The sequence below is a fragment of the Cognatishimia sp. MH4019 genome (assembly GCF_020177595.1).
Classification (GTDB): domain Bacteria; phylum Pseudomonadota; class Alphaproteobacteria; order Rhodobacterales; family Rhodobacteraceae; genus JAHTBL01.
This window is the reverse complement of the sequence record NZ_JAHTBL010000003.1, coordinates 1-111542: the sequence shown is the minus strand read 5'-3', so window position 1 is coordinate 111542 and position 111542 is coordinate 1. Positions and strand designations below refer to the sequence as shown.

The 111542-nt window shown below is 60.6% G+C and carries 107 protein-coding genes, 1 tRNA gene and 1 pseudogene (1 of these 109 running past the window's edge); 52 read left to right on the top strand and 57 right to left on the bottom strand.

Features of this window, described 5'->3' with window-relative positions; translation table 11 throughout:
- Window positions 1-618 carry the 5' portion of a thioredoxin family protein gene (locus tag KUW67_RS06575; protein ID WP_224824502.1) on the bottom strand. It extends 75 nt beyond the left edge of the window, so only the first 618 of its 693 coding nucleotides appear in the window; the start codon lies at window positions 616-618; its stop codon lies off the left edge, out of view.
- A 226-nt stretch (window positions 619-844) separates the two neighbouring features.
- On the opposite strand from KUW67_RS06575, the gene acnA reads away from it, so the two are divergent.
- The gene (acnA, locus tag KUW67_RS06570) at window positions 845-3616 is read left to right on the top strand and encodes an aconitate hydratase AcnA (protein WP_224824501.1); all 2772 of its coding nucleotides are present in this window, start codon (window positions 845-847) and stop codon (window positions 3614-3616) included.
- Window positions 3617-3763: 147 nt separating this feature from the next.
- Here the strand turns inward: acnA and KUW67_RS06565 are convergent, their stop codons facing one another.
- From KUW67_RS06565 to yajC, 9 genes are all read right to left on the bottom strand, one after another.
- Window positions 3764-4303, bottom strand: coding sequence for a DsbE family thiol:disulfide interchange protein (locus KUW67_RS06565; RefSeq protein WP_224824500.1), 540 nt, complete (start codon window positions 4301-4303; stop codon window positions 3764-3766).
- Complete coding sequence (gene ccmD / locus KUW67_RS06560; protein WP_224824499.1) at window positions 4296-4448, bottom strand: heme exporter protein CcmD; 153 nt, start codon at window positions 4446-4448, stop codon at window positions 4296-4298. The genes KUW67_RS06565 and ccmD overlap by 8 nt, the downstream gene beginning before the upstream one ends.
- Window positions 4448-5176 carry a heme ABC transporter permease gene (locus KUW67_RS06555; protein WP_224824498.1) on the bottom strand — a complete coding sequence of 243 codons (729 nt, stop codon included), beginning with the start codon at window positions 5174-5176 and terminating at the stop codon, window positions 4448-4450. Before KUW67_RS06555 ends, ccmD begins: the two co-directional genes overlap by 1 nt.
- Window positions 5177-5230: 54 nt before the next feature.
- Entirely contained in the window at window positions 5231-5887 is a 657-nt protein-coding gene (ccmB, locus tag KUW67_RS06550) for a heme exporter protein CcmB (RefSeq protein WP_224824497.1), read from the bottom strand.
- On the bottom strand, window positions 5884-6498 hold the full coding sequence (gene ccmA / locus KUW67_RS06545) for a heme ABC exporter ATP-binding protein CcmA (protein ID WP_224824496.1): 615 nt from the start codon (window positions 6496-6498) through the stop codon (window positions 5884-5886). The genes ccmB and ccmA overlap by 4 nt, the downstream gene beginning before the upstream one ends.
- Before the next feature lie 153 nt (window positions 6499-6651).
- Window positions 6652-7005, bottom strand: a complete 354-nt coding sequence (locus KUW67_RS06540) for an Mth938-like domain-containing protein (RefSeq protein WP_224824495.1) — start codon at window positions 7003-7005, stop codon at window positions 6652-6654.
- A 23-nt stretch (window positions 7006-7028) separates the two neighbouring features.
- Window positions 7029-7997 carry a protein translocase subunit SecF gene (secF, locus tag KUW67_RS06535; RefSeq protein ID WP_224824494.1) on the bottom strand — a complete coding sequence of 323 codons (969 nt, stop codon included), beginning with the start codon at window positions 7995-7997 and terminating at the stop codon, window positions 7029-7031.
- Between the two features lie 3 nt (window positions 7998-8000).
- Complete coding sequence (gene secD, locus KUW67_RS06530; RefSeq protein WP_224824493.1) at window positions 8001-9662, bottom strand: protein translocase subunit SecD; 1662 nt, start codon at window positions 9660-9662, stop codon at window positions 8001-8003.
- 32 nt (window positions 9663-9694) lie between these two features.
- The gene (gene yajC, locus KUW67_RS06525; protein WP_224824492.1) at window positions 9695-9982 is read right to left on the bottom strand and encodes a preprotein translocase subunit YajC; all 288 of its coding nucleotides are present in this window, start codon (window positions 9980-9982) and stop codon (window positions 9695-9697) included.
- Window positions 9983-10150: 168 nt separating this feature from the next.
- Between yajC and serS the strand changes: the two genes are divergently transcribed.
- The 3 genes from serS to KUW67_RS06510 are packed head-to-tail and all read left to right on the top strand — an operon-like array spanning window position 10151 to window position 13016.
- Window positions 10151-11443, top strand: coding sequence for a serine--tRNA ligase (gene serS / locus KUW67_RS06520; protein ID WP_224824491.1), 1293 nt, complete (start codon window positions 10151-10153; stop codon window positions 11441-11443).
- A complete protein-coding gene (locus KUW67_RS06515; protein ID WP_224824490.1) occupies window positions 11440-12330 on the top strand; it encodes a glycosyltransferase family 2 protein in 891 nt (296 codons plus the stop codon). Before serS ends, KUW67_RS06515 begins: the two co-directional genes overlap by 4 nt.
- Window positions 12327-13016, top strand: a complete 690-nt coding sequence (locus tag KUW67_RS06510; protein WP_224824489.1) for a hypothetical protein — start codon at window positions 12327-12329, stop codon at window positions 13014-13016. The genes KUW67_RS06515 and KUW67_RS06510 overlap by 4 nt, the downstream gene beginning before the upstream one ends.
- Before the next feature lie 23 nt (window positions 13017-13039).
- Here the strand turns inward: KUW67_RS06510 and der are convergent, their stop codons facing one another.
- From der to KUW67_RS06495, 3 genes are all read right to left on the bottom strand, one after another.
- Window positions 13040-14497: a ribosome biogenesis GTPase Der gene (der, locus tag KUW67_RS06505; protein WP_224824488.1), complete on the bottom strand. Its 1458-nt coding sequence runs from the start codon at window positions 14495-14497 to the stop codon at window positions 13040-13042.
- Between the two features lie 67 nt (window positions 14498-14564).
- Complete coding sequence (locus tag KUW67_RS06500; protein ID WP_224824487.1) at window positions 14565-15884, bottom strand: PQQ-like beta-propeller repeat protein; 1320 nt, start codon at window positions 15882-15884, stop codon at window positions 14565-14567.
- A 57-nt stretch (window positions 15885-15941) separates the two neighbouring features.
- A complete protein-coding gene (locus KUW67_RS06495; protein ID WP_224824486.1) occupies window positions 15942-16616 on the bottom strand; it encodes a hypothetical protein in 675 nt (224 codons plus the stop codon).
- A gap of 226 nt (window positions 16617-16842) precedes the next feature.
- On the opposite strand from KUW67_RS06495, the gene KUW67_RS06490 reads away from it, so the two are divergent.
- From KUW67_RS06490 to KUW67_RS06480, 3 genes are all read left to right on the top strand, one after another.
- Window positions 16843-17928: an efflux RND transporter periplasmic adaptor subunit gene (locus tag KUW67_RS06490; protein ID WP_224824485.1), complete on the top strand. Its 1086-nt coding sequence runs from the start codon at window positions 16843-16845 to the stop codon at window positions 17926-17928.
- Window positions 17925-21458, top strand: a complete 3534-nt coding sequence (locus KUW67_RS06485) for an efflux RND transporter permease subunit (RefSeq protein ID WP_224824484.1) — start codon at window positions 17925-17927, stop codon at window positions 21456-21458. The genes KUW67_RS06490 and KUW67_RS06485 overlap by 4 nt, the downstream gene beginning before the upstream one ends.
- 90 nt (window positions 21459-21548) lie before the next feature.
- The gene (locus KUW67_RS06480; RefSeq protein ID WP_224824483.1) at window positions 21549-22004 is read left to right on the top strand and encodes a DUF302 domain-containing protein; all 456 of its coding nucleotides are present in this window, start codon (window positions 21549-21551) and stop codon (window positions 22002-22004) included.
- 93 nt (window positions 22005-22097) lie between these two features.
- On the opposite strand, the gene KUW67_RS06475 is transcribed toward KUW67_RS06480, so the two are convergent.
- Window positions 22098-23957, bottom strand: a complete 1860-nt coding sequence (locus tag KUW67_RS06475) for an ABC transporter ATP-binding protein/permease (protein ID WP_224824482.1) — start codon at window positions 23955-23957, stop codon at window positions 22098-22100.
- A gap of 24 nt (window positions 23958-23981) precedes the next feature.
- Complete coding sequence (locus tag KUW67_RS06470; protein WP_224824481.1) at window positions 23982-25010, bottom strand: LysM peptidoglycan-binding domain-containing protein; 1029 nt, start codon at window positions 25008-25010, stop codon at window positions 23982-23984.
- Window positions 25011-25092: 82 nt separating this feature from the next.
- Between KUW67_RS06470 and KUW67_RS06465 the strand changes: the two genes are divergently transcribed.
- Window positions 25093-25650, top strand: a complete 558-nt coding sequence (locus KUW67_RS06465; protein ID WP_224824480.1) for a TIGR00730 family Rossman fold protein — start codon at window positions 25093-25095, stop codon at window positions 25648-25650.
- Here KUW67_RS06465 and rarD read toward each other — a convergent pair.
- From rarD to KUW67_RS06415, 10 genes are all read right to left on the bottom strand, one after another.
- Window positions 25602-26516, bottom strand: coding sequence for an EamA family transporter RarD (gene rarD / locus KUW67_RS06460; protein WP_224824479.1), 915 nt, complete (start codon window positions 26514-26516; stop codon window positions 25602-25604). The two genes, KUW67_RS06465 and rarD, sit on opposite strands and share 49 nt — an antisense overlap.
- 65 nt (window positions 26517-26581) lie before the next feature.
- Entirely contained in the window at window positions 26582-27070 is a 489-nt protein-coding gene (locus KUW67_RS06455) for a GNAT family N-acetyltransferase (protein WP_224824478.1), read from the bottom strand.
- A 125-nt stretch (window positions 27071-27195) separates the two neighbouring features.
- A complete protein-coding gene (locus KUW67_RS06450; protein WP_224824477.1) occupies window positions 27196-27804 on the bottom strand; it encodes a superoxide dismutase in 609 nt (202 codons plus the stop codon).
- A gap of 115 nt (window positions 27805-27919) precedes the next feature.
- Window positions 27920-28474 carry a sarcosine oxidase subunit gamma gene (locus tag KUW67_RS06445; RefSeq protein WP_224824476.1) on the bottom strand — a complete coding sequence of 185 codons (555 nt, stop codon included), beginning with the start codon at window positions 28472-28474 and terminating at the stop codon, window positions 27920-27922.
- On the bottom strand, window positions 28467-31475 hold the full coding sequence (locus tag KUW67_RS06440) for a sarcosine oxidase subunit alpha family protein (protein ID WP_224824475.1): 3009 nt from the start codon (window positions 31473-31475) through the stop codon (window positions 28467-28469). The genes KUW67_RS06445 and KUW67_RS06440 overlap by 8 nt, the downstream gene beginning before the upstream one ends.
- Complete coding sequence (locus tag KUW67_RS06435) at window positions 31472-31801, bottom strand: sarcosine oxidase subunit delta (protein WP_224824474.1); 330 nt, start codon at window positions 31799-31801, stop codon at window positions 31472-31474. Before KUW67_RS06435 ends, KUW67_RS06440 begins: the two co-directional genes overlap by 4 nt.
- 87 nt (window positions 31802-31888) lie before the next feature.
- Window positions 31889-32095 (bottom strand): hypothetical protein, encoded by a 207-nt coding sequence (locus KUW67_RS06430; protein WP_224824473.1) that lies wholly within the window; start codon window positions 32093-32095, stop codon window positions 31889-31891.
- A 150-nt stretch (window positions 32096-32245) separates the two neighbouring features.
- Entirely contained in the window at window positions 32246-32392 is a 147-nt protein-coding gene (locus tag KUW67_RS06425) for a hypothetical protein (protein WP_224824472.1), read from the bottom strand.
- A 118-nt stretch (window positions 32393-32510) separates the two neighbouring features.
- Window positions 32511-33041 carry a hypothetical protein gene (locus tag KUW67_RS06420; RefSeq protein WP_224824471.1) on the bottom strand — a complete coding sequence of 177 codons (531 nt, stop codon included), beginning with the start codon at window positions 33039-33041 and terminating at the stop codon, window positions 32511-32513.
- Complete coding sequence (locus tag KUW67_RS06415; protein ID WP_224824470.1) at window positions 33038-34285, bottom strand: sarcosine oxidase subunit beta family protein; 1248 nt, start codon at window positions 34283-34285, stop codon at window positions 33038-33040. Before KUW67_RS06415 ends, KUW67_RS06420 begins: the two co-directional genes overlap by 4 nt.
- Window positions 34286-34482: 197 nt before the next feature.
- Here KUW67_RS06415 and ccmI point away from each other — a divergent pair, with 197 nt between their 5' ends.
- From ccmI to KUW67_RS06400, 3 genes are read left to right on the top strand one after another with little or no spacing between them, the layout of a single operon-like run.
- On the top strand, window positions 34483-35709 hold the full coding sequence (gene ccmI / locus KUW67_RS06410; protein ID WP_224824469.1) for a c-type cytochrome biogenesis protein CcmI: 1227 nt from the start codon (window positions 34483-34485) through the stop codon (window positions 35707-35709).
- 4 nt (window positions 35710-35713) lie between these two features.
- The gene (gene ruvX, locus KUW67_RS06405; RefSeq protein WP_224824468.1) at window positions 35714-36190 is read left to right on the top strand and encodes a Holliday junction resolvase RuvX; all 477 of its coding nucleotides are present in this window, start codon (window positions 35714-35716) and stop codon (window positions 36188-36190) included.
- Window positions 36187-36426 (top strand): DUF1289 domain-containing protein, encoded by a 240-nt coding sequence (locus tag KUW67_RS06400; protein ID WP_224824467.1) that lies wholly within the window; start codon window positions 36187-36189, stop codon window positions 36424-36426. Before ruvX ends, KUW67_RS06400 begins: the two co-directional genes overlap by 4 nt.
- Before the next feature lie 94 nt (window positions 36427-36520).
- Here the strand turns inward: KUW67_RS06400 and KUW67_RS06395 are convergent, their stop codons facing one another.
- Both KUW67_RS06395 and dusA read right to left on the bottom strand, forming a co-directional pair.
- Window positions 36521-37255 carry a hypothetical protein gene (locus tag KUW67_RS06395; protein ID WP_224824466.1) on the bottom strand — a complete coding sequence of 245 codons (735 nt, stop codon included), beginning with the start codon at window positions 37253-37255 and terminating at the stop codon, window positions 36521-36523.
- The gene (dusA, locus tag KUW67_RS06390) at window positions 37248-38240 is read right to left on the bottom strand and encodes a tRNA dihydrouridine(20/20a) synthase DusA (protein WP_224824778.1); all 993 of its coding nucleotides are present in this window, start codon (window positions 38238-38240) and stop codon (window positions 37248-37250) included. Before dusA ends, KUW67_RS06395 begins: the two co-directional genes overlap by 8 nt.
- A 103-nt stretch (window positions 38241-38343) precedes the next feature.
- On the opposite strand from dusA, the pseudogene KUW67_RS06385 reads away from it, so the two are divergent.
- The 8 genes and pseudogenes from KUW67_RS06385 to KUW67_RS06350 form a co-directional block, all read left to right on the top strand.
- A pseudogene (locus KUW67_RS06385) lies at window positions 38344-38760 on the top strand (agmatine deiminase family protein); the annotation flags it as partial.
- A gap of 433 nt (window positions 38761-39193) precedes the next feature.
- Window positions 39194-41176, top strand: a complete 1983-nt coding sequence (gene acs / locus KUW67_RS06380) for an acetate--CoA ligase (protein WP_224824465.1) — start codon at window positions 39194-39196, stop codon at window positions 41174-41176.
- The gene (locus tag KUW67_RS06375) at window positions 41176-41865 is read left to right on the top strand and encodes an adenylate kinase (RefSeq protein ID WP_224824464.1); all 690 of its coding nucleotides are present in this window, start codon (window positions 41176-41178) and stop codon (window positions 41863-41865) included. Before acs ends, KUW67_RS06375 begins: the two co-directional genes overlap by 1 nt.
- A gap of 61 nt (window positions 41866-41926) precedes the next feature.
- Window positions 41927-42208, top strand: coding sequence for a DUF4212 domain-containing protein (locus KUW67_RS06370; protein ID WP_224824463.1), 282 nt, complete (start codon window positions 41927-41929; stop codon window positions 42206-42208).
- 6 nt (window positions 42209-42214) lie between these two features.
- The gene (locus KUW67_RS06365; RefSeq protein ID WP_224824462.1) at window positions 42215-44002 is read left to right on the top strand and encodes a sodium:solute symporter family protein; all 1788 of its coding nucleotides are present in this window, start codon (window positions 42215-42217) and stop codon (window positions 44000-44002) included.
- A gap of 102 nt (window positions 44003-44104) precedes the next feature.
- Window positions 44105-45931, top strand: coding sequence for a DUF294 nucleotidyltransferase-like domain-containing protein (locus KUW67_RS06360; protein WP_224824461.1), 1827 nt, complete (start codon window positions 44105-44107; stop codon window positions 45929-45931).
- A 10-nt stretch (window positions 45932-45941) separates the two neighbouring features.
- Window positions 45942-46463 (top strand): hypothetical protein, encoded by a 522-nt coding sequence (locus KUW67_RS06355; protein ID WP_224824460.1) that lies wholly within the window; start codon window positions 45942-45944, stop codon window positions 46461-46463.
- 1 nt (window position 46464) lies between these two features.
- Entirely contained in the window at window positions 46465-47871 is a 1407-nt protein-coding gene (locus KUW67_RS06350; protein WP_224824459.1) for an exonuclease domain-containing protein, read from the top strand.
- A gap of 231 nt (window positions 47872-48102) precedes the next feature.
- On the opposite strand, the gene KUW67_RS06345 is transcribed toward KUW67_RS06350, so the two are convergent.
- Both KUW67_RS06345 and KUW67_RS06340 read right to left on the bottom strand, forming a co-directional pair.
- Complete coding sequence (locus KUW67_RS06345; protein WP_224824458.1) at window positions 48103-49194, bottom strand: Gfo/Idh/MocA family protein; 1092 nt, start codon at window positions 49192-49194, stop codon at window positions 48103-48105.
- A gap of 8 nt (window positions 49195-49202) precedes the next feature.
- Window positions 49203-49901: a GntR family transcriptional regulator gene (locus KUW67_RS06340; RefSeq protein ID WP_224824777.1), complete on the bottom strand. Its 699-nt coding sequence runs from the start codon at window positions 49899-49901 to the stop codon at window positions 49203-49205.
- Window positions 49902-49998: 97 nt separating this feature from the next.
- On the opposite strand from KUW67_RS06340, the gene KUW67_RS06335 reads away from it, so the two are divergent.
- The 6 genes from KUW67_RS06335 to dctP are packed head-to-tail and all read left to right on the top strand — an operon-like array spanning window position 49999 to window position 55773.
- Window positions 49999-51156, top strand: a complete 1158-nt coding sequence (locus KUW67_RS06335) for an LLM class flavin-dependent oxidoreductase (protein WP_224824457.1) — start codon at window positions 49999-50001, stop codon at window positions 51154-51156.
- The gene (locus tag KUW67_RS06330) at window positions 51156-52049 is read left to right on the top strand and encodes an aldo/keto reductase family oxidoreductase (protein ID WP_224824456.1); all 894 of its coding nucleotides are present in this window, start codon (window positions 51156-51158) and stop codon (window positions 52047-52049) included. The genes KUW67_RS06335 and KUW67_RS06330 overlap by 1 nt, the downstream gene beginning before the upstream one ends.
- A gap of 23 nt (window positions 52050-52072) precedes the next feature.
- Window positions 52073-52558, top strand: coding sequence for a flavin reductase family protein (locus KUW67_RS06325; protein ID WP_224824455.1), 486 nt, complete (start codon window positions 52073-52075; stop codon window positions 52556-52558).
- A 47-nt stretch (window positions 52559-52605) separates the two neighbouring features.
- Window positions 52606-53196 carry a TRAP transporter small permease gene (locus KUW67_RS06320; protein ID WP_224824454.1) on the top strand — a complete coding sequence of 197 codons (591 nt, stop codon included), beginning with the start codon at window positions 52606-52608 and terminating at the stop codon, window positions 53194-53196.
- Window positions 53196-54683, top strand: a complete 1488-nt coding sequence (locus tag KUW67_RS06315; RefSeq protein ID WP_224824453.1) for a TRAP transporter large permease — start codon at window positions 53196-53198, stop codon at window positions 54681-54683. Before KUW67_RS06320 ends, KUW67_RS06315 begins: the two co-directional genes overlap by 1 nt.
- Before the next feature lie 31 nt (window positions 54684-54714).
- Complete coding sequence (dctP, locus tag KUW67_RS06310; RefSeq protein WP_224824452.1) at window positions 54715-55773, top strand: TRAP transporter substrate-binding protein DctP; 1059 nt, start codon at window positions 54715-54717, stop codon at window positions 55771-55773.
- A gap of 107 nt (window positions 55774-55880) precedes the next feature.
- On the opposite strand, the gene KUW67_RS06305 is transcribed toward dctP, so the two are convergent.
- Window positions 55881-56351, bottom strand: coding sequence for a tetratricopeptide repeat protein (locus tag KUW67_RS06305; protein ID WP_224824451.1), 471 nt, complete (start codon window positions 56349-56351; stop codon window positions 55881-55883).
- A 45-nt stretch (window positions 56352-56396) separates the two neighbouring features.
- Here KUW67_RS06305 and KUW67_RS06300 point away from each other — a divergent pair, with 45 nt between their 5' ends.
- Entirely contained in the window at window positions 56397-57635 is a 1239-nt protein-coding gene (locus KUW67_RS06300) for a cytochrome-c peroxidase (RefSeq protein ID WP_224824450.1), read from the top strand.
- Between the two features lie 41 nt (window positions 57636-57676).
- Here the strand turns inward: KUW67_RS06300 and KUW67_RS06295 are convergent, their stop codons facing one another.
- Window positions 57677-58885 carry a glycerate kinase gene (locus KUW67_RS06295; RefSeq protein ID WP_224824449.1) on the bottom strand — a complete coding sequence of 403 codons (1209 nt, stop codon included), beginning with the start codon at window positions 58883-58885 and terminating at the stop codon, window positions 57677-57679.
- 21 nt (window positions 58886-58906) lie between these two features.
- Complete coding sequence (locus KUW67_RS06290) at window positions 58907-60157, bottom strand: urate hydroxylase PuuD (protein ID WP_224824448.1); 1251 nt, start codon at window positions 60155-60157, stop codon at window positions 58907-58909.
- Between the two features lie 106 nt (window positions 60158-60263).
- On the opposite strand from KUW67_RS06290, the gene KUW67_RS06285 reads away from it, so the two are divergent.
- Window positions 60264-61178: a LysR family transcriptional regulator gene (locus KUW67_RS06285; RefSeq protein WP_224824447.1), complete on the top strand. Its 915-nt coding sequence runs from the start codon at window positions 60264-60266 to the stop codon at window positions 61176-61178.
- Window positions 61179-61184: 6 nt separating this feature from the next.
- Here KUW67_RS06285 and uraH read toward each other — a convergent pair whose 3' ends face one another.
- Window positions 61185-61538, bottom strand: a complete 354-nt coding sequence (uraH, locus tag KUW67_RS06280; RefSeq protein ID WP_224824446.1) for a hydroxyisourate hydrolase — start codon at window positions 61536-61538, stop codon at window positions 61185-61187.
- 155 nt (window positions 61539-61693) lie between these two features.
- Between uraH and puuE the strand changes: the two genes are divergently transcribed.
- The 3 genes from puuE to KUW67_RS06265 are packed head-to-tail and all read left to right on the top strand — an operon-like array spanning window position 61694 to window position 65067.
- A complete protein-coding gene (puuE, locus tag KUW67_RS06275) occupies window positions 61694-63109 on the top strand; it encodes an allantoinase PuuE (protein WP_224824445.1) in 1416 nt (471 codons plus the stop codon).
- Window positions 63106-63585: an ureidoglycolate lyase gene (locus KUW67_RS06270; RefSeq protein ID WP_224824444.1), complete on the top strand. Its 480-nt coding sequence runs from the start codon at window positions 63106-63108 to the stop codon at window positions 63583-63585. The genes puuE and KUW67_RS06270 overlap by 4 nt, the downstream gene beginning before the upstream one ends.
- 54 nt (window positions 63586-63639) lie before the next feature.
- Window positions 63640-65067, top strand: coding sequence for a uracil-xanthine permease family protein (locus KUW67_RS06265; RefSeq protein WP_224824443.1), 1428 nt, complete (start codon window positions 63640-63642; stop codon window positions 65065-65067).
- 91 nt (window positions 65068-65158) lie between these two features.
- Here KUW67_RS06265 and KUW67_RS06260 read toward each other — a convergent pair whose 3' ends face one another.
- From KUW67_RS06260 to bhcA, 5 genes are read right to left on the bottom strand one after another with little or no spacing between them, the layout of a single operon-like run.
- The gene (locus KUW67_RS06260) at window positions 65159-66139 is read right to left on the bottom strand and encodes a type I glyceraldehyde-3-phosphate dehydrogenase (protein ID WP_224824442.1); all 981 of its coding nucleotides are present in this window, start codon (window positions 66137-66139) and stop codon (window positions 65159-65161) included.
- A gap of 21 nt (window positions 66140-66160) precedes the next feature.
- A complete protein-coding gene (gene bhcD, locus KUW67_RS06255) occupies window positions 66161-67126 on the bottom strand; it encodes an iminosuccinate reductase BhcD (RefSeq protein ID WP_224824776.1) in 966 nt (321 codons plus the stop codon).
- Between the two features lie 23 nt (window positions 67127-67149).
- A complete protein-coding gene (gene bhcC / locus KUW67_RS06250; RefSeq protein WP_224824441.1) occupies window positions 67150-68316 on the bottom strand; it encodes a 3-hydroxy-D-aspartate aldolase BhcC in 1167 nt (388 codons plus the stop codon).
- Window positions 68317-68330: 14 nt separating this feature from the next.
- Complete coding sequence (bhcB, locus tag KUW67_RS06245; RefSeq protein ID WP_224824440.1) at window positions 68331-69302, bottom strand: beta-hydroxyaspartate dehydratase BhcB; 972 nt, start codon at window positions 69300-69302, stop codon at window positions 68331-68333.
- Complete coding sequence (bhcA, locus tag KUW67_RS06240; protein WP_224824439.1) at window positions 69302-70492, bottom strand: L-aspartate--glyoxylate aminotransferase BhcA; 1191 nt, start codon at window positions 70490-70492, stop codon at window positions 69302-69304. The genes bhcB and bhcA overlap by 1 nt, the downstream gene beginning before the upstream one ends.
- A 188-nt stretch (window positions 70493-70680) precedes the next feature.
- Here bhcA and bhcR point away from each other — a divergent pair, with 188 nt between their 5' ends.
- Complete coding sequence (gene bhcR / locus KUW67_RS06235) at window positions 70681-71484, top strand: HTH-type transcriptional regulator BhcR (RefSeq protein ID WP_224824438.1); 804 nt, start codon at window positions 70681-70683, stop codon at window positions 71482-71484.
- Window positions 71485-71579: 95 nt separating this feature from the next.
- Here the strand turns inward: bhcR and KUW67_RS06230 are convergent, their stop codons facing one another.
- Window positions 71580-72407 (bottom strand): bifunctional allantoicase/(S)-ureidoglycine aminohydrolase, encoded by an 828-nt coding sequence (locus KUW67_RS06230; protein WP_224824437.1) that lies wholly within the window; start codon window positions 72405-72407, stop codon window positions 71580-71582.
- Window positions 72408-72592: 185 nt separating this feature from the next.
- Here KUW67_RS06230 and KUW67_RS06225 point away from each other — a divergent pair, with 185 nt between their 5' ends.
- Window positions 72593-73684 carry a hypothetical protein gene (locus KUW67_RS06225; RefSeq protein ID WP_224824436.1) on the top strand — a complete coding sequence of 364 codons (1092 nt, stop codon included), beginning with the start codon at window positions 72593-72595 and terminating at the stop codon, window positions 73682-73684.
- Window positions 73685-73744: 60 nt separating this feature from the next.
- Window positions 73745-74737: a hypothetical protein gene (locus KUW67_RS06220; protein WP_224824435.1), complete on the top strand. Its 993-nt coding sequence runs from the start codon at window positions 73745-73747 to the stop codon at window positions 74735-74737.
- A gap of 215 nt (window positions 74738-74952) precedes the next feature.
- Here KUW67_RS06220 and KUW67_RS06215 read toward each other — a convergent pair whose 3' ends face one another.
- Window positions 74953-75366, bottom strand: a complete 414-nt coding sequence (locus KUW67_RS06215) for a VOC family protein (protein ID WP_224824434.1) — start codon at window positions 75364-75366, stop codon at window positions 74953-74955.
- Window positions 75367-75472: 106 nt separating this feature from the next.
- Between KUW67_RS06215 and KUW67_RS06210 the strand changes: the two genes are divergently transcribed.
- Together KUW67_RS06210 and KUW67_RS06205 are read left to right on the top strand one after the other, a co-directional pair.
- The gene (locus KUW67_RS06210) at window positions 75473-76765 is read left to right on the top strand and encodes an O-acetylhomoserine aminocarboxypropyltransferase/cysteine synthase family protein (RefSeq protein WP_224824433.1); all 1293 of its coding nucleotides are present in this window, start codon (window positions 75473-75475) and stop codon (window positions 76763-76765) included.
- Between the two features lie 4 nt (window positions 76766-76769).
- Window positions 76770-77816, top strand: a complete 1047-nt coding sequence (locus tag KUW67_RS06205; protein WP_224824432.1) for a zinc-dependent alcohol dehydrogenase family protein — start codon at window positions 76770-76772, stop codon at window positions 77814-77816.
- Here the strand turns inward: KUW67_RS06205 and KUW67_RS06200 are convergent.
- Together KUW67_RS06200 and KUW67_RS06195 are read right to left on the bottom strand one after the other, a co-directional pair.
- Window positions 77813-78241 (bottom strand): peptidylprolyl isomerase, encoded by a 429-nt coding sequence (locus KUW67_RS06200; RefSeq protein ID WP_224824431.1) that lies wholly within the window; start codon window positions 78239-78241, stop codon window positions 77813-77815. The two genes, KUW67_RS06205 and KUW67_RS06200, sit on opposite strands and share 4 nt — an antisense overlap.
- Window positions 78242-78375: 134 nt before the next feature.
- Window positions 78376-79059, bottom strand: coding sequence for an SIMPL domain-containing protein (locus tag KUW67_RS06195; protein WP_224824430.1), 684 nt, complete (start codon window positions 79057-79059; stop codon window positions 78376-78378).
- A gap of 143 nt (window positions 79060-79202) precedes the next feature.
- Between KUW67_RS06195 and KUW67_RS06190 the strand changes: the two genes are divergently transcribed.
- Window positions 79203-81260 (top strand): hypothetical protein, encoded by a 2058-nt coding sequence (locus KUW67_RS06190; RefSeq protein ID WP_224824429.1) that lies wholly within the window; start codon window positions 79203-79205, stop codon window positions 81258-81260.
- Between the two features lie 66 nt (window positions 81261-81326).
- On the top strand, window positions 81327-83201 hold the full coding sequence (locus tag KUW67_RS06185) for a cation:proton antiporter (RefSeq protein ID WP_224824428.1): 1875 nt from the start codon (window positions 81327-81329) through the stop codon (window positions 83199-83201).
- 58 nt (window positions 83202-83259) lie between these two features.
- On the opposite strand, the gene cobT is transcribed toward KUW67_RS06185, so the two are convergent.
- Complete coding sequence (gene cobT, locus KUW67_RS06180; protein ID WP_224824427.1) at window positions 83260-84267, bottom strand: nicotinate-nucleotide--dimethylbenzimidazole phosphoribosyltransferase; 1008 nt, start codon at window positions 84265-84267, stop codon at window positions 83260-83262.
- A 79-nt stretch (window positions 84268-84346) separates the two neighbouring features.
- On the opposite strand from cobT, the gene cobS reads away from it, so the two are divergent.
- A complete protein-coding gene (cobS, locus tag KUW67_RS06175; protein WP_224824426.1) occupies window positions 84347-85120 on the top strand; it encodes an adenosylcobinamide-GDP ribazoletransferase in 774 nt (257 codons plus the stop codon).
- On the opposite strand, the gene KUW67_RS06170 is transcribed toward cobS, so the two are convergent.
- Window positions 85117-85809 (bottom strand): hypothetical protein, encoded by a 693-nt coding sequence (locus KUW67_RS06170; RefSeq protein ID WP_224824425.1) that lies wholly within the window; start codon window positions 85807-85809, stop codon window positions 85117-85119. The two genes, cobS and KUW67_RS06170, sit on opposite strands and share 4 nt — an antisense overlap.
- 572 nt (window positions 85810-86381) lie before the next feature.
- Between KUW67_RS06170 and KUW67_RS06165 the strand changes: the two genes are divergently transcribed.
- Both KUW67_RS06165 and KUW67_RS06160 read left to right on the top strand, forming a co-directional pair.
- Window positions 86382-86546 (top strand): hypothetical protein, encoded by a 165-nt coding sequence (locus KUW67_RS06165; RefSeq protein ID WP_224824424.1) that lies wholly within the window; start codon window positions 86382-86384, stop codon window positions 86544-86546.
- Window positions 86539-86871, top strand: coding sequence for a hypothetical protein (locus KUW67_RS06160; protein WP_224824423.1), 333 nt, complete (start codon window positions 86539-86541; stop codon window positions 86869-86871). Before KUW67_RS06165 ends, KUW67_RS06160 begins: the two co-directional genes overlap by 8 nt.
- Before the next feature lie 72 nt (window positions 86872-86943).
- Here KUW67_RS06160 and KUW67_RS06155 read toward each other — a convergent pair whose 3' ends face one another.
- The 5 genes from KUW67_RS06155 to KUW67_RS06135 all read right to left on the bottom strand — a co-directional run bounded on the left by KUW67_RS06155 (window position 86944) and on the right by KUW67_RS06135 (window position 91939).
- A complete protein-coding gene (locus KUW67_RS06155) occupies window positions 86944-87456 on the bottom strand; it encodes a CarD family transcriptional regulator (RefSeq protein ID WP_224824422.1) in 513 nt (170 codons plus the stop codon).
- A gap of 302 nt (window positions 87457-87758) precedes the next feature.
- Entirely contained in the window at window positions 87759-88097 is a 339-nt protein-coding gene (gene fdxA, locus KUW67_RS06150) for a ferredoxin FdxA (protein WP_224824421.1), read from the bottom strand.
- A 54-nt stretch (window positions 88098-88151) separates the two neighbouring features.
- On the bottom strand, window positions 88152-88529 hold the full coding sequence (locus KUW67_RS06145; protein WP_224824420.1) for an RNA-binding S4 domain-containing protein: 378 nt from the start codon (window positions 88527-88529) through the stop codon (window positions 88152-88154).
- Complete coding sequence (locus KUW67_RS06140; RefSeq protein ID WP_224824419.1) at window positions 88530-91355, bottom strand: helicase-related protein; 2826 nt, start codon at window positions 91353-91355, stop codon at window positions 88530-88532.
- Between the two features lie 20 nt (window positions 91356-91375).
- A complete protein-coding gene (locus KUW67_RS06135; RefSeq protein ID WP_224824418.1) occupies window positions 91376-91939 on the bottom strand; it encodes a tetratricopeptide repeat protein in 564 nt (187 codons plus the stop codon).
- Window positions 91940-92013: 74 nt separating this feature from the next.
- Between KUW67_RS06135 and KUW67_RS06130 the strand changes: the two genes are divergently transcribed.
- The gene (locus KUW67_RS06130; protein ID WP_224824417.1) at window positions 92014-92301 is read left to right on the top strand and encodes an SCP2 sterol-binding domain-containing protein; all 288 of its coding nucleotides are present in this window, start codon (window positions 92014-92016) and stop codon (window positions 92299-92301) included.
- Window positions 92301-93233 (top strand): alpha/beta hydrolase, encoded by a 933-nt coding sequence (locus KUW67_RS06125; protein WP_224824416.1) that lies wholly within the window; start codon window positions 92301-92303, stop codon window positions 93231-93233. The genes KUW67_RS06130 and KUW67_RS06125 overlap by 1 nt, the downstream gene beginning before the upstream one ends.
- A gap of 3 nt (window positions 93234-93236) precedes the next feature.
- Here the strand turns inward: KUW67_RS06125 and KUW67_RS06120 are convergent, their stop codons facing one another.
- The 3 genes from KUW67_RS06120 to KUW67_RS06110 all read right to left on the bottom strand — a co-directional run bounded on the left by KUW67_RS06120 (window position 93237) and on the right by KUW67_RS06110 (window position 95247).
- A complete protein-coding gene (locus tag KUW67_RS06120; RefSeq protein WP_224824415.1) occupies window positions 93237-93557 on the bottom strand; it encodes a hypothetical protein in 321 nt (106 codons plus the stop codon).
- A 92-nt stretch (window positions 93558-93649) separates the two neighbouring features.
- Window positions 93650-94480, bottom strand: a complete 831-nt coding sequence (locus KUW67_RS06115) for a fumarylacetoacetate hydrolase family protein (protein ID WP_224824414.1) — start codon at window positions 94478-94480, stop codon at window positions 93650-93652.
- On the bottom strand, window positions 94480-95247 hold the full coding sequence (locus KUW67_RS06110) for an HpcH/HpaI aldolase/citrate lyase family protein (RefSeq protein ID WP_224824413.1): 768 nt from the start codon (window positions 95245-95247) through the stop codon (window positions 94480-94482). Before KUW67_RS06110 ends, KUW67_RS06115 begins: the two co-directional genes overlap by 1 nt.
- 342 nt (window positions 95248-95589) lie before the next feature.
- Between KUW67_RS06110 and KUW67_RS06105 the strand changes: the two genes are divergently transcribed.
- Genes KUW67_RS06105 through KUW67_RS06090 form a run of 4 tightly spaced genes read left to right on the top strand, consistent with a single transcriptional unit; the run spans window position 95590 to window position 100975 of the window.
- Entirely contained in the window at window positions 95590-96612 is a 1023-nt protein-coding gene (locus KUW67_RS06105) for a ligase-associated DNA damage response exonuclease (RefSeq protein ID WP_224824412.1), read from the top strand.
- Window positions 96609-98198 carry an ATP-dependent DNA ligase gene (locus KUW67_RS06100; protein WP_224824411.1) on the top strand — a complete coding sequence of 530 codons (1590 nt, stop codon included), beginning with the start codon at window positions 96609-96611 and terminating at the stop codon, window positions 98196-98198. Before KUW67_RS06105 ends, KUW67_RS06100 begins: the two co-directional genes overlap by 4 nt.
- Before the next feature lie 29 nt (window positions 98199-98227).
- Complete coding sequence (locus KUW67_RS06095) at window positions 98228-99103, top strand: amidohydrolase (RefSeq protein WP_224824410.1); 876 nt, start codon at window positions 98228-98230, stop codon at window positions 99101-99103.
- Between the two features lie 51 nt (window positions 99104-99154).
- Window positions 99155-100975 carry a M3 family oligoendopeptidase gene (locus KUW67_RS06090; RefSeq protein WP_224824409.1) on the top strand — a complete coding sequence of 607 codons (1821 nt, stop codon included), beginning with the start codon at window positions 99155-99157 and terminating at the stop codon, window positions 100973-100975.
- On the opposite strand, the gene KUW67_RS06085 is transcribed toward KUW67_RS06090, so the two are convergent.
- From KUW67_RS06085 to KUW67_RS06075, 3 genes are all read right to left on the bottom strand, one after another.
- Window positions 100972-102000, bottom strand: a complete 1029-nt coding sequence (locus tag KUW67_RS06085) for a hypothetical protein (protein ID WP_224824408.1) — start codon at window positions 101998-102000, stop codon at window positions 100972-100974. The two genes, KUW67_RS06090 and KUW67_RS06085, sit on opposite strands and share 4 nt — an antisense overlap.
- 89 nt (window positions 102001-102089) lie before the next feature.
- Window positions 102090-102986, bottom strand: coding sequence for an RNA polymerase sigma factor RpoH (gene rpoH, locus KUW67_RS06080; RefSeq protein WP_224824407.1), 897 nt, complete (start codon window positions 102984-102986; stop codon window positions 102090-102092).
- 165 nt (window positions 102987-103151) lie between these two features.
- The gene (locus KUW67_RS06075) at window positions 103152-104177 is read right to left on the bottom strand and encodes an RluA family pseudouridine synthase (RefSeq protein ID WP_224824406.1); all 1026 of its coding nucleotides are present in this window, start codon (window positions 104175-104177) and stop codon (window positions 103152-103154) included.
- Between KUW67_RS06075 and KUW67_RS06070 the strand changes: the two genes are divergently transcribed.
- Window positions 104176-104472: a DUF6476 family protein gene (locus tag KUW67_RS06070; protein WP_224824405.1), complete on the top strand. Its 297-nt coding sequence runs from the start codon at window positions 104176-104178 to the stop codon at window positions 104470-104472. The genes KUW67_RS06075 and KUW67_RS06070 overlap by 2 nt on opposite strands.
- 11 nt (window positions 104473-104483) lie before the next feature.
- On the opposite strand, the gene KUW67_RS06065 is transcribed toward KUW67_RS06070, so the two are convergent.
- Window positions 104484-104560, bottom strand: a tRNA-His gene (locus tag KUW67_RS06065).
- 171 nt (window positions 104561-104731) lie between these two features.
- Here KUW67_RS06065 and KUW67_RS06060 point away from each other — a divergent pair.
- The gene (locus KUW67_RS06060) at window positions 104732-105514 is read left to right on the top strand and encodes an IclR family transcriptional regulator (protein WP_224824404.1); all 783 of its coding nucleotides are present in this window, start codon (window positions 104732-104734) and stop codon (window positions 105512-105514) included.
- Between the two features lies 1 nt (window position 105515).
- Here KUW67_RS06060 and KUW67_RS06055 read toward each other — a convergent pair whose 3' ends face one another.
- The gene (locus KUW67_RS06055; protein WP_224824403.1) at window positions 105516-106829 is read right to left on the bottom strand and encodes an FAD-binding oxidoreductase; all 1314 of its coding nucleotides are present in this window, start codon (window positions 106827-106829) and stop codon (window positions 105516-105518) included.
- A gap of 342 nt (window positions 106830-107171) precedes the next feature.
- Here KUW67_RS06055 and KUW67_RS06050 point away from each other — a divergent pair, with 342 nt between their 5' ends.
- From KUW67_RS06050 to KUW67_RS06035, 4 genes are all read left to right on the top strand, one after another.
- Window positions 107172-108173 (top strand): ABC transporter substrate-binding protein, encoded by a 1002-nt coding sequence (locus KUW67_RS06050; protein ID WP_224824402.1) that lies wholly within the window; start codon window positions 107172-107174, stop codon window positions 108171-108173.
- Between the two features lie 125 nt (window positions 108174-108298).
- Window positions 108299-109105 (top strand): taurine ABC transporter ATP-binding protein, encoded by an 807-nt coding sequence (locus KUW67_RS06045; protein ID WP_224824401.1) that lies wholly within the window; start codon window positions 108299-108301, stop codon window positions 109103-109105.
- Window positions 109102-110367, top strand: a complete 1266-nt coding sequence (locus KUW67_RS06040) for an ABC transporter permease (protein WP_224824400.1) — start codon at window positions 109102-109104, stop codon at window positions 110365-110367. Before KUW67_RS06045 ends, KUW67_RS06040 begins: the two co-directional genes overlap by 4 nt.
- A gap of 217 nt (window positions 110368-110584) precedes the next feature.
- Entirely contained in the window at window positions 110585-111460 is an 876-nt protein-coding gene (locus KUW67_RS06035) for a bifunctional 2-polyprenyl-6-hydroxyphenol methylase/3-demethylubiquinol 3-O-methyltransferase UbiG (protein ID WP_224824399.1), read from the top strand.
- The last annotated feature ends 82 nt before the right edge of the window (window positions 111461-111542 follow it).

Sequence of the window (111542 nt, the reverse complement as noted above, 5' to 3'; positions counted from 1 at the left end):
CGTCGCTTGCGCAAAGACGCGCAACGGCTCTGCGCCATCCCATTCCTCGACCTGCTGCCAGTCGGTGACGACATTTGCGTAGGTCAGCGTATGCCCGCGGTTCTCGCCACGCCGCACATCCACGGTCTCGCGCGGGCTGTAGCGGATCAGATAGACAACCATATCCTGCGTTTGGGCGCTGGCCGCATTGATGACGACCTGACTGCCATTGCGCTGAAGCACGACGTCTACTTGCTTGGGCTTTTGCCCGTGCTTCTGGATCAGCTTGGAAACCTTCATCGGGCGCGAGCCGACCACATGATCGGTGCCGCCGATAATCATCTGCGGGGTATAAACCGAGGTCTCGCCCAGAGCGCGCGCATAATTGTGCTGGCGTTTGGTGAAGGCCGGGCTGGCGAATTTGTCCTTCCAGCCCAGGTAATCCCAGTAATCCACATGCAGCGAGAGTGCGATCACGTCATCCATTTCGGCCAGCTCATGCAGCAACTTATCCGCAGGCGGACAGCTGGAGCAGCCTTGCGAGGTATAAAGCTCGACTACAACGGGTTGATCGTTGGCGACAGCGGACGTTGCGAAGAAAACGCAAAACGCCGCGAAAAAGCTGGCAAGTCGTGTCATGGAACCTCAGTGAATTGGCTTGGGAATAGACGTAAATCAGTCCTGTTGAAATAACCAATCACCCTTTTGCGAGAGCGCAGTGTGCGGCGATTTTCGTGTCGCGGCAGCTGAAACCGTATACAATCGCATACAGAATTGCGCCTTGGGCCATGGCTTCCCCTTGAAGGCACCGGCCACCTAAGCCAGATATGAATGAACGAAACCTTAGTCTTTCGGGAGGCCAAATATGCCCATTCAAGTCGGAACCGACACTGCCAAGACGCGCAAAACGCTGACAGTCGGCACCCAGTCCGTTGCCTATTATTCGATCCCCGCCGCGCAAGAGGCCGGTTTGGGCGATTTCTCGGATCTGCCTGCGGTGCTGAAAGTGGTGCTGGAAAACATGCTCCGATTTGAAGATGACGGCCGCACGGTCTCCTTGGACGACATCAAGGCCTTCGCCGAATGGGGTGAAAAAGGGGGCAAGAACCCGCGCGAGATCGCCTACCGCCCGGCCCGCGTGTTGATGCAGGATTTCACCGGCGTGCCAGCGGTTGTTGACCTGGCCGCCATGCGCGACGGCATCGTCAGCCTTGGCGGGGACGCGACCAAGATCAACCCGCTGAACCCGGTAGATCTGGTCATCGACCACTCGGTGATGATCGACGAGTTCGGCAACCCGCGCGCCTTCCAGATGAATGTGGACCGCGAATACGAGCGCAATATGGAGCGCTATATCTTCCTCAAATGGGGTCAGAAAGCGTTCAACAATTTCCGCGTCGTGCCGCCAGGCACCGGCATTTGCCATCAGGTGAACCTTGAATATCTGGCCCAGACCGTCTGGACCGATGAAGATCAGAACGGTGATCACGTCGCCTACCCTGATACGCTGGTGGGCACGGACAGCCATACAACAATGGTCAACGGCATGGCCGTTCTGGGCTGGGGTGTCGGCGGGATCGAGGCTGAGGCCGCGATGCTGGGCCAACCAATCTCGATGCTGATCCCCGAAGTTGTCGGATTCGAGCTGACCGGCGCGATGGTAGAAGGTACGACCGGCACTGATCTGGTGCTCAAAGTTGTCGAGATGCTCCGCGAAAAAGGCGTGGTCAGCAAATTCGTCGAATTCTATGGCTCCGGTCTTGATAGCTTGCCACTGGCCGACCGCGCGACAATCGCCAATATGGCCCCGGAATATGGGGCGACCTGCGGCTTCTTCCCCATCGACGATGAAACGCTCCGCTATATGCGCAACACAGGCCGCGACGAAGACCGCGTGGCACTGGTCGAAGCCTATGCCAAGGAAAATGGCCTCTGGCGCGATGCGGATTACGCGCCGATCTATACCGATACGCTGAGCCTCGACATGGGCACGATCGTGCCCGCCATCTCGGGCCCGAAACGCCCGCAGGATTACATCGCGCTGGATAAGGCCGCCGCAGCTTTTGGCGACTACATCAAAGGGGAGCGTCCCGGCAAGAAAGCCGATGCCGAGGAAAAGACCGAATGGACGGGCGAAGGCGGCCAACCTGCACCCGGCGACATTCCCGGCAATATCGGCTATCATAATTCCTACCCTGTCGAGGGCGAAGACTATGAGCTGCATGACGGCTCTATCGTGATCGCCTCGATCACGTCCTGCACCAATACATCAAACCCTTACGTGATGATCGGTGCCGGTCTGGTGGCCCGAAAGGCCCGCGAGTTGGGTCTGAACCGCAAGCCATGGGTCAAGACCTCGCTCGCGCCTGGATCGCAGGTCGTGTCCGAATATCTTGAGGCCGCAGGGCTTCAAGACGACCTTGATGCGATTGGCTTTAATCTTGTGGGCTATGGCTGCACCACCTGCATCGGCAATTCCGGCCCAATCCAGCAAGAGCTGTCGGATGCCATCAATGACGGCGACCTGATCGCCACATCCGTCCTGTCCGGCAACCGCAATTTCGAGGGGCGCATCAGCCCCGACGTGCGCGCCAACTACCTTGCCTCCCCCCCGCTGGTGGTGGCCTACGCGTTGGCAGGCGACATGAATGTCGACATCACCAAGGATCCGCTGGGACAGGACCAGAACGGCAAGGATGTCTTCCTGAAAGACATCTGGCCCTCCAATCAGGAAATCGCCGAACTGGTCGAGAAGACCGTGACCCGCGAGGCCTTCCAGTCGAAATATGCCGATGTCTTCAAAGGCGACGACAAATGGCAATCGGTCGAAACCCCTGACAGCCTGACCTATGATTGGCCTGCCGCCTCCACCTATGTGCAGAACCCGCCTTACTTTCAGGGCATGGGGCCGGAGCCTGGCAAGATCACCAATATCGAAGGCGCCAAGGTCATGGCCGTTCTGGGTGACATGATCACCACGGATCACATCTCGCCTGCCGGCTCGTTCAAGGAAACCACCCCCGCCGGGCAATACCTGGTCGAGCGTCAGGTGCCAGTGCGCGAGTTCAACTCTTACGGCTCGCGCCGCGGCAATCACGAGGTGATGATGCGCGGCACATTTGCCAATATCCGCATCAAGAACGAGATGCTGGACGGGGTCGAAGGCGGCTACACCAAAGGCCCTAACGGCGATCAGACGTCCATTTTTGAAGCTGCGATGGCCTATAATGCCGAGGGCACCCCGCTGGTTGTGTTCGGCGGTGAGCAATATGGCGCGGGCTCGTCGCGCGACTGGGCGGCGAAAGGCACGGCGCTGTTGGGTGTCAAAGCCGTCATCGCCGAAAGCTTCGAGCGCATCCACCGCTCCAACCTCGTGGGCATGGGCGTGATCCCGTTTGAATTCACCGGCAATGATACCAGAAAGACATTGGGTCTGACCGGCGAGGAAACCGTGTCGATCACAGGTCTTGATACAATCGAACCGCTGCAAGAGGTGCCTTGCACGATTGAGATGGCAGACGGAACCGTCAAAGAAATCACGTTGAAATGCCGGATAGATACCGAAGTTGAGATCGACTACATCGAAAACGGCGGCGTGCTGCATTATGTGCTGCGCAACCTTGCGCCGGCGGCCTGAAGCCAGGTTCTTGAAACGCAAACGCCCCGCTCTTTGGTGGGGCGTTTTGCTTTTAGGTATTTGAGGACAAAAGAAGCCGAAATTTTGATTAAAATTGCGGGCGTTTCTATTTCTTCACCTTTGTGGACAAGCTCAACTATTCCGCCATCAGCGGGCGGCGGCTGCGTCTAAGGCAGGGCGGATTCGCCGCACCATGACATCCTCGGTCAATGGCCCTGCAAAGCGCAGCATCACTGTGCCGTCGCCTGCCAGCACGTAAGTCTCCGGCACGCCATAGAGGCCCCAATCGAGTGCGGTGCGGCCTGTGAAATCCGCACCAAGCCCGGCATAGGGGTCACCAAGCTCATCCAGAAACGCCAATGCTTTCTCCGGGTCGTCCTTATAGTTAATCCCGTAGATGGGCAGGCCTTCCTCGGCCAGTTCCGTCAACAGCGGGTGCTCTGCCCGGCAGGGCGCGCACCAGCTGGCCCAGTAATTGACCAGCTTCACCTCGCCGTCGCGCAGGGTCTCGTTGGTAAAAGGCTGCTCTGGCCCCAATTGGGTCAAGGCCACCGCTGGCGCAGGCTGCCCTTCGCGGGCCGAGCGCAGCGCGTTCGGATCTTCGCGCTGCATCCCGATGTAAAAGAGCGTTGCCAGCCCGAAGAAAATCGCAGGTGGGGCCACCATGAGAAGGTTGATCCTAGGCATCCTTGCGCCGTCCTTCCAAGGCGTGCAGCTCTTCGCGCACCTTGCGCCCGCGCCGCCAGCTGGCCCAGATCAGCAGCAAGATAATGGCGATGGTGGCGCCATAGGCCGACAGAACCGGCACCGCATATGTTCCAAGATCGGGCATCAGGCCATCCGCTCCCGTGCAATCAGCGCCTGAACCCGGCGCGCGCGAATTTCGGTGCGGGTGCGCAGCAGCACAAGCGTGATGAAAAGCAGAACAAACCCGATGATGCAGGTCCAAAGCGGATAGGCAAAGACATCATGCACGTTCTCTTCCTTGTCCAGCGACAGCGACGCGCCTTGGTGCAGCCCCTGGTTCCAGAACAGGATCGCATAGCGCGACAGCACCGCAAAGACCGAGCCCACGATGCAGAGGACGCTTGTCAGATCGGCGGCCGTATCGGCGTCGTCAATCGCCTCCCAAAGCGCGATATAGCCCAGATAGAACAGCCCGAGGATCAGGAACGAGGTCAGGCGCGGGTCCCACTCCCACCAGGTCCCCCACATCGGCTGGCCCCAGACGGCTCCGGTGATCAGGCCGATGGCGGTCATGGCCAACCCAATCGGGGCCGCTGCGCGGGCGGCCAGAACCGAAACGTGATGGCGGCGGATCAACCAAACCAGCGACGTCACAAGCATCATCAGCCAGGCATTGATCGCGATGAAGGCGGACGGCACATGGATGTATATGATTTTCACGGTGGAGCCCTGGCGGAAGTCATCCGGCGTGAAGAAAAACCCCCATATGAGCCCCACGCCCAGAACAAGCGCCGTTAGCCCCGTTAACCAAGGCAGGGCGGCGCTGGAGAGCGCCATGAAGCGCTTTGGATTGGCATATTCCCAGAAAGACATGAGGCGTATCTAGGCTCCGGCTAGGGTGGTGGCAATGAGCATAGCGGACACAATTCAGCGAAGATTGACGCGGATTGCCGCAGCCGCGGCAAAAGGCAGAACGGCAAGCGTTCCCAAGGTGATGGCGCCCAGCATGATCAGCGGTGTCGTGGTCGCAAGCCCCTCTGCCCCGCGCCGGATCGTCTCGGCCCCGAAGATCAGCGTGGGTACGTAAAGCGGCAGGACGAGCAGTGACAAGAGCAGCCCACCGCGCTTGATGCCAACGGTGAGGGACGCGCCGAAGGCACCGATGAAGGACAGCGCCGGGGTGCCGATCAGAAGCGACGCGATGAGCCACGGATACGCGTCCTCCGGCAGGCTCAGCAGCAGCCCCAGTACCGGGGCAGCGAGGGTTAGCGGCAGGCCTGTGGTTAACCAATGCGAGATCGCCTTGACCCCCACCAAACCTTCCAGCGGGATCGGCGCAGTGGCCAGCAAATCCAGCGAGCCATCCTCAAAATCCAGCGCAAAGATACGGTCGAGCGACAGCAAGCACGACAGCAGCGCACCCACCCACAGGATACCAGGTGCGATCCGCCCCAGAATGGCGCTGTCGGGACCGACGCCAAAGGGCACAAGCACTGCGATAATCAGAAAGAACGCGAGGCCCAGCCCAAAGCCGCCGCCCGTCCGGATGGCAAGGCGCAAGTCGCGGATCAAAAGCGCGATCATAGGAACGCCTCGTCAAAGCCGTCCTGCGCCGGGGCTTTGGCCTTGAAGGGTGCGAGATCAAGCGTGTCGCTGTCGAGCCCAAGATCAATATGCGTCGCGATCAGTGCACTGCCCCCCGCCGCACAATGGGCGCGCACGGCGGCCGCGAACATCGCAACAGCAGCGGTGTCGAGCGAAACGGTCGGCTCATCCAGCACCCAAAGCGGACGCCCCGTGACCAGCAGTCGCGCAAGGCCAAGCCGGCGCTTTTGCCCAGCAGAGAGGTTTTGTGCAGGGCGGTCGATCAAGGGTTGCAGCTCAAAAGCCGCGAGCGCTGGCGCGATATCGGACGTCCCATAGACCTGCGCCCAAAAAACAAGGTTTTCCCGCACAGTAAGCGTTGCTTTCAGCCCATCCGCATGGGCGGCATAGGCGACGGCTTCTGGGTCCAGTGACACCTCGCCAGACAACGCCGGTTGCAAGCCCGCGATGGTGCGCAGAAGGGTTGTCTTGCCGATGCCATTGGGACCGCGCAGCAGCAGCACGTGGCCTGCGGCCAGCGTGAAGCTGACCCCTTCGAGGATCGGCACACCGCCACGGATGACGCCAAGATCAAGCACCTGCAATTCCATAGGAAATCTCTAGCGGGTCTGCGCGCCAAGGCAAAGCGGCGTCTTACGGCAGACCCCAGTAAAAGGTATTTTTGGACAAAAGAAGCGGGCCGCGCGCATTTGAATCAAATCCGCTGCGCCTTCTTTTGTCTTCAAATACCTAAGATCAAACGCTCAGACCGGGAGGACCGCTAGAGCGATGCGCCGCCCTTCGGAGAGCAGCACATTATACGTCCGACAGGCAGAGGGGGAGTTCATCACCTCGACCCCGATCCCCGCCTCTTCAAGGCAATTGCGCAGATCGGCGGGGATATGTGCAATCTCAGCGCCCGTCCCGATAAAAAGCACGTCGATTTCGTCCTTGGCGGCCAAGATCGGCGCAGTATCGGTATAGCCATTCCAGGCCTGCTGACCCGCTGGCAGAACCAGTAATGCACCGTCATGCACCTCCCCGCCGATGCGGAAAAAGCCGGGGCCGTAACCCTCGACGGGCTTGGCGTTGGGATATGAAACCTCGTTCAGGCGCATGAATCAAACCTAAGCGTGCGGGCTTAAGGATCAACCGCACCGAACTGGTTTCCGGAGGTGTTGTCGGGCTTGGACCAGTCGCGTTTGACACCCAGAACCAGCAGGATCGCAGAGGCCACGAAGACCGACGAATAGGTGCCGACGATCACGCCCCAGATCATCGCGAAGACGAAACCGCGGATCACGTCGCCGCCCAGAACGAAAAGCGAGATCAGCGCCAACAGTGTCGTGACCGAGGTCATCACCGTCCGGCTCAACGTCTCGTTGATCGACAGGTTCAGCACCTCTTTCAGATCGCGTTTCTTGTACTTGCGCAGGTTCTCGCGGACACGGTCAAAGACAACCACGGTATCGTTCAGCGAGTAGCCCACGATGGTCAGGAGCGCGGCGATAATGGCGAGATCGAAGCGAATCTGAAGCTCTGAAAAGATGCCGATGGTCAGCACAACGTCATGCACGAGGGCTGCCACGGCGCCCAAGGCGAACTGCCATTCAAAGCGCAGCCAGATATAGACCAGCACCGCTGCGATGGCCAGGACGACAGCAATGATCGCGGTCTGGATCAGCTCGCCCGAGACCTTGGGGCCGACGGATTCCACCGATGGGAAGGTCATCTGCGGGTCCAACGCCAGCAGTGCCTCTTCCACCCGCTGGATGGTCTCGTTCGTCACGGCCTCTTCGCCATCTTGCGCCTGAATGCGCACCATGGCGACGTTTTCGTCGGGCCCAAAGGACGGATCGAACACTTCGGTGATTGAGACATCGCCCAGCTCCAACGCCTCCATCGCGGCGCGGTACTCCGCGACGACGACGGGCTGCGGTGATTCTGTGCGGATCGTTGTGCCGCCGCGGAAGTCGATGCCGTAGTTGAGGCCCTGAATGACGAAGCTGACCAGCGCCAGCACCATCAAGAAGCCCGAGATGCCAAGCGTCAGCTTGGCCTTGGAAAAGAAATCCCAGCTTGTTTCCTTGGGGACCAGTCGCAACCGCATGGCCTATACCTCGATCTGTTTGGGGCGGCGGCGTTCGAACCACATCACGATAATCAGACGCGTCACGAAGATCGCGGTGAAGACGGATGTGATGATGCCAAGGCCAAGCGTGATTGCAAATCCGCGCACGGGACCAGAGCCCATGACGAACAGGATCACAGCCGTGATGAATGTGGTGATGTTGGCGTCGATAATCGCGCTCAGCGCTTTCTCGTAGCCCAGTTCGATCGCGCGCGCCGGGCCTTTTGCGGTCTTGAGCTCTTCGCGTATCCGTTCAAACACCAGCACATTGGCGTCGACCGCCATACCGATCGTCAGAACGATACCTGCTATGCCGGGCAAGGTGAGCGTCGCACCAATGAGCGACAGCAGCCCGAAGATCAGCGCCACGTTCACGATCAGCGCGATATTGGCGATCAAGCCGAAGAAGCCGTAACTAAGCCCCATGAAGACGAGGACAGCGGCAAAAGCCACGATGCAGGCGATGCGGCCCGCGTCGATGCTGTCTTGGCCCAGCTCCGGGCCGATGGTGCGTTCTTCCAAGAACTCCAGCGGCGCGGGCAAGGCCCCTGCCCTGAGAAGCACGGCCAATGAGGTGCTTTCCTCAAGGCTGAAATTGCCGGTGATGATGCCGGACCCACCCGGGATCGCTTCGTTGATGCGCGGGGCCGAGATGACTTCGTCGTCCAGCACAATCGCGAAGAGTGCGCCGACATTTTCAGCCGTATATTGCCCGAACTTGCGTGCGCCTGCGGGGTTGAACCGGAAGCCAACGGCAGGTGCGCCGTTTTGGTCAAACTCGGGCTGCGCATCCACAAGCTCTTCGCCGGTGACGACCGCATTACGCTCCAGAATGTAGTAAAGCCCCTCCTCGTCCAATGACTGGGCGAGTTCATTACCAATGCCCGGCACTTCATTGCTGTCAGAAGTCACACGCACGACAGGCTGAAAGGACAACTGCGCGGTTGTGCCGATAATATCTTTCAGCTCTTGAGCCGATCCGATGCCCGGCACCTGAATCAGGATACGGTCAGAGCCTTGGCGCTGGATCGTCGGTTCACGCGTGCCAGCCTCATCCACACGGCGGCGGATAATCTCAAGCGACTGTTGCAGCGTGCGCTCATCCGTAGCGATGCGTTCTTCTTCGGACAAGGTAACGACAAGCTGATTGCCCTCGGCACGCACCTCGATATCGGTCGCGCCGACCCCGGTCAGGGTCACGATTGGCCGCGCAATGGCCCGCACAACCTCAAGCGCGCGCGCCATGCCAGCAGGCTCCCCAATCGCCACGCGCAGCTCGTCCGGGGCGCCATCTTGCAGGCGGATCGCACCAACCGTGGCGCGTTCCTGACGCAATGCATCGCGCACTTCCGGCCACAGGCCTTCCATCCGCTGGGCGTAAACCGCATCCGTCTCGACCTCGGCCAGCAGATGCGCACCGCCACGCAGGTCGAGACCCAAATTCACCAGCGAGGATGGCATCCATGTGGGCCACTGCGCCACTTGGGCCTGTAACTCGGGGCTGTCAAAACCCAGTTCCATCTCGGCGACGGCATCATTGTGCTGCTCGACCCGCGTGTAGAACCCGTTCGGCACCGCCAAGAGCAGACCCACGGCAACGAAAAACCAGATCGTGAGGCGCTTCCAGCCTTCGATTTGCAGCATGACCGGCCCCCTCAGGCGGTTAATTCAAGAAATCAGGACTTGGCCGGTTCTGTCTTCGACAAGACCTGCGCCACGGTCGACTGGACCACGCGCACCTTCACACCATCGGCCAGTTCGACCTCAAGCTCGTTGTCTTCCTTGACCTTGATGACCTTGCCGATCAACCCGCCTTGCGTAACGATCTGGTCCCCGCGGCGCAGAGCGGCAACCATCGCCTGATGCTCTTTGACTTTTTTCTGCTGCGGACGGATCAGCAGGAAATACATGATCGCAAAAATCAGGATCAGGGGGATAAATTGGGCGAATGCGTTGCCTTCCATCAGGACCTCTTTTTCGTGTTGTCGGGCCGCGCCCGTGAAAGTCGGCGCACCCTAGCGGCGGGCCTTGCGACTTGCAATGGACCCTCGCGCGTTATTTCGCGGTTCAAAACCCCGCGGCACTAGGGCATATGGGGGCCAGACAGGTGACATCAACCAAGGACAAGTCCCATGCATGATATTCGTGCCATCCGCGAAAACCCCGCTGCCTTCGATGCGGCGATCTCTCGGGTTGGGGCTGAGTCGGTGTCTGCCGAGATTTTGGCGCTGGATGAGGCGCGCCGGGCCAAGATTCTGGCAGCGGAGACAGCGCAGGCCGAGCAAAACAAGGCCTCTAAGGAAGTTGGCGCCGCCAAGGGCCGGGGCGATGAAGTCGAATTTGAGCGTCTGCGCGCGCTGGTGGCCGAGAAAAAGGCCGAGATTGCGCGCCTGAATGACGAGGCCAAGGCCGAAGACGCCAAGCTGACCGATCTGCTGATGGGGCTGCCTAATCTGCCCTTTGACGAGGTGCCGGACGGCGAAGACGAAGATGACAATGTCGAGATCAAGCGCTGGGGCACCCCGCGCAGCTTTGATTTCAAACCGGTCGAGCATTACGAGCTGCCCGCCGTCCAATCCGGCATGGATTTCGAGACCGCCGCGAAACTCTCTGGCTCGCGCTTTGTGGTGCTGTCTGGGTCCGTTGCCCGCCTGCACCGCGCGCTGGCCCAATTCATGATCGACACCCATGTCGATGAACACGGACTGACGGAAACCAACGCACCCGTGCTGGTGCGCGAGGAGATGATGTATGGCACCGGACAATTGCCCAAGTTCGGCGAGGACAGCTACCTGACCCGCGAAGGCTGGTGGCTGATCCCCACCTCCGAGGTTTCGCTGACCAATCTGGTAAACGGCGCGGTGATCGAGGAAAGCTATCTACCCCGCCGCTACACCGCCCATTCGCTGTGCTTTCGCTCTGAGGCTGGCAGCGCGGGGCGTGACACGTCCGGCATGCTGCGTCAGCACCAGTTCGAAAAGGTCGAGATGGTCAGCGTGACTCACCCCGATCACTCGCTTGAGGAACACGCCCGCATGACCGGCTGCGCCGAAGCGATTCTGGAAAAGCTGGGTCTGCCCTACCGCACGATTGTGCTGTGCACCGGCGATATGGGCTTTAGTGCGCGCAAGACCCACGATATCGAGGTCTGGCTGCCCGGTCAGGACACCTACCGCGAGATCAGCTCCGTCTCGGTCTGTGGCGACTTTCAGGCCCGCCGCATGAACGCACGTTTCAAACCGACAGAGGGCGGCAAACCGCAGTTTGTGCACACGCTCAACGGCTCTGGCCTTGCTGTGGGGCGCTGCCTGATCGCAGTGCTGGAGAACGGCCAGCAAGAGGACGGCTCGGTCGCCCTGCCCGACGTTCTTGCCCCGTATCTGGGCGGCAAGACGACGATCACAGCGGATGGAGCGCTTGCGTGAGCCAACGCTCCGACCGGCGCAACGAACTTGCCAAACTGCGCGAAAAAGGCGCGGCTTGGCAGGCGAAGAACCCCTGTTTGCCGCCTTCAGACGCGCCCGAGGTGATCTTTGCCACCCCGCTTATCTCGAAGAATCGCGCCTTTGATTGGGAGGTGATCTGCCAGAACCTCGCAGCCACCGTGGGCGGCCTGCGCAACCAGACCAGCGCGCGCTGGCGCATGGTGATTTGCGGACAGGACCAGCCAGACGGTATCGCATTCGACGATCATGTGCAGTTTCTGGCCTATCAGACGCCAGACACCGAAACCGACAAAACCGCGCTGACCTTCGACAAATGGCACAAGATACGCGCCATGACCAAGCATCTGAGCCAGACCGAAACCGGCGACGGTTACCTGTTTCAACTTGATGCCGATGACATTCTGCACCCCGATCTGGTGGCCTACATCACGTCTGACAATAATGGTCAGGGCTACTACATCACCCGTGGCTACATGGTCGATATGGACAGCAAGCGCATGGGCTATCTAGGGCCGCGCAGCCTACGCTGGCCCTTTGCCAAACCCTTCAACCGCGAATGCGGCTCTTGCGTCGCCGCCCGGTTCGATTTCCGCCAAGGTCCCCTCTTTGCCGAGCCGCTGAACGCGCGGGGAAAGCATAAGGACATGCACGAAAACCTCGCCGCCTATGGCTTTGCGCTTGAGCCGATCCCATTTCCCGCAGGCCTTTATATCGTCAATCATGGCGAGAACATCCGCGAGCGCCGTGGCAAGATGGACGCCAAGATCAGCTATCTGCGCCGCAACCCCTTGTCGGCCACGCGGAACCGTGAAGTTATTGGGGCGTTCTCACTCGACAGTCTTTTCGCAAGTAAGTTTTCACTATGATCAAAGCCCTCTTCCTGCTTCTCGCCGCTCTGGCTTTTGCGGCGGCGCCGTTCTTTTCACCGTTCGACGGGTTTGACCCCAACCTCTATCCCGTCCCGCAAGAGGACCCGCCCGTGCAGCCCGCGGGTTACGCCTTCGCGATCTGGGGACCGATCTATATCGGGCTCATCCTTCATGCAGGGTTCGGACTTTTGAAGCGCAAAGACGACCCGGCCTGGGACGCTGTGCGCCTGCCGCTTATCATCTCGCTTGTGATCGGCGCACCGTGGTTGATGGTGGCCAGCCAGAACCCGCCTGCCGCCACGGCAATGATCTGGGCGATGCTGCTTGCGGCCCTTTGGGCGTTCTTCAAGACAACCAATCGCCAGGACCGCTGGGTCTTGCAGACCCCTGTCGCAGTCTATGCAGGCTGGCTGAGCGCTGCGAGCTTTGTGTCGGTCGGCTTGATGCTCGCAGGCTACGGCATAGTGGCCGAGGAGACCGCCGCCCTGATCGCGCTGGCCCTTGCCATCGTCTTTGCCTTCATCATCCAGGACCGCACCCACCGCGCGCCGGAATATGGCGCGACGGTCGTTTGGGCGCTGGTGGCCGTGATGGTCGCAAATTGGGGCGGCAGCACCCCCATTCTCGCGCTTTGCGGGGCGGGCATCATCGCGCTGGTCTTCAGCTGGGGCCGCTCAAGCTAAAGCCAAAGCGCGCGCATGGCGCTCTACTCGTCCGCGCGCCCCTTGCCCAGATGCTTGCGCAGCCGCGACGGCGTGGACTTCTTCTTGTCCTTGTAGGGGTTCTTGTCCGCCTGAGAGCGCATGGTCAGCCGGATCGGCGTCCCCGGCATATCAAAGTCGTCCCGCAACCCGTTGATAAGATAGCGTGAATAGCTTTCCGGCAGCTTCTCAGGCAGCGAACACATCACCACAAACCCCGGAGGGCGCGTCTTCACTTGCGTGGCATAGCGCAGCTTGATGCGGCGTCCGCCCGGCGCGGGGGGCGGGTGCGCCTCGACCATGTCCGACAACCAACGGTTCAGTTGAGACGTCGTCACCCGACGGTTCCAGACCTCATGTGCGCGCAGGATCGCGGCCTCTAGCCGGTCCAAACCCTTGCCGGTCTTGGCCGAAACCGTCACCAGCGGCGCGCCCCGCAGCTGCGGCAGCAAGCGTTCAAATTTCTCGCGCAGATCGCGCAGTTTGGCCTGCTTTTCCGGCTCCAGATCCCATTTGTTGATCGCGACCACCACCGCGCGGCCTTCGCGCTCGGCAAGGTCCGCGATGCGCAAATCCTGCTGCTCAAACGGGATATCCGCATCCAGCAGAACGACCACAACTTCGGCAAATTTCACCGCGCGGAGCCCGTCCGAGACCGAAAGCTTCTCCAGCTTTTCCTGAACCTTGGCGCGTTTGCGCATGCCTGCGGTGTCGAAAATGCGCACGGGCGTATCGCCCCATTGCGCCATCACAGAAATCGCGTCACGCGTGATCCCGGCCTCCGGCCCGGTCAGCAAGCGATCCTCCCCGATGATCTTGTTAATCAACGTGGATTTGCCCGCATTCGGGCGGCCAATCACGGCCACCTGCAGAGGCTTTTCCTTGGTCAGTTTGCGCGGGCCATCCTCGTCGCCATCCTCAACCTCGACATCGACCTCGGGCGCATCTGCAGCCGCCTTCTCGGCGAAGACGTCCGCGAGGGGCATGAGCGCTGCATAGAGGTCTTCCAACCCTTCGCCATGCTCTGCCGAAATGCGCAGCGGGTCGCCCAGACCCAAACCGTAGGCCTCCAAAACACCCGCTTCGGCGGCCCGGCCTTCCGCCTTGTTGGCGGCCAAAAACACATGCTCGGAGCGTTTGCGCAAAATCTCGGCAAAAACCTCGTCTGCGGGCAAGACCCCTGCCCGCGCATCAATCATGAACAGGCATACATCAGCCATGTCCACCGCGCGCTCGGTCAGGCGGCGCATCCGGCCTTGCAGTGACGCATCCGTCGCCTCTTCCAGACCGGCGGTATCAATCACCGTGAAGCGCAGATCGCCCAGTCGCGCCTCGCCTTCGCGCAAATCGCGCGTCACACCGGGCTGGTCATCCACCAGCGCCAGACGCTTGCCCACCAGACGGTTGAACAGCGTGGATTTACCAACATTGGGACGGCCGACAATGGCCAGCGTGAACGACATTTTCCGCTCTCCGACAGGATCAAGCCCGCCGCTTACAGCATCAAAGCGTCAACGGAAAGCGCCGAAATTACCGGTACGCGTGCAGCGTGCCGCGCCCGGAGACCACGTAGAGTGTCCCATTGACCACAACCGGGTTGGTCGTCGCCCCGCCCGGAATATCCACGGTCGAGATCAGCGCACCGCTGACCGGATCAAAGCTGCGGATCAGACCGTCGCTGGAGGCCACGATCAAACGACCGCCTGCCAAAACGGGGCCGTAATGGGCAAAGACCGCTTTCTTGCGGCGCGGACGTTCTTTCTTGAAATAGGGCAGATCGACCGACCAGACCTCGGCACCTGTTGCCGCCTCAAGACGCACCAGCTTGCCTTCATCCGAGGCAAGGAAAACCGCATTATCCGAGGGCCACACCGGGCTATAGGCGCCTTCCTTGGCGGTCCAGATACGCTCGCCCGAGCCTGCATTCAGCGCCACGATGCGGCCTGACTGGTTGGCGGCGTAAATCACGTCGCCGTCAATGACCGGATCGCCCGTGATATCGGTGACCGTGGTGTAAGCCCGCCCCTGACGCGCGCCGGAGACCGACGAATTCCAAACCTGCACGCCGCCTTTGCGGAACGCGCCGACCAGCTCACCCGAGCCGAAGGCGAAGACGGCCAGCTTGTCGCCCACAACGGGGCCAGCGCCGCCGACCATGTTCGACGGGCTCGGCGTGCCGGTGACCGACCATTCGATGCGGCCGGTGTCGGCGTTGATCGCCCAGCCTTGGCTGTCGCGCGAAATCACGTAGACCAGACCGTCACTGACGGTAGGCGCACCTGTCGTGGCGCCGTCCAGTTCCTGCACCCATTTCTCGGCACCGGTGGCGACGTCAAGCGCGCTCAACTCGCCAAAGCCGGTGGTGACAAAAACCGTGTCCCCTGCCACAGCCAAACCGCCACCCGACGCATCGGAGGAGCGATCCATAGGCGGTGTCAGATCCCGCGACCAAATTTGTTCACCAGAGGTGGAGGTCGCGCTGACCGTCGCCTGACTGTCCAGCGCAAAGATGCGACCCGCACTCACGACCGGGTCGGCGGTGATGCGGTGCTTCCGGCTGTCGCCCGAGCCAATATTGGACGACCAGACCGAGGCCAGCGTGCGCGACAACGCCGGATGCTGGATGCGGTGCGACGCGGTGCCATTGCGGTGGGTCCATTCGGCATGGTTCACCTGCGCGGGGAGCGTGATGTCGGTCGAGACATCCACAACCTCTTCGACAACAGCGTCTTCGGGATCCAGTGGCGCGCGCAAATCAAGGCGCTCCCCTTCCAGAATAACCTCGCGGTTGCCGCAGGCGGCCAACAGGGCAATCGCCCCCAAAAGACAAATCCGGCGTGCATGCGTCACTGCGAAACCCTCATTCCTGTCAATCCGGGGCGTGGCGTGGCCTTGCCCGGCATCCTTTTATTCGCCTTCTGCAGCTGGATCATCAGCTGCATCGCCTGACCCTTGCGGTGCCAGACCCAAGGCCAGTTTCAACTGCCCGACGCGCAGGCGCAAGCCCGCACTTGTCTCGGCGTCACTCTCGATCGCGTCCAGACGGGCCGCAGCGGCATCCAGATCGCCCGTTTCGATGTCGATAAGCGCAAGTTGCTCTTCTGCGAGAAGCCGCAACGGATTGCCCGGCGCGGTCAATTGCGTCAGTCGCGTGCGCTTGTCATCGGCACTTAGCGTCTCGGCGCGCAACATCACCGATTTGAGCGTTGCCACATCGCGGTAGATCGCCGGCGCGTCTTGATTAACGGCAAGCAGATCAAGCTGTGCGGCAGCTTCTTCCAGCTTGCCTTCTTCTTCAAGAGCGGCAGCCGCCAGCATCAGCGCGGGCACCGAGCCATCCGTCGCGACAGAGGCCAGCGCCTCCCCCGGTTCGGGCTGTTCCAAAGCAGCCAGCAAAGCATCGCCGCGCGCCTGTGCCTCGGCGCGCTCAGATGCTTTGCGAAATTCGTTGAAGGCAGCCCCCCCCACGACCAGCACCACAAGCGCTGCGGCAATCCAGCCATAACGGCGCAACAGGTTGAAAAGACGGTCCCGACGGACCTCTTCGCTGACCTCTTCAATAAAGCTGTCGGTATCGCTCACAAACGGCCTCCCACCGGCATTTTGCCCCTCTTACCGTGACTTCCGCACGATTGCCAAGGCGGATGTGCCGTGACGCACAGGTGATTTCTTGCGAGAGGTAGATAAATTTTTTAATCTGAACTGGTTAGTTTACCGCAAAGTCGCTATGTAAGTGAAACTCACATCGCGACTTGCGGCGTGGTTTACGCCACGTTCCAACACTGCAGAAAGATAAACGAGACATTCGATGCGACTCATTTCACTTCTCACCGCAATTCTGGTGACAGCCAGCCTTTACATGGTCGTGTTCGAACGCGATGCGCTTTTGGCCTTTGCTGCCGTCACCGAAGATGAAGAAGCCCAAAGCGAAACCATTGAGGACAGCGCCGAACGCGTGTCGGTCGTCGCCATGCGCTCGGTCGCGCAGGAAATCGACAGCGCCGTGCTGGTGCGCGGCCGCACCGAAGCCGCGCGTCAGGTCGATGTGCGCGCTGAAACCTCGGGCCTTGTGATCTCGGACCCGCTGCGCAAAGGCGCTTATGTCGAAGCGGGTCAGCTTTTGTGCCAGCTTGATCCCGGCACCCGGGACGCAATGTTGAGCGAAGCAGAGGCCCGCCTGGCCGAAGCGCAAATCAACAACACCGCAGCCGCCCGTCTGGCAGAAGGCGGTTTCGCGTCTGAAACCCGCGCCGTCGGCGCTCAAGCCACGCTGCAATCGGCAGAGGCCTCGGTGCAAGCGGCCAAGAAAGAGCTGGAGCGGCTCAATATCACAGCCCCCTTCGCCGGTCTGCTGGAAAGCGACGCGGCAGAGCTGGGCTCGCTGCTGCAACCCGGCGGACATTGCGCGACGATCATTCAGCTGAACCCGATCAAACTGGTGGGCTTTGTGCCTGAAACCGAGGTCAACCGTGTCACTGTCGGTGCCACGGCGGGTGCCACGCTGGCCACGGGCGAGCAGGTGCAAGGCCGCGTGACGTTCCTGTCACGCTCTGCCGATGACACAACCCGCACCTTCCGCGTGGAAATCGAGGTGCCAAACGGCGATCTGACAATCCGCGACGGTCAAACCGCCGAGATCGTGATCGCGTCAGACGGCGCGCAGGCGCATCTGATCCCTGGTTCCGCGCTGACCTTGTCGGATGAAGGCACAATCGGCGTGCGCGTGGTCGAGGACGGCGCTGCACAGTTTCGCCCCATCGTCTATCTGCGCGACACGATTGATGGGGTCTGGATCGGCGGCCTTGAAGAAGAGGCCGAGATTATCACCATCGGACAGGAGTTCGTGATTGATGGCGTGCCGGTCGATGTAACCTATCAAGAGGCCAACCAATGATCGGTGTCGTCGCATGGGCCGCCAACCGCGCGCGGATGGTCATGGCGTTTATCGTCTTGTCGATTCTGGTCGGCGGTTTCGCCTATGTCGGCCTGCCCAAGGAGGGCGAGCCTGACATCGAGATCCCGGCCCTGTTCGTATCGGTGGCATTCCCCGGCATCTCGGCGGAAGACGCCGAAACGCTTTTGGTCAAACCGATGGAGACGGAGCTGTCCGATCTGGACGGTCTGAAAACCATGTCCGGGACGGCGGCTGAAAACTATGCCGGTGTCGCGCTGGAATTCGAATTCGGCTGGGACAAGACCGCAATCATGGCCGATGTCCGTGACGCCATGCAAAAGGCAGCAGCCGATTTCCCTACCGGGGCCGAGCAATATTCTATCAACGAGATCAACTTCTCCGAATTTCCGATCATCATCGTGAACCTGACCGGCGATGTGCCTGAACGCACTTTGGTGCGTATTGCAAAAGACCTGCAGGATCGTCTTGAAGGGCTGGAGCCGGTTTTGGAAGCCGGGCTTGCAGGTCAGCGCGACGAAATGGTCGAGGTCGTGATCGACCCGCTGCGGCTTGAAGCCTACAACATCACCGCGGGCGAGTTGATCAACGTTGTAACAAACAACAACCAGTTGATCGCCGCCGGTGAGGTCGAAACCGCCAGCGGCGCGTTTGCTGTGAAAATCCCCTCCTCGTTCGATGATACGCCGGACATTTACGCCCTGCCCGTCAAGACCGAAGGCGACCGGGTCATCACGTTGGGCGATCTGGCCGATATAAACCTGACCTTCGAGGATCGCGAAGGCACCGCGCGCTTTAACGGCGTCAACACGGTCGCTTTGCAGGTCGTGAAGCGCAAGGGTTTTAACCTGATCGACACCGCAGAACTCGTAAAGGCGCAAGTCGCCGCTGAACAGGAAAGCTGGCCGCCCGAGCTGCAAAGCGCCATTCAGGTTGGCACCTCCAACGATATGTCGCGGCAGGTTGCTTCGATGGTCAGCCAATTGGAAGGCTCCGTTTTGACCGCCATCGCGCTGGTGATGATCGTCGTGCTTGCGTCGCTCGGCTCGCGCTCGGCGCTGCTGGTGGGCTTTGCAATCCCGACCTCGTTCCTGCTGTGTTTCGCGTTCCTCGCCGTGATGGGCGTGTCGATCTCGAACATCGTGATGTTCGGCCTGATCCTTGCCGTGGGGATGCTGGTCGACGGGGCCATCGTGGTTGTCGAGTATGCCGACCGGCGTATCAGGGAAGGCTCTGGCCCGATGGCGGCCTATGTCGAGGCTGCGCAACGCATGTTCTGGCCTGTTGTCAGCTCCACCGCGACGACGCTCTGCGCGTTTCTGCCCATGCTTTTCTGGCCCGGCGTTCCGGGCGAGTTCATGGGCATGCTACCCGTCACCCTGATCTTTGTGCTGTCGGCCTCACTGGTCGTGGCGCTGATCTATCTACCCGTCATGGGCGGCGTAACCGGTCGCATCTCCCGCAATATCGAGCGCACCTCGAACGTGCTGCGCGGCTATCCGTGGATTGCTCGCGCCGCCTTGCTGATCCCTGCCCTTGGCCTGGTGTTCATCGGCGCGATGAAGCTGCTGAACCCTGCCTATCTCTTTGGCCCAAACGCGGGCGCCTTGGGCACGATTGTGGGCGTCGTGATGTTCCTTGTCGGCGCGCTGAGCCTGTCCGTTGTCATGGGAGCAGTCGAACGACGCCGCGCCCCGCGCAAGATCAAAGCGGGTCACAAACGCACCCCGTTTGGCCGCTTCATCAAGGTCATCGCGGGCAACCCGATCATGCCGATCCTCTCCATCGGTCTTATCGCGGCCTTCGTCGTGACAATCTTCATAACCTTCACCCAAAACAATAACGGGGTGGAGTTCTTTGTGGAATCCGAGCCCGAACAGGCCATCGCCTATGTCCGCGCCCGCGGAAACCTGTCGCTTGACGAAAAGGACGCGCTTCTGCGGCAAGCCGAAGACATCGTCGAAGCGCATCCCGGTGTCGTCAACACCTTCGCCTTCGCAGGTCAGGGCGGGCTGAACACCGACGCCTCCGGTGCCGCGATCCCGCGTGACACGGTCGGCCAAATCCAGTTCGAGACGATCCCGTGGGAAGACCGCGCCGATGATCCGTCACTGGACGGCAATGTGGTGATTGACGAGCTGGCCATTCAACTGGCCACGATCCCCGGAATCGAAACCGAAATCTCGGAACTGGCGCAAGGCCCTGCATCCGGCAAACCTGTGCATCTGCGTCTGAAAGGCGACAGCCTTGAAACCCTCGAAGAGGCCGCCCGTATCGCGCGCACACGCTTCGAGGCAACAGAAGGCCTGACCCTGATCGAAGACACCCTGCCCTTGCCCGGCATCGACTGGCAGATCGACGTCGATGTCGAGAAAGCAGGCCGCTACGGGGCGGACGTGGTCACTGTCGGTGCCATGGTGCAATTGGTCACACGCGGCATTCTGCTGGACACGATGCGGGTCGACAGCTCGGACGAGGAAATCGACATCCGTGTGCGTTTGCCAGAAGATGACCGTGTTCTCTCGACCCTTGATAACCTCAAGGTGCGCACGTCGGACGGGCTTGTGCCGCTGTCCAACTTCATAACCCGCAAGCCGGTCGCCAAACTGGCACAGATCGACCGGGTCGATCAGCAGCGTTACTACGATGTGAAAGCCGATGTGCTTCCGGGTCTGGTCAATGAAGACGGCGCACCGATCAATGCAAACGAGCGGATCGGCGTGCTAAGCGAATGGCTCAACAGTGGTGATGCCCTGCCCCAAGGGGTCAGCTTTGAATGGACTGGCGACCAGGAAGAACAGGAAGAAAGCGGTCAATTCCTGATGAGCGCCTTTGCTGGCGCACTGGGTCTGATGTTCATCATCCTGCTGGCGCAGTTCAACAGCTTTTATAACGCCGTTCTGGTGCTGCTGGCGGTGGTCCTGTCAACGACAGGCGTGCTGATCGGGATGCTGGTCATGAATCAACCGTTCTCGATCATCATGACCGGCACAGGGATCGTCGCGCTGGCCGGGATCGTGGTAAACAACAACATTGTTCTGATCGACACCTATCAGGAATATTCCCGCTACATGCCCCGGATCGAGGCCATCGTGCGCACTGCCGAAGCGCGTATCCGCCCGGTCTTGCTGACGACGATCACGACCATGGCAGGCCTCGCGCCGATGATGTTTGGTCTCAGCCTTGATTTCATAGGCGGCGGTTATTCCATCGACAGCCCGACAGCGCTATGGTGGAAACAGCTTGCCACCGCTGTGGTCTTCGGTCTGGGTATCGCGACTGTGCTGACACTGGTCTTCACCCCGTCGATGCTGGCCCTGCGGGTCTGGGTGAGCACCTATGCGCAATGGCTGGCGCAGCTATTGGCAAAGATGTCGATGGGCAAATCCAGCCGCGCGGCACAGGACTGGGCCCTGTCGCGCGAAACCGCCCGCGTCAAAGCACCCGAGATCATCTGGGACGACCCGGAGACCTCCACACCATCCCTCGCACCGCTCAAAGCGGCAGAGTAACGCGCAACATACGGGCGTCACGCGCTTGTGACGCCCGTTTATGGATTGCCTCGGCCATAGTGGCCTCCTGACATATCAGGAGAGACTTTCATGCCCTTGCGTTCCACCCTTTGCACCCTTGCCCTATGCATCGCGGCCCCCGCTGCCTTTGCCGCAGACCTGATCAGCAAACCCAGCCCACATTCCGTTGCGGTCACCATCGACCGTCTGGAAGCTGCTGTCGGCAACGCAGGCGCAACTGTCTTTGCCCGCGTCGATCACGCGAAAGGCGCTGAAAGCGTCGGGTCCGAGCTGGCCCCTGCGCAGATGCTGATGTTCGGCAACCCCAAGCTGGGAACGCCCGCGATGCAGGCCGCGATCACTGCCGGGCTTGATCTGCCCCTGCGCGTGCTGGCCTATGAGGACGCGGACGGACAGGTGCAGGTCACCTATCACGACCCCGCATCTCTGGCAGAAACCCACGGCGTTCCTGCAGATGCCGAGGTTCTCAAAATGATGACAGGTGCTTTGGGCAAGCTCACGGATGCCGCTGTCGCTGCCGAGTAGCCTTGCGATTGAGGCGAGCGACCCGCCCGCCTTCGGCGAGAGTATTTAGACAAAGATGAAACAGGGCGGGGCCGCGTTAACCTTAATGAGGTGTTACGCGGCCTCTTCGCGGAGTTGGCGCGCCCACATGCGGGCATAGCGCCCGTCCTGGGCCAGAAGGGCGATATGCGTCCCCTCTTCGACCACCTGGCCGTCTTCCAGAACATAGATGCGATCCGCGCCCACAACGGTGGAGAGCCGGTGCGCAATGACCAGCACCGAGCGGCCTTCGCTCATCCGGTCCAGCGCATCCTGAATATCCCGCTCCGTCTCGGAATCGAGCGCCGAGGTTGCCTCGTCCAGCAGGATGATCGGAGGGTCTTTCAGCAGCGTGCGCGCGATGCCGACACGTTGTTTTTCGCCCCCTGACAACTTCAAACCGCGCTCGCCCACGCGGGTTTCAAACTTGTCCGGCAGGCCCATGACGAAGTCGTAAATCTGCGCAGAGCGCGCGGCGGCTTCGATCTGCTCTGGCCCCGCCTCAGGGTTTCCGTAGGCGATATTGTATCCAATCGTGTCGTTAAAGAGCACCGTATCCTGCGGCACCACGCCGATCTGTTCCTGCAGGCTTTGCAACGTCACATCCCGCACATCCTGTCCGTCGATCACCAACGCGCCCCCCGTCACATCGTAGAACCGAAACAGGAGCCGCCCGATGGTCGATTTGCCCGCCCCCGACGGGCCGACAAGGGCGACGGTTTCCCCGGCCGCCACATGGATATCGACGCCTTTCAGGATCGGGCGATTGGCGTCGTAGTGAAAATGCGCGTCTTTCAGCGTGACCTCTCCGCGCGTGACATCCAGCGCGGCGGCACCCGGTTTCTCGCTCACCTCTGTTGGGCGGTCGAGAAGGCCGAACATCTCGTCCATATCGACCAGCGATTGACGGAGTTGGCGGTAAATACCACCAAGAAAATTGAGCGGACCGATCACCTGTAGCATGTAGGCGTTGACCATCACGAAATCGCCAACCGTCAACGTGCCGCGTTCCACGCCCACAGCTGCCAGAACCATGACGCCGACCAGCCCCGCGGTGATCAAAAACGCCTGCCCGAAGTTCAGCGCGGCCATCGAATAGGTGACCCGAAGCGAGCTGCTTTGAAACGTGCGCAACGCCGCCTCATAGCGCGCTTCCTCGCGGCCCGAGGCGGCGAAATATTTGACCGTCTCGAAATTGAAGAGGCTGTCCATCGCCTTTTGATTCATATCCTTGTCGCGGTCATTCATCTCGCGGCGCAGGCCCACGCGCCATTCGCTGACGATGAAGGTGAACGCGACATATACCACGATCGTGACCGCCACGATGGCCACGAAACGTACATCAAAGACGCCCAGTAACACCCCGCAAATCAAAAGTAATTCCAGGATCAGGGGGCCGGTGGAGAAGAGCGCCACACTCAGCACCGTCTGAATGCCCGCCACACCCCGGTCGATAATCCGGGCCAGCGCGCCGGTCTGGCGCGACAGGTGATAGCGCAACGAAAGACGGTGGATATGGGCAAACACCTCCAACGCGATGCGGCGCGAGGCGCGTTCGGTGACGGGTGCAAAAATCACAAGGCGCAACTGCTGAAACCCGGTCGAGACAAGGCGCGTGGCCCCATAGGCCAGCGTCAGCCCAACCGCACCCAAGGTCAGCAAGGCGGTGGGGCTTTCGACCTCCCCGCTCAACGTGTCGACGGCCAGCTTGAAGAAATACGGCGTGGCGACTGCGATCAGCTTCGACAACACCAGAACGCCGATGGCCAGCACCACGCGGACCCGCATCGCAGGCGCATTCCTGGGCCACAGATAAGGCGCCACACGCACAAGGATCGGCCACGCACCGGCGCGGCTGCCATCATGGGGGGTGTCGTCCGAACGGGACGTGTCGAGATTGCGCAAAGCTGGCTCCGAAACTGGCTGGCCAGACATCCTAAGGCGTGGGATTGGGGAAGACTAGTCCGGAATGGTAAAGACCTGACCGGGATAGATCAGGTCGGGATCACGGATACGGTCACGGTTGGCCTCAAAGACCCGCACATAAAGCGTGCCGTCCCCATACCGTTCGTCCGCGATAGCCCACAGCGTGGCACCGGGCTGCACGGTCTTCACGGCCAGATCGACACCCGGAGCCGCCTCAATCTCGGACGCGACAGTGGCGCGGTCTTCGCGCCGAAACGGCGTCTCCACGCGCGAGGCCACGCGACCCTCGGCATCCAGCTCGTCCACCCGCAAGGTGTAAACGCCCGTGTCGACTTGCGGCAACGCCGTCCGCCATTGGCCATCCGGGTCAACAGGTGTGGTCAGCACTGGCGCGTCATCCAGATAGATGCGCACAAAATCGGTGCTGGCCCGGCCGCCCAATGACACTTCGCCCGACGGCGCATAGGTGATCGTGTCGAGCGCGACCGCATCCACAACCTCTGGCGGCACATCCGCGCTCAGACCCGGTTGAACCACCTCCACCCCCTCGGCATCCGCTTTAAGAACGGTTTGCGGTGCGGGTTCTGCAGCCTCTGCCGTCTCGGCAGGGCGCGGTGCCAAAAGCACCTCTTCGGACGAAAGCAGACGCTCTGCACCCTCCCCGCTGGACAGGGACAGCGCTTGCGGGTCCGTGCTTGGGTCCAACTGCTGCAACGTCGCGAAACGGCCAGCGGCATCCACGGTGGCTTGCGCGATCATTTCGCCATTGAGCAGAATATCAACGGTTTCGCCCGGCACGCCCTGCCCCGCGATCACCATCGCCCCCGACGGCTCGACCCGCACAACGTCAAAGCGCGGCGCGCTGGTCTCTGCAGGCTCAAGAGCAGCATCCGGCGCATCCTCAGACGTCAGCACAGCCACGGCGTCAGGCGCAATCACGGGCGCAGGCGATGCGACCTCAGGCTCTGGGCGCAAGACAACAGCCGCCACGACAGCCGCGATCACGATCGCGCCGCCACCAAGCCAAAGCCCTGTCTGCGAATGTCCCGTTTGTGCTGCCACGCGCGCCCTCCCCGGTCGCTTTGCTTGCCGGACTGTAGCCCCTCCGCTATCAGGGGTCAAAACCAACGATCGAAAGCCCTCCATGACCGTCACGTCCCCATCCGTCTGCGTCTTCTGCGGCTCTCGTAAAGGCACCAATCCCGCCTACCTCAAAGCGGCCCGCGATATGGGTCAGATGCTGGCCGCCAATCGTTGGCGTTTGGTTTACGGCGCAGGCGATGTGGGGCTGATGGGCGAAGTGGCAAATGCCACCCAAGCTGCGGGCGGCGAAACCTTCGGCGTCATCCCCCAACACCTGCTCAGCTGGGAGGTCGGCAAACGCGACCTGACCCAGTTCATCGTCACCGAGAACATGCATGAGCGCAAAAAGGTCATGTACATGAATTCCGACGCGATTGTGGTGCTGCCGGGCGGCGCCGGCTCGCTCGACGAGTATTTCGAGGTCGTTACATGGCGCCAACTTGGCCTGCATAACAAACCTATTCTTCTTTTAAATACAGAGGGCTACTGGGATAAGCTCACCGGGCTTGTGGACCACGTTATTGACGAAGGCTTTGCCGATCCCAGCTTTCGCGACTTCACCCGCGTCTGTCAAACCACAGCCGAGGCCGAGACCGCCTTGCGTGCGGCCCTCTCCTGACGCAACGCCGCGACCGAATAGATCGCCAGCGCCGTCCAGATCAAGGGAAACGCGATAGCGTGCGCCCGGGTGAAGGGCTCGGCAAAAACGACAACAGCGCAGAAAAACTGCAAGCTGGGATTCAGGTATTGGATCACCCCGATGCTCGCCAAAGCCACGCGCCGCGCCGCATAGCTGAAGAGGATCAACGGCCCCCCGGTCAACACGCCTGACAACATCAAGATACCGCTGTCAAAAAGACTGCTGCCGAAAACCGCACCCGGACGGCCCTCGTCAAAAAGGCCCAAATGCAGACCTCCAAGCCAAAGCAAGGCAATCGGGGCGAGCAAAAGCACTTCACAGGTGACCGACACAACCGGCCCCATATCAAGCCGCTTCTTCAGCACGCCGTAGAACCCGAAAGTCACCGCCAGAACAAGCGAGATCCACGGCACCGCCCCCACACCCACACTCAGAACGACAACGGCTACGCTGGCCAGCGCCACCGCAAGCCCCTGCCAAAGCCGCAACCGCTCGCGAAATATCACGATGCCCAACACGACTGCGACCAAAGGGAAAATGTAGTATCCCAGCGACGCCTCTACCGTGCGTCCAACCTGCACCGAAAAGATGAACACGAACCAATTGACTGAGACCAGCAAGGCGGCCAGCAAGACCATCCTCCAGCGCTGCACAGCTTCCCCCAATGCGCCAAGCCGTCCTTGCAACACCAAAACACAGGCAAAAAACATAAGCGACCAAAGCGTGCGATGGGCCAACACCTCGCCGGGCGGCACATGCGCGATCAGCTTGTAATAAAGCGGCGACAAGCCCCAGACAACGCAGGCAACGATCATCGCTGCCACCCCTTTGCCTGCCTCGCTCATCTGCATTCGCCCTTTCGCTCAGGCGCGACGCTATCCCGGTTGGGCGCGCATGAAAAGCCGTTCAATCAGGCCGACAAAAGCTGTTTCTCAAACCGGATAACCGGCAGTTCGAAGACGCCCTCCGAGGTCTCCAGCGCTTCAACGATTTGTCCGACAGACCGCCATCCGGCCTTTCTATAAAAGGTAATCGCACGCTCATTGTCAGGGACACAGGCCAACCACGCAACCTGCGTGCCAGCCGCCGACAGCCGCGCCTCTGCATCAGTCAGCAAAGCACTGGCAACGCCCTTTCCATAGAAAGCCCGCGCCACAAAAAGCTGGTACATCTCTGGCGCGCGACAGATGCATAGCCCCGCCACCTGCCCGTCCATCACTGCGATCCGCATCTGTTCGCGATGCGTCCGCACCCGCGCGAGAAAGCTCTCAAAGCTCAGCAACGCCACCAGCGCCTCAGGCACAATTCCATGATGGCCGTCATGCCACGCCCGATGCCAAACAGCCGCAACCTCATGGTCCTGCCCGGCCCTTGGCCGAACGATCTCGGATCGCGCCATCTCACACCTGTCTTCTTCTGTTTAAAAATACCTCATACCACCCCCAGACAAAAACGCGACGCCCGGTCAAAGGCGTCGCGTCGAAAACTCGTTTATCTGAAATGCGCGGTAGCGCACCTTTGAAATCAGGCGTTGGACAGGCGCTCGGCCACGTTTTCCCAGTTCACCAGATTATCAAGGAAGTTGGTCAGGTAAGCGGGGCGCTTGTTGCGGAAGTCAATGTAGTAGGAATGCTCCCACACATCGCAGCCCAGCAAAGCGGTCTGATCGAAACAGACCGGGTTCACGCCGTTCTCGGTCTTGGTGACTTTCAGCGTGCCGTCTGTGTCGACAACCAACCACGCCCAGCCCGACCCGAACTGACCCGCACCCGCTGCAGAAAACTGCGACTTGAACTCGTCGACAGAGCCAAACGCATCCACGATGCGGCTTTCCAGCTCACCGGGCATGGCCGAGCTGTTTGGCCCCATCATCTCCCAGAACTGGTTGTGGTTCCAAAGCTGGCTGATGTTGTTGAAAATACCGCTCTGCGCAACGGCATTCGCATCATAGGTGCCCTTGATGATCTCTTCCATCGACTTGTCCGCCCACTCGGTGCCGTCGATCAACTTGTTACCGTTATCGACATAAGCCTTGTGGTGCAGGTCGTGGTGATACTCCAGCGTCTCGGCCGACATGCCTTTGGCGGCAAGAGCGTCGTGGGCATAGGGAAGATCGGGAAGTTCGAAAGCCATGAATGGGCCCCTCTGTTAGCAAGCATTTCAAGTGTCACATGACATGCGACGGTATGCCGTAAATGTCGTGCCACATCGACAAACGTCAAGCCCCGGCGGGTCGTTCCACAGAAACTTAACGGACTTCCGACCCTGGCATCGCGGACCGCGACAGCAATTCGAACATGTAATCCGCCACCGAGCGGAAGCAGATCAGATGCGCCGTTGTCTCGTCACTCAGCCAAACCGCACCCGCCACCTGCGCCACGCGCGTCCGGCGCAACTCGCCCACGGGCAATGTCGCGATATCCGCAGGTGTGACCTTGGCCAAAACCTCGCGCACGGCTTCCCCGCGCAACGTAAACACCGCCCGCGCGTCCGAGACCTCGACGACCAGCGCATGTACGGTCTTCAACGCGATCTCCATCCGCGCTGTCGCAGCAGGCGCCTCGGCATAGGGCAGCAGGATCAACGCCTCATCGGGCGACATCCACCCGATCCCGCCGTCCAAACCGCCCGCAATTCCGCGCACAGCAGGCATCCCCTGCCCGCTCACATCCTTGCAGGCCTTCTTTACCTTCGCGTCCGACAGATCCCCTCGCAGCGAGATCATGCCGCACAGGCCTGCATCCTCGACACGCACATAACCGTCAGAGGCGGCCCCGTTCAAAGCTGTCACCGCCTCAGACATCCTGCTTCTCCCCTTCGCGGTCAAAAAAGACCGGATCGCAAATCTCGGCATGAACGCTGGTGCCATCCACCTTCGGGAATTCCAGCCGCTCGCCCATCCGGTCGGGTCCGTGTTTCACCAGCCCCATCGCAATCCCGCGGTCCAGCGTCGGGGAATGGTATGTTGAGGTCACGCGCCCGATCACATTGCGCTGCCCATTGGCATTTGATCCCTCACTTACAGCATATGCCCCGTCCGGCAGTACTGATCCATCGACCGTTTTCAAACCCACCAGTTTCCAACGGTCCGGGTCGGTCATATGCACCCGCTCCTGCCCACGCTTGCCGATAAAGTCCTCTTTCTTCTTCGAGATCGCCCAGTTCAGCTCCAGATCCTGCGGGATCACGGTGCCGTCGGTTTCGTCCCCGATCATGATAAAGCCCTTCTCGGCCCGCATGATATGCAGCGCCTCGGTGCCATAAGGCATCACGCCGAACTCCTCACCAGCCTCGATCAGCTTGTCCCAGAAGGCCTGTCCATAGTTGGCAGGCACCGCAATTTCGTAGCTCAACTCGCCGGAGAAGCTGATGCGGAAGGCGCGCGCGGGAATGCCCGCAATCTCACCCTCGGCCCAGCCCATGAACGGCAAAGCATCGCGGCTCACGTCCAGACCACCCAGCTTTTGCAATACCTTGCGCGCCTTGGGTCCGACAACCGCGACCTGAGCATACTGCTCTGTCGCGTTTACAACCCAGACCTTCCAGTCCCACCATTCGGTCTGCAGCCACTCCTCCATATGCGCATGGATATGATCCGCGCCGCCGGACGTGGTGTGGCACAGGAACGTGTCCTCGGACAGCCGCGCAACCACGCCGTCATCCATCAGGAACCCGTTTTCCGAGCACATCAGACCGTAGCGGCAGCGCCCGACCTTCAGCGTGCTCATCATATTCGTGTAAAGCATATCAAGGAATTTACCCGCATCAGGCCCTTTGACGATCAGCTTGCCGAGGGTCGACGCATCCAAAAGCCCCAGCTTTTCGCGGGTGTTCTTGACCTCGCGCTGCACCGCGTCCTCGACACTTTCGCCGGGCTGCTGGAAGCAATAGGCCCGCCGCCAATGGCCCACCGGCTCCCAATGCGCGCCATGCGCATCGTGCCACTCATGCATCGGCGTCTTGCGCAAAGGCTGGAAAATCGTATCGCGCGCCTCGCCCGCAATCGCGCCCATGGAAATCGGCGTGTAAGGCGGGCGGAACGTGGTGGTCCCCGTCTGCGGAATCGGTTGGTTTAGCGCATCTGACAGGATCGCCAGACCGTTGATATTGCTCAATTTACCCTGATCCGTGGCCATACCCAACGTCGTGTAGCGCTTGGTATGCTCAACGCTTTCAAAGCCTTCCTGCGCGGCCAGTTGCACGTCCGAGACCTTCACATCGTTCTGATAATCCAGCCACATTTTCGTGCGCAATTCATACTTCGCGCCCTGCGGCATCATCCAGACCGGCGCCATCGCCGCCATGTCCTCGGCCTCGGCTTTCACCGCAACCTTTGCCGCCTTGCCGCCCGCGGCTTTCACAGCCGCAACGCCTTGCGCCGCCGCATCCACAACCACATTCGCCAGCGCCATCGCGCCATTGGCTGAGCCCGCAACCGACACGAACGCCTCGCCCGCAGCCCCTGTCGGAGCACGCTCCGGATCGGGCCGGAAGAACGCGTGATGCTCGTCCCACAGCAGCTTGCCGCCGCAATGGGACCACAGATGCACCACCGGAGACCAGCCGCCCGACATCGCCACCACATCGCACGCGATCTCTTCCTGCGGCGTGCCTTCGCCTGCCATCGCGCAGGTCGCAACGCCCGTGACGCGCTTGCCGCCTTTGACCTTTGCGATGCCTTTGCCTTTCAGCACCCGAATGCCTGCCGCTTCAGCCTCAGCGCCCAGCGCGCCTGCCCCGCCGTCGCGCGCATCGATGATCGCGGGCACATCAAGGCCTGCCTCTTTCATCACCAGCGCCGTCCGATAGGCATCATCGTTATTGGTCACGACCACCGTGCGGTCGCCTGCAGAGACCCCAAAGTTCACTGCATAATCCCGCACCGCCGAGGCCAGCATCACCCCCGGTACATCATTGCCCGCGAAGCTGAGGGGCCGCTCAATCGCGCCCGTCGCAGTCAGCACATGCCCCGCGCGAATCCGCCAAAGCCGATGCTTGGGCAGGCTTGCACCGGGCTGGTGATCGCCAATGCGCTCATAGCCCAGCACATAGCCATGGTCATAAACGCCTGCACCCATCAGCCGTGTGCGCATCTCGATATTCTCGGCAGCGTCCAGTTCGGCCACGGTCTGCGCGACCCACTGATCGGCAGGCATCCCGTCAATCTCGGCCCCGTCCACAGGCGCACGCCCGCCCCAAGCGGCGGTCTGCTCAACAACCAGCACGCGCAGGCCGGACCCAATCGCTGCCTTCGCCGCAACCAATCCGGCGATACCGCCACCGATAATCAGCAAGTCCACATGGGCATAGAAATGCTCATACCGCTCGCCATCGCGATCTTTCGGAGCCTTCCCCAAGCCCGCCGACTGGCGGATAAATGGCTCATAGACATGCTTCCACAAAGGCCGCGGGTGGATGAACATCTTGTAGTAAAAGCCCGCAGGCAAAAACCGCGACAGCTTCGCATTCACCGCGCCCACATCGAACTCCAGCGACGGCCAGTGGTTCTGCGAGCCCGCCTGCAAGCCATCGAACACCTCGGTCGTCGTGACCCGCGCATTGGGCTCAAACATGTCGCCAGAGCCAAGGTTCACCAACCCGTTCGGCTCTTCCGCGCCCGAGGCCACGATCCCACGCGGACGGTGATATTTGAACGACCGACCGACCAGCATCTGATCGCCCGCCAACAAGGCAGAGGCCAGCGTATCGCCCTCAAACCCGCGCATCTGCTTGCCATTAAAGCTGAACGAGACTGCGCGGTCGCGGTTCACCAACCGCCCGCCATTTGCCAGACGTGTGCTCATGAGAACTCTCCCCACGACCAACCGGGCCGCTTTTCACTGATCGTCTTGCGCAGTTCTGCCGGGGGTTCGACCGTCTGCGCGCTATAAGTCCCGAAGACCTCCAGCGTGGAGGTGCAGCGCGCGGCGTGAAACCACTTGCCGCAACCATTTGAGTGGCGCCACCGCTCAAAATGCACCCCGCGCGGGTTCTCTCGCATGAACAGATAGCCTTCGAATTCATCCTCCGATGACCCCGGCCCAAACCGTTTCAAATGAGCCTGCCCGCCGGGGCTGAGTTCAGTTTCATCCGCGGCAATGCCGCAATATGGGCAGTTCAGCGTCAGCATGGGCGCACTCCGGTCTGTGGTGCGGACACGCAAAAGGCGGACGCCGCAAAGCGCCCGCCTTCCGCGGTTCGTGAGTGGTGGGGTTTGTTATTCGGTCGGCGCGGGCTGAACAGGCTCAGCGTCGGTTGCCGCAGGGGCCGTCTCTTCGACCGCCGCAGGGGCTGTGCCATCATCGGTCGGCACGCTGCTTGCGCCAAAAAAGCCAAGCAACGCGATGACCGCGATGATGGCGACAACGACCAGCAGCAGGCCTTTTGCGCCGCCGCCGGAACTTTGAGTGCTATAGTCGGACATGGTGACATCTCCTTTTGTGGAGCTTTCACCAAAGCAGGTTTGTCCGAGGTCTCAATATAAGCGGAAAGCCCCGGCGGGTTTCGGCAATGGCCAGCCAAATCCGCAGATGCACCCCGGCCAAGACCCGCCGATCCGGGCGTCGGGGCCGATCTAGAAGTTGGGGTAGATAATTTCGCCCGGTGCGCGCGTGTCGCTAAGCCCGGTGCCATTGAACATGACCGTGCCAAACGCCCCTGCGGCAAGGGTAAGGATGATGCCCGCGGTGAAACCAGCGAGTGCAGGGAATTTCTGTGCCATGTGGGTCGCTCCATTCTGTCGTGAAGGACAGATAAGCGGGGATGGCGTGGGATCAAGGTGAGGAGTGACGTAAAGAGAACCCCCGCTACGTCTATAATCTCAATTAGAAAATTCAGCCTCATGGCGTTGCTTCCCAGAAGCGCGGGAATAGATCGCCGAAACCCCAAACCAGAGTTCCCAATGACAAGAGAAGCGTCTCCCAAATCACAACCTTACCGAGCACTGCTTCCCAGCGTGTCCGCATTTTTTTGTTGACATGATACAGAAAAAACTGGCTGCGCTGTCGATCTGCAGAACCTTTATCAACAGACCTGTTATTCGTCGGGTCAAATCTTGGCCGTGAAATTCCGACTGCTAGCAAGTTGCTTGGTCGATCAGGATCAACCCGTGCAAAAAAAGACTGAATTGCGAAAAGTCTCTTTAAAAGAACCCCCGAAAGCGCGGTAGCAAGAACGACCAATAGAGCGCCAGAGCGCTCGATAGAAAGCTCTAAATCCCGGGTCTCCATGAAAATGAGCGCGCAAATAGAAATAACTATCGTGCCGCAAAATAGCAGATTTGTAATGCGATCCAAACGACCACAAAACCGAGCAAATTGCTTGGCCTTCTCAATCTCTTTTATTTGCTCTAGCGGGAAAAGCTGCATCAATGCGCGACCCCCGCCGCCACGCTCTCGTCAATGAAGCGCCCCTCTTTAAACCGGTCCATCCCGAACTCGGCCGCCAGCGGCCCCGGTTCGCCCTTGGCGATCATTTCCGCCGTGGCCCAGCCAGACCCCGGAATGGCCTTGAAGCCCCCCGTCCCCCAGCCGCAATTGATGAAGCAATTGCCCAAAGGCGTCTTGCCGATGATAGGCGAGCGGTCCCCCGTCACGTCCACGATCCCGCCCCATTGGCGCAGCATCTTGAGCCTTGAGATCATCGGGAACGTCTCGATCAGCGCGCGCACGGTTTCCTCGATATGATGAAACGATCCGCGTTGGGTGTAGTTGTTGTAGCCGTCCGTGCCGCCACCGATCACCATCTCGCCCTTGTCGGACTGGCTCATGTAGCCGTGCACCGTGTTGGCCATGACGACCACATCCATGCACGGCTTGATCGGTTCCGACACCAGCGCCTGCAACGCGACACTTTCCAGCGGCAGGCGGAACCCGGCCATGTCGGCCAGCACGCCCGAATGACCCGCCACAACGATCCCCAGCTTCTTGCAGTCGATCGCACCCTTGGTGGTGTCAACACCTGTGACCTGACCACCTTGCTGGCGCACGCCCGTCACTTCGCATTGCTGGATGATGTCCATGCCCATATCCGAGCACGCCCGCGCATAGCCCCAAGCCACCGCATCGTGCCGTGCTGTGCCGCCGCGCGGCTGCCACAACGCGCCCAGCACCGGGTAGCGCGGCCCGTCGATATTGATGATTGGGCACAGCTCTTTGACCTTCTCAGGCCCGACAAAAGTCGTCGCCACCCCTTGCAGGTTATTCGCATGCTCGGTCCGCAGATAGCCGCGCACCTCGTGATGGGTCTGCGCCAGCATCATCACACCGCGCGGGCTAAACATGATGTTGTAATTTACGTCCTGAGACATCGTCTCATAGAGCGACCTCGATTTCTCGTAGATCGCCGCAGACGGGTCCTGCAGATAGTTGGATCTAATGATCGTCGTATTGCGCCCCGTGTTGCCGCCGCCCAGCCAGCCTTTCTCGATCACCGCGACATTGGTGATGCCGTGGTTCTTGCCCAACCAAAACGCGGTTGCCAGACCATGACCGCCCGCGCCGATAATGATCACATCATAGGACTTTTTCGGTTCAGGATTGCGCCACGCCCGCTCCCATCCGGCGTGATGACGGAAAGCTTCACGGGCAACGGCAAAGGCGGAATAGCGCTTCATGGAACGGACGACTCCCGGGACGGCAAAAAAGGACCTGCACTTGTTTCTAGAGAGAACCTTCTGCACAGGCGAACCACAAGCGGCAAAAGACCCTGATTTCACGACATCGTTTCAAAAAAGCGCGGCAAAAAACCCATGGGGGTTTTGCATCCCTGACGCAGGATATACATGGTGCTGAAATCGGTTGGAGTGAGACTTTGATTTTCTGGATCGTGACAGCAGCCTTAAGCGCCGTCGTCGTCATTTTGATGGGCCGGGCCGTGCTGCATGCGCGCGCCTCCGAAGGGTCGGAAGCGGAATATGATCTGCAGATTTACCGCGATCAATTGGCCGAGATTGATCGCGATCTGGCCCGCAAGGTTCTGACCGAAGAAGAGGCCGAGCAAGTGCGCACCGAAGTCTCGCGCCGCATCCTTGAAGCCGACCGCAAACGGCAAGACGACATTCAGCAGCCAAAATCAGGTCGCGCCAATGGTCCGATGATCGCGATGCTGGCCGCTGCCACCGTCGGGATCAGCTACTGGACCTATCTCAGCCTCGGTGCGCCAGGCTATGGCGACCTGCCCCATCAACTGCGCCTTGAGATGGCACAGGAGGTGCGCGACAACCGCCCCAGCCAAGCCGATGCCGAAGCGCAATCCGGTGTCGAAGCGCCCCCCACGGTCGGGCGCGACCCAGCCTATCTTGAACTTGTTGCCCGCCTGCGCGAGGCGGTGGCCGAACGCCCCGGAGATGTGCGCGGGCTGCGGCTTTTGGCCAGCAACGAAGCGTCCCTTGGCAATTTCAACGCCGCCCATCAGGTGCAGGCCCAGTTGATCAACGCTTTGGGCGATCAGGCCAAGGCCGAGGATTTCGCCAATCTCGCCGACATGCTGGTGCTGGCGGCAGGCGGCTATGTCTCGCCCGAAGCTGAAAGCGCGCTGGCGACCGCCTTGCAGATGGATCCCACCAATGGGGCGGCGCGCTATTATTCGGGCCTGCTATATTCGCAGATCGGGCGGCCCGATCTGGCTTTCAAACTTTGGGAGCAGTTGCTCCTGGATGGTCCGGATGACGCGATCTGGATTGCCCCCATCCGCGCCCAGATCGAGGATCTGGCCCTGCGCGCTGGCATCGCATTTGAACTGGAACCAACCGCCGCGCCGCGCGGCCCCTCCGCCGAGGATGTGGCCAACGCCGCCGACATGACACCCGAAGAACGTCAGGCCATGATCCAGGGCATGGTCGCAGGCCTGTCGGACCGCTTGGCCAATGATGGCGGCACGCCGGTTGAATGGGGTCAGTTGATCCGCGCCTTGGGCGCTCTGGGCGATGACGATCAGGCCAAGGCGATCTATGCCGAAGCGCAAATCGTGTTTCAGGGCAATCGCGGTGCATTGGCCACCATTCGCCAAGCCGCCACGGCCGCTGGCCTGATCGAGTAATCCCATGATCGCCGAGGATATCGAGGGCTTTCACGCCGCCCTGCCCGCGCACCGCGCGTTGGTGGGTCTGGATCTGGGCGACAAGACCATCGGCGTGGCCATCTCTGATAGCCTCTGGTCTGTCGCTACCCCGCTCGAGACGATCCGCCGCAAGAAATTCGGTGTCGATGCGGCGGCGTTGTTGGACATCATTGCCAAGCGCAATGTCGGTGGCATCCTTCTGGGGCTACCGCGCAATATGGATGGCTCTGAGGGGCCGCGCTGCCAATCCACGCGGGCGTTTGCCCGCAATCTGGAACGGCTCACCGATCTGCCGATTGGGTTCTGGGACGAGCGTCTGTCGACTGTGGCTGCCGAAAAAGCACTGCTTGAGGCGGATACGACCCGAAAACGTCGCGCCGAGGTCATTGACCACGTCGCGGCCAGTTATATCCTTCAAGGCGTGCTGGATCGGTTCCGGCATTTGGGGAGCGGTCAATGAGCGATGCAGTATGGAAACGGGCCGAGATCGAGAGCCCTTGCATCAAGGTCTGCGTGATCCATCCGGCAGAGCGTCTGTGCACCGGCTGTCTGCGCTCCATCGACGAGATCACCCAATGGTCAAAGCTGTCGCCCGAAGACCGCGCGGCGGTGATGGAAGACCTCCCCTCCCGCGCGCCGCGACTGGCCAAGCGCCGGGGCGGACGGGCCGCCCGTGTCGCGCCTGATCTGAGCTAGGCCCGGTAAGAACTTTTCTAGGAAAGGTTTTGAAAGAGTTTTGTGAAAACTCTTTGCCTCCGGCGGAGGTATTTAGCGACAAAAGAAGTCAGGGCTATGGGAGCCAGTCTGCCGGGTTTTCCAGCTGTGGGCGGAAATAGGCGATGCGGCGGCCCTCTGTGCAAGGCTCGGAGGCCGCCCATGGCGCAACACCATGGAGCGTCAGCCGATGCAGCAAAAGCGCCTCGCCCGGCTTTGCCCTCGCCTCCACACGGGGGCAGTTTTCAAAGCAGCTTTTGCGGGCCGCTTGGTAAATCTCGGTCAGATCGACCTCTGACCAGCGCGCAGATGGAACCCCTTCAAGCGCCTCGGTGAACGCAGCATTCATGATCGCCGCACTCCCTTCCCACACCACAAGCGGGCTTTCTGAGACCGCATTCAACGGCAGGCCCAGAATAAACGCGTGCGGCTCAATCAGGTGACGGCGGCGCGTTGGTCCCATCGGCAAAAGCCCATCCACATGCGCCGCATCGCGGGTGACACGAAACCGGTGCTGGCTGTCGCTTTCGCCGTCCATGCGCTGCGGATAGCCTGGAAACGTGACCGACAGTTGCGCTTCGTGCCAGCGGTTTCGGGTCAAGCCGTCGATCACCTCACCGTGCAGCGGCACGCCGTTGAGGCTGCCATCGGGGGCATTCGGCAACGCATCGACCCCCACAAACCACGTCCGTCCATAGCGGTATTGATGCGCTTGTGCGGGATCGGCCAGCGCCTTGGTCGCGGCTTCATTCGCAGCACCTGCCCAGCGCGCCAGAGCCGGATCAAAGGCATAACGCTGCCAATCACGCATCCATGCGCACCTGCTCCAACGCGCGGTCCAGCGTGTGCACCCCGGCATCGGGCTTATGGCCCTCCTCCGACAGCACTCGCCGCCAATGCCGCGCGCCGGGACGCCCTTGAAAGAGACCCAGCATATGGCGCGTGACTTGCGCCAGCTTGCCCCCCTGCGCCAGATGACGCGCAATATAGGGCCGCATGCCGTCGATCACCGCAAGCAGATCAACCGCATGGTCGTCGCCGTAGATCAGCCGATCAGCCGCCAGCAAAATCTCGGCAGGCGTGTGATAGGCCGCGCGCCCGATCATCACGCCATCCAACCCTGCTTGCAGAAACCCCCGCGCCTGATCCAGCGACGTGATCCCGCCATTCACACTGATATTCAGGTCGGGAAACGCCGCTTTCATGGCCACCACCAGTTCATAATCCAGCGGCGGGATATCGCGGTTTTCCTTCGGGCTCAGCCCTTGCAGCCAGGCTTTGCGCGCATGAATGATCACACGCCGCACCCCGGCCTGCTGAATATGGGTCAGGAAATCAGGCAGCACCTCTGCGGGGTCTTGATCATCCACCCCGATCCGGCATTTGACCGTAACCTCGACCGCGCAGGCCTCACGCATCGCGGCGACGCAGTCAGCCACCAGCTTGGGATGCTCCATCAGCACCGCGCCGAACGTGCCCGATTGCACCCGGTCCGACGGGCAGCCTACGTTTAGGTTGACCTCATCATAGCCTTCTTCCGCCCCCATCCGGGCGGCCTCGGCCAGTTCAGCCGGGTCCGATCCGCCCAATTGCAAGGCCACTGGATGCTCGGCCGGATCGAACCGCAGCAAATGCCGCGCACCGCCCCGCACCAGCGCCGGGGCCGTCACCATTTCGGTGTAAAGCAGCGTGCGCCGCGACATCAGGCGGTGCAGATAGCGACAATGCGCATCGGTCCACGCCATCATCGGCGCGACCGACAGGCGCGCGGCTTTCGTGACATCCGAGGCGGGCATCTTGCTCATGCGGCCCATGTAGGACAGGGTTGCGTGAAAAGCCAGCCACCCGGCGGATCAAAGCCCGGAAGGAGCCTTCATGCACCGCCGCATGTTCATCGCGGGCGTTCGGGGCGAGGATATCACCGATTATCACATCGACAGCCTTGCCCGCTTTACCGGGCCGGGGCGTGTTTTGATAAACCTGCCCAAGCGGCCCGATCCGCAGGATCCCTTTCATCGGGCGGCAAATGAGACCCACGACGCCCTGATCGCGGCGGGGCTTGATGTAGAGGTGATCCACGAGCCGACAAAACGCCGGGTCAAAGCGGTCGATTTCGTGGCCTCTTATGCGAATTACTATGTGTGCAACGGCGCGGTGATTGCCGCACAATTCGGCGACCGGTCAGCCGATGCCGCGGCTGTCGCGGCCCTGCGCCGCCATTATCCGGGCCGCGAAATTATCGTACTGAATGTCGATCCGTTGGGCGAACTCGGGGGCGGCATTCACTGCGCGACCCAACAGATGCCCGCGGTCTGAAACGGCACGTGCCACCACCCCGAGGTGCTGCTCTACCCAGTTTCACTGAGTCGGAAAATGTCTGTGACGCCACGTCCGGACGCATCAAAATGTCGCCGCCGATCCGCTCTATGCCGATATGTCACACCTGCGTGAGGACCGTTCCGGGCGAAATCGACGGATGGCGATATGTCGCAAGCCCGAAAATCGCGCCTTTCGTAACCTACGGAAATTAGGCGAATTTATGGCACAGAACGCTCGTTCATTTACAAAAAATTACAAACGCTGAAAAAGCATTTACAGAAAAAGGCAGTCTTTTGCAGGGGTTATTCCCTCGTTTTCATCAACGCAGTAGATTGTCAGCGGGAGAGGAGCCCACATGCCAGAAGACCCTGCACCGGTCTTGGCAGAACCGCCATTTGGCTTCTCATGACACGTCATACGGGAGCTACTCATGACGGCTGAAAACGCAAAAGGCGCAAGCCAGACACCCATTTACCCCGTCTCCGCAGACTTCGCGAAAACAGCCCATGTGGACGCGGCGAAATACGCCGAGATGTACAAAGCCTCGGTCGAGGATCCAGACACCTTCTGGGGGGAACATGGTCTTCGGCTCGACTGGATCAAGCCTTACACCAAAGTTAAAAACACGACGTTTGAATTTGGCAACGTGGACATCAAGTGGTTCGAGGACGGCACCCTGAACGTCGCTGCCAACTGCGTGGATCGCCATCTTGAGACGCGCGGCGATCAGACCGCGATCATCTTTGAGCCTGATGACCCGTCCGAAGACGCTCAGCACATCACTTATAAGCAGTTGCACAAAAGCGTCTGCAAAATGGCCAACATCCTTGAGGACCTTGGCGTCCGCAAAGGCGACCGGGTGGTTTTGTATCTCCCAATGATCCCCGAGGCGGCTTATGCCATGCTCGCCTGCGCGCGCATCGGTGCCATTCACTCGATCGTGTTCGCCGGGTTCTCTCCCGATGCTCTGGGCGCGCGGATCAACGGATCGAACGCCAAGGTCGTCATCACCGCAGACGAGGCGCCGCGCGGCGGCCGCAAGACGCCCCTGAAATCCAACGCCGACCAAGCGCTGCTGCACTGCAAGGACAGCGTGAAGTGCCTTGTCGTCAAGCGCACCGGTGGTCAGACCACTTGGGTCGATGGCCGTGATTACGACTATAACGAGCTGGCGATGGAGGCTGATGACTACTCCAAGCCGGTCGAGATGGACGCCGAAGACCCGCTTTTCGTGCTTTACACCTCCGGCTCCACGGGTCAGCCCAAAGGCGTCGTGCACAGCTCCGGCGGCTATCTCGCTTATGCCGCGATGACCATGGAATACGTCTTCGACTACCATGACGGCGACATCTTCTGGTGCACCGCGGACGTCGGCTGGGTGACCGGCCACAGCTATATCGTCTACGGCCCGCTGGCCAATGGCGCGACCACGATCATGTTCGAAGGCGTGCCAACCTACCCTGACGCCTCCCGCTTCTGGCAGGTCTGCGAAAAGCACAAGGTGAACCAGTTCTACACCGCGCCGACCGCCATTCGGGCGCTGATGGGCCAAGGCAACGAGTTCGTCGAGAAATGCGATCTGTCGACCCTCAAAGTGCTGGGCACCGTGGGCGAGCCGATCAACCCCGAGGCCTGGAACTGGTACAACGATGTGATCGGCAAAGGAAAATGCCCCATCGTCGACACATGGTGGCAGACCGAAACCGGCGGTCACCTGTTGACCCCCCTGCCCGGCGCCACGCCGCTCAAGCCCGGCTCGGCCACCAAGCCGTTCTTCGGTATCCAGACGGTCGTTCTGGACCCGCACACAGGCGAGGAGATCCACGAGACGGAATGCGAAGGTGTGCTCTGCCTGAAAGACAGCTGGCCCGGTCAGATGCGCACGGTCTGGGAAGACCACGAGCGCTTCATGAAGACCTATTTCAGCGACTATAAAGGCTATTACTTCACCGGTGACGGCTGCCGCCGCGACGCCGATGGCGATTACTGGATCACAGGCCGCGTCGATGACGTGATTAACGTCTCCGGTCACCGTATGGGCACCGCCGAAGTGGAAAGCGCGCTGGTCGCGCATGCCAAGGTCGCCGAGGCCGCCGTTGTGGGCTATCCCCATGATATCAAAGGACAAGGCATCTATTGCTACGTCACGCTGATGAATGGCGAAGAGCCCACCGAAGAGCTTCGCAAAGAGCTGCGCACCTGGGTCCGCACCGAGATTGGCCCCATTGCCGCACCCGATCTGATCCAATGGGCGCCCGGCCTGCCGAAAACCCGTTCGGGCAAGATCATGCGCCGCATCCTGCGCAAGATCGCCGAGGATGATTTCGGCGCATTGGGCGACACCTCGACCCTGGCTGAACCCGCCGTTGTCGATGACCTGATCGAAAACCGCATGAACCGGGCGGACGCGTGATGGACGGCACGACGACAGTGACAACCGCTCCCGTCTTGATCCTGCTCGGCCCACCGGGTGCTGGCAAAGGCACCCAGGCCCGTATGCTTGAAGAAAAATACGGCCTCGTGCAGCTCTCCACCGGGGACCTGCTGCGCGCCGCCGTGGCCGCCGGCACCGAGGCCGGTAAAGAGGCCAAGGCCGTCATGGCCTCTGGCGGGCTGGTCAGCGACGAGATCGTGCTGGCCATCCTCAAGGATCGTCTGGCCGAACCTGATACTGCCAAGGGTGTGATCCTTGACGGCTTCCCGCGCACGACCGTTCAGGCCGAAGCGCTGGATGATCTGCTGGCCAGTTCCGGTCAGAAGATCAACGCAGCCATTTCACTGGATGTCGAGGACGCCGCAATGGTTACTCGCATTTCAGGCCGCTTCACCTGTGGTGCATGCGGTGAAGGCTACCACGACACGTTCAAGGCCCCGAAAGTGGCCGAGACGTGCGATAAATGCGGCAGCACCGACATGAAACGTCGCGCTGACGATAATGCTGAAACTGTGGCGTCACGGCTCGAAGCCTACCACGCTCAGACAGCACCATTGATTGCTTACTACGACAACAAAAACACGCTGAGCCATGTCGATGCGATGGGTCAGATCGACCAGATCGCAAAGGACCTCGGTTCGGTGATCGAACAGGCAACCAATACCTGAAGGGACCCGGGGCGCGCCATGAGGGCCGCCTCGATTGAGGAATAGTGGAGGAGGTCCAAACGTGACCGATCAAACTTCTAACACTGCGTCTACCGCTGAGAGTGATCGCTCTTACTGGAAGGCCAACGTGCGGCTTATTCGTATTTCGCTCGTGATTTGGGCACTTGTGTCCTTTGGGTTCGGCATTCTGCTGCGCCCGATGTTGTCCGGCATTCCTGTCGGCGGAACCGATCTTGGCTTCTGGTTTGCCCAGCAAGGCTCGATCCTCGTCTTTCTGGCACTGATCTTTTTCTACGCATGGCGGATGAACAAGATCGACAAAGACTACGGCGTCGAGGAGTAAAGTTCGATGGACCAGTTTACACTTAACCTGCTGTTTGTGGGCGCATCTTTCGCGCTCTACATCGGCATCGCGATTTGGGCCCGTGCAGGCTCCACATCTGAATTCTACGCCGCCGGTCGCGGCGTTCACCCGGTCACCAACGGTATGGCGACAGCGGCTGACTGGATGTCGGCAGCCTCGTTCATCTCGATGGCGGGCCTGATTGCGTTCACCGGCTATGACAACTCCTCGTTCCTGATGGGTTGGACAGGCGGCTATGTGCTTTTGGCACTGCTGCTGGCCCCCTACCTGCGCAAGTTCGGCAAGTTCACCGTCTCCGAGTTCATCGGCGACCGGTTCTACTCGCCCACCGCACGCCTCGTGGCTGTGATCTGTCTGATCGTCGCGTCGACCACTTACGTGATCGGCCAGATGACCGGCGTGGGCGTGGCTTTCGGCCGCTTCCTTGAGATCTCCAACACCTCCGGTCTGCTGATCGGTGCCTGCGTTGTGTTTGCATATGCGGTGTTTGGCGGCATGAAGGGCGTTACCTACACGCAGGTGGCTCAGTATTGCGTTCTGATTATGGCCTACACGATCCCGGCCATCTTCATCTCGCTGCAACTGACGGGCAACCCGATCCCTGCGCTTGGCCTCTTTGGCGAGCATCAGGCATCTGGTGAGCCGCTTCTGGTCAAGCTTGACCAGATCGTCCGCGAGCTGGGCTTCAACGAGTATACGGCACACCACGCCGACACGCTCAACATGACGCTCTTCACGCTGTCGCTGATGATCGGTACTGCCGGTCTGCCCCACGTCATCATGCGCTTCTTCACAGTGCCCAAAGTGTCTGACGCACGTTGGTCCGCTGGTTGGACGCTGGTGTTCATCGCGCTGCTCTACCTTACTGCCCCTGCAGTTGGTGCAATGGCCCGCCTGAACATCACCGAACTGATGTGGCCCAATGGCACGGATGGCGATGCTGTCTCGGTCCAGCAGATCGCAGATGATCCGGCTTATGACTGGATGGCGACGTGGCAGAAAACCGGCCTTCTGGGTTGGGAAGACAAAAACGGCGACGGCATGATCCAGTATTACAACGATGGTAATGCTGAAATGCAGGTCAAAGCCGAAGCCAATGGCTGGCAGGGTAACGAGTTGACCAACTTCAACCGTGACATCCTTGTTCTGGCCAACCCCGAGATTGCCAACCTGCCCGGTTGGGTGATCGGCCTTGTCGCTGCCGGTGGTCTTGCTGCAGCACTTTCGACAGCTGCCGGTCTGCTTCTTGCAATCTCTTCGGCCGTCTCCCACGACCTGATTAAGGGCCAGCTGCGCCCCGATATCTCGGAAAAGGGAGAGCTGATGTCAGCACGGATTGCCATGGCAGGTGCCATCCTGGTCGCCACCTATCTGGGTCTCAATCCGCCGGGCTTTGCCGCGCAAACCGTGGCCTTGGCCTTCGGTCTGGCAGCTGCCTCGATCTTCCCGGCCCTGATGATGGGCATCTTCTCCAAGAAGGTGAACAACTCGGGCGCCGTGGCAGGGATGCTGGCAGGTCTCATCGTGACCCTGCTTTACATCTTCCTGCACAAGGGCTGGTTCTTCATCCCGGACACCAACACGTTCACGGATGCTGACCCACTGCTGGGCACGATCAAGTCCACCTCCTTCGGTGCCATCGGTGCTGCGATCAACTTCGCTGTCGCCTACATCGTGACAGCGATGACCAAGCCGATCCCGGACGACATCAAGGAACTCGTCGAAAGCGTGCGTGTGCCTCGCGGTGCAGGTGCGGCTCAGGACGGTCACTAAGGACCTTTGGGTCGGGCCGTCCCTGCGACGGCCTGCCCTCTCTCAAAGGCATCCTGTCCGGTCCACACTGGGCAGGATGTTTCTCTTTCTAAAGGTTGCATAATGCCGATCTCTCATCCCGAGCTGACCCAGTTTCTGTCTCACGTGCATCCCTATGACAGCCTCTCCGTCGCGGCGCTGGAAGAGCTGAGCACATCGCTCGATCAACGCATCCTGCCTGCAGGTGAGACCGTCTATAATCTGGGCGACACGCTGGACGGCATCTACCTGATCCACGAAGGCGCTGTGGATGTCTTCGACGAGAACGGCACCCAGCTTTCGGCCCTTGGCCCCAAGAACAGCTTTGGCGAACGCGGCCTGATGAAAGGCGATGTCGCCGTCACCTCCGCCACGGTCCGTCAGGACGCCCGCCTCTTGATCATCCCACCTGCCCCTTTCCGCCGCCTGATTTCGGCCAACCCGCAAGTGCGCCGCTTTTTCGACCGCACCCGCCCCGTGGCAGCCCCCAAGAAAAACGATCTCCCCACCACGCGGGTCGAGACGTTGATGGCCGCCAACCCCTATGCCTGCACTCCCGATACACCCATCCGCGACGCCGCGGTGATGATGCGCGACAAGCGCGTGTCGTGCCTCTGCGTCGCGACCGGCGACACGCTCCAGGGGATTCTCACCGTCCGCGACCTGGCCAACCGCTCCGTCGCCGAAGGCCACCCCACCGACGCGCCGGTCTCCCAGATCATGACCGCCGATCCGATCACCCTGCCTCCCTCGGCCATCGGATCCGACGTGCTCCACGCCATGATGGAGCGCCACATCGGTCACCTGCCCATCGTCGAGGCCGGCAAGCTGGTCGGCATCGTCACCCAGACCGATCTGACCCGCTTTCAGGCCGACAGCTCGGCCCAGCTGGTTGGCGACGTCGCCTCCGCAAAAAACCCGCAAGAGCTCGCCAAGATCACCGCCCGCATCCCGCAACTGCTCGTCCAGCTCGTCGCCGCCGGAAACCGGCACGAGGTCGTCACCCGCCTCATCACCGACATCGCCGACGTGGTCACCCGCCGCCTTCTGACCCTGGCCGAGGCCGAGTTTGGCCCGCCCCCGGTCCCCTATCTCTGGCTCGCCTGTGGGTCGCAAGGCCGCCAGGAACAAACCGGCGTCTCCGATCAGGACAATTGCCTGATCCTGCATGACGACTTGGCTGAACGCGACCGGCCCTATTTCGAAATGCTCGCCAAATACGTCTCTGACGGCCTGCATATCTGTGGCTACGTCTACTGCCCCGGCGACATGATGGCGACCGCCCAACGCTGGTGCCAACCCCTCGCTGTCTGGCGCGAATACTTCCAAGGCTGGATCGCCAACCCCGACACCGAAGCGCAAATGCTCGCCTCTGTCATGTTCGACCTGCGCCCCATCGGCGGCGATGTCAGCCTCTTTGACCAACTCCAAGACGACACGTTGCAACGCGCTGCCAAGAACTCCATCTTCGTCGCCCACATGGTCGCCAATTCCCTTAAACACCAGCCCCCCCTCGGCCTGCTGCGCGGCTTCGCCACCGTCCGCTCGGGCGAGCACAAGAACACCATCGACATGAAACACAACGGCGTCGTCCCAATTGTGGACCTCGGCCGCGTCTACGCGCTCCAAGGCCAGCTCAGATCCGTCAACACCCGCGCCCGCCTGCAAGAAGCCGAAGCAGGCAAAGTCATCTCCCCCTCCGGTGCGCGCGACCTGCTGGATGCCTACGACCTGATCGCCCAATCCCGCCTCGACCACCAGGCCGCGCAGATCAAATCCGGCGACGCACCCGACAATTTCATGCCCCCCAACGACCTGTCGGATTTCGAGCGTAGCCACCTGCGCGATGCCTTCGTCGTCGTCAAAACGATGCAATCGGCAGCGGCCTCGGGCCGTGGCCTTATCACTTAAAGGACCCGCAATGTTCATCGAGCTTATCGGCGTTTTCATGGCAGGCATCGCGGTCGCGGGTGTGGTGATGTTGATCAATATCGCCACCGGGCGGCGCTTGCCCAAATGGATCATCCCCGTGGCCGCAGGTCTGGCGATGATCGGCACCACGATCTCCAACGAATACAGCTGGTACGACCGCACCGCAGGCAACCTGCCCGACGGCCTGACCATCGCGCAAACCGTTGAAGACCAAAGCTTTTACCGCCCATGGACCTATGCCTACCCCTTCGTGGAACGCTTCGTCGCCGTCGACACCGGCACCATGCGCACCAATCCCGCACTGCCCGATCAGCGCATGGTTGATCTCTATTTCTTCGGGCGCTGGTCGCCGATCAGCAAAGGCCCAGTCGTCTTTGATTGCGCCGCAAACCGCCGCGCCGATTTGATCGACGGCGCCGATTTCGCCCCCGATGGATCCCTGCCCGAGGACGCATGGCGCGCAGTCGCCCCGGACGATCCCGTCCTTCAAACCACCTGCAAGGCCGCATGACATGTTCACCAAGCTCAGTCTCCGCTTCCGCATCTTCCTCTTCTTCGCCTTTCTCGCGATCGGAGGGGCGATCGCGACCGGACTGGCGCTTTGGTTCGGCTACACACGCCTTGATCCGTCCGAACCGCTGGCAGGGTTCGTCACCGCTGAAATCATCGCAACGCTGGGCATCATCGGGCTGACGGCAGGCATCTGGCTTCTCTTCGACGAAAACGTCGCCAAACCCATCGAACGGCTGGCCGCCGATATGCGCGTGCGCGCCCATACGGATGTCGAGGAAGACGTGGACCACGCGCCCGCCAGATACCTTGGCGATCTGGCGCCCGCCGCCTCGGCGGTCACGCAAAACCTCACCAAAACCCGCTCCGAAGTCGAAGACGCCCTGCAAAAACAAACCGAAACGCTTGAGGCAGAGCGCGCCCGCCTGCGCGCCCTTCTGGCTGAGCTTCCCACGCCTGTTTTCCTCTGCACTCCCGATCACCGGCTGGTCTTTTACAATGCCGCCGCCGTCGATTGCCTGCCCGGCCATGAAGCCCCCAGCCTCGATGCGTCCCTGCTGGAGTTTTTCGAGCAAGCCGATCTGGCAGAAGCTTTCAAGAAAACCCAATGGACCGAACACGAAGCAGGCGTGCCCCTGAACCTGACGCTGAAGAATGGCGACACGCTCACCGCGCATATGCGGCTGGTCCAAGCGCTGACCACGCAATGCTACCTGCTGACCCTGCCCCATTGCACCACGCGCCCCGCACATCTCAGCGCCCCGCTGCCCGTCTATGATTTCAACCTCGTGGACCGCTCGAATGAGACGCTGCAACGCCGCGCCCATGTGGTGTTTGACACCGAAACCACAGGCCTGCTGCCCCATAAGGACGAGGTCGTCCAGATCGGCGCGCGCCGCATCGTCAATGGCCGCATGATCGAAGCCGAGCGGTTCGACACTCTCGTGCGTCCCGGCATGCCGATCCCGGCCGCCTCTACGAAAATCCACCATATCACCGACGAAATGGTCGCCGACGCCCCCAACATGGCAACCGCGGGCAAGCAGTTTCACAAATTTTCCAAAGGCGCGGTTCTGGTGGCCCATAACGCGCCCTTCGACATGGCCTTCATGCACAAGCACGCCACCGCAATGGGCGTGAAGTTTGACCATCCCGTGCTCGACACGGTCCTGCTCTCTGCCGTCGTCTTTGGTGAAAGCGCCGAACATACGTTGGATGCGCTGGCCGACCGGCTCAGCGTCACCATCCCAGAGCCGCTCCGCCACACCGCGCTTGGCGATGCGACCGCGACCGCACAGGTCTATTGCAAACTGCTACCCTTGTTGGAGGCGCGCGGGATTACCACCATCGCCCATGTCTCAGAGGCCGTGAAACCGATCCGTGGCCTCGTCGAAGACCTCAACACCTGACCGGCGCAAAATGCGGACAGTTCAATTCAAATTGCGCGTCACCCCTTCGCTTTTTCCAAATATCCGCGCCGCAGGCATCCCTAAGCCAGCCCACAGCGCGCGCTCAAAAAGTAAATTTTTCCATAAGAAACAGTGCGCTATACTGCGCTCCGGTATTATGTAAACTCTCAAAACAAGAATGCCTGCAAAATCAACGCAGGTCCCCCGAAAACAGGGTTTCGCATGCGAAACCTACAGCGTGACGACGACGCCTTCTTCCGCCGACCGCTGCGCCGCCAGGCCCATCGCGACGGCTTTTGCCCCATCGCTCAAACCCACCTCCGGCACACCGCCCTCTCGCACGATCTGCAAGAACCGCTGATGCTGATAATAGGTCGCCCCGTTGTGATCGCCCGCCGCAAGCAAGGCCGGATCGACCGGCACCGGCTCCATTACGGGTCCTTTCGGGTGTCGCTGCGAAACCTCCAACTCTGCCACAGGTGCGGGCCCCAGCCGCTCCGGCCAGAACCGTCCCGGCCCCGGCACCCGCGCCTCGATCTTGCCCGCCGGACCCACCGCGCTGATCTCCTCTTGAAACCGCGCGCCTTCCGCGAACATGCACAGCTCCAGCATCGCCCGCGCGCCGCTGTCGAAATCCACGATTACATAGCCATTGTCCCAGATATCCGGGACCTGTCCGCCATAAGCCTCATCCAGATGGTTTACCGACTGCCCGGCGCTGGCCATGACCCGCACCGGTTCCGCGTCCAGAATAAGCCGCATCAAATCGAAGAAATGGCAGCATTTCTCGACCAACGTGCCCCCTGTCTGCGCATTAAACCGGTTCCAATCGCCAATCTTCGGCAAGAACGGAAAGCGATGCTCCCGGATCGTCAGCATCTTCACTCCGCCCGTCACCTGCGCCGCGCGGCTCACCAAAGCCGCAATGGGCGGCATATAGCGATACTCCATCGCCACCCAGACCGGTGCGGCATAATGCTGGGCAAACGCCTCCATCACCGACGCGTCCTGCGGTGCCGTGTAAAGCGGCTTCTCACAGAGGATCGGCACCACACGTTTCGCTGCGATCTCCTGCAACTGGGCCACATGCAGGTGGTTCGGGCTGACGATCACCAGCGCATCCAGCGCCTCGAATGCCAGCATATCCGCTAGTGAGCTTGCCACATGCGCCCCGCCTGCCATCTTGCCCGCCGCCTGCGCAAGCTCCATCACGGGATCATAAACGACCGAGACGCGCGCGCCCTCTAACAGAGCGATATTGTGGATATGCTCCTGCCCCATCATGCCACAGCCGACGATGCCGTAGTTTACGATATCTGACATTCTTCTTCCTATCCTAGCCGGTTTATATACCGAACCTTGTTATTACCGAACCAGGTCTGCGAAACCTCGGCCCGCGCCCCGTCCTGGTCAAAACTGACCCGCTCGATCCACCCGCATGGGCTGCCGACTGGCAATCCAAAGCTTTCAGGTCCCCAACCGGGGAGCGCATCGACACCGATCTGGTCCTCGACACGCGTGATCCGAAGCCCCAACTGCCGCTTGTAGAAAAGGTAAAGCGATTCCGACAGATCATCGGGCGCGATGGACGCCGCGTAGCCCGCATCGAGCCAAATCTCCTCGAGCGCTGCGGGCTCTCCATCCAGCATCCGGACACGGCGTACCCGGTGCGCGTCCGTCGATGTGCCGAAGACCGGAAGCGTCGCCGGTTTCGTCATACGTTCAACCGAGAGAACCCGCGCCGTGGGCAAACCGCCGCCCGACACACGTTCCAGCCGGAAGAATGCATAGACGCTATCGGCCTGCCCCGCGCGCACGTAATTGCCCGATCCATGGACCCGCTCCAGCAGGCCTTGCGTTTCCAACTCCGCCAACGCTTTGCGCAATGTCCCAACCGCAATCCCGAGGCCCGTCGCCATCTCTCGTTCCGGCGGCAAGCGAGCGCCATCCACCAGATGCCCGGCGGCAATCTCGCGGATCAGCATCTCGCTGATTTGCTGCCATTTGGGCAGGCTCGAAGGGTCGGCTATCGCATCCAAGTCACAGACTCAAAAAATTGATACACTATTGATGCATATCAAAGCGGATGCTACGCAAGAGAAAAGTTCCATGGGAGGAATTGACTCGATGACGATCGTTCCGGTCACATCTGCCGATCTGGATGCCGCTGAAGTTTCGTGGTTTTCCGCACTGTGTTCGGATGATTACGCCTATCTTGGCGTTCCCGATGGCGCGCTCCGCTCCAGCTGGGAGCATTGCCGCGATATCCTGCTGGAGGCCGAGGCCCAAGGGTTTCGCAACATCCTGTGCCCCTCCTCCTATCAAGTCGGCCAAGACACGCTGAGCTTCGTCGCGGGCTGTGCGCCGTTAACCAAGAATATCAACATGCTCGCCGCGATCCGGTGCGGGGAAATGCAGCCGATCATGCTGGCCCGCACGGTTGCCACGCTGGATCATATGCTTAAAGGGCGGCTGACGCTAAACGTCATCAGTTCTGACTTCCCCGGCGAGGTGGCCGAAAGTGCCTATCGCTATAAACGCTCCAAGGAAGTCGTTGAAATCCTTAAACAAGCCTGGACGCAGGACGAGATCACCTATCATGGCGATATCTATCATTTCGACAAGGTTCCGACCGATCCCGCGCGGCCCTATCAGCAAAATGGCGGACCTTTGCTGTATTTCGGGGGCTATTCCCCTGCCGCTCTCGACCTGTGCGCGCAGCATTGCGACGTCTACTTGATGTGGCCCGAGCCTGAGGAAAACATCGCCCAGCGGATGAAGGACGTTAACCAACGCGCAGAAGCTTATGGCCGCACGCTGGATTACGGTCTGCGCGTGCATATGATCGTGCGCGACACCGAGGCCGAGGCGAAGGAATACGCCGAACATCTGGTCAGCAAACTGGATGATGAATACGGCCAACTGATCCGGGACCGCGCCCATGACAGCATCAGCCTTGGTGTCGCGCACCAAGCCAAAGCCCGCGAATTAGCCGATAAATTTGGCTATGTGGAGCCGCATTTGTGGACCGGCGTCGGGCGTGCGCGCTCGGGCTGCGGGGCGGCCCTTGTCGGATCGACCGATCAGGTCATGTCCAAGATTGAGGCCTATCAAAAAATGGGCATCCGCGCGTTCATCTTCTCGGGCTACCCGCATATTGATGAATGCAAATCCTTCGGCAGCCGTGTGTTGCCAAACCTGAAAACCTGTTCTTTGCCAGAGGCTTACGGCCGCGTCCCGGCAGAAACACCCGCAACGCCCCTGGGCGTAGGAGAGCGCCGCTAATGGATCGTATCGAACTTGCAAAAGGCCTGAATTTCAGCCGCATCGTCTATGGAATGTGGCGTCTGGGCGATGATACCGACACCTCGACCGCCCATGTGCGCGCCAAGATCGACGCGTGCATCGAACAAGGGTTAACCACGTTTGATCAAGCCGATATCTATGGCGATTACGGCGCAGAGGCCCTGCTGGGCGCGGCGCTGAAAGAGGCGCCTGAGCTACGCGATCAGATGGAGATCGTGACGAAATGTGACATCGTAGCGCCCATCGGGAAGTATAGCGACAAGCCGGTGAAATACTACGACACAAGCAGGGATCATATCTTAGCTTCGGTTGATAACTCGCTGACAAATATGAATATTGAGCAGATTGACCTGCTCCTTATCCACCGCCCTGATCCGCTCATGAACCACCATGAAACCGGGGCCGCGCTGGACGAGGTCGTGGCCTCTGGCAAGGTGCGCCATGTGGGCGTGTCGAACTTCAAGCCGTGGGACTGGGAGTTGCTGAGCAGCGCCATGAAACAGCCGCTGGTCACCAACCAGATCGAATTGAGCCTGCTGGCCCATGACGCGTTTACCAATGGTGATCTCGCGTTCTTGCAGCGCCACGACATCGCGCCTATGGCGTGGTCGCCGCTTGGTGGCGGCGGGCTGTTTGGCGCCGATAATGCGGGTCTCCGCGCAGCATTAACCAAGATTGGCGAGGCGCACGGCGTCGATGACGCGGCGGTTGCCGTCGCTTGGCTGCTGGCGCACCCCGCAAACATCATGCCCGTGATGGGCACGAACAATATCTCGCGCATCAAGGCGCTGTCGGACGCATTCAAGGTGGAAATGGATCGCGAGACGTGGTTCGCTCTTTACACACACGCACTGGGTCACGAGGTGCCATGATGGACGGAGCCGAGGGAGCTTTCATGCAGGATTTCACGCCGGGGCCGGACACATCCCGCGCCTTTCGCGATGCTTTGGGCAAATTCGCAACCGGCGTGACGGTCATCACGGCCCCCGGCCCTTGCGGGATCACCGCAAACAGTTTTTCGTCGGTCTCGTTGGAGCCTGCGCTGGTGCTCTGGTCGCTCGACAAGGCCTCGACGCGCTTTGATGTTTACCATGATTGCCCGCATTACGCGATCCACGTGATGGGCGTCGAGCAAGCTGATATCGCCATGGGTTTCGCAAAGACGCGCAGCGCGTTTGAGGAACTCGACTGGAGCGTTGGCGCCCATGACGTGCCACTTATTGAATACTGCCTCGCACGCTTCGAATGCACGCTTGAGGCCACCCATGATGCTGGCGATCACCTTATTCAGGTCGGTCGTGTGACGCGCGCTCAATTGCGCGAAGGCACCCCATTGGTGTTTGCTGGCGGCCAGTTTGGCCACTTTAACAAAGGGCTGTAACAGCCTGATAAGCCCATAAAAATGGGTAACAACAGGGAGGACGCGCCATGGCGCTGTTGTTTGGGCTTTTGCGGCCTTTGCAGCTCTTTAACGATGTGGTGCTGCGCATTGGTCGCGCCATAGCGATTGCTGCGCTGGCCCTCATGGTTTGCCTGATCCTGGGTCAGGTGTTCTTCCGATATGTTCTGAATGACGCGCCCAACTGGACCGAAGAAGGGGCGCGTTTTTTGATGCTCTGGATGACAGGTCTGATCGCACCGATGGCCTATCGGCAAGGCGGTTTTGTGGCCATCGACATGCTGGAACGGGCGCTGGGACGCCTGCTTTCGGTGCTGCTCACGTTAACCTTGTTGACCATCGCGTTAATTGTTTTGGTCTACTGCGTGCAACTGGGCTGGTCCAATGTAGACAGCCTCACCGGGCGCGGGCGCTCCGCATCTTTACGGGTGCCGCTGGACCTTTTCGGCGGCGAAGCGATCCGGTTTCGAAACTCCTGGGCCTATGCATCGCTCTTTGTAGGGTTCGTGCTGCTCACCATCGTGAATATCGAACTGATGCTGCGCCAGATCATCACGTTGCTGGGCGGCGAAGACCGACTGCAACCGCTTTCCGATCCAAACGTGGCGAGGGCTGACTGATGCTGATCTGGTTCCTGCCGCTTTTTCTGATCTTGCTGATGATCGGCCTGCCGGTTGTTTTCGGGCTTTTGGCGGCGCCCGGATTGCTGTTGATCCTTGACGGCTCCAGCCGGGATCTGGCTGTGCTTTATCGCAATCTTTACAATGGGATGGACAGCTTTCCGCTGATGGCACTGCCGTTCTTCATGCTCGCGGGCGAGATCATGAATCGCGGGGGTATCACCACGCGGCTGGTCGAATTCTCGCAAGCATTCATGGGGCATCTGCGGGGCGGTCTGGCCCATGTGAACATCCTGTCGTCAATCTTGTTTGCGGGCCTTTCGGGGTCGGCTGTCGCGGACACATCCGCGCTTGGCTCCACCCTGATCCCCGCGATGGAGAAGAACGGCTATTCGCGCAAGTTCGCTGCCGCAATCACGGCGGCTTCGTCAGTGATCGGGCCGATCATTCCGCCATCGGGCATCATGATTATCTACGCATACGTGATGGGCGAGTCCGTGGCAGCGCTGTTTCTCGCGGGCATCGTGCCAGGCATTTTGGTCGGCGTTGGTCTTATGGTCATGGTTCGCCTGATGGCCGACCGGTATGACCTGCCCAAGGCAGAGCGTATCGTCACCAAAAACCAGACGATCACACCGCTGGAATCCCGTGTCAGCTTCGTTCTGATCCGCATCAACGTGGCAGGATTGCTTTATGCGATGTTCGCCGGAATCCGCGCCGCATTAGGGTTGGAAATTAACCTTAACGGCTGGCTCATCTTCCTTATCTTTCTGCCCATCGCCCATGGTCTGATGCTTTGGCTGCGCGCCAATGTCAGCAGCGATTTCCGGCTGGTCTGTAAGAAAGCCGTGGCCCCGTTGCAAACGCCGATCATTATCCTGGGCGGCATCCTTGTAGGCGTCTTCACCCCGACAGAGGCGTCGGCCATCGCCGTCGCCTACGCCATCATCGTCAGCTTTTTCGTGCTGCGCTCGATGACATTCAAAGACCTCGGCCCGGTGCTCGCGCGCTCGGCGCTGGCCTCCTCTGCCGTGCTTCTGCTGGTCGGCGCAGCGGTCGCGTTCAAAACCGTCGTCTCCTTGTCATACGCGCCGCAGATACTGACCGAGTTCATCCTGTCGCTCTCCGAGAACCCGCTGATATTATTATTCCTTATCAATATCTTGCTCTTTATCGTCGGCATGTTCCTCGACGCTGGACCGGCGATCATCATCCTTGGCCCGATCCTTGGGCCGATCTTTACAGAACTTGGCGTCCACCCCGTCCACTTCGCCATCATCATGAGCGTCAACCTGACCGTGGGGTTGGCAACGCCGCCCATGGGACTTGTGCTCTTCGTGGCTTCAACAGTGTCCGGCGAGAAGGTCGAAACTGTCTCGCGCGCCATCCTGCCATTTCTTGCCGTCGAAGTGCTGGTGATCTTCCTGATCACCTTCTTCCCGGCTATTTCCATGACGATCCCCCGTCTCACGGGCTTCGTCCAATGACCGCTGCAATAACCTGAAAGGGAGGTTCATAATGCTTAAAGGTCTCACCAAGTCGCTCGTCGCAGCGACCTTACTGGCAGCCATGCCATTAACCGCGATTGCGCAGGAATACACCTTGCGCGCCACGGCCAACTCCAACGAAAACGACGAAGATTACGACGGCCTCGTGGTCTTCAAGAACTATGTCGAGGCGGCCTCCAACGGCGCCATCGAGGTTGAGCTGTTCATCGGCACGCAGCTCTGCTCCAAAGGTGCGGAATGCCTGCAGGGCGTCGCAGATGGCTCCATCGACATCTACATTTCCACCTCAGGTGGCGCGTCCTCGATCTTTCCATATGTGCAGGTGCTCGACCTGCCCTACCTGATGGCCGATGACCGCATTGCCGAGCATGTCCTGTCAGGCGATTTCACCCGCACCATGCGCGAAATGGCGCTGGAGGACAGCGGCGACGCGATCCGCTTGATGACCATCGGCAACACCGGCGGCTGGCGCAACTTCGCCAACACCCAGCGCCGCGTTGCAACGCCCGCTGACATGGGTGGCCTGAAAATCCGCACTGTGGTCGCAGACCTGCCGCAGGAACTGGTCCGCGCGCTTGGGGCCTCCCCCACGCCGATCCCGTGGCCTGAGCTTTTCACCAGCTTCCAGACCGGCGTCGTTGACGGCTCCAAGAACGGGATCACCGACATCATGGGCATGAAATTCCCTGATGCGGGCCTGCAATATGTGACGCTGGACGGCCACGCCTACATGGGCGCGCTGTGGTGGATGTCGAACGAAAAGTTCATGTCCATGCCGGAAGATATGCGCCGCGTCGTGGTCGATGGGTTCTATGCGCTGCAGCAGGCAACTTTCGCCTCGCCCAAGCGTAAATCCATTCAGGCCTATGAGGATTTCGTCGCCGGTGGCGGTGATCTTTACGTCCTGACACCGGAAGAAAAAGCCGCCTTCGCCGAAGCCGCCACCCCCGTCTATGATTGGTTCCAAGCCAATGTCGACGGTGGCGAGCGCATCTATAACGCGCTTGTCGAAGCTGTGGCAGAAGCCGAAGCCGAGGTTGGCGCCGCACGGGACGCCGACCTGAACTAAGCCAATCTGAAAGGCGCCGCCCCCCAAAACGCGGCGCCTTTCATCTTTGCAAAAATACTCTTGCCGAAGGCATCCGACGCTTCCAAGGGCGCAAAAGCCCGTTACACTCAGCGAAACGGATACATCCACACCCGGTAATCATCGATCAACTCATGCGCCTTTTCGATCTGCTCAGCCGTCATCTTTTTGACCACCTCTTCCTGCGAAATCGCAGCGTCCGGATCGCCGCCAATCGCGCTGAGCACATACCACATATACGCGCGGATCAGGTCCGGCGCGGGCATGCCCAGACCGACCTCGTAATACCAACCAACCCCGCTTTGCGCGCCGGGATGGCCTTTCATGGCGCTGCGCAGATACCAGTCGAAGGCACGGACGTAGTCCTGCTCGACCCCCAGCCCGAGGGCATACATCACGCCGATCAGCTCTTCAGCATCGGCGTTGCCCGACCGCGCGGCGGGCCAAAACTCCTCCATCGCCTCTTCAAAGCGCCCCGCCTCCATCAGGTCGCGGCCTTTTTCAATTTCGGCCAGCGCAGGGACGGCCAGAAGGCAGAGGGCAGCAGCATATTTCAGCATCTTTGGGTCCTTGCGTTGGTCGCGACACCTGCTGTTTCCCAGCCGATGAGCGACGCTGATTTCCATCCCGCCGATCCGTTACAGGCGGCCTTGGGGCAGCTTTTGTTCTACGATAAGATCCTGTCGGGAAACCGCAATATCTCTTGCGGGACGTGCCATCATCACGATTTTCACGGGGGTGACGGGTTGAGCCTTGGGATTGGCGAAGGCGGTGTCGGGTTGGGGCCGAAACGCACCGCTGGAACGGGCGAGGATCGCATCCGCAAGCGCATTCCCCGCAACGCGCCCGCGCTATGGAACCTGGGCCATCGCAGCGTGGATATTCTGTTTCATGACGGGCGGCTATCGGTCAGTGATGATTTTGAGAACGGCTTTAACTCCCCGGCTGAGGAATGGCTGCCTGGCGGGCTGGATCATATCCTTGCCGCGCAGGCGCTTTTCCCGCTGACGGCGCAGTTCGAGATGGCGGGCAACCCGAAGGAAAACGAAGTCGCAGGGGCCGTGCATGACCGCATCGACGCCGCTTGGCCAATCATCGCTAAGCGCGTGCGTGTGATCCCGGAATATGGTGGGAAGTTTGTTGAGGCCTTCGATCATATTGACGCGCCTGAGCAGGTCACGATTGTAGAGATCGCGAATGCTCTGGGCGCGTTCATGAATGCGGAATGGCGCAGTTTTGACAGCCCGTATGATGCATTCTTAACCGGCGTGCCGTTAGCTGACGATGCCGAGGCCGGGCGGCGTTTGTTCTTTGGCAAGGCAGGTTGTGCAGACTGTCATCGCGGGCCGCTTTTCACCGATCAGGGCTTTCATGCCCTCGCACTTCCGGCGTTCGGGCCGGGTCGCACGCGGCGCTTTGATCCGATGCCGCGCGATGTGGGGCGGATGGGCGAAAGCGATGCGTTGGAGGATGCCTACCGCTTCCGCACGCCGTCCTTGCGCAACGTCGCACTGACCGCGCCTTATGGGCATAATGGGGCGTATCCGGACCTTGTAGGGATCGTGCGGCACCATCTGCAACCTTTGTACATGCGGGCGGCGTGGGCGCGGGAGACGGCAGCACTCCCGATTGTCGAATGGCTGGAAGAGATTGATTTCGTTATTCAATCCGACGCTCGAGAGATGGCGCGGCAAGAGGCGAAGGTCGATATCGCGCCGCGCGATCTGAGCGACCGGGACGTCGCGGAGTTGGTCGCGTTTTTGCACAGTCTCACCGGTGCGACGGCGCGGGCGCGCCCATTGGGACGACCTGAGACCGTCCCCAGCGGATTGCCTGTGGATTAGGGCGGATGCCTCCGGCGGAGGTCTTTTGGGACAAAAGAAGCTCAGGTGCGGATCAAGATGCCGAGGTCAGCGACATTGGTACCGGTACCGCCGGTCATCAAGAGGCTCTCGCCTGCTTTGAGGGCGGCGTAGCTGTCGTTGTTGGCCAGAAGCGCGTCCGGATCATGGCCTGCGGCGCGGATTTTTGTGAGCGTCGTTTCGTTCACGACGCCGCCGGCGGCATCCGTGGGCCCGTCGCGGCCATCGGTGCCACCTTGCAGGTAGGTCCAGTTCTCCCACCCTTCGGCGGCCGCGATCTTGGCGACGCGGAGGGCAAGCTCCTGATTGCGCCCCCCTGCACCGGTGCCTTTGATCTGCACGGTGGTTTCGCCTCCGAAAAGCGTGGTGCCGGGGCCATCATGGTAGTGCTGGGCGACGATCTTGGCGGCCTCAGCCACATCGCCGACCAGATGGGCGTTGCCGATCTTGGCCGACGGAGCGGCGGCCCGCATGGCGTGCAGGCTTTTGGTGTTGGAGCCGATCAGGATGTTGTGGGCCGAGGGCGTTTCTGGCGTGGGTGGATCGGCCAAGAGATGGCGTTGCACCGTCGCTGGGCATGCGTCCCAGATGTTTAGAGCTTGCAAGGCAGCGCGCGCGTCTGCCGCGGTGCCGATGGGCGAGACCGTGGGGCCAGAGGCGATGGCGCGCAGGTCGCCCCCGATCACATCCGACAGGATCAGGGCCGTGACGGGCTGCGGCGCGGCATGGCGGTTCAGGCCACCCCCCTTGAGGCGCGAGAGGTGTTGGCGCACCAGATTGGTTTGCACGATATCTGCACCGCTGGCCAAGAGCAGCTCATTCACGCGGGCCTTGTCGGCCAGGGGGATCCCACCGACCGGGGCGGGCAGCAATGCAGAGCCGCCCCCGGAAATGAGCGCCAGAACGGGGCGCGTGTTCACCGCCAGCGCTTTGAGGATCGCGGCGGAGGCTTGCAGCCCGACCCCGTCAGGCACCGGGTGGCTGGCGGCAAAGACCTGTGCATTTGGCACGTCGCGGGCGTTTTCGGGGTTCGTGACGATGATCGCACGAGGCTGGGCGTAGTGCGCCATCGCGGCTTCGGCCATCCGGGTCGCCGCCTTGCCAATGGCAAGGATCAACGGATCGTCCAATGTGATGCGGTTCAACGCAATCTGGGTCGCGGCGTAAGGGTCGGCGGCGGCCACGCCAATATCAAACAGTCGGCGGGCTTCCAAGGCGGGGTCAGTGATCATGGAGGCAAGATGGACCGACCGTCAGTTCGCTGCAAGCTCCACCTGACGGGCGGCTTTAAACCACGCGCGGATCTTGGCGCGCTCTTCGTCCTCCATCCAAGTCAGATTGCCCGGCGGCATTGCGTGGCTGACACCCGATTGCAGGTAAATCTGGCGCGCGTTCATGGCGATGTCGGCCTCCGTCTCCAGGTGAACACCTTTGGGAGCCCAGCGCATGGAGGCACTCCAGACCGGCTCGCGAGCGTGGCACATTGAGCAGCGGCCCAGCACGATATTGGTGGCATCCTCAAACCCGTCGGCGGCGGCAAAGCGTTGCGCGGTTGGCGTCATTGCCTGTTCTTCGGGCAGATCGTCGATAGTGCGCAACGGCGCGGTGGAGAGCCACATGATGCCGATAAACAGAAGAACCGTCGCCGCGATGGCCCAGGTCGGGTTGCCTTTGCGGGCATGCATCGAGTTGAAATAATGCCGGATCGTGACGCCCATCAGGAAGACCAGCGCTGCGATGATCCATGCGTAATCCGTGGCAAACGCGAGCGGATAATGATTGCTGAGCATCAGGAAAATGACCGGCAGCGTCAGGTAATTGTTATGGGTCGACCGCAGCTTGGCGATCTTGCCGTATCTCGGATCCGGCATGCGGCCTGCTTTCAGATCGGCCACCACGATGCGCTGGTTGGGCATGATGATGAAGAACACGTTGGCTGTCATGATGGTGGCGGTGAACGCGCCCAGATGCAGCATTGCGGCGCGACCCGTGAAGACTTGGTGGTAGCCCCAGCTCATCACGACGAGTGCCACAAAGAGGAGCAACATCAAGGCGTTGGGGTGCTCTCCTAATGGGGATTTGCAGGCCTGGTCATAGATGATCCAACCGATGGTCAGGGAGGCTGCCGAGATCAGGGTCGCCTGAAAGGTGCTCAACTCCATCTTGTTCATGTCGATGAGGAACATCTCTGCCCCCGCCCAGTAGACGATCATCAACAGCACAGCGCCTGAGAGCCATGTCGCGTAGCTTTCCCATTTGAACCATGTCAGATGGTCCGGCATGTCCTCTGGCGCGACGTTGAATTTGCGGATGTGATAAAACCCGCCACCATGGACCTGCCATTCCTCGCCGGACGCGCCTTTCGGCAGGCCCGGTGCTTGCCGCAGCCCCAGATCGAGCGCGATGAAATAGAACGAACTGCCGATCCATGCGATGGCAGTAATCACGTGCAGCCAGCGAACCGCAAAGCCCGTCCAATCCCACATCACGGCAAAATCATACATCAGCGCATCTCCTTTTCGGCCACTCTAGTCCGCCGTGGTTTTTTCTTGAATTCCAATATTATTCCAATCAGTTTCAAAGAAAGCCGAATAATACGGAAAGGCCTTCATGTCCTACTTCGACACGATCAAAACCTTTGTGCGTGTCTATGAATTGGGCAGTATGTCAGCCGCGGCGCGCGATCAACGGGTCTCTCCGGCGGTGGCCTCGGCGCGAATCGGGCAGTTGGAGCAGCATCTGAACGTGCGCCTTTTCACCCGGACCACCCGGTCCCTGCAACCCACCGAGCAAGGGCGCATTTTTTTCGAAGGCGCGCAGCGTATTCTGGAGGCGGTGGTGGAGGCCGAGGCAGCGGTGCAGGACGTCACCGGCAACCCGCGCGGGTCGATCTTTGTGGCCGCCCCTTTGGGCGTCGGGCGGCGGTTCATCGCGCCTTTGGTGCCGGATTTCAAAGCAGAGTTCCCGTTGGTCGATATCAGGCTGCGCCTGTCGGATCGTACAATCGACGTGGCCTCCGAAGGGTTGGATCTGGCGTTTTTCCTTGGCACCCCGCAAGACAGCGCGTTGAAGATGCGCAAGCTGGCAGATTGCCCGCGCTTGCTGTGCGCCGCACCAGCCTATCTGGACCGGCGCGGCGTGCCAGAGGATGGACCGGCCCTGGTCCGCGACAGGCATGATTGCCTGGCCTTGCGCTTTCCCGGCGCGACAGAGTTTCAATGGCAGTTGCAAACGCCGGATGGCCCAGAGCGTTTCGCGATCAAAGGCCCGTTTGAAAGCGATGATGGCGACGTTCTGACCCAATGGGCGCTGGACGGCCATGGCATTGTGATGAAACCGTTTTTCGAGGTGTCAGAATATCTGTCGAGCGGTGAGTTGGTTGAGGTGTGCGCCGCAACCCCGCCCCTTCCCGTGCAGCTGGGATGCCTTTATCCGCACCGCCGCAGGCAAGACCCGAAAGTGCGTTTGCTAATCGAGTTCATGGCGGGGCGCATCCCGGATATGATGCGGTCTGACCGGGGCTAGACCGCATCAACTGCCCCGATAGGTCGAATACCCAAAGGGCGAGAGCAGCAGCGGCACGTGATAATGCGCGCCCTCCGACATACCAAAACGCAGCGGGATCACATCTAGAAAACGCGGGGATTCCGGTGGGCTGCCGACCGCATCCAGATAGGCACCCGCATGGAAGATCAGCTCATAGGTGCCGGTTGCGAACTCGGCTTCGGGCAGGATCTGGCTGTCGGTGCGCCCATCATCGTTGGTCTCAAGCGTGCGCAGATGGGTGCGGGTGTCGCCCTCAATCCGAAAAAGCTCAATCTTGAGGCCCTGCGCGGGTTTTCCGAGCGCCGTATCAAGAACATGGGTCGTCAGATAACCTGCCATCAGGTCTCTCCCTTGCGTGGGGTGAATGCTGATCTGACACTGGGTCAAACCTGTGTCAGAGGAAAGCCCAAGCGATACAAAACTCTTTCTGGATTTTCTTGAAAGTCAGGTGGATTGTTTTGGAATAGAAGGAATTAGACACGAGGGATGCAACAGTGAACCGATATCAGCGCGACATGCAGGGCTATGGGGCAAATCCGCCGGATGCGGCTTGGCCGGGAGGGGCGAAAATCGCCGTGCAATGCGTGGTGAATTACGAAGAAGGCGGCGAAAACAACGTCTTGCATGGCGATGCCGCGTCGGAGGCGTTCTTGTCTGAAATCGTTGGCGCGGCGGCTTGGCCGGGTCAGCGGCACTGGAATATGGAGTCGATCTATGAGTACGGCGCGCGGGCGGGCTTCTGGCGGCTTCACCGGTTATTCACGGGGATGGGGGTTCCGGTGACCGTTTACGGCGTTGCGACGGCCCTCGCCCGTTCGCCGGAACAGGTCGCCGCGATGCAGGACGCCGAGTGGGAGATTGCAAGCCACGGGCTGAAATGGATTGAGTACAAGGATTACACGCGTGAAGACGAAGCCGCTGACATGGCAGAGGCTGTGCGGCTGCACACCGAAGTGACGGGCGAGACGCCGCGCGGCTGGTATACCGGGCGCTGTTCTGAAAACACCGTTGATCTGGTGACCGAACATGGCGGCTTTGACTATGTCAGCGACAGCTATGCCGACGATCTGCCCTATTGGCACCATGCGCATGGGCGCGATCAGTTGGTCATTCCTTATACGCTGGACGCCAATGACATGCGGTTCGCCACGCCGCAGGGTTTCAACGCGGGCGATCAATTCTTTGCCTATCTGAAAGACAGCTTCGACGCGCTTTACGCCGAAGGGCTCGAGGGCGCGCCGAAAATGATGAATATCGGGCTGCATTGCCGCCTGATCGGGCGGCCGGGGCGGGTTCAGGCGCTGCGGCGGTTTCTGGACTATGCAGCAGGGCATGAGGGCGTGTGGTTTGCACGCCGGATCGACATTGCAGAGCATTGGGCGAAGACGTATCCGCCTGTGCAATATGACCGCCCCTCTGAGATGGAAAAGGGCGCGTTTGAAAAGGCTTATGGATCGATCTTCGAGCATTCGCCGTGGATCGCAGAGGGCGCATGGGCGCTAGAACTGGGGCCTGCCCATGACACGGCGGTTGGTCTGCATAATGCGCTGGCGAGGGTATTTCGCAGCGCGTCCGTGGACGCGCGGATGGGCGTTCTGAAGGCGCACCCAGATCTGGCGGGAAAGCTGGCGGCGGCCAAGGCACTGACGGCTGAAAGCACCGCTGAACAAGCTAGCGCAGGGCTGGATCACCTGACCGATGCCGAGCGCGCGCGATTTACCGAGCTGAACACGGCTTACGTGGAAAAGCACGGATTTCCCTTCATCATCGCGGTGCGCGACCATGACAAGGCCAGCATCCTCGCCGCGTTCGAACGGCGCATCGCCCATGACACAGACGCAGAGTTCGCCGAGGCCTGCCGTCAGGTCGAACGCATCGCGCTGCATCGCCTCAAGGAGATACTTCCGTGATCACAACACAGCCCCTGACCCCCGCTGCTTTTGCTCCGTTTGGCGATGTGCTCGACTGTGCTGGCGACCCCGACACGCTGATCAACCAAGGGCTTTGCGGGCGCTTTCACGACCGCGCCCGGATCGACGTGCTTGGCGGGCGTGTGGGCATCAGCCTTTTCAACGCGCAACCGCGCAGCCTGCCCTACACGCTGGACATGATGGAGCGGCATCCGCTGGGCAGTCAGGCTTTCATCCCGATGACCGAGCATCCGTTTCTTGTGGTCGTGGCCCCCGATCAGGCAGGTGCGCCAGGCGCACCGCAGGCCTTTCTGACCGCCCCCGGTCAGGCCATCAACTTTCACCGGAACACATGGCACGGGGTTTGCACACCCCTGCACGCACCGGGACTATTTGCCGTCGTCGACCGAATTGGCGAGGGCGAAAACCTGCAGGAGCATTGGTTCGAGGAAGGATATACGATCCACGCCCCTTGATGTGAGAGCCGCCGCAGAAGTGGCCTCATGGGACAGCTGACAAGGAGTATTATCATGGCTGACACGTCCATCGGAACGCCCGCGCAACTGCGAGACCCGAATTACACACCCGGCTCGGGCAAAGCGATCCCCTTGGGGATTCAACACGTTCTGGCGATGTTCGTCTCGAACGTGACGCCCGCGATCATCGTCGCGGGGGCGGCGGGCTTCGGCTTCGGGTCGAACTCACCCGACTTTCCGGAACTGCTGTATCTCATCCAGATGTCGATGCTGTTTGCGGGTGTGGCCACGTTGATGCAGACAATCACCGTTGGCCCTGTGGGGGCCGCGTTGCCCATCGTGCAAGGCACATCCTTCGCGTTTCTACCCATCATGATCCCGCTTGTGGCAGGCAAAGGTGTGGACGCTTTGGCCGCGTTGTTCGGCGGCGTGATCATCGGTGGTCTGTTCCACGCGGTATTGGGCCTGTTCATCGGCAAAATCCGCTTTGCGCTGCCGCCACTAGTGACGGGCTTGGTCGTTACGATGATCGGTCTGGCACTCGTCAAGGTCGGTATCCAGTATGCGGCGGGCGGCGTGCCAGCCATCGGCACCCCGGAATATGGCAGCCTGCTGAACTGGTCAGCGGCGCTGGTGGTGATCTTTGTCACGCTGGGCCTGAAGTTCTTCACCAAAGGCATGATCTCGATCTCGGCCGTGCTGATCGGCCTGATCGCGGGCTATGTTTACGCGCTGGCGGTCGGCATGCTGTCCTTTGAGGCGATTGCGACCTCGTGGGAGCGCTCTGCCGCCTTCGCTCTGCCCCAGCCGTTCAAGTACGGGTTTGAGTTCTCGACCGCGGCCATTGTCGGCTTCTGCCTGATGGCCTTCATCTCGGCGATTGAGACGGTCGGCGATGTGTCGGGCATCACCAAAGGGGGTGCGGGCCGCGAGGCGACCGATAAAGAGATCGAAGGCGCGACCTATGCTGATGGTCTGGGCAGCGCTTTGGCCGGTGTGTTCGGCGGCTTTCCCAACACCTCGTTCAGCCAGAACGTCGGCCTGATCGCCATGACCGGCGTTATGAGCCGCCATGTGGTCACCTGCGGTGCGATCTTCCTGATCATTTGCGGCTTGGTGCCCAAGGTCGGCGGCGTGATCCGCACGGTGCCCATCGAAGTGCTGGGCGGCGGCGTGATCGTCATGTTCGGCATGGTCGTGGCCGCCGGTATCTCGATGCTGTCGGATGTGGACTGGAACCGCCGCAACATGGTGATCTTCGCGATTGCCCTGTCGGTGGGTTTGGGTCTGCAGTTGGAGCCGGGTGCGGTGCAATACCTGCCCGACACGCTGCGCATTCTGATGACAAGCGGTCTGTTGCCAGCGGCCCTGATTGCGATCGTGCTGAACCTGATCCTGCCCGAAGAGCTAAGTGGGGAGGCAACCGAAGAGGTGTCCGGCGGACTGACCGGCCATGGCAAGGGGTCCTTGCCGGGCAAGTAATTTGAGCGGTTTACGAGTGCTGGGCCTCTGCCTTCGGGCGGAGGCCTTTTTTATGCGCCTCCGGCGGGGATATCTGGGCCAGAATAAAAGCCTATGATGTCATCAGACGCGCCACATCAAGCATCCGGTTCGAAAAACCCCATTCGTTGTCATACCAACCGAAGACCCGCAGCATATCGCGGCCTACGCGGGACGTCTCAGGCGTGGCGAAGATGATCGAAGCGGGATGCGCGCGCAGATCGCTTGAAACGACGCAGTCGTCTGTATGGGCAAAGACCGGCGCGGGGGCAGCTCGGAGCATCGCATTGGCGGTGTCGGTATCAGGGCAATTTTCAAGTTGAACAATCAGATCGACCGCCGAGACCGACGCGGTAGGAACGCGGACGGAGTGGCTGGTGACTTTGTCGGCAAGCTCTGGCAGCACGAGATCGGCAAGGGTCGCGGCACTGGTTGTCGTGGGGATCATAGACAGCGCAGCAGCGCGGGAGCGGACCATATCGCCTCGCGGGGCATCTACGGTCGGTTGGCTGCCCGTGTAGCAGTGGATCGTCGTCATGTGGCCCGAGATCAGGCCATAGGCATCGTCGAGTAGTTTAAGCGTCGGGGCCAGCGCGTTGGTGGTGCAGGACGCGTTCGAGACGATGGTTTGGTCTTTGAGGGCCGCGTCATTGGCACCCATGACGAAGGTCAGATCCGCCTCGGGTGACGGGCCGGAGATGAGGATTTTGTTGGCGCCTGCTCTCAGGCCTCGTTCGGCCCAGGCGCGGGTGTCGGCTTTGCCGGTGCATTCCAGCAGCAGGTCGACGCCATTAAGGTTAACACCAGAGATATCGGGGGTTTGCGTCAGCGGGATATGGGTGGCGTTGAGGATCAGGGCATCGTCGGTATGGCCAACCTCTCCAGGGTAAAGGCCGAAGACGGTGTCGTATTTCAGCAGGTAGGCGACCAGATCAGGCGCGGCGATATCGTTGAGGGCGACGAGTTCGAACCCGTCGCCCTTCTCTGTCGCCAAGAGCCGGAGGATGGAGCGCCCGATGCGCCCCAAGCCGTTGATTGCAATGCGGATCGTCATAGTCTGTCCCTCTGGCGAGGGTCAGAAATCGACCCGTTGCGCCACACCTTTTTCCACCGCAAGATCAACCACTTTTGCTGCCACGGCAAGGTCTTGCAGACCGACGCCCGTGCCGTCGAAAAGCGTGATCTCATCATCGCTGGTCCGGCCCTTGTGGGTGCCGTTGATGACTGCACCGACCTCAGCGATGTCGCTTTCCTTGATCGTGCCTGCGGCAATGGCGTGCTGGGCCTCTCCGATACTGATCGACTGGGCGACCTCGTCGGTGAAGACGGTGGCGCTTGCAACCAGCGCTGCGTCGACCTCTTGCTTGCCTTTCGTGTCGGTGCCCATTGCTGCGATATGCGTGCCGGGACTGACGTGATCAGCCATCAGCGAGGCGGAGAAGGCGGAGGTGATCGAGATGATCACATCGGCCTCGACCATTCCGGGCAGATCGACGGCTTCAAAGGGCAGGCCAGCCTCGGTCGCGATCTTTTCAATGTTCGGCAGCATGTCGGGGTGGTAATTCCAACCGATGACCTTTTCGAAATTGCGGTGCTTGAGAGCGGTGCGCAGCTGAAACGTGGCCTGATGGCCTGCGCCAATCATGCCCAGAACCTTGCTGTCAGGGCGCGACAGATGCTTGATCGACACCGAGGATGAGGCTGCCGTGCGTAGGGCCGTCAACAGGTTGCCGCCGACCATCGCCTTGACCTTGCCGGTATCGGGATCAAACAGAAACACAGTGGACTGGTGATTGATCAGCCCGCGTTTTTCCAAGTTGTTCGGCCAGTAGCCGCCAGCCTTGAGGCCCAGCGCCATGCCGGATTTGTCGAAGCCCCCTTTGAAGCCATAGAGCGCATCTTCATGGCCGATGGCTTCACGGATGACGGGGAAATTATACGCATCGCCGCGCGACATGGCGGCGAACACAGATTCAACGGCCTCAAAGCTCGCATCAGCGTCAATGAGATCGGCGATCGCCCCTTCCGGGACGATCACGATACCTTCAGATTGTGCAGTCATGATTAGTAGGCTTTACCACGCGCCGACACGGGCCAGAGCGTTTCGACCTTGCCGTTGCGAACACCAACATACCAGTCATGCACGTTGCAGGTCGGGTCGCAGTGGCCCGGCACAAGCCGCAGCTTGTCGTTGACCTTCAGCGCGCCTTTTGGGTCGCTGACCACGCCATGCTCGTCCGAGCATTTGACATAAGTCACATCATCACGACCAAAGATCACGGGCAGGCCGCTATCCACGGATTGGGCTTTGAGACCGGCGTCGACAATCGCTTTGTCGGCCTTGGCGTGGCTCATCACCGAGGTCAGGATGAACAGGGCATTTTCCCATTCCCCCTGGTCGATACGGTTCCCGTCCTTGTCTAGAATACGGCCATAATCTGCGTCCATGAACGCGTAGGAGCCGCACTGCAATTCATTATAAACGCCGGAGTTTCCTTCAAAATAATAGGAACCGGTGCCGCCACCGCCGACAATGTCGCACTCAAGACCGTGCTCGTCTTTCAGGGTGTCGACGGCGTCCTTCACCATGGCGACGGCAATGTCGATCTTGGCTTTGCGTTCGTCATAGCTGTCGAGGTGCTGCATCGCGCCTTGGTAGGCTTGGATGCCTGCAAATTTCAGACCCTCGGCAGCGTCAATAGCTTTCGCGATTTCAACTACTTCCGGCGTTGTCGTCACGCCGCAGCGACCTGCGCCGCAGTCAATCTCTACGATGCATTCGATTTCCGTGCCGTGCTTGACGGCAGCTGCCGACAGATCGGCGACATTGTCGACATCATCCACGCAGCAGATCGCACGCGCGCCCAGCTTGGGCAGACGTGCCAGACGGTCAATCTTGGCCGGGTCGCGAACCTGATTGGAGACCATGACGTCCTTGATACCACCACGGGCAAAAACCTCGGCCTCGGATACCTTCTGACAGCAAACGCCGACAGAGCCGCCCAGCTTTTCCTGAAGCAAAGCCACATCGACCGATTTGTGCATCTTGCCATGCACGCGGTGACGGACGCCCATTTCGCGGGCGAAACGGCCCATCTTTTCGATGTTGCGCTCAAGCGCGTCGAGGTCGAGCACAAGGCACGGCGTCTGGATCTCAGACTCATCCATGCCAATAGCGGCGGGGATGTCATAACCGACCTCAAGGTCGTCGAATTTCACTGGTGCGTTCATAGGTTCTCTCCCTCTTAACCTTTGATCCAAGGCAATGTGTCCATATCGACATTGCCTCCGGTGATGATGACGCCTACGCGCTTGCCCGCGAAAACGTCCTTATTCTTCAAAATCGTGGCCATCGGAACGGCGCAGCTGGCCTCGATCACGATTTTCATGCGCTGCCATGTGAGCTTCATCGCGTCGATAATCTCTTCCTCGGACGCGGTGAAAATGTCGGTCACATGGTTGCTGACGAAATGCCATGTGAGGTCTTTGAGCGGGACCTTCAAGCCGTCGGCAATTGTGACAGGCGCGTCATCAGCAATGATATGGCCCGCTTTGAAGCTGCGATAGGCGTCGTCGGCCTGCTCGGGCTCGGCGGCGTAAATCTTGACCTCGGGCGCGAGGTTGGACAGCGTCAGGCAGGTGCCCGACACCATGCCACCACCACCAATGGGCGCGATCACACAATCCAAGCCGTCGGTCTGCTCCATCAGTTCTTTCGAGCACGTGCCCTGCCCTGCCACGACGCGTGGGTCATTGTAGGGGTGCACGAACTCCGCGCCGGTGCGCTCCTGTACTTCAGCGAACACCTCTTCGCGCGAGGTGGTGGAGGGTTCGCATTCCGTGATAATCCCGCCATAGCCCCGCACGGCGGCTTTCTTGGCCTCTGGCGCTGTGCGCGGCATGACCACGTTGCACGGGATGCCGCGACGACCTGCGGCGTAGGACAAAGACAGCGCGTGATTGCCTGAGGAATGGGTGGCGACACCCTTCTCAGCCATCTCGTCGCTTAAACCGAAGACCGCGTTCGAGGCCCCACGCACCTTGAACGCGCCCGCCTTCTGGAAGTTCTCGCATTTGAAGAACAGCTCTGCCCCCGTCAGTTCATTGAAATAGGACGAGGTCAGCACGGGCGTGCGGTGAATGTAAGGCTCGATCCGCTTATGGGCGGCCAGCACGTCTTCGATCGTTGGGATATACTCAGGTGCCATATCTTTCATCACGCTGCTTTCTTCAAATCAGTGGACGCCGTGTTGCGGTAAATCTCTTGCGCGGCCGCAACACCAGACCCTAGTTTCACATCGAGACCCAGATCAACCATCGCCATTTCAACGGTGGCGAGACCCGAAAGAACCATCGCATCGGTGAGCATCCCCAGATGCCCGATTCGGAACACTTTGCCCGCCACATCGCCCAGACCAACCCCGAAAGCCATGCCGTAGGTATCGGCACAATGGGTCACGATATCGGTCGCGTTGAACCCCTCAGGGGTGCGAACGGCACTGACCGTGTCAGAATACACGTCCGGCGAGGCTGCGCAAAGGGGCATGCCCCAGGCACCCGCTGCCGCACGCACGCCAGTGGCCAAACGGGTGTGGCGCGCAAAGACATTTTCAAGCCCTTCGTCCAGCAACATATCGCAGGATTGCTTGAGACCATTCATCAGGCCGACGGCGGGCGTGTAGGGATAGGCCCCTTTCTCGTAACCCGCGCGCATGTCGCGAATATCAAAGAAGGTACGCGGCAGCTTGGCGGCCTCTATCGTGGCTGTGGCTTTCGGGCTAAAGGCCGTGATCGCCAGACCTGCGGGCAGCATGAAGCCTTTTTGCGAACCGGTCACGGCGATGTCGACGCCCCATTCATCAAAGCGAAAATCCATCGACGCGATGGAGGACACGCCATCAACCAACAACAGCGCCGGGTGGCTTGCCGCGTCCATCGCATTGCGCACAGCCGCGATGTCGGATTTCACGCCTGTTGCGGTTTCATTATGGGTGGCCAGAACCGCTTTGATCTTATGGCCTTTGTCGGCGGTCAGCGCCTCCTCGAAGCGATCAGCCGGGATGCCCTCGCCCCAAGCCACGTCGATGATCTGCACATCCAGCCCGTGGCGTTCGCACATATCAATCCAGCGATGGGAGAACATGCCATTGCGCGCCATCAGAACCGTGTCGCCGGGGCTGAGCGTGTTGGTGATCGCGGTCTCCCAACCGCCGGTGCCGGTGGATGGAAAGATGAACACCTCGGCCACATCACTTTTCAGGATGCGCCGCACGCCGTTCAGCGCAGGATAAAGCATCTCGGCAAAGATCGAGCTGCGGTGATCCAGCGTTGGCATATCACACGCCTTGCGCAGGCTCTCGGGCATATTTGTCGGCCCGGGAATGAAAACGGGGTTCTGGAATGACATGATGGCTCCTCCCTCATCAATGGTTGCCCAGTTTATACGGGAGTGCGTTTTGACTTGATATATTTTTGAAAAAGTTTTTCATTATGAGCATAAAATACGAAAAACCATATAAAACAAATGCTTATATTTTTTCATTTTAGGACCTATAGCGCAGATAAATGAAAAAATAAAACGCGAAGGGATCAAAAATGGCGGAAAAACGTGCGCGCGGGCGACCTCGCGCCTTTAACGACAAGTCGGAACAGAATCGCGTGCAGTCGCTTGATCGGGCACTTGATATCCTCGACTATCTGGCCATACATCCCGGCGCGACCCTGTCCGAGATCGCCTCTGATCTGGAGCAGTCGGCGGCCACCGTCTACCGCGTCTTGTCGACCTTCGCAGGCCGCGATGTGGTCGAGTTTGAAGAGATCAACCAGACTTGGGCCATCGGCGCAGGCGCGTTTCGTATGGGGTCGGCCTTTCTGCGCCGCACTTCAGTGGTGGAGCGAGCAAGGCCCACAATGGCCGCCCTGATGGACAGCACCGGCGAGACCGCAAATCTGGGCGTGGAGCGCGGCGGCAAGGTCCTCTTCATCTCTCAGGTCGAAACCCATGAAAGCATCCGCGCCTTCTTCCCCCCCGGCACGCAAAGCCAAATGCACGCCTCCGGCATCGGAAAGGCACTGCTGTCCACTTTCGATCCGCAAAAGGTCGCCCGGATCATGCGCGCCACCCCGATGGAGGCGTTCACCGGCAAGACCCTGACCTCCCTGCCCGCCCTTGAGGCAGAGCTGGAGACGATCCGCGCCCAAGGCTATTCATTTGATGACGAGGAAAAGACAACGGGTATGCGCTGCGTCGCGGCCCCGGTGCGCGATGCGTCTGGATTGGCCGTCGCCGGTTTGTCGGTCTCCGGCCCCACAAGCCGCATGACCGATGCTGAAATCCCGCGCATCGCGACCCAAGTGATGGCCGCCGCGCGGTCGCTGTCGGAAAGTCTGGGCGCGTGAGGTAGACCTTGCCGTTAGGTATTTAAGGACAAAAGAAGCCGGAAGGCGCCGTTAAGGTTAACGCGCCGGAGCCTGCTTGTTTTGTCTCTAAATACCTAAAGACCGACCCCGAAGGCGGCATGCCGGTTCACGTCTTTATAGAGCAGATAGCGAAACTGGCCCGGACCACCCGCATAACAGGCCTGCGGGCAAAATGCGCGCAGCCAGAGGAAATCACCCCCCTGCACTTCGACCCAGTCGCGGTTCAGCTTATAGGCCGCTTTGCCTTCCAACACGAAAAGCCCGTGCTCCATCACATGGGTTTCCTCGAACGGGATCACGCTGCCCGGCTCAAACGTCACGATGTTGACATGCATGTCATGGCGCAGATCATCCGACCGCACAAAGCGCTGGGTGGCCCAGCCACCATTGGTGTCGGGCATCGGCTCTGCCTCGACATCCTGTTCGCGGGTGACGAAAGCCTCAGGCGTTCCCAGCCCTTCCACCGGGGCATACCGCTTGCGAATCCACAAGAACCGCGCCGGTTCATCGTGGCGGTTATGCAAGGTCCAACTGCTGGTCGGCGGGATGTAGACATATCCCCCTGGGCTCAACATGTGAGCTTGCCCGTCCAGCACAAGCTCCAACGTGCCATCCATCACAAACAGCACGGATTCGATGCCGTCCTCCGTCTCGGGTCGGACCGAGCCGCCCCCCGGCGCAACCTCGACCAGATATTGCGAGAACGTCTCGGCGAAGCCTGAAAGCGGGCGCGCCAGAACCCAGGCGAATGTCGCATCCCAGAACGGCAACGCGCTGGTGACAATGTCGGCCATCACACCGCGCGGGATCACCGCATAGCTTTCTGTGAACACCGCACGCCCGGTCATCAAATCCTGCTGCGTTGGCAGGCCGCCTTGGGTGCTTTGATACCGCGATGTCATGGGCGCTCTCCTCTAAAGTGGTTACCTTGAACAATTTCGACGGACGCGCCTACGGAGATCTCGTCAGCCTTGCCCAGAAGCAATTACCGGATAATTTTGACAATCGCCACGCGCTTTGCTGATTTATCGCGTTAATCCGCGACGCTCTCTGGACGGGTCGGCGCCAACACGTTACGCCGCTTTTCATGTTGCATGTCGCCCCTTTGAACAGCGCGGTGCTGCCCGTTGATGGCCCTCGCCGGGACCACATCGTCGAGGCGCAATACCGCCCCGAGGGATATGACGCGGGCTATGATTTCAGCACGCTTTGGTATGATGCGATCTGGGACGGGCGCGATGTGGTCCTGACCTGCCCACGCCTGTTGAACCTCGCACGGCTTTTCAAAACCGGCACCGTTTTGCTGGACGCCCTGCCCGCCGCGCGCCCCCGCATCAGCACCCATCGCCGCCATGACATCGTACGCATCAATGCGCCTTTGCAGCCTGCACATCTGAGTTTGCGCGCCGAGGATATGGATCTCAGCACACCCATTATGCGCGCGGATTGGAACCGGTTTCGCGGCAAGAATGTCCATCTGGCCATAAGCCGCGACAACGATCTGATCTGGCTCAAGGATTTCGCGCAGTATCATATTGTCGAGCACGGCCTGCAGGCGATGATCGTCATCGACAATGGCTCCACCGCTTATACGCCCGAGGAACTGGCCCAGACGCTACTTTCCACCGGACTGGAAGACGTGCTGATCTTGCCTGCCCCCTTCGCCTACGGCCCGTTCGGGCTAAAGCCCTTCTCGCGCCGTGCCAAGTTTCTGCAAACAGCACTGCTGAATGCCGTGCGGATGCGCTATCTCAGCCGCGCACGCGCCGTGTTGAATTGCGACATAGACGAGCTGGTCTGGAGCAAGTCCGGCTCCATCTTCGATCTGGCGCGCAAGAGCCTGCTGGGTGCTGTGACCTTCCCCGGCATCTGGCGCTTTCCGGTGGAAGGCCATGAAGGATTTGCCCGCCACCGCGATCACCTTGGGATCATCGAGGATGTTGGCCCTTGCCCCCCGAAATCCTGCATCGTGCCCACAGGCCCACTTAGGCGCCTGCAATGGGATGTGCACGGGTTCGAGTTGCCGCCGCTGGCCCGCCTCACACGGACGTCGCGCGCAGGCTACTGGCATTTCCGCGCGATCAGCACCAATTGGAAGCAGTTTGACAGGCTCTCCCGCCGCGCCACTGCCCCTGACCCTGACACTGTTGCGACGCTGGCCCGCGTCTTTCCCGAGTAACCTCTTTCACGCGCGCGCCCGGCCACCTATACTGGGCGTCAACAAACCGGCAGGCAGAGCATGGCCCCCAAAAAACCGTTCAATATCCTGATCGTCGGGCAAGCCGGTCGGCTGCAATACGAGGCGATCCTCTTTGCCGCGTCCCTGCGCGCCAACAGCCCCGAATTTAACGGCAAACTTGTGGTAGCCGAGCCGCAGCCGGGCCCCCTCTGGCCCCGCGATCCGCGGATGACCGACGATGTGCGGACCGTTCTGGAAGACGAGCTTGGTGCGACGATCCTGCCGTTCGAGAGTCGCCATTTCGGCGCGGCCTATCCTTATGGCAACAAGATCGAAGCCTTGGCCTGCCTGCCCGAAAAAGAGCCGTTCGTGTTCTTCGATACCGACACGCTGGTTCTGGATGAGATTACCGAGGTGCCGTTCAAATTTACCAAGCCGCAAGCCTCCATGCGGCGGGAAAACACATGGCCGAAACTAGAACTTTATGGCCCCGGATATAACCAGATCTGGGGGTCGCTTTACGACAAGTTCGGCCTCGACTTCGAAAGCTCGCTCGATCTGAGCCAACCTGACGAGTACTGGCGGCGCTATCTTTATTTCAACGCAGGTTGGTTCTTCTACAAAGACCCCGCTGCTTTCGGTCAGCGCTTTGCCGAATACGCCTGCGCGATCCGCGACGACGCCCCGGCAGAGCTCGTGTGCCAATCGCTGGACCCATGGCTGGATCAAGTCGCCTTGCCCCTTGTGATCCACAGCTTCAAAGGCGGGCGCGATACGTTGCCTGACGGCTTGCTGGATGGCTCGGTCACATGCCATTACCGCGTGCTGCCCTTGCTTTATGCGCGCGAGGCAGACCGGGTGGTCGAGGTGCTGGAAGAGGTATCCGCGCCGAACAAGTTGAAGAAAGTGCTCAAGCAGTATGATCCGATCAAGCGGATGATTTACCAAAAGCGCGGCCACAAGGTGCGCGCTCTCTTTGATCGGGACAACCTGCCCCGCAAGGAACAGGCAATCCGGAATACGATCAAACGAGAAGGGTTTTGGTTGCGTTGAAAGTGCCCCGCACTTTCAACGACCCCGACAGGTGAATTTCGAAGAAAATCACGGAAAAGGCGGTAATCTGAAGTCTAGTGAAAACTTGGCAACCTCCTTGGGGTTCCACCCCAAACCCCGAGGTATTTACGGACAAAAGAAGCTGCTAAGCGCGCATTAACCTTAACGCATGTGGCGCCTTCTTTTGTCTCTAAATACCTAAAGATCCGCAACCCTCAGCCCGCGAAGACACCTGCCATTTCGCGAAAGCCCTTCACCTCGACCGGATTGCCGGACGGGTCGCGAAAGAACATCGTCCATTGCTCGCCGGGTTCCCCTTCAAAGCGCACCGATGGCGGGATGACAAAGGCAACGCCTGCGGCCTTCAGGCGATCCGCAAGACCGTCCCATTCGGCCTTGCCCAGCACCACACCGAAATGCGGCATCGGCACCAGATGCTCGCCCACATGGCCCGTGGCCTGGGTTGGAAACGGCTCGCCCAGATGGAGGCTCAACTGATTGCCGTAGAAGTCGAAATCGACCCAGGTGTCTGTCGAACGCCCCTCGGTCGCGCCCATGACGCCGGTATAAAAGTCTCGCGCCTCGTCCAGATCGCGAACGTTGAACGCCAGATGAAACGGTTGTGCCATATGCTGTCCCTCTCCCAACACGGCCCATGCTCTAGCAGTTGTGATGCCGCCCCAACTGCCCTACACCTTTCGCCGACCCTTTGACAGATGCCTTGAGGAGCACATCATGACCGACGGACCCAGCTACGGCTTTGACACCCTGCAAATCCACGCAGGCGCGCGGCCCGACCCGGCCACAGGCGCCCGGCAAACCCCGATCTACCAAAGCACCGCGTTCGTCTTCCGCGATGCCGATCACGCCGCTGCTTTGTTCAACCTTCAGGAAGTCGGCTATATCTACTCGCGCCTGACCAACCCGACCGTCGCCGTTCTGCAAGAACGCATCGCGACGCTTGAAGGCGGCGTCGGCGCGGTTTGCTGCTCGTCCGGTCACGCCGCACAGATCATGGCGCTTTTCCCGCTGATGAGCCCGGGCAAGAACGTCGTCGCCTCGACCCGGCTTTATGGCGGCACGGTCACGCAGTTCTCCCAGACGATCAAGCGCTTCGGCTGGTCCGCGACCTTCGTTGATTTCGACGATCTGGACGCGGTGAAAGCTGCGATCAATGACGACACACGCGCAGTTTTCTGCGAAGCAATTGCCAATCCGGGCGGATATATCACCGATCTGGACGCGATCAGTGCAATTTCCGACGCAGCCGAGGTTCCGTTGATCGTCGATAACACGTCGGCCACGCCATACCTCTGCCGCCCCATCGAGCATGGCGCGACGCTGGTGGTGCATTCGACCACGAAATACCTCACCGGCAACGGCACCGTCACCGGCGGCTGCGTCGTGGATAGCGGCAAGTTCGACTGGACTGCGAATGACAAATTCCCGTCCCTCAGCGCGCCAGAGCCTGCCTATCACGGCCTCAAATTTGCCGAGACGTTTGGCCCGCTGGCCTTCACCTTCCACGGCATCGCCATCGGCCTGCGCGATCTGGGCATGACGATGAACCCGCAAGCCGCCCATTACACGCTGATGGGGATCGAGACCCTGTCGTTGCGCATGGAGCGTCATGTGGAGAACGCTCAGAAAGTCGCTGCCTGGCTCGAGACCGATCCGCGCGTCGACTACGTGACCTATGCAGGGCTGCCTTCGTCGCCTTACTATGACCGCGTCAAGAAAATCTGTCCGCGTGGGGCGGGTGGCCTCTTCACCGTTGCAATCAAGGGCGGCTATGAAGCTTGCGTCAAACTTGTTGATAACCTTGAGATTTTCAGCCATGTCGCCAACCTTGGGGACACCCGCTCGCTGATCATCCACTCTGCCTCGACCACACATCGGCAACTGTCGGCAGAGCAGCAGGAAGCAGCTGGCGCAGGGCCGAATGTGGTTCGCATCTCTATCGGGATCGAGGATGCCGACGACCTGATCGCCGATCTGGATCAGGCGCTGGCAAAAGCGACGGCATAGCGCAATGAAGGCGGCTTTGCTGCGCGCGTTTGGGAACACGGTCGGGATCGAAACGGTTCCCGACCCCACCTGCCCGCGCGACGGGACCGTCATCAAGCTGGAGGCCTGCGGCGTCTGCCGGTCAGATCATCACGCGTGGGTCGGTGCAGACCCTGACGTGGCCTTGCCGCATATCATGGGCCATGAACTTGCCGGTGTCGTGGCAGAGGTCGGCCCCGACTGCACGGCCTTCAAGCAAGGTGACCGTGTTACAGCGCCCTTCATCTTGGGCTGCGGCACCTGCTCTGATTGCAGCGCAGGCCAGCCAACCGTTTGCGAAAGCCAAGACGTGATCGGCTTCACCTTCTGGGGTGCCTTTGCAGAATACGTCGCAATCCCTCATGCCGACTACAATCTGGTCCACATCCCCGAGGCTATCGGCTTTGCCGAGGCCGCGGGCATGGGCTGCCGCGTCACGACCGCTTGGCGCGCCCTGTCCGACCGCGGCGCCTTGCGTCCCGGCGAATGGCTGGCGGTGCATGGATCAGGCGGTGTGGGCCTGTCCGCCGTTTTGCTTGCCAAATCCATGGGCGCCCAGGTCGTCGCGGTGGATATCAGCGATGATGCTTTGGACAAGGCCCGCGCCTTGGGTGCTGACGCGGTGGTGAACGCGCGCGGCGGCGGGGCACCCGAAGAAATCCGCGAACTCACCGATGGTGGCGCGCATGTCTCTGTTGATGCGCTTGGCATCTACGACACGTTCGACGCCTCGCTGAAATCCTTGCGCAAATTGGGCCGTCATGTGCAAGTCGGCATGCCGGTGGGCGATCATGCCACGGTCCCGCTGCCCCTGCTTGAGCTGGTCTACGCGCGCCAACTGACCTTGCACGGAATGCGCGGACTTGGCGCACAAGGCTTCCCCGCGCTTTTCGCCAAGATCGAAGCGGGCGAGTTGAATATCGCCCAGCTCGTCACCGCGCGCCTGCCGCTCTCAGGCGTCACCGACGCGCTGCGCGCCATGGACGGTGCGCAGCAAGCGGGTGTCGCAGTGATTACCGAGTTTGACCGCTAGGCGATCTCAAGCAGTTCAATGTTGAACACCAGATCCTGCCCGGCCAGCGGGTGGTTGGCATCCAGCGTCACGCTCTCGTCTGACAGCTCGATCACCTTCACGGGCATCGCGCGGCCATCGGGGGTCTGCATTTGCAGCATCGTGCCGATCTCAAGCGGGATATCTGCAGGGATCTGGTCACGCGGGACGGCCTGACGGGCATCCGGGTCGGCCTGACCATAAGCCTCGTCGCACGCCACCAGAACCGTCTGCTTGTCGCCCACAGACATGCCGGGGATAGCCTTGTCGAGACCGGGTATGATCTGGCCCGAACCCACGGTGAACTCCAGCGGATCGCGCCCTTCGGAGCTGTCAAAAACCGTGCCGTCGGCCAAGGTGCCGGTGTAGTTCAGTTTCACCGTATCGCCGGTTTTCACTTCGCTCATAGGGTCGTCCCTTTCGTAATCATTATCATGCAGTCCCACCGAACTGGCGTGACTTTTCGCGGACACCCTGCCTTAAACGCCCCCCAGTCGAAACCGGGGGTGCGGATTTGTCGCCACGCGGGCGTGTCGCGGGCTTACTCGCTTGCAAAGATCATCGTCACGGAGGCCGAGATCACCATCTCACCTTCGGCCACAGGCACGGCCATATCGGCACTTGCCATACGCATTTCAGCAACCATTGGCGTGGGCATCTGCACCCCGACCTCGCGCAACTCGATCATCGTGCCGAGGGTCACGCCGGCTGCATCCGCGTAAAGTGCGGCCTTCGCACGCGCCTCGGCAACGGCGGCGCGACGCGCCTCTTCCAACAGCGGCGCGCGGTCAGCGATATCAAAGGTCAGACCGCGAAACTGGTTGGCCCCATCTGTCACCACAGCCCCCAGCACATCGCCCAGCTGGGTCAGGTCGCGCACGCGCACGCTGATCCCGTTTTCGGCGAAATATCCAATGATCCGAGGGGCTTCGCCTTCGCGTGTCGCGCGGTTGTCCCAGCGCGGGTTCAATTGCAGCGCCGTGGTCTGGATGTCGCGCGGCGCAATGCCAGCGGCCTCCAGCACGCCCTGCACGCGGATCATTGTCTGCGAGACTTGCGCCATCGCGTCTGCCGCATCTGTCGCCTCGGCCGTGACCCCCATCCGCACCGTCGCCATATCCGGCACCGCCGTGATGCGCCCCTCTCCGGTGACGACAATGCGCCCGTCTTCTTGCGCCCAAACCGGGCTGGCCACCAACATCGCAACGATCAAAATCCAACGCATCTCAAGCTCTCCTGTGCTCGTTTGTCTGAGTGTTACGTCCCTTTGACGCAGCCCGCCATGGGATCCTTGGCTTTTTCTTCCCCTTCCGCGCCAGACCGGGTAGTCTGGCGAAAAGGTGCCAGCAACGAGTGCTCCACGAGGCCATGTCAGCAGATTTCGCGCTACTTCTGAGAATGCCGACCACCCAGCTTTTGGTGGCCGATGAGGATGCATGGAAGGTCGTGGGCGAGGCCGCGCTTGACAGCGACGACATGGCAGCCGCGCTTGCCGGATTGCGCGCGAAAGGCGAGGCGGTCGCGGGGGGTGCGTTCTCCTGCCTGCTGATCTTGCCGGACGATCAGATCAAATACATCGCGGTGCCCGCCAACGGCGATGATGCGGCAACCGCCATTGCGGCGCTGGATGGCGCGACGCCCTACGCGGTCAGCGATCTGGCTTATGATTGGGCGCGCGTGGGAGACACGCTTTACGTGGCCGCCGTTGCACGGGAAACGCTGGCCGAGGCGCGAGGCTTTGTGCAAGAGCATGGCTTCACTGCCTCGGGTTTCATCGCAGCGCCCAAGACGTCAGATTTCCCGGTGCGCCCGGTCTTTGACAGCCCGACACTCGCGCGTGGCGCGGCCCTTCTGCCTATCGACGGGGCCTATACGCCCAAACCGCCCCCCGCATTTGCGTCCCGCCGGGAGGCCCCGCCGTTGGCCGTTCCAAAACCCGAAGTACCTGCCAGCACAACCGTCGCCCCGCGCATCAGCCTGTCGGCGACACCGGTGAAGGCCGCAGCTGCTCCTCTTGGCGGTGCAGAGCCGCCCGCTCCAAAGCCAAGCCCACCAGTCACGGGCAAAAGTGCCGTGGCGCTGCCCTCCAAGGCCGCGCCCGCCCCGCCGGAACCTGACCTCGACGCGGCCCCCACCCCGGCGCAAGCGCAGATTGGCGGGAAACCCCGCTATCTCGGCCTTGTTTTGACGCTGGTGCTTTTGGCGGTGCTGGCGGTCGTGGCCTTGTGGTCGATGACGCTTGGCGAAAGTGACGCGGTGCTTGAAACTGAAAGTAGCGTTGATCTGGCCGACGTCGCCACGGAGCCGGCGCCTGAAGAGCCTGCGCAAACCGTCATCGCGGACGCATTGCCCGATATCGACGCACCCACCGAAGAGCTGCTTCCGGCATTGCCCGCGCCTGTCGTGCCACCTCAACCGATGAGCGACACCGAACTGGCCGCGCGCTATGCCGCGACCGGCATCTGGCAACGCGCGCCACGTGCGACGCCCGCGCCGAATGTTGAAAATCTCGATCAGCTCTACGTGGCCTCCATCGACCCGCAAGTGCAGCCCTCCGACGCAATTGCCCTGCCCGAGCTGCAAACCCTGCGCGGCGACGCTTTGCCTGCCACGCCGTTGCCGCCTGCCGCCCCTGACCAGACCTACGCGCTGGATGACCAGGGCCGCGTGATTGCAACACCCGAAGGCGCGCTGTCCCCCGATGGCGTGCTGGTCTATGCGGGCCGCCCGCCCCTGACCGTGCCGCTACGCCCCGAACGCGCGGCGGAAGTCGAAGCCACGCCCGAACCCGATGCGCGCCTCGCAGCCCTTCGCCCCGAGGCCCGTCCGACGGATCTGCAAGACGCCAATGAGCGCGCCCAGCTTGGCGGACGCACCCGCGAAGAATTTGCCAGCATCCGTCCGCAATTGCGCCCCAAAGCGCCGCAGGAACTGGCCGCCGAGATTGCAGCCGCGGCCGCAGCCGCTGCAGCCGCAGTTGGAAACCCGCCCGAACAACCGACCGCCGGGCCCGATCCCTTTGCCACCGGCACACGACTGGCCGCCACCGTGTCGCGTAAACCGCAGACACGCCCGCGCAATTTCGACCGTGTCGTCGCGCGCGCGCGGGCGCAGCAACCCGCAGCCACCGGCCGCGTCGTGGCCTCTGTCGCGCCGCGCAGTGTGCGCCCCTCAGGCCCGGTCCCAACCACCGTGTCGCGCGCCGCCACCATGGAAAACGCGATCAACCTGCGCCGCATCAACCTGATCGGCGTCTTCGGAAAACCCACCTCGCGCAGCGCTTTGGTGCGAATGCGAAATGGTCGGTTCAAGAAAGTGAAAGTCGGTGACCGCATTGATGGTGGGCGCGTTGCCGCGATTGGCGAAAGCGAGTTGCGCTACGTCAAATCCGGCCGCAATCTAACCTTGAAGATTCCCAGCAGCTAATCGCGCCGCGTTAGCCACGCGAACCGTGCCACAGCTGACCATTCGAACCCGACGGGACCCCCGCCGATGGAAAGTTTCCTATTTCAAGCAACCATTTACCTGCTGGCCGCCGTGATTGCTGTACCTATCGCTGCCCGTTTGGGCCTTGGTTCGGTTCTGGGCTATTTCCTCGCCGGGATCGTGATTGGCCCACTTTTGGGACTTGTTGGCTCAGAGACAGAGGATCTTCAGCATTTCGCCGAATTTGGCGTCGTGATGATGCTTTTTCTCATCGGGCTTGAGCTGGAGCCGCGCGTGCTGTGGAACATGCGAGACCGGCTCATCGGGTTGGGCGGCATGCAGGTCGCCCTGACCACAGGCTGTATCATGGCCGCGGCCATGGCGCTGGGGCAGCCTTGGCAATTGTCACTGGCCATCGGTCTGATCTTCGCGCTGTCCTCGACCGCGATTGTCCTTCAAACGCTGACTGAAAAAGGGCTGATGCAGACCGGCGGCGGGCGCGCGACCTTTTCGGTGCTGCTGACACAGGATATCGCGGTAATCCCGATGCTGGCGCTCATGCCGCTTCTTGCGATTGGCGAGCTTGTCCAGTTGAACCCCGACGGCTCCATGGCGCTGGCGGCGGATGAGGATGGCCACGGCCATTCCCTGTCACTGGTCGAAGGGCTCCCCGGCTGGGGCGTCACGCTGGTGACGCTATCGATGATCGCCGCCGTGATCCTGGCCGGTGTCTTCCTGACCCGCCCGCTGTTTCGCTTCATCCACCATGCGCGCCTGCGCGAGATGTATACGGCCACCGCCTTGCTGATCGTGGTGGGCATCGCCGTGCTGATGACACTTGTGGGCCTCTCGCCCGCCCTTGGCACTTTCATGGCCGGCGTGGTGCTGGCCAACACGGAATTCCGTCACGAGCTTGAGGCCGATATCGAGCCGTTCAAGGGCCTGCTTTTGGGGCTTTTCTTCATCACTGTCGGCGCAGGCATCAACTTTTCAGTGCTCTTTGGGGCGTTCTTCACCATCGTCGGGCTGACGCTGGGCATGATGCTGGTGAAGGGCCTGATCCTTTACGGGCTGTCGCTGATCTTCAAGCTGAAGGGCCGGGATCAATGGCTGTTCACACTGGGCCTGGCCCAAGCGGGTGAGTTCGGCTTTGTTCTGATCTCTTTCTCTCTGCAGCAAAACGTGCTGAGCCCCGGGATGGGCGAGATGCTTCTGCTGATTGTGGCGTTGTCGATGCTGATCACACCGCTTCTGTTTATCGCCTATGACCAGCTCTCCAAACGCATGACTGAAGAAGTCGACACGACGCCTGATGCGATTGATACACAAGGCGAGATCATCATCGCGGGCATTGGCCGCTTTGGCCAAGTGGTCAACCGCATGGTGCAGATGTCAGGGCTGAACACCATCGTTCTGGACAGCGATCTGGCCACGGTCGAGCTGATGCGCAAATTCGGCTTCCGTGGCTTCTTTGGCGACCCAACCCGCCCCGAGCTGCTACATGCCGCAGGCCTGAAAACCGCCAAGGTGCTGGTCGTTGCCATGGATGACCGCGATGCGTGCACGCGCATTGTCACGATTGCGCGCCGTGAGCGCCCCGATCTACACATCGTCGCCCGCGCCCGTGACCGGGTTCATGTCTACGAGCTTTACCGTGCAGGGGCCGATGATATTGTGCGCGAGATGTTTGACAGCTCCCTGCGCGCGGGCCGCTATGTGCTGGAGAATATGGGCCTGACCGAGTTTGAGGCCTCAGAGAACGAGAAGGCCTTTTACAAACTTGACCGCGCCGCGATGCTGGAGCTGGCAAGCCTTTGGAAGCCCGGTGTCGATGTCACGGATAACCCTGAATACGTGGCCCGCGCGCAAGAGCTGAACAAGGATTTGGAGACCGCGCTGGTGCATCAGCTCAATGAGAAGAAGGGCGACAATGCCGCTTGAGAGATTGCGCAGCGGCTTCGCCAAGTCGCGACGCTGGAGGCTTTGAAAAAGCGAAAGGCTAGGCGTCGCTGACCCCGGCCTCTGCAAAAGTCGCCATGCCTGAATGGCACGCCACCGCCGCTTTCAGGATGTTGAGCGCCAGCGCCCCGCCAGAGCCTTCCCCAAGACGCAATCCCAGCGACAGAAGTGGCGCTTTGTCCAGGGCGTCGAGCAGCGCGGCGTGGCCGCCTTCGATGCTCAGATGGCCAGCCACAGTATGATCCAGCGCGCCGGGTTGCGCACGCTCAAGGCAGGCCGCTGCCGCACAGCAGATGAAGCCATCAAGGATCACGGGGATCCGCTCGGCCCGGGCGCGGGCAATCGCGCCTGCCATGGCGACAACTTCACGCCCGCCCAGACATTTGAGCGTATCAAGCCCGTCTTCGCATTGATGCCGTGCCACCCCTTCGGCCACCACGCGGGTTTTCAACGCGAGTCCCGCGTCATCGACCCCGGTGCCGCGCCCAGTCCAGTCAGCAGCCGTGCGACCGTAAAGTGCATGGCAGATCGCCGCCGCAGAGGTCGTGTTGCCGATGCCCATCTCGCCGACGACCAGCACCCCAGCCTCGGGGGTGACCGCATCCCATCCCGTTTGCAGCGCCGCACAAAGCTCTGCTTCGGTCATGGCAGGGCTTTGGGTGAAATCGGCCGTAGGCTTATCCAGATCCAACGCCTCGACGCTCATCATCGCGCCTGCGGTTTGGCTCAACTGGTTGATCGCGGCCCCGCCATGCTGGAAATTGAGCACCATCTGTTCGGTCACTTCCGCCGGAAAGGCAGACACACCTTGCGCCGTCACCCCGTGATTGCCTGCAAAGACAATGACCTGCGGTGCCGCCATCTGGGGTCGCCCGTCCCCGCGCCAGCCTGCATACCAGATCGCCAGATCCTCCAAACGGCCCAGCGCGCCTGGGGGCTTGGTCAGCTGGCCGTTACGTTCCCGCGCGGCTTCGATAGCCGCAGCGTCCGGGCCGGGTTGCGCAGCCAGCACCGCGCGGAATTCGTCAAGGGTCGTAAAGGTCGTCATAAGGGCCAGTCCAAAACTGTGGTTCTCGGGATCACTATGTCTTAGACCCTATGCAAAGCTGTTCAGAAAGGCCCTTTTGATGGCAAAATCCGACAGCGGCTTGATGTCGCTGACAGATATCCCCGCAGCGCTGGGATTGCTGACCCGTTTGCCGATCCCCGTGGACGCCGATAACGCGATCGCACGCGGGGCCAAAGCGGCGTGGGCCTACCCGTTGGTCGGGCTTGTGCTGGCGCTGCTGGTGGGCCTGCCCGCTTGGGCGTTAAGCGACGTCGTGACGCCTGCCGTCCTTGCCGCATTGGTACTGGTTGCGCTGATCGTGGTCACCGGGGCGCTCCATGAGGACGGGTTGGCCGACACGGCAGACGGGCTTTGGGGCGGCTGGGAACCGGCGCGCCGGCTGGAGATCATGAAAGACAGCCAGATCGGCAGCTACGGGGTGATCGCATTGATATTGTCGCTGCTGCTGCGCTGGCTGGGGCTGACGGCGGTGATAGAGGCAGGCTTGCTGTTGCCGGCCCTGATCGCAGTGGCCATGCTCAGCCGCGCGGCGATGGTTGGCGTGATGACCGCCCTGCCAAACGCCCGCGACGGGGGGCTGTCAAAGCGCGTCGGACGACCCGAGATGGGTGCGGCAGGTCTCGCAATACTTCTGGCTGTTGTGGCCGTGCTTTTGTCTATCGGGTTGAGCGGTGTGACGCTGATTCTCGTTGTGACAGGGGCTGCACTGGCCGTTGGCGCAGTCGCGAAGGTCAAGATCGGCGGACAGACCGGTGATATTCTGGGGGCCACACAACAAATCAGCGAGGTCGCAACACTCCTGACGCTTGCGACGATACTCGGCGCGGCCTAACCGCGACCCACGACAAAGAATGCCCAGACCACAACAAAGGCTGCGGCGAATTCCAACGCCTCCTCAAGCTTTGCGACCGTCCGGGACGGGTGCAAATCCAGCAAAACCGCGCTGGCCAGCAAAGCCAACAGAACTGCGAGCGCAAAGTGAAACGCATCCTGTAAAAAGCGCTGGAGCGGCGTGCGCAGCAGGTAGACAAGCGAAACTGTGCACAGCGCGCTGACCGCCAAAAAGCCTGCGATGACAGCAGAAATTGCGTCACCTTTCATCAGCATCCGAAAGACAATGATTACGATATCATGACCGCCGTCGAACTCGCCACCGCCCTCCATCTGCGGCATGTCCAAGTCAAAATAGCGCGCTCCAAAACTGATCTCGCTGAGGAAGAACAACAGAGACAGCAGTGTTGTCGCAAGGATCAAACGCCGGTCCAAAGCGTTGATATGATTGGGATTTAGAAGGTGCCATGCCCCCATCAGGCTCCCAAAGAGAAACAGGATAGCAGAGGCGTTTTCGAGCGGGCCATCTTCTGTGACAAGTCCGGGGCGCAACAACCCCGCGCAAAAAACGCATACGACCAGCCCAACCGTGCAAAACAGCAAACCTGGAAAGCGCAACCAGCCAGAAGCCGCCGCAGCCAACGCTTTTCGGAGACCTGTCACATAGCTGTTGCGTTGGTTTGCTTTCATTAAAGCATCCGAATTGACAATCACTCGCAACAATACCGGTTTGCGAGGTGAATGGAATTGTGACGCCAGTCCTGCCGGGCTTTCGGCGACCTCTTGCCATTTCCCAATCAGCCAACCGATCCTGACATGATCCGATGTGCCCTGCCTCGTGCGTGGCTCCGCGTTGTCTCCGTTCTCTTGCGACAGCGTCCCTTAGGTCAGGTGCCTGAAGGACTTAAGGCAGCCAAACCTGTCCACTGCCGTCCTCACGGCCCGACCCTCGGTGCATTCCATCCCTTCCGCTAAAGTCTGCAATCCCGCGCAAGCTGTTCAGGGTCACCACGGATGATGAAACTCCCCCCTGATCGGGGCAGCTCATCAAAGCCACCTGACAACCGGACATGGCGCAAAGACAACGGATGGTCTCTCGCGCCGCATTTCTAGGCACCACCACCACGTTGAGAGCAAAAAACCGCCAGACCGGTGCGCTGTCGGTCTGGTCGCCTTGAACGGCCCCGTTTCATACCCATTTCCTTCGCAGACCCCCCACGACTGACAGATTTGAACCGACAAACGTCAAGAAAGGGATTCCGATGACGCAAGACACCAAGACCCCAACATCACAGGCTCCGACACAGGCAGATACGAAAGATATCTCTGCATGGCTGGGCAAACCGCTGACGGTAACGGCCCCCACATGGGCATTTCTCGTGGCAGCGCTCGTCGCACTTGGCCTTCTGGGGATCGCTCTTGACTAGGGTTATGTTCTTTGCGGCTTTGGCCACCGGCCTCGCCGGAGCCGCCCTTGCCCGTGACAGCCTGTCGATCGCTGATGCGCCGACCTCCGGGCCGGTCACCTTGTCGGGCTCGGTGGACCGGATCGTGGATGAAGACACGTTCGTGCTGGCAGATGCATCTGGCACGATCCCCGTCTATATCGGACCGCACGCGATGCCCGTGACTGTGGATATGGCGGTGACCGTCACAGGCGCGATTGATGATGATCTTCCGCGTGAGCTTTACGCCAATCAGCTTGTCTTGCCCGGCGATCGCGTGATCGAGGTTGGCGGCGCATATGACTAAGTCACCGCATTAAAAAGAAAAAGGCCGCTGCCAAATCCGACAGCGGCCTTTTTTATTACGCAAAGGGCGTCGTTACGCGGCGATGCGGCTTTCCAGCACGTCGCCGATCTGCTTGGCGGCGGCGACTTCGTCACCATTGTCCACCGCAGCAATCTCTCGCGTCAGACGCTCCAGAGCGGCTTCATAGAGCTGACGCTCAGAATAGCTTTGCTCGCGCTGATCGTCGGTACGGTGCAAGTCGCGCACGACCTCTGCAATTGCGATCAGATCGCCCGAGTTGATCTTCTGCTCATATTCCTGAGCCCGGCGGGACCACATCGCCCGCTTGACCTTGGCCTTGCCCTTCAGCGTCGTCATCGCTTTGGACACCACATCGGGTGAGCTGAGTGAGCGCATGCCCACCTCGGTTGCCTTGTTCGTCGGAACCCGCAGCGTCATCTTGTCCTTCTCGAACGAGATCACGAACAGCTCCAGCGTCATGCCGGCCACTTCCTGCTCTTCGATCGAGACGATCTTGCCAACGCCATGCGCCGGATAGACGACAAAATCGTTGGGGCTGAATTCCGATTTCTTGGCTTTACTCATATATCAATCCTCATCTGTGAACCGAAGGGGGGGTGGAGCGTCAAAAAAGCCCGTGTGGCACGATCAGTGCCCCCGCGGGATCATGGTGTCGCTCTGATGATTTAAGGTCCGACCTGCTGGCGGCGCAGGGGGGACAACATCGTGGTCCGGTTACTTGTGTAACATCAATATAACACAAAAAACGCCCCTTCAAAAGCGCCGCCTGCATAGAAGCCGCCAAAAGCGTTCAAAATCAGTGTTTTAAGACGATATGTCAGGCTTCTTGCCCTAGCGTCACTTCTGCACGTGACAGCCGAATCGCTTTAGCCGCCCTCGCCCGGCGCTTCAGAGAAGTATTTCTCCAGTTTGCCGGTCTCGCCGTCTTTGTCATCGGCCTCAGGCAGCGGGTCTTTCTTGGTGATGATAACCGGCCACGCCTCCGAATACTTGCGGTTGAACTCGACCCATTTTTCCATGTCCGGCTCTGTGTCCGGACGGATCGCGTCCGCAGGGCATTCAGGCTCACACACACCGCAGTCGATGCATTCGTCGGGATGAATGACCAGCATATTCTCGCCCTCGTAGAAACAGTCGACGGGGCAAACTTCGACACAATCGGTGTACTTGCATGAGATGCAATTGTCGGTGACGATATAGGTCATCTTCGGAGGGCCATCCTTACGTGCGTTGCCGCTTAGCTAATCCAGCCGAATGGATCATTCAAGCGGGCTGCGGCGGTTAAGATCAAGACTGCGACGATCCTTCTTGGAAGGGCGTCCTTTTCCCTCATATCGCGGGGCAGCGGGGCCAGTGTCCCTGATCTCGGTCAAATCATGGTAAAGCTGTTGCGCCTCTGTGGCCGGGCCGCGCCGGTCGCCCAGCGCCGTGATCGTCACAACGCGAATTTGGCGCGCTTGCGGAAAGGTCAGCGTGTCGCCGACCCCCACCGCGCGCGAAGGTTTGGAAACGGGCGTGCCATCGACCCGCACCTTGCCCGCTTGCACCAGTTTCGTGGCCAGGCCGCGGGTCTTGAAGAACCGGGCCTGCCACAACCATTTGTCCAAGCGGATGGTCTCACGCGGGGCGTCAGACACTTACTTGCCGTCCTTGAGCCCCATCAGCGCGGCTGCAAACGGGTTGTCGGGATCAATCGCTTTTTCTTTCTTCGGAGGGCGCGCGTTGAAGGTCTTGGCCCCTTGCGGCTTGCCCTTCGGCCCACCACGCGGTTTGCCTTTACCCTTGCCACGCGGGGCTTTGTCGCCTTGCGGACGACGCTGCCCTTGTGGCTTGCGACCCCAGCGGAAGGTGTAGAACACCTCCATCTCAACCGGATCGGTCGCCGCTTCAGCCAGACCCATCTGTAGCTCAGGATCATCGGGCGAGATGATCGGCTCTTGCGGTGTCGTCTCTTCAGGCGTCTCCGTCGGGATTTCCTGCGGCGCGGGTGCGGGTGTTTCCTCAGCAGGCGGTACAGGTGCTTCGTCCGGCGTTTTCTCAGGATCCCCGCCGGTCATCGTCTCTGCGATGGCGTCGGTGACTGGCTTCACCTTCTCGCGCTCGCCCTTCTCGGCCGAATAGCCAAGGCCTTCCATCAGCCCGGCAAACTGCTCCAGCGTCGTGCCCGAGATCGACAGCATATCCGCCGTCGCCTCAAACCCGCCGCGGCTGTCGCAAGCGCGCAGCATATCGGCCAGACGTTCCAGCATGTCGATGCGGATCGCGCGCTCACCAGCAGCACGGTAGCCCGACATGGTAAAGGCACCGTCGGGCGCATCCTTCACCACGGGGATCGTGACCAGACCGGGGGGCGGGCTTTCGGGAAATTCTTGCAGACCCTTGGCCAGCGACCACAGAACCAAACGCAACCGCGTCGGCGCGGGCTTCAGCAGTAACGGCATGAAGATCGTGAACTGACCAAACCGAATCCCATGCTTGCGCAGCGCGCCGCGGGCGTCCTGATCCAGTGCTTTGACGTCATCTGCCACCTGATCGCGCGGGATCACACCCAGTGCTTCCACCATCTGGAACGCAAAGCCACGCGCCAGACCCGATAGCGCCTCGTCCCGGCTAAGGTTCAACAAAGGCTCAAAGAGGGTCGCGATCTTGCGGTCGATGAAATGCTGCAACCGGCGCTGCACTTTCTGCGCGACATCCGCGCCCGCCTCATCATCAACGAACGCCTGCACCGTCGGCTTCATCACGTCGGACCCTGCCACCAGCTTGCCCACCGCATGCTCGCCCCACATCAGGCCGCCCTGCTCGGTGTAATCAATCTCGGTATCGGGGGCATTGTAGAAGCGATCCGCGCGCAGATGGAACTCCGGCGCTAGCGCCTGAACGGACGCCGCGCGCAGGGTTTTCGCCTCATCCGGCGTCGCAGAGGCGTCCTGCTTAAAGCGGAAGCCCTCAAGCCGTCCTACGAATTGATCCTCGACGGTCACTTCGCCTTTGTCGTTAATGTTGGCCACAAGGCCCTCCTTCTGCTTCAACCGGCGCAACAGCACAGAGGTGCGCCGATCAACAAATCTTTGCGTCAGCGCGCCATGCAAGGCGTCTGACAGGCGGTCTTCTACAGCGCGGGTTGCCTCGCGCCAATGATTCACATCATCCAGCCAGTCTTTCCGCTGCGCGACATACGTCCATGTACGGATGTAAGCCAGACGTTTCGACAAGGTGTCAATGTCACCTTCCACCCTATCTATTCTCTTAACCTGCCGTGCGAACCAATCGGCAGAGACTTGCCCACGTTCGTGCAGATCATTGAAAAGCGTCGCCAGCAGGCTGGAATGTTCCGCATGGCTGATGCCGCGGAAGTCCGGAACACGGCACACATCCCATAATAACTTGACCGATTGCGGGTCCGTGGCACGCGCGGCCACCTCGACGTCTTCGGCCAGAGACTTCAGCGCGATCAGGTCATCGCTGTCGCGCACGCGGGTCAGCCAGTCATCCTGGGTTTGCAATTCTAAAGAAGAGATGAGCCGTGCGACCGATCCAAATTGCAACACCGCATTGCGCCATTGCAGCTTGCGGACGGGCAAAAAACGGTGCTCCGTAATGGCACCCACGACCTCATCAGGCAGCGGTCCGGCCTCGCCTGTCACGCCAAAGGTGCCGTCATTCATGTGCCGTCCGGCGCGGCCTGCGATCTGCGCCAGCTCATTGGGCTGCAAGGGGCGCATCCGGCGGCCATCAAACTTGGTGGTCGAGGAAAACGCCACATGGTTGATATCAAGGTTCAGCCCCATACCGATCGCATCGGTGGCCACCAGATAATCCACATCGCCATTTTGATACATCTCGACTTGAGCGTTGCGCGTGCGCGGGGACAACGCGCCCATGACCACCGCCGCACCGCCCTTCTGGCGGCGCAGCAACTCTGCAATCGCATACACATTCTCGACCGAAAACCCGACAATCGCCGACCGCCCCGCCATCCGGCTGATCTTTTTCGGCCCGGTATACATCAGCTGCGAGAACCGCTCGCGGCGCACAAATTGCGCTTTCGGCACCAGTTCGGCAATTGCGGGGCGCATCGTATCGCTGCCCAGAAACACCGTCTCGTGCAGGCCCCGCGCGCGCAGCAGCCGTTCGGTAAAGACATGACCCCGCTCTGGATCGGCACAAAGCTGCACTTCGTCAATTGCCAGAAAATCGCAGCCCATGCCCTCGGGCATTGCCTCAACCGTGCAGACCCAGTATTTCGCGCGCTCCGGCACGATCCGCTCTTCGCCTGTGACCAGGGCCACGACCGAAGGGCCGCGCAGCGCGACGATCTTGTCATAAACCTCGCGCGCCAGCAGGCGCAGCGGCAGGCCGATAATGCCCGTGCGATGGCCCAGCATCCGCTCAATCGCGTAATGCGTTTTGCCGGTGTTGGTGGGGCCCAAAACGGCCGTTATGCGGGACGGCTCGGCCATCAAACTTGCCTAAACAGGGGTCAGATATCCTGACCGCCCACCTCTTTTTCCAAACGCTCTATCGCGGTGGCTACTTGGTCTTGATGGGGATGTATAGACTGCACGGTCCGGTAGGCCTCCAACGCGTCCGCCGGATAGCCTGTCTGCTCCAGAATCACGGCCAATCCGATGATTGCCCCGAAATGATTGGGGTTCAGCGTCAGCGCTTTCGTCAAATCCTCCAACGCGAGACCGGGCTTATCCTGCTGAAAAAAGACCGTCGCGCGCATGTTCCACCCTTCGGCAAACTCCGGCGCGTGATCGGTCAGCGCTGTGAAATGCTCAATCGCGGCATCAAGATCGCCCGCTTCCAGCGCATCACGCCCGCGTTGTAACAGCAAATCCATCGCAGCAGAGCCCGATTTCGCCCACGCCCGCGCCAACTGATCCTCAATCTGAGCGGCTTCTTCGGGCGAGGCCGTGGCCAAATCGTCCAGCAACGCCTGTTCATCAGCGGCGAAAGCGCCCGAGAAAGGCAAGCAAAACGAAACTGTTACGAAAAATGCCGTAACGATACGGTGGCGGTTGCGGGGGCATATCATCATAGTAAGCTCAACTTTAGCGCAAGCTGCGGGAAATACGACCCCGCGGCGATCACAAAACCAAAAGGACTTGGATTATGAGCGATGTGGTAAATCAGGCGGTCGACGCCCTGAACGCGAAAATGGACGGTGGCTTTGACGGCACGGCAAAGTTTGTCATCGCCGACGAGGGCAGCATCATCATCGACGAAAACGGCGCACGCGCAGGCGATGACGACGCAGACGTCACCCTCACCGCCGATACTGAAACCTTCAAGGCGATCCTTGATGGCGAGCAAAACCCCACGGCCGCCTTCATGACCGGCAAGCTGTCCGTGGACGGCGATATGGGTGCTGCGATGAAGCTCGCCTCGGTGCTCGCCTGATGACACCAGCGCCGTTCTACGCCGAGGTGGCCGACGGCCCCGAGGGCGGCGCGGCGCATTGGCTCACAACCTCAGATGGCCTGCGCATCCGTGCGGGCCATTGGACCGGCGGCACCAAGGGCACCATCCTGCTGTTCCCCGGCCGCACCGAATATATCGAGAAATACGGGCGCGCCGCGACCGAATTTCTATCGCGCGGCTATAGCGTCCTCGCCGTTGACTGGCGCGGCCAAGGCATTGCCGACCGCATGCTCAATGACCGCGCGGCAGGTCATGTGCACCACTTCCCCGATTACCAAAACGACGTAGCCGCCGTGCTGGCCCATGCCCGCGCTCTTGGCCTGCCCGAACCGTATCACCTGATCGGCCACTCCATGGGCGGCTGCATCGGCCTGCGCGCGCTTTACGAAGGGCTGCCCGTGAAATCCGCGATGTTCAGTGCGCCCATGTGGGGCATCATCATCGCCCCCGCTTTGCGCCCTTTCGCGTGGATGTCCAGTTGGACCGCCCGCCGCGTCGGCCAAGGCCACCGCTTCGCACCGGGGACCGAGCCCGTGACCTATGTGATGAGCACACCGTTTGACGACAACACGCTCACCACCGACCGCGATATGTTCGACTATATGAAAGCGCAACTCACCGCCCACCCCGATCTGGCTTTGGGCGGCCCGTCGCTGCATTGGCTCAATGAGGCCTTGATGGAGATGCGCCGCCTCGCCGCGCGCCCTTCCCCGGCGACGCCCGCGATCACCTTCCTTGGCACCAACGAACGCATTGTGGAGCCGTCACGCGTTCACGACCGTATGGCCGTCTACCCGAACGGCAAGCTCGTCGTGCTGGACGGTGCCGAGCATGAGGTGATGATGGAGGCCCCCGCCCTGCGCACCCGCGTCTTCAACGAGACCGCCGCATGGTTTGACGCCCACAGCTAGGCGCTAGCCTGTCGTTGTAAGCCCGTCGATTCCCGTGCCGGTGACATCGAATGTCTTTTTGCAGCAGGTTTTCGCCCCTTCCGCCGTGCACGGGCTCCAGCCATCCGGACAAACAAAAACCAGATCCGACGTGCAGGTCATCGTGCGGCCCGGTGCCGTGCTGCCTGTGCAGGTCGGCCCGTCGTCATCGGCCACACCACTGGTCTGGGCGGTCGCGGCGATGATCTCTGGCGGGGGTGTCACGGCCTCTTGCACCGCAACCGTGGTGCAGGCAAAGGCGAAAGGAAGGACGACGGTGATCTTTAATGCCTTGATATCAAACATGATTTCTCTCCAACTCTGAGGTCATGAGAGCGTCATTCTATCATATTGACCCGCCCGCCCCCTAAGCCGTTCTGGCAAGCGTCAAAAACCCGTCAGCCCGACGCGCGTACCGCTTGGCGCTGTCGACCCAGCCCGTCGATCTCCAACTCCATCACGTCACCGGGTTTCAGATATAGCGGCGGCCTCTGCCCCATCCCGACACCGGGCGGCGTCCCGGTCGCGATGATATCGCCCGGATGGAGGGTCATGATCCGGCTCAGATAGGCGATGATCTGCGCGACGCTGAATATCATCGTCGCCGTCGATCCGCGCTGCATCTGTGTGCCGTTCAACCACAAGCCCAGCCCAAGTGCCTGCGGATCGCCAGTCTCATCCGGTGTCACAAGCCACGGACCGACAGGCCCGAACGTGTCGCAACTTTTGCCCTTGGTCCATTGCCCGGTGCCTTCCAGTTGAAAGGCGCGCTCGCTGATATCATTCACAATCGTATAGCCCGCCACGTGGCCCAGCGCGTCCGTCTCGCTGACATAGCTTGCGCGACGACCGATCACCACGCCCAGTTCAACCTCCCAATCGGATTTCTCGGAGCCGCGCGGCAGGATCACGTCATCGTCGGGACCACTCAGGCTAGACGTGGCTTTCATGAAGACGATCGGTTCATCCGGCGCGTCCATCCCCGCCTCCGCCGCGTGATCGGCATAGTTAAGCCCGATACCGATGACCTTGCCCACCCCTGCGACCGGCACACCCAAACGCTGCGCACCCTCAACCAGCGGCAAATCGGAAAGGGGCAACGTCTCTAACGCGCCCAGCACATCGCCGGACAAATCCGCGATCACGCCAGACAGATCCAGCAAGCCGCCTTGAGCATCCAGCACCCCCGGCTTTTCCGCGCCCCGCGCACCCCAGCGCACAAAGCGCATCAGTCGTTCATCTCGTGAATACCCTGCGCCGCTGCCTTGGCACCGGCCAGCATCCAGGCATGTTCAGAGCCGATGAAGAACACAGACAACCCATAAGCCGCGCGCTCTTTGGCCTGCGCGACCGAGGTCACCCAGCTGATATAGGCCTTGCCTGCTGCTGCCGTCGCCGCACCCACCGCTTTGAATCCGGCAACCAGATCTGCGTTATCCTGCCCTTCATGCCCGTAGGACACGCTCAGATCAGCCGGTCCCAAGAACAGGCCGTCGACCCCGTCAACCGCCGCAATCTCGCGGGCTGCATCCACGCCCGCAGGCTCTTCGATCTGCGCGATCACGACCGTCTCTTCACGCGATTTCGCCAACACCTCCGGCATCGTACGCGTCGCGTAACCCGCCCAGCGGGTCGAGCCTGCAAAGCCCCGCCCGCCCAGTCCAAACCGCGCAGATTTGGCGACCGCTTCGGCTTTCTCGACGCTGTCCACATGTGGCACGACCACCCCGACCGCGCCCATATCCAGCGCTTGAAGAACCGCCTCCGGTGTTCCGCTTGCGACCCGCACCAGCACCGGGAAATCCAGCGCGCGCGCCACGGCCATGCAGGCATCCAAAGCGGTGCGATCGAAGGCGGAATGCTCCGCGTCCAAGCATACGAAATCCAGCCCGGACAGCGCCAACACCTCCAACACATCGTGGCTCGGCGTTTTCATAAACGTCCCGGCGAGGTTTTCTCCCGACAACATCCGGCTTCGAAACGTGGTAAATGACATCGGCGCTCTCCCTTGGCTCGCGGTCAAGCTAGCGATCCGCAGCGCCTGTGCAAGCCCCTCGCACCGCTGGACAACGTGCAACGCGCCGCAGAAGACGGTGGCCTGATTTACGTCCCAACCCGCTACCGCGGGATCAAATCCAGCCCGGATGCATCACCAACCACAAGCGGCCTCTGCACTGGCCCGCCCAGCAAGATGTCCCTTCAACATCCTACGCGGACCAGCCGCACGCGGCCAGCAACAGGTCGGATGCGCCCCACAGATCCCAACTGTCAAACGCCTACGCAAAACACACCCCGCGCCGCACCTACAAAAGCGCTCCAACCGCCCTAGCTCTACCGCATGAGCACCGATCTCCTGACCTTCACCGACCGCGGCATTTACTGCCCGCTCGGCGATTTCTATATCGATCCGTGGCGCCCCGTAGACCGGGCGCTTATCACCCATGGTCATGCCGATCACGCGCGACCCGGCCATCGCGCCTATCTCGCGACCCAAGCCGCCGCCCCCGTCATGCGCCACCGCCTTGGGGATATCCCCCTCGACACGATCCGGTTTGGCGAGACCCGCCAGATCGGTGCTGTGACGGTCTCTTTCCACCCCGCTGGCCATGTTCCCGGCTCCGCCCAAATCCGCATCGAACACAAAGGCGAGGTCTGGGTCGCCTCTGGTGATTACAAAACCGAAAACGACGGCTTCTCCGAACCGTTTGAGCCGGTCCGCTGCCACGCTTTTATCACCGAATCCACCTTCGGACTGCCCGTCTTCAAGTGGACGCCTCAAGCCCAGCTTGCTCAGGACATCAACGCATGGTGGGCCGCCACAATCACCGATGGGCGCACTCCTCTGCTTGGCGCCTATGCCCTCGGCAAAGCCCAGCGACTGCTGTCGATCCTCGACCCCACCATCGGTCCGATCCTGACCCATGGCGCGGTCGAGAACACCAACGAGGTCCTGCGCGCCCAAGGCCTCACGCTCCCCGACACGATTCGTGTCACGCCGGACCTGAACCCCAAAGAGCATAAGAACGCCCTCGTTCTCGCGACACCGTCAGCCTTCGGCACCCCATGGGCACGCCGTTTCGGCACCACCTCTACCGCCTTCGCCTCGGGCTGGATGCGCCTGCGCGGGGTCCGCCGCCGCCGCGCTGCTGACCGGGGCTTCATCATGTCCGACCATGCCGACTGGCCCGCCCTGAACGCCGCAATCAAGGAAACCGGGGCCACCCGCGTTTTCGTGACTCATGGCTACACGTCGGTGTTTAGCAAATGGTTAAGCGAACAGGGCTATGACGCTCAAATTGTATCGACCGAATATGAGGGCGAAAGCCTCGACGCCTCCGAGACCGAGGTGGAGCCGACATGAAAGACTTCGCACGCCTCTTCACGGCCATTGATCAGACCACGAAAACCAACACAAAAGTCGCAGCCCTCGCGACCTATTTTGAGACCGCTTCAGATGACGACCGGCTCTGGACGATCGCACTTTTCTCGGGCCGCCGCCCCAAGCGCACCGTGACCACGACGCTCCTGCGCGGCTGGGCGGCCGAGGCCGCAGGCATCCCTCTGTGGCTCTTTGAGGAAAGCTACCCCATCGTTGGTGATCTGGCGGAAACCATCGCGCTGGTGCTTCCTGAAGGCAACCAACATGAAGATCACCCTCTGAGCCATTGGATTACTTACGTAAAATCTCTCTCCGCACTCGACGAAGACGACCGTAAAACCGCCGTGCTCGACGCTTGGTCCATCCTCGATCCAACCGAGCGTTTCCTGTTCAACAAGCTGCTCACCGGCGGCTTTCGCATTGGCGTCTCCACCAAGCTGATGACCCGCGCTCTCGCGCGCGCCACGGGCCAGGATGAAGCTGATCTGCAGCACCGTCTCATGGGCTCCTGGACACCCGAAACCACCAGTTTCCACGACCTGATTCTTTCCGAAAACCCCGAAGCGGACCTGTCGAAGCCCTACCCGTTCTATCTCGCCTATCAACTTGATGATCCAAATGAGCTAGGCACGCCAACCGATTGGAAAGCCGAACGAAAATGGGATGGCATTCGCGGTCAGCTGATCTTGCGGGGCGGCGAACACTATCTGTGGTCTCGTGGCGAAGACCTGATGACAGATCGCTTTCCAGAACTGGCCCGCGCCCGTGATTTCATCCCTGATGGCACTGTGCTGGATGGCGAGGTTTTGGCCTTCAAAGACGGCCAGCCTCTCAGCTTCAACGCCCTGCAAAAACGCATCGGGCGCAAGACTGTCCCGAAAAAGCTTCTGACTGAGGCCCCCGTGATCCTCTACGCCTACGACCTGCTCGAATGGCAAGGCGAGGATATCCGCGCGGAGCCCTTTGAAAAACGACGTAACCTTCTGGAAAATATCACCAAAACGCTTCCCGATGACGCACCTGTCAAATGCTCGCCTCTCGTCCCGTTCACCACGTGGGACGCGCTTGCCAAAGCGCGCGACGCCTCACGCGATCACAACGCCGAAGGGCTGATGCTGAAACGCGCCGACAGCCCCTATCTGAGCGGTCGCAAGAAAGGCGATTGGTGGAAATGGAAAGTCGATCCATTAACCATAGATGCGGTCATGATCTACGCCCAAGCTGGCCATGGCCGACGCGCGAACCTCTTCACCGATTTCACTTTCGCCGTCTGGAATGGCAATGACCTCGTGCCCTTTACCAAGGCGTATTCCGGCCTCACCGATGCCGAGTTTCGCAAAATCACAAGCTGGGTGCGTAAAAACACCCTGCAACGCTTTGGCCCCGTCCGTCAGGTCACGCCCGAACACGTCTTTGAAATCGCCTTTGAAGGCATTCAGGAAAGCCCCCGCCACAAGTCCGGCGTCGCCCTGCGCTTCCCGCGCATGTTCCGCTGGCGCCACGACAAACCTCTGCAAGAGGCCAACACACTCGACGATCTCAAGGAAATGCTGCAGACCTACGGCTAACCGTTTCATCTTTGCGAAAATACTCAAAAATGCTGCCCAAAGCCCAAATGCCGCCGACCTCTTCATCGCCCGAAACGCCCGCCCCGCCCGGCGCCTGCGATGCCCATGTCCATCTTGTTGCGGGCGATGAATTTCCGCTTTGGGAGGGTCGCGTGGAAGATCCCGCCCCCGGTCCCGATTTTGACGGCTGGCTGGAGCTCTACACCAAACACCTGAAAACGCTCGGCTTTCTACGTGGTCTGATTGTGCATTCGATCCTTTACGGAACTGACAACAGCATCACTGTCGAAGCCGTCCGCCGCATGGGTCCTCATTTCAAGGGTGTCGGCCTTCTGCCTGATGACGCGACAGACGCCGATCTTGACCGCTTCACGGAACAGAACCTCGTCGCTGTCCGCCTCAACTATGTCCATGGCGGCGTGCTCAGCTGGGAGGGCGCCAAAGCCCTCGCCCCGCGCCTCAAAGCCCGCGATCTGCACATCCAGATGCTGCTGAACACCCACAAACATATGAACGAAATCGCTGACGATATCCGCGCCCTGAAAGTGCCGCTCGTGATCGACCATATCGGCTGGCCTGACCTGTCGCTTGGCACCCAAGACCCCGGCTTCCAGACGCTCCTAGACCTGCTTGCCGACGGCCATGTCCATGTCAAAATCAGCGCGCTCTACCGCCTCTGCGACGCCCCTTATGCCCAGGCCGACCCGTTCATCGACGCCCTTGTCAAAGCCAACCCCGAACACCTGCTCTGGGGCTCTGACTGGCCCCATCTGATGCTTGCCGACGCCAAGATACCCTCCGCCGCGACCTTGCTTGACGCTTTCCACCGCGTCGTCACCGACACCGCCACACGCACCCAGATATTAACCAAGAACCCAGCCAAACTCTTTGGCTTCCCCTCTTGAGGCTCCCTCGCGCAGCCCATAGGTTCATCTGACCAAACAACGAGGTCCCCCATGCAGTTCACGCCCCAAATCGCCCATGACGCCGCCCAGTCCGGAAGTGCGGAGTTTGGCGATCTGCCCGAATGGGACCTCACCGATCTTTATGCCGCGCCGGATGCGAAAGAGCTGAAGCGCGATATGGATTGGCTGGAAAAAGCCTGCGCTGATTTCGCGAAAGACTACGAAGGCAAGCTCGCAGACCTTAGCGCGTCCGAGATGCTCGATTGTGTCCTGCGGTATGAAAAGATCGACATGATCGCAGGCCGGATCATGTCCTTCGCTGGCCTGCGCTATTACCAGCAGACCACCGATGGCGAACGCGCGAAATTCATGTCTGACTGTCAGGAGCAGATCACGAATTTCACAACCCCGCTGGTGTTTTACACGCTGGAGTTCAACCGGATTGACGATGACCATCTGAAAGCTCTACTCGACGCCAACGCCGATCTGGCCCGCTACAAACCCGTCTTCGACCGCATGCGCGCGATGAAGCCATACCAACTATCTGACGAGCTGGAAAAATTCCTCCACGATCAGTCCCCGGTGGGTGCTGCTGCGTGGAACCGCCTCTTTGATGAGACCATCGCGGGCCTTACCTTCACGCTGGACGGCGAAGAGCTGAACATCGAAGGCACGCTGAACCACCTGACCGAACATGACCGCTCCAAGCGCGAGGCCGCCGCCCGTGAGTTGGCACGCGTTTTCAGCGACAACATCGCCATCTTCTCCCGCGTGCACAACACGCTCGCCAAGGAAAAAGAGATTGAGGATCGCTGGCGTGGCATGCCAACCCCGCAAACCGGTCGCCACCTCAGCAATCATGTTGAGCCCGAAGTGGTCGAGGCGCTTCGCAATGCCGTGGTCGCCGCCTATCCCAAGCTGAGCCACCGTTATTATGAGCTGAAACGCAAATGGCTCGGCCTCGATAAAATGCAGGTCTGGGACCGCAACGCGCCGCTGCCCATCGAAGACGCCAAGACCGTCGATTGGCCGACCGCCAAGAAAATGGTGATGGACGCCTACAGCAGCTTCGCCCCGGAAATGGCTGATATCGCTGAACCTTTCTTCACCAAAGGCTGGATCGACGCCGCCGTCAAACCCGGCAAAGCCCCCGGCGCGTTCGCCCACCCGACGGTCAGTGACGTGCACCCCTATGTCATGCTGAATTACCTCGGCAAACCGCGCGATGTGATGACGCTGGCGCATGAACTGGGCCACGGCGTGCACCAAGTTCTCGCCGCTGGACAAGGAGAACTCCTCTCCTCCACACCCCTCACGCTGGCCGAGACGGCCTCCGTCTTTGGCGAAATGCTGACCTTCCGCAAGCTACTGGAAAACGCCGCGACCAAGGAAGAACGCAAGACGCTTCTGGCCGGCAAAGTCGAGGACATGATCAACACCGTCGTCCGCCAGATCGCATTCTACGATTTCGAGTGCAAACTGCACGACGCGCGCTCGGGCGGCGAGCTGACCTCAGACGATATCAACGCCCTCTGGATGTCGGTGCAGGCCGAAAGCCTCGGCCCCGCGTTCGAATATATGGACGGGTACGAGACCTTCTGGGCCTACATCCCCCACTTCGTTCACTCGCCTTTCTATGTCTACGCCTATGCGTTTGGCGACGGCCTCGTGAACGCGCTTTATGCAGTCTACGAGGAAGGCGAGGGCGACTTCCAGACCAAGTATTTCGATATGCTCAAAGCAGGCGGCTCCAAACACCACAAAGAACTGCTGGCCCCCTTCGGCCTCGACGCCTCTGACCCGAAATTCTGGGATAAGGGCCTGTCGATGATCTCGGGCATGATCGACGAGCTGGAAGCGATGGAAGACTAAGCGTCTTGCGGGACGGACAGGGCCGCAACTGCGGTCTTGTCCAACCCCAACCGATCCGCGTCAAAACCAATCGCAGCCGCGCGCTGCAGGATTTGCTGGATGAATGTCTCGCTTTGCAACGACACGCAATGCGTCGTCAGATACCAATAGGTAAAGCGCATATAGGATCGGTTTCCAGTCAAAGCCTCGTGCAGGGCTGCCGCAAAGCTGGGGCCGTCATGGGCGCCTTGGGCAAAGCCGATCAAGTCGCTGCGGCCAAAGAAGATCGCGGGACGGCGGTGCAGAAACCCTTCAAAACATGTCGCCGAACTGATCGAAACCGTGGCCACACAGACCTCCAGAATGTCATGCACATTGGCGTTGATCTCGTGGATATCAGCGCCTTCCGCGCGCAAAGTTGCCACCTCGGCCACATCCTCGGGATTGGTCTTGAGCGGGTGATGCTTGACCACGACCGGCCGCCCACCAGCGCCTTCGACGACCGACCGGATCATCCGCTCTGAACCCGGCCGCATCGTCCGTCTGGTAAGGTTCGTATCGCCCTGCATGAACACCGCGATGCAGCCCTCGGGCACCGCAATCTTCTCGCGCGCCTGGGAATAGCGGGACTGGCGCTCGCGCACGAAATTGCGCCTCTGAGCCCGGAAAAACCCCGCCGCATCCTGTTTGTTGACGTTTTCATGGACAAAGGGAACGTCGCCCGCGCTGCTCATCCCCAGAACCCCTTTTGGGTCCACATGCCAGTAGGGATCAACGTAGGCCAGCGCGGTGTTCAGAACATTAGGTTCCTCCGCCGCGCCGTTATGCAGGAAAATCAGCTTGTTACGGTTGCCCTTGCGCTTATGTGACTGGCGCGACAGGGGCAGTATCGTCACATCCGCGCCCAGCATCCGCAACTCCAGATCAAGGCGTGTGTAGAACTTGCCCAGCCCGACGCCGGGCTTGTCCTGAATGATCTTGCGCGGGATCGACAGGAACACCTTGGCGGGCGCGCGGCGCAGAACGGCTGGCGTCTTTACCCCCATCGTCTATCCCTGTTCACCCGGTTGCCCCACGAAAAAACCTCCCCCGCTTGGCGAGGGAGGCTAGCACCGTTTCTCAAAGGGCGGAACCGTCAGGCGCTTGTCATCAGGCCTTTTTCGGCGGCCAGATCGCGCATCCGCTTTTGCAGCTTTTCAAACGCGCGCACTTCGATTTGACGGATACGCTCGCGGCTGACGTCATACTGACCCGAAAGGTCCTCCAGCGTGACCGCTTTTTCCGACAGACGCCGCTGGGTCAGGATGTCTTTCTCACGATCGTTGAGCACCGACATCGCTTCGGCCAGCAATTCGCGCCGCGCGTCCAGCTCGTCACGCTCGGCATAGTCGCCCGCTTGATCGGCGTCTTCGTCTTCAAGCCAGTCTTGCCACTGCGTAGCACCTTCGCCATCCGACCCAATGACCGCGTTGAGCGAGGCATCCCCGCCCGACAAGCGCCCATTCATCGAGATAACCTCTTGCTCGGTCACACCCAGATCGGTCGCGATCCGCTTGACGTTTTCCGGGCGCAGATCGCCATCCTCAAATGCACCGATGCGGGCTTTCGCCTTGCGCAGGTTGAAAAACAGCTTCTTTTGCGCGCTGGTCGTGCCCAGCTTCACCAAGCTCCACGAACGCAAGATATATTCCTGGATCGAGGCGCGGATCCACCACATCGCATAGGTCGCCAGCCGGAAGCCTTTTTCCGGGTCAAAGCGTTTGACCGCCTGCATCAGACCCACATTTGCCTCCGAGATCACCTCGGCCTGCGGCAGGCCATAGCCGCGATAGCCCATGGCGATTTTGGCGGCCAATCGCAGGTGCGAGGTCACCATTTTATGAGCGGACTCCGTATCCTGATCCTCCACCCAGCGCTTGGCCAGCATGTATTCCTCTTCGGGCTCCAACATTGGGAACTTCCGAATTTCGCCTAGGTAGCGGCTCAGGCCCTGCTCCGGGGAAGGTGCGGGAAGTTGTGTATAATTGGCCATAATGCCCCCCTTTCGGTGCGATGTTTATCTTGTTAACATGGATATGGGACTGTGCGTAGCGCTTTACAAGGGTCCCATCCTCAAGAACTTGAGTCGAATATGGGTCGCCATACGCCTGTTGTGAAGTCACGCGCCCGTGCGTTCACGCACATATGAGCCTATATTTCAGAGAGACAGCTTAGAAATCAGCGCGGCCATGTCATCGGGCAAAGGCGCTTCGAACCGCACGTTTTCACCGCTCACTGGGTGCTCAAACCCAAGAATGGCCGCATGGAGCGCCTGCCGCTCGAACCCGGCCGCCGCCGCAATCCCCGCTTCTGACAGCGCTTTTGCGTTCAACTTGCGCCGTCCGCCATAGGTCGGATCGCCGATCAGCCCATGCCCCGCATGGGCCAGATGCACCCTGATCTGATGGGTGCGGCCCGTTTCCAGCCAGCACTCGACCAATGCGGCCACCTCAGGCTGCCCGAACCGCTCGACAATCCGCACCCGTGTCACGGCATGCCGCCCACCCTGAAACAGAACCGCCTGCTTTTGCCGATCCGTGCGATGCCGCGCCAGTTGCGTCGTAATCCGCATAATATTGCCCGGCTCGAACGAGACACCTTTGACTCCCCGCACCCGCGGATCATTGGCATCCGGCACGCCGTAACACACCGCGCGGTAATAGCGCTCGACCGTGTGCTTTTCGAATTGCGCCGCTAATCCATGATGCGCCACATCAGACTTGGCCACCACCAGCAACCCGCTCGTCTCTTTATCAATCCGATGCACGATACCGGGCCGCTTCATCCCGCCCACGCCCGAAAGATCATCGCCACAGTGATGCAATAACGCATTCACCAGCGTCCCCGAGGGCGTGCCGGGGGCCGGATGCACCACCATGCCTGCAGGCTTGTTGATCACGATCAGGTCGGCATCCTCAAAAACAACATCCAGCGGAATGTCCTCCGGCCTGATATGGCTGTCCTCGGCCACCGGCACCTCAATCACCACCTCGGCCCCCTCGCCCACCTTGGCGCGCGGGTCGGTCACGACGACGCCGTCCACCGTCACACCGCCCTTCTCCAAAAGCGACGCGATCCGCGAGCGGCTCAAGGCCGCCTCCTCTGGCACATCGCGCGAAAGGGCTTTATCAAGCCGCTTGGGCGGATCGGCTGCGATCCGAAACGAAACAGATTGGCGCGTCATGGATCAGGCTCCGCTGCCGGAGAAAGAACCGGCAAATCTCAGGTTTCTGCGTATCCTCGTGACGGTGCTGACCGCGACGATGATTTTGGGCGTTCTAGCGATCATCGTTCTGCTTGTCATGCGCTTACAGCAACCCGCGCCTTTGGCGCTGCCCGATCAGCTCACCCTACCTGACGGCACCACTGCCACAGCTTTCACCCAAACCGACGATTGGATCGCGATCATCACCGACGACAATCGTATCGTCATCTACGAGCGCGACGGCACCCTGCGCCAAACCATTCAAATCGACTGAGAGGGGAAGAATGGTACCGCCTCCCCGGCTCGAACGGGGGACCCCTGGTTCCACAAACCAGTGCTCTAACCAACTGAGCTAAGGCGGCACACTATCCTTGCTTCGCATATAGCGAAACTGACGGGCGTATAGCAATGTTTGTTTGCCGGGTGCAACGGCGAAAATGCAGCAAATTCGCGCGCTGAAATCCCGCGCTATTTCACCGGTCAACGCCACTAGATCGCTTGTTGCGCACGCCCAAACCCATTACGCCTGCCTCATGCAAAGTTCCATTGTCGCCAAATTGTTGAAGGTGCTGACAATTATCAGCGAGACCCGCAAACCTCTGACATTCTCAGAGATCGTGGCCCAAAGCGGCATGAACAAAAGCACCATTCACCGCATTCTCGCGATCTGCACGCAGGAAAAGCTCGTGCAGTTCGACAAGCAGCGCAAAGTCTACCTGGTCGGCTCCAAGGTCTTTGACCTCGTGCGCAACGCCTATAGCGGCTACGACATTCAGGCGATTGCTCTGGACGATATGTTGCGCCTGCACGCGCAAGTCGAAGGCAGCGTGACCATCGGCATCCTCTCGGGCATGGAGGTCGTCTATCTGCGTATTCTGGAATCAGACTATGCCCTTGGCACCATCCAGCGCCCCGGTATGCGCGAGCAGGTCCATTGCTCTGCCTCCGGCAAGGCGCTGATGGCATTCCTGCCCGACAACATGATCGACGCCAAATTCAAAGACTACAACTTCAAGCCCTATACCGACCGCACGATCACCGATCTGCCCGCTTTCAAAACCGCCGTGGACGAGGTGCGCCGCGCAGGGTTCGCCTGGAATGACCGCGAGGAATACGACCACCTCGTCGGTATCTCCGCCCCGGTGTTCAATTACCTGAACGAACCTATCGCGGTGCTCAATGTCTGGACCGTGCATGCCCGCCACAGCCTGCCCGACATCCTGAACTGGTCCGCAATGCTGAAAGAAGCCGCTGACAACGTGACCGGCCTGATCGGCGGCGCACCCCCTGAGATTGACGCGCTCAAAGCAGGCTAGCTCAGCCCTTATCCAGCAGCTCGTCCATCCGGTCGCGCAAACTCGCTGCCGGGGCGGCCAGCGGTGCCAATTTTGTCGCCGCCCAATGCAAAGGCACCCGTTCCATCGCGGAGACGGCAAATGGAAGCGTGTCCTCTGCAGCCCCCAGCGCTTTACGGACCAGGCTGCGCCCCATGACCGAGGTCATCGCGATTCCGCGCCCGCTAAAGCCAAGACCCGCCAGAACCCCCGGCGCAGGCTCATGCAGATGCGGCATCATCTTGGGTGTTACGGCAATCTTGCCGCCCCAACTCGCCTCGACCGGCGTCTCGCCAAGTTGGGGAAACACCCGGCGCAACCCGCGGCGCAGCCGCGCGACACCGCCCAATGTCGCGGCTGTCTCGGTGCTGCCGATACAGCCAAAGATCAACCGCCGGTCGCGATCATAGCGCGCATAATAAATCGCCCGCCGACTGTCGGAAATCGTCACAGCCCCGGGCAGCACGGTCTTTTGCAGATTGTCCGACAGAGGGGCCGTCGCCAGCGATATGCTCACCATCGGATAAAAGGTCTGGCGCAGCCCCGGCCACAGATCATCGGTATAGCCGTTTGTCGTCAGGATCACCTGAGGGGCCGTCACAGCACCTTGATCGGTGCTGACCCGCCACCCGGCGCCATCCCGCACGATCCCGCGCACGGGGCTGCTTTCGTAAAGCTGCGCCCCAAAACCCAGTGCCGCGCGCGCAAAACCGCGCGTCAGGGACAGCGGCTGAACAAACCCGCCCTTGGCATGCAACAACGCAAAATCATACGCCGACGATCCCGTGGCCGCCTGCACCTGCGCGCCTTCCAGCACGCGGATATCCGCACCCGCAGCAATCCAGGCCTCGGCCAAAGCGCTCATAGTCTGGCGCGCGTGACCCGAATGCGCCGCCTGCACCCAGCCGTTCTGCTCGGCGTCGCACTCAATCCCGTAGCGCGCGATGTCCTCAAACAGCGCATCGGCAGACCCCAGCGTCGTCTCGACCAACCGCGCCGCAACATCCGCCCCCAAGAGCGTGGACAACTCATCAGGTGTCTTGCGCCAGATCGGGTTGCACTGCCCGCCACTGCGCCCCGACGCCCCATAGCCGATCTCGCGGGCTTCCAGCAGCACGACCGACGCGCCCTCCTCGGCCAATCCCAACGCCGTGCGCGTGCCTGTCAGACCGCCCCCGATAACGATGAAATCCGCCGTGAGCTCGCCAGTTAGACTGTCACAAACCGGCGCTGGCGTGGCTGTGCGGTGCCAATGAATACGGGCGGGCGCGTCATTCGCAGAAACGGAATTGGCCATTCGACCCTCAAGTGTTTCGCATTTCAAAACTACGATTTTCTATTTTGGAAATTACGGATCCACATGCGCTCCGGTCAAGCGATTCCCGGCATCGTCCACCCCGCCGCGCCAAACCGCACTAAAATATGCAGACTCTTCACAGTCTGTATGCAAACCAGATCAAGTTGGCGTCATTTGCCCGACTTTCAGGCAAATCTGGCAGATTGCATTTGCCTTTGCCGTGCTGAAAGAATTGAATTGACCGTAAGACGATTCCGCTTCTAATCTCATGAAGCAAAAGGAAAGTTTCGCAATATGAAACTTATAAGACGAATTGTCGGAATAACTAACGGGAGAAAACATATGATCAAGAAAACAACAGCGGGTATCGTTGCGGGTGCTGTGATGGCGATGTCAACGACATCCGCTTTTGCCGCCGGTCACGGTGAAATTACAATCGCTTACTTCCTCGAATGGCCGATGCCTATGCTGGCGGCAAAAAACTCCGGTGCCTATGACGAAGCGCTCGGAATGAAGGTCAATTGGGTCTCGTTCGAGACAGGCACCGCAATGTCCGCCGCAATGGCCTCCGGTGACGTGCAGATCGCCGTCAGCCAGGGTGTGCCCCCTTTCGTCGTCGCAGCCTCCGGTGGTCAGGACATTCAGGTCGTTGACGTCGCCGTCAGCTACTCTGACAACGACAACTGCGTCGTGTCTGCCGGTCTTGAGATCGACAAGGACAGCGCTGGCGAACTGGCGGGCAAGAAAGTCGCCGTGCCGCTCGGCACCGCAGCCCACTACGGCTTCCTGCGCCAGATGGACCACTTCGGTGTGCCCCTCGACAGCCTGCAAGTCGTCGACATGGCCCCACCTGAAGGCGCGGCTGCCCTCAGCCAGGGCGCAGTGGACTTTGCCTGCGGCTACGGCGGTGGTCTGACCCGCATGAAAGAGTATGGCAACGTGCTTCTGACCGGCGAAGAGAAAGAAGAGCTGGGCATCCTCGTCTTCGACGTGACGTCCGCTCCTGCTGCATTCATCGCTGAAAACGGCGATGTCGTGGCCAAGTTCCTCGCCGTCACCGCCGACGCCAACGCAACCTACAACGCGGGCGCGACCGACGAGATGATGGAAGTCATCGCACAGGAATCCGGTATGGATCTTGAAGATGCAAAAGCCTCCATCGCCACGATGAAGTTCCCCAGCGTTGAAGACCAGCTCTCCGAAGCCTGGCTCGGTGGCAACGCCGCGACCTTCATGAAAGGCGTCGCAGATGTCTTCGTGGAAGCAGGCTCCATCGACAGCGCCCTCGACAGCTACGAGGATGCGGTCAACACCGGGCCGCTCTCCGCAGCCCAGGGCATGTAAGCAAACGATCAGGCCCGGAGCATCCGCTCCGGGCTTTTTTCCACGCGCCCGGCGCTTCACTAAAAAGCCAAGACAGGGTCAACCCTGTTCCAACGCCGCGCATGCGGCAAACGACTGGGAACCAGATGACCGGACTATCCATTGAAAACCTCTCCATGCGCTTCGAGCTGCCCAATGGCGGCGCAGTGCAGGCGTTGCAAGATGTCTCGCTTAACCTCAAAGAGGGCGAGCTGCTGAGCGTGCTCGGCCCCTCGGGCTGTGGCAAGACCACGCTTCTCAACATCGTCGCGGGCTTTCTGGCTCCGACAGAAGGCAAGCTGATCATGAACGGCCACGAGGTCCACGGGCCGGACGCCGAACGCGGCATGGTCTTTCAGCAAGGCGCGCTTTTCGAATGGATGAGCGTGCGCGAGAACGTCGCCTTCGGCCCCTCCATGAAAGGCATGCCCAAAGCCGAAAAGGCTGAAATCGTCGATCACCTGCTCGACGTGGTCGGCCTTCAGGACTTCAAGGAAAAGGCGATCTATGAGCTGTCCGGCGGCATGCAGCAACGCGTGGCCCTGGCCCGTTGCCTTGCCAATGACCCCGACGTGATCCTGATGGACGAACCTCTGGGCGCGCTTGACGCGCTGACCCGCGAGAAAATGCAAAGCCTTGTGCTCAAGCTCTGGAAAGAGACCGGCAAGACGATCATCCTCATCACCCACTCGGTCGAGGAAGCGCTCCTTCTCGGCGAACGCCTCATCGTGATGGCCCCCCGCCCCGGCCGCATCCACACCGAATACCGCCTGCCCTTTGCCGAGCTTGGCGTCGGCGCAGACCTGCGCGAGGTCAAGAAACACCCGGATTTCGGTCCCAAACGCGAAGAGATCCTCTCGATGATCTGGGACATGGAGGAAGAGATCATGGGCCGCACGGAGGACGCCGCATGATCCCCCTGCTGATCTATATCGCGATCTTCGTCGCCGCCTTCTTCATCGTCACCAAAGTCGTGCAAAAGGCCGTCCCCCAAGATTACACGTCACTGAAAACCGTGACTTTCGGCGATGAAAGCGCCGTGCGCCCCAACCGCGCGGCAGGCATCATCTCGATCCTGACGATCTTCCTGATGTGGGGCATCTTCACCGGCTCCAGCCTGCTGCCCGGCTTCCTGCACGCCCCCGGCCCGTTTGAGGGCACCGCAACCTTCACGTATACTGCCGAGGCGAACGGCCAGACCGACGACGCGGAAGTCACCGTTATCGTGCACCCCCGCGAGGTCGACACCGACACGCCCGAAGTCGACCCCGGCGACGGCTTTGCCAAAAACGACGGAGCCAAGGTCGCCCAGTGGCGTACTGGCCTGATCAATGTGGACCGCAATGACGACATCACCAAAAGCGACGGCGCGCAGGTCGTGGCGATTAACGGTGAACCCATAGCGCCCGGTCAGACCGTCTATGTCGATGGCGGCTCCGTGACGCTCTCCGACAAAGGCACCCCCAACTTCGAGCCAACCCGTGGCTGGCAGATGGAACCGCTCTACCTGCCCGCCCCTGAAGAGGTCTGGACCCGCTCTCTCTCCATCGCGTCCGAGGGCTTCCGCAACTTCACCTTGATCGAGCATCTGGGTTACTCCCTTTTCCGCGTCATCGTGGGCTTCCTGCTCGGCGCGCTTGTCGGCATCCCGCTTGGCTATGCGATGGGCCTCAGCAACTGGTTCCGCGGCTGGTTCGACCCCATCGTCGAGTTCATGCGCCCCGTGCCACCCCTGGCCCTGATCCCGCTGGTCATCATCTGGGCGGGCATCGGTGAGACCGGCAAGATCATCCTGCTGTTCCTAGCCGCGCTCTGGATCATGGCCATCGCGGCGCGCTCCGGCGTCTCCGGTGTGAACATCTCCAAGGTCCACGCGGCCTATTCGCTGGGGGCCAGCAAATGGCAGATCATGCGCCATGTCATCATCCCCAACTCCCTGCCCGAGATTTTCACCGGCGCACGGGTCGCGATGGGGGTCTGCTGGGGCACGGTCGTGGCCGCCGAACTGGTCGCCGCCGAACAAGGCGCCGGCATGATGATTATGACCGCGTCCAAGTTCCAGAACACCGACATCGTCATCATGGGCATCATCCTGATCGGCGTGATCGGCTTCGGCATCGACATGCTCATGCGCTGGGCCGAGCGCGTTCTGGTCCCGTGGAAAGGCAAAGGCTGACACATCAGCAAACCCCGCCGCGCTGATGCAGTGGTGCGGCGGGCCGAATGCATGACAGCCGAGCCAGTTGACGGCACCTGACCTCAGACAACGCAGGCCTGCTCAGCGGCGCTTAGTCGCCGTTCGCTGCGGCTGCTCCGATGCCCGCTTTTGTGAAAGTTTGGACTGAATTATGCTGAGCTGACGCACGTCGTCTACTGAACACACGGGAGCTTGCATGGACCTCTTTGGAGATGCACTTCGAGACCGACAGGCCGGGCATCAGGGCAAGATGCTCACCATTCGGCGCGATGACGGTCATACCGATGCCCACGATCCCGGGCTCTACTTCACCGAGGCACCTTTCGCGCATGAAGTCGATCTGCTTGCGCAGGCACAGGCCCCTGTCCTCGACGTCGGGTGCGGTGCTGGTCGGACGCTTTTGTGGCTGGAGCGGCACGGCATCAAAGCCACCGGGATCGATCTATCACCCGGCGCTGTGGATGTCTCGCGGTCGCGGGGCTGTGGGGATGTTCGTCATGGGGATGTCATGGCGGACAAACCCGATGCGCTGGCCGGTGATTTGTTTCAGACAGTTTTCCTCTTCGGCAACAACTTGGGAATCGGCGGCACCATTGAGGGGGCCGCCAACCTTCTGCGCCGCATTGCTCAATTGATGCAACCCGGCGGCCATCTCTTCGTGACAGGTCTGGACATCGCACAGACCGAAGATCCACGTCACCTCGCCTATCACCGCGCCAATCTTTCCAGGGGCAACCGCGCGGCGAGATCAAAATGCGGTTCGAATATGAAGGCAGGATTGACAGCTGGGTGCCGTGGTTTCATCCCGAGCCGGAAGAGCTCGAGCGCCTGGCGCGCGAGACAGGTTGGAACGTCGCCAAGATTGGCCACACAACCGGACCATTCTTCGCGGCAACGTTGCAAAAGCCTAAGTCGCGATAGGCCGGGACGTTCACATAAACTACCATTTATCGAGGCCGCAGCATCGGTTGAATTAGGCTCTCCCCAAACCTTGGCCCCATGGCGCAGAGAAGTCGGCTTTGCGGGAGATTGTGTTGAAAAACTCTTGCTTGATCGAAGTGGTAATCGCTGATTCAATTCCTTTATTGATTGGGGGATTTGGCGATGATGGGACCAAAGCAGGAGGCACAAGCGGCGCTGTTTTACGAATTCTC

What these genes read in the sequence shown, in the direction of transcription:
- acnA (WP_224824501.1), top strand. Translation starts at nt 845, where the DNA reads ATGCCCATTCAAGTCGGAACCGACACTGCCAAGACGCGCAAAACGCTG.
- KUW67_RS06565 (WP_224824500.1), bottom strand. Translation starts at nt 4,303, where the DNA reads ATGCCTAGGATCAACCTTCTCATGGTGGCCCCACCTGCGATTTTCTTC.
- ccmD (WP_224824499.1), bottom strand. Translation starts at nt 4,448, where the DNA reads ATGCCCGATCTTGGAACATATGCGGTGCCGGTTCTGTCGGCCTATGGC.
- KUW67_RS06555 (WP_224824498.1), bottom strand. Translation starts at nt 5,176, where the DNA reads ATGTCTTTCTGGGAATATGCCAATCCAAAGCGCTTCATGGCGCTCTCC.
- ccmB (WP_224824497.1), bottom strand. Translation starts at nt 5,887, where the DNA reads ATGATCGCGCTTTTGATCCGCGACTTGCGCCTTGCCATCCGGACGGGC.
- ccmA (WP_224824496.1), bottom strand. Translation starts at nt 6,498, where the DNA reads ATGGAATTGCAGGTGCTTGATCTTGGCGTCATCCGTGGCGGTGTGCCG.
- KUW67_RS06540 (WP_224824495.1), bottom strand. Translation starts at nt 7,005, where the DNA reads ATGCGCCTGAACGAGGTTTCATATCCCAACGCCAAGCCCGTCGAGGGT.
- secF (WP_224824494.1), bottom strand. Translation starts at nt 7,997, where the DNA reads ATGCGGTTGCGACTGGTCCCCAAGGAAACAAGCTGGGATTTCTTTTCC.
- secD (WP_224824493.1), bottom strand. Translation starts at nt 9,662, where the DNA reads ATGCTGCAAATCGAAGGCTGGAAGCGCCTCACGATCTGGTTTTTCGTT.
- yajC (WP_224824492.1), bottom strand. Translation starts at nt 9,982, where the DNA reads ATGGAAGGCAACGCATTCGCCCAATTTATCCCCCTGATCCTGATTTTT.
- serS (WP_224824491.1), top strand. Translation starts at nt 10,151, where the DNA reads ATGCATGATATTCGTGCCATCCGCGAAAACCCCGCTGCCTTCGATGCG.
- KUW67_RS06510 (WP_224824489.1), top strand. Translation starts at nt 12,327, where the DNA reads ATGATCAAAGCCCTCTTCCTGCTTCTCGCCGCTCTGGCTTTTGCGGCG.
- der (WP_224824488.1), bottom strand. Translation starts at nt 14,497, where the DNA reads ATGTCGTTCACGCTGGCCATTGTCGGCCGTCCCAATGTTGGTAAATCC.
- KUW67_RS06490 (WP_224824485.1), top strand. Translation starts at nt 16,843, where the DNA reads ATGCGACTCATTTCACTTCTCACCGCAATTCTGGTGACAGCCAGCCTT.
- KUW67_RS06485 (WP_224824484.1), top strand. Translation starts at nt 17,925, where the DNA reads ATGATCGGTGTCGTCGCATGGGCCGCCAACCGCGCGCGGATGGTCATG.
- KUW67_RS06480 (WP_224824483.1), top strand. Translation starts at nt 21,549, where the DNA reads ATGCCCTTGCGTTCCACCCTTTGCACCCTTGCCCTATGCATCGCGGCC.
- KUW67_RS06475 (WP_224824482.1), bottom strand. Translation starts at nt 23,957, where the DNA reads ATGTCTGGCCAGCCAGTTTCGGAGCCAGCTTTGCGCAATCTCGACACG.
- KUW67_RS06465 (WP_224824480.1), top strand. Translation starts at nt 25,093, where the DNA reads ATGACCGTCACGTCCCCATCCGTCTGCGTCTTCTGCGGCTCTCGTAAA.
- rarD (WP_224824479.1), bottom strand. Translation starts at nt 26,516, where the DNA reads ATGAGCGAGGCAGGCAAAGGGGTGGCAGCGATGATCGTTGCCTGCGTT.
- KUW67_RS06455 (WP_224824478.1), bottom strand. Translation starts at nt 27,070, where the DNA reads ATGGCGCGATCCGAGATCGTTCGGCCAAGGGCCGGGCAGGACCATGAG.
- KUW67_RS06450 (WP_224824477.1), bottom strand. Translation starts at nt 27,804, where the DNA reads ATGGCTTTCGAACTTCCCGATCTTCCCTATGCCCACGACGCTCTTGCC.
- KUW67_RS06445 (WP_224824476.1), bottom strand. Translation starts at nt 28,474, where the DNA reads ATGTCTGAGGCGGTGACAGCTTTGAACGGGGCCGCCTCTGACGGTTAT.
- KUW67_RS06440 (WP_224824475.1), bottom strand. Translation starts at nt 31,475, where the DNA reads ATGAGCACACGTCTGGCAAATGGCGGGCGGTTGGTGAACCGCGACCGC.
- KUW67_RS06435 (WP_224824474.1), bottom strand. Translation starts at nt 31,801, where the DNA reads ATGCTGACGCTGAACTGCCCATATTGCGGCATTGCCGCGGATGAAACT.
- KUW67_RS06430 (WP_224824473.1), bottom strand. Translation starts at nt 32,095, where the DNA reads ATGTCCGACTATAGCACTCAAAGTTCCGGCGGCGGCGCAAAAGGCCTG.
- KUW67_RS06425 (WP_224824472.1), bottom strand. Translation starts at nt 32,392, where the DNA reads ATGGCACAGAAATTCCCTGCACTCGCTGGTTTCACCGCGGGCATCATC.
- KUW67_RS06415 (WP_224824470.1), bottom strand. Translation starts at nt 34,285, where the DNA reads ATGAAGCGCTATTCCGCCTTTGCCGTTGCCCGTGAAGCTTTCCGTCAT.
- ruvX (WP_224824468.1), top strand. Translation starts at nt 35,714, where the DNA reads ATGATCGCCGAGGATATCGAGGGCTTTCACGCCGCCCTGCCCGCGCAC.
- KUW67_RS06400 (WP_224824467.1), top strand. Translation starts at nt 36,187, where the DNA reads ATGAGCGATGCAGTATGGAAACGGGCCGAGATCGAGAGCCCTTGCATC.
- KUW67_RS06395 (WP_224824466.1), bottom strand. Translation starts at nt 37,255, where the DNA reads ATGCGTGATTGGCAGCGTTATGCCTTTGATCCGGCTCTGGCGCGCTGG.
- dusA (WP_224824778.1), bottom strand. Translation starts at nt 38,240, where the DNA reads ATGCCCGCCTCGGATGTCACGAAAGCCGCGCGCCTGTCGGTCGCGCCG.
- acs (WP_224824465.1), top strand. Translation starts at nt 39,194, where the DNA reads ATGACGGCTGAAAACGCAAAAGGCGCAAGCCAGACACCCATTTACCCC.
- KUW67_RS06375 (WP_224824464.1), top strand. Translation starts at nt 41,176, where the DNA reads ATGGACGGCACGACGACAGTGACAACCGCTCCCGTCTTGATCCTGCTC.
- KUW67_RS06365 (WP_224824462.1), top strand. Translation starts at nt 42,215, where the DNA reads ATGGACCAGTTTACACTTAACCTGCTGTTTGTGGGCGCATCTTTCGCG.
- KUW67_RS06360 (WP_224824461.1), top strand. Translation starts at nt 44,105, where the DNA reads ATGCCGATCTCTCATCCCGAGCTGACCCAGTTTCTGTCTCACGTGCAT.
- KUW67_RS06355 (WP_224824460.1), top strand. Translation starts at nt 45,942, where the DNA reads ATGTTCATCGAGCTTATCGGCGTTTTCATGGCAGGCATCGCGGTCGCG.
- KUW67_RS06350 (WP_224824459.1), top strand. Translation starts at nt 46,465, where the DNA reads ATGTTCACCAAGCTCAGTCTCCGCTTCCGCATCTTCCTCTTCTTCGCC.
- KUW67_RS06345 (WP_224824458.1), bottom strand. Translation starts at nt 49,194, where the DNA reads ATGTCAGATATCGTAAACTACGGCATCGTCGGCTGTGGCATGATGGGG.
- KUW67_RS06335 (WP_224824457.1), top strand. Translation starts at nt 49,999, where the DNA reads ATGACGATCGTTCCGGTCACATCTGCCGATCTGGATGCCGCTGAAGTT.
- KUW67_RS06330 (WP_224824456.1), top strand. Translation starts at nt 51,156, where the DNA reads ATGGATCGTATCGAACTTGCAAAAGGCCTGAATTTCAGCCGCATCGTC.
- KUW67_RS06325 (WP_224824455.1), top strand. Translation starts at nt 52,073, where the DNA reads ATGCAGGATTTCACGCCGGGGCCGGACACATCCCGCGCCTTTCGCGAT.
- KUW67_RS06320 (WP_224824454.1), top strand. Translation starts at nt 52,606, where the DNA reads ATGGCGCTGTTGTTTGGGCTTTTGCGGCCTTTGCAGCTCTTTAACGAT.
- KUW67_RS06315 (WP_224824453.1), top strand. Translation starts at nt 53,196, where the DNA reads ATGCTGATCTGGTTCCTGCCGCTTTTTCTGATCTTGCTGATGATCGGC.
- dctP (WP_224824452.1), top strand. Translation starts at nt 54,715, where the DNA reads ATGCTTAAAGGTCTCACCAAGTCGCTCGTCGCAGCGACCTTACTGGCA.
- KUW67_RS06305 (WP_224824451.1), bottom strand. Translation starts at nt 56,351, where the DNA reads ATGCTGAAATATGCTGCTGCCCTCTGCCTTCTGGCCGTCCCTGCGCTG.
- KUW67_RS06300 (WP_224824450.1), top strand. Translation starts at nt 56,397, where the DNA reads ATGAGCGACGCTGATTTCCATCCCGCCGATCCGTTACAGGCGGCCTTG.
- KUW67_RS06295 (WP_224824449.1), bottom strand. Translation starts at nt 58,885, where the DNA reads ATGATCACTGACCCCGCCTTGGAAGCCCGCCGACTGTTTGATATTGGC.
- KUW67_RS06290 (WP_224824448.1), bottom strand. Translation starts at nt 60,157, where the DNA reads ATGTATGATTTTGCCGTGATGTGGGATTGGACGGGCTTTGCGGTTCGC.
- KUW67_RS06285 (WP_224824447.1), top strand. Translation starts at nt 60,264, where the DNA reads ATGTCCTACTTCGACACGATCAAAACCTTTGTGCGTGTCTATGAATTG.
- uraH (WP_224824446.1), bottom strand. Translation starts at nt 61,538, where the DNA reads ATGGCAGGTTATCTGACGACCCATGTTCTTGATACGGCGCTCGGAAAA.
- KUW67_RS06265 (WP_224824443.1), top strand. Translation starts at nt 63,640, where the DNA reads ATGGCTGACACGTCCATCGGAACGCCCGCGCAACTGCGAGACCCGAAT.
- KUW67_RS06260 (WP_224824442.1), bottom strand. Translation starts at nt 66,139, where the DNA reads ATGACGATCCGCATTGCAATCAACGGCTTGGGGCGCATCGGGCGCTCC.
- bhcC (WP_224824441.1), bottom strand. Translation starts at nt 68,316, where the DNA reads ATGAACGCACCAGTGAAATTCGACGACCTTGAGGTCGGTTATGACATC.
- bhcB (WP_224824440.1), bottom strand. Translation starts at nt 69,302, where the DNA reads ATGAAAGATATGGCACCTGAGTATATCCCAACGATCGAAGACGTGCTG.
- bhcA (WP_224824439.1), bottom strand. Translation starts at nt 70,492, where the DNA reads ATGTCATTCCAGAACCCCGTTTTCATTCCCGGGCCGACAAATATGCCC.
- bhcR (WP_224824438.1), top strand. Translation starts at nt 70,681, where the DNA reads ATGGCGGAAAAACGTGCGCGCGGGCGACCTCGCGCCTTTAACGACAAG.
- KUW67_RS06230 (WP_224824437.1), bottom strand. Translation starts at nt 72,407, where the DNA reads ATGACATCGCGGTATCAAAGCACCCAAGGCGGCCTGCCAACGCAGCAG.
- KUW67_RS06225 (WP_224824436.1), top strand. Translation starts at nt 72,593, where the DNA reads ATGTTGCATGTCGCCCCTTTGAACAGCGCGGTGCTGCCCGTTGATGGC.
- KUW67_RS06220 (WP_224824435.1), top strand. Translation starts at nt 73,745, where the DNA reads ATGGCCCCCAAAAAACCGTTCAATATCCTGATCGTCGGGCAAGCCGGT.
- KUW67_RS06215 (WP_224824434.1), bottom strand. Translation starts at nt 75,366, where the DNA reads ATGGCACAACCGTTTCATCTGGCGTTCAACGTTCGCGATCTGGACGAG.
- KUW67_RS06210 (WP_224824433.1), top strand. Translation starts at nt 75,473, where the DNA reads ATGACCGACGGACCCAGCTACGGCTTTGACACCCTGCAAATCCACGCA.
- KUW67_RS06205 (WP_224824432.1), top strand. Translation starts at nt 76,770, where the DNA reads ATGAAGGCGGCTTTGCTGCGCGCGTTTGGGAACACGGTCGGGATCGAA.
- KUW67_RS06200 (WP_224824431.1), bottom strand. Translation starts at nt 78,241, where the DNA reads ATGAGCGAAGTGAAAACCGGCGATACGGTGAAACTGAACTACACCGGC.
- KUW67_RS06195 (WP_224824430.1), bottom strand. Translation starts at nt 79,059, where the DNA reads ATGCGTTGGATTTTGATCGTTGCGATGTTGGTGGCCAGCCCGGTTTGG.
- KUW67_RS06190 (WP_224824429.1), top strand. Translation starts at nt 79,203, where the DNA reads ATGTCAGCAGATTTCGCGCTACTTCTGAGAATGCCGACCACCCAGCTT.
- KUW67_RS06185 (WP_224824428.1), top strand. Translation starts at nt 81,327, where the DNA reads ATGGAAAGTTTCCTATTTCAAGCAACCATTTACCTGCTGGCCGCCGTG.
- cobT (WP_224824427.1), bottom strand. Translation starts at nt 84,267, where the DNA reads ATGACGACCTTTACGACCCTTGACGAATTCCGCGCGGTGCTGGCTGCG.
- cobS (WP_224824426.1), top strand. Translation starts at nt 84,347, where the DNA reads ATGGCAAAATCCGACAGCGGCTTGATGTCGCTGACAGATATCCCCGCA.
- KUW67_RS06170 (WP_224824425.1), bottom strand. Translation starts at nt 85,809, where the DNA reads ATGAAAGCAAACCAACGCAACAGCTATGTGACAGGTCTCCGAAAAGCG.
- KUW67_RS06165 (WP_224824424.1), top strand. Translation starts at nt 86,382, where the DNA reads ATGACGCAAGACACCAAGACCCCAACATCACAGGCTCCGACACAGGCA.
- KUW67_RS06155 (WP_224824422.1), bottom strand. Translation starts at nt 87,456, where the DNA reads ATGAGTAAAGCCAAGAAATCGGAATTCAGCCCCAACGATTTTGTCGTC.
- fdxA (WP_224824421.1), bottom strand. Translation starts at nt 88,097, where the DNA reads ATGACCTATATCGTCACCGACAATTGCATCTCATGCAAGTACACCGAT.
- KUW67_RS06140 (WP_224824419.1), bottom strand. Translation starts at nt 91,355, where the DNA reads ATGGCCGAGCCGTCCCGCATAACGGCCGTTTTGGGCCCCACCAACACC.
- KUW67_RS06135 (WP_224824418.1), bottom strand. Translation starts at nt 91,939, where the DNA reads ATGATGATATGCCCCCGCAACCGCCACCGTATCGTTACGGCATTTTTC.
- KUW67_RS06130 (WP_224824417.1), top strand. Translation starts at nt 92,014, where the DNA reads ATGAGCGATGTGGTAAATCAGGCGGTCGACGCCCTGAACGCGAAAATG.
- KUW67_RS06125 (WP_224824416.1), top strand. Translation starts at nt 92,301, where the DNA reads ATGACACCAGCGCCGTTCTACGCCGAGGTGGCCGACGGCCCCGAGGGC.
- KUW67_RS06120 (WP_224824415.1), bottom strand. Translation starts at nt 93,557, where the DNA reads ATGTTTGATATCAAGGCATTAAAGATCACCGTCGTCCTTCCTTTCGCC.
- KUW67_RS06115 (WP_224824414.1), bottom strand. Translation starts at nt 94,480, where the DNA reads ATGCGCTTTGTGCGCTGGGGTGCGCGGGGCGCGGAAAAGCCGGGGGTG.
- KUW67_RS06110 (WP_224824413.1), bottom strand. Translation starts at nt 95,247, where the DNA reads ATGTCATTTACCACGTTTCGAAGCCGGATGTTGTCGGGAGAAAACCTC.
- KUW67_RS06105 (WP_224824412.1), top strand. Translation starts at nt 95,590, where the DNA reads ATGAGCACCGATCTCCTGACCTTCACCGACCGCGGCATTTACTGCCCG.
- KUW67_RS06100 (WP_224824411.1), top strand. Translation starts at nt 96,609, where the DNA reads ATGAAAGACTTCGCACGCCTCTTCACGGCCATTGATCAGACCACGAAA.
- KUW67_RS06095 (WP_224824410.1), top strand. Translation starts at nt 98,228, where the DNA reads ATGCTGCCCAAAGCCCAAATGCCGCCGACCTCTTCATCGCCCGAAACG.
- KUW67_RS06090 (WP_224824409.1), top strand. Translation starts at nt 99,155, where the DNA reads ATGCAGTTCACGCCCCAAATCGCCCATGACGCCGCCCAGTCCGGAAGT.
- KUW67_RS06085 (WP_224824408.1), bottom strand. Translation starts at nt 102,000, where the DNA reads ATGGGGGTAAAGACGCCAGCCGTTCTGCGCCGCGCGCCCGCCAAGGTG.
- rpoH (WP_224824407.1), bottom strand. Translation starts at nt 102,986, where the DNA reads ATGGCCAATTATACACAACTTCCCGCACCTTCCCCGGAGCAGGGCCTG.
- KUW67_RS06070 (WP_224824405.1), top strand. Translation starts at nt 104,176, where the DNA reads ATGGATCAGGCTCCGCTGCCGGAGAAAGAACCGGCAAATCTCAGGTTT.
- KUW67_RS06075 (WP_224824406.1), bottom strand. Translation starts at nt 104,177, where the DNA reads ATGACGCGCCAATCTGTTTCGTTTCGGATCGCAGCCGATCCGCCCAAG.
- KUW67_RS06060 (WP_224824404.1), top strand. Translation starts at nt 104,732, where the DNA reads ATGCAAAGTTCCATTGTCGCCAAATTGTTGAAGGTGCTGACAATTATC.
- KUW67_RS06055 (WP_224824403.1), bottom strand. Translation starts at nt 106,829, where the DNA reads ATGGCCAATTCCGTTTCTGCGAATGACGCGCCCGCCCGTATTCATTGG.
- KUW67_RS06050 (WP_224824402.1), top strand. Translation starts at nt 107,172, where the DNA reads ATGATCAAGAAAACAACAGCGGGTATCGTTGCGGGTGCTGTGATGGCG.
- KUW67_RS06045 (WP_224824401.1), top strand. Translation starts at nt 108,299, where the DNA reads ATGACCGGACTATCCATTGAAAACCTCTCCATGCGCTTCGAGCTGCCC.
- KUW67_RS06040 (WP_224824400.1), top strand. Translation starts at nt 109,102, where the DNA reads ATGATCCCCCTGCTGATCTATATCGCGATCTTCGTCGCCGCCTTCTTC.
- KUW67_RS06035 (WP_224824399.1), top strand. Translation starts at nt 110,585, where the DNA reads ATGGACCTCTTTGGAGATGCACTTCGAGACCGACAGGCCGGGCATCAG.